Below are 113193 nucleotides of genomic sequence, written 5' to 3' on the forward strand. Positions count from 1 at the left end.
AAAGACCGAAGTCTTCCGCATCCGCTATCAAGCGCCCACACTTATCGGTTGTTTGTTTGTTAAAGAACTGGCCGCGGCTCGCTTTGCTTACCGCGTCGCTGCGTTTGCTGCAGCGAAGGAACGAGACTATAAAGAATTATCTGCGTTTCATCAATACTTTTTTAATCTTTTCTTGCTCGGGCAAGTTTCGCTCTGCCTATTACTCACCTTCCCCACTAGCAGCCCCGCGAACTCTACCGCCCTGCCCTGAAGCTGAGCCTCCTGCCGCGAAGGGAGCGAATACTAGGTCGTTCGCGCAACGCTGGCAAGTTTTTTCCAAGATTTTTTGCCCCAAGCTTTGTCGCCGCGGGATGAAGGTCACCGCACAGCACTTGTGCAATGACGATGGGGGCACCGACCGCCTGCGCGACGGGCTCCGGCCAGAGCCGAACGGCGCGGATCCCCGAGCCGAACATATTGTATGCAATAATAGAATGCAATTGCATGGTTTGACGCCCGCCATTCAGGCCACCGCCAGGCGGATTCATAGATCTGGAGACAACATGACATTCAGCACCCCCGGCATGACATCACAACACGTAGCCGCTCTTGAGCCGATCGAGAACTACCTGCAAGCCCACATCACCGGCAATGCGGAATACATGCGCAAGGCGTTCCACCCGGATGCCAGGATCATCTCGTTTCGCGAGGGAAAGTTGCACGCCTTGACCCTCGATGAGTTTTCCGCGCGCTTCCAGGGCCAGCCCGCGGCAGATGAAGCACAACGCAAGCGCTACATCACGCATTTCGACGTCACCGGCAACGCCGGCACTGCCAAGGTCGTGCTGGAGTATCCGGAAGTGACCTTCACGGACTACATGACGCTCCTGGAAATCGACGGCGTCTGGAAGATCGCCAACAAGACGTTCAGCGCAGCGCCGCCGAAAAAATAATCCGCCATCCGCCTTCACGCGGCGCTCCGCAGGCTTTACCCGCCGGCAACTCGCGCTAGCTGGCCAAGTAGCTCGAAACCAAACGCGTCGATCGCAGCGGGCTCTCAAGCCGGCCCGGGCTTGAACTTGGTGCGCGTCACCGGCGCCAGGCGCCTGGCCGTCATCAGGCGGCGCGTCGCGGTGGCCTCGGCTTGCGCACGCTCGGCCCGCCGCAGCGCCACCTCGATTTCGGCCCGTAAGCGCTCCCGCGCCACTTCCCCCTCCGCTAGCGCCTGCTGCGCCTCCACCCACCGCCGGCTGAGCGTGTCGCGCTCGGCCTGCAAGCGCACCCGCTCCTCCGCGCCCGCGACGGCCGCGTCTTGCGCCCTCACCTGCGCCGCGGCCATCCCGGAGCGCAACTCCCCCACCACCTGCTCTGCCTTCTGCCGCAGCGTGCGCTCCTGATCAATCTCGCGCAGCGCGCGGCGCTCGGTGGCGCTGGCCCGTTCCTGCGCCACCGCGACCTGCTCGTGGGTGCGCTCCAGGTCCGTCGAGAACTGTGCATGCATTTCGCCCAAGTGGCGCTCGAGCGCCTCGATCTGGCGCTTGCCCTCCTCTTGGCGCGCCCGCGCGGCTGCGTGGGCCTGGCGCTCGGCTTCCAGTTCCCCTTGTAGCGCCACACGCGCTTGCCGGGCGGCGCCGAGTTCAGCTTGCACGACGGCTTTCTCCTGCTCGGCCACCACCAGAGCGGCCCGCGCCTGGTCGCGTTGCGCTTCGGCCTCGCTCGCCTGGTGTCGGGCCTCCACGCGCAGCGATGCCAGTTCGCCGGCGGCAGCCTCGTTGGCGGCTTGCCAGATCGACTGCACGGCATCGGCGGCGATCTGCTTGAGTGCGTCCGGCAACTCGGGGTGGGCGATGGTCACGCGCATCTTGTCGCGCATGTCTTGCCAGAACTGCGCCAGCACCTCGGTCGGTGTGCCCATGCTGCCCTTGCGCACCAGCCCGTAGAGCTTGTTGGCGGTGGGCGTGATGCCGTAGCGGAAGAACAGCAATCCACACACCTCTCGATAGAGAGCACGTGTTTCCGGGAAGCGTTCGCGCAGTTTGACGATGTCAGCCTGCAGGATTTGCTCGTTTGCCGTGGTTTCTGGGCTAGTGGTCATGAGTTTTGGAGAGGTTCCGGCAATTTATAAATATTACTACGTAATACGTAATATTTCATGAATAAACAGGCAATCCTTAGACATAACTGTTGTTCTGTCTATAATTACGCCTAATTTGAGAACGAGACTCACGCCTCACCCATGGAATCCAGCCAACTGCCCCTCGCCACCCTGCCGGCCACCCCGATCGAGCGCTTGCGCGTGCCCGCCGAGCTATCCGGCGCCGCCGGCACCAACAGGGCGCGCGGCGGCACCCCGCAGATCTCGGCCGCGGAGGATTTGGCCGCGGTGACTGCCTGGCTGGCGCGCTATGCCGACACGCCCACTACCCTGCAAACCTATCGGCGCGAGGTAGAGCGGCTACTGCTATGGGCCGTGATGCAGCATGGCAAGCCGCTGTCGTCGCTGACCCATGAGGATTTACTGGTGTACGAACGCTTCCTGGCCGACCCGCAGCCAGCCTGGCGCTGGGTGATGGCGTCGCGCAAGAAACTAGCGCGTGGTGCGCCCGAGTGGCGGCCGTTTGCCGGGCCGCTCTCCCCAGTCAGTGCGCGGCACACCATGGTGATCCTCAATGGCTTGTTCGCCTGGCTGGTCGACGCGGGCTACCTGGCCGGCAACCCACTGTCGCTGGCGCGCAGCCGGCGCAGCCTGCCCAAGCCGCGTATTACCCGCTACCTGAGCCACGACATGTGGCAAGCGGTCAAGGACGCCACCGCTGCCATGCCGGTCGAGACCGAGCGCGACCGCCTGCACGCGGCGCGTTGCCGTTGGCTGCTGACCGTGCTGTATCTCGGTGGCTTGCGTGCAGCGGAAGTGGCCAGCACGCGCATGGGGGCTTTTTTCTGTCGGCGCGACAGCCAGGGCCTGGAGCGGTGGTGGATAGAGGTGACAGGCAAGGGCAACAAGACGCGGCTAGTGCCGGCCACCGATGAGCTAATGGCGGAGCTGGCGCGTTACCGCAACGCCCACGGTCTGCCGTCTGCGCCAAGCCCCGGCGAGGATCGCCCCATTGTGCTGCCCGTGATCGGGCGCGAGCGCGCCCTGTCGCGTGGCGCGCTGCATTTGGTGCTCAAGGAGATCTTCGGGCTGGCGGCAGAGCAGTTGCGCGCGCGCGGCCCCGAATGGGCAAGCCGTGCCGAGGTGCTGGCCGGCGCCTCGGCACACTGGCTGCGCCACACGGCCGGGTCGCATATGACGGATCGGCAGGTCGACCTGCGCTTCGTGCGGGACAATTTCGGGCACGCGTCCATCGCCACAACCAGCGCATACCTGCATGCGGAAGACGATGCGCGGCACCAGGCCACGCAGGAGCGCCACCGGCTGGGCTGGGGCACAAAGCAGGATCAATGACCATGCACATCAAGGGGTAGCTAGAATGCGCATCGCCGATGGACAAGCAAAAATGAAAAAAGCGGGCCGCGTCAAATCCTGGCATGCCGACAAGGGCTACGGCTTCATCGATATCCATGCGGACTTGAAAGACATCTTCTTTCACATCACCGCGTTGCAGCACCGTGCCGTCCAGCCCAAGGCTGGCGACCGCGTGACGTTTGAACTAGGCAAGGACAAGGACGGCCGCATGCGAGCCACTAGCGTCTCGATACTGGGCGCGCCGAAGGGGCGAAGCCAGGTGAGCCGGCCAAACCTGTTGCCTGCCTTCCTGGCGGCAGCGGCGCTGATGGCCATTGCGGGCGGCGCCCTTAGCGGATACCTGCCACGATATGCAGGCCTCGTCAGCCTTGTGATGAGTGCCGTTGCGTTCCTTGCCTACGTGCTCGACAAGAACAGCGCCAAACACGATGCTTGGCGCACGCCCGAGGCCAGGCTGCACTTCCTGGCGCTGTGCGGAGGCTGGCCGGGCGCGCTTGCCGCGCAGCACCTGCTGCGCCACAAGAATCGGAAGCAAGAGTTCCAGCTGGTTTTCTGGGGCACCGTTGCCTTGAACCTTGGCGCCCTCGTCATGTGGAAGACGTACTTGCCTGGCTGAAATAGCAAAGGGGGCTACGGCTTTTAACTTTGCCGTAACCCCCTTCGACCAGCCTTCGCCCGGCACGCGCCGGGGCAGAACCCTGATTAGCCTTCCTTCAGGAACGCCTTCAGATGGTCCGCGCGGCTGGGATGGCGCATCTTCTTCATCGCCTTGCTTTCGATCTGGCGAATCCGTTCGCGCGTCACATCGAACTGCTTGCCGACTTCTTCCAGCGTGTAGTCGGTCGACATGTCGATGCCAAAACGCATGCGCAGCACCTTGGCCTCGCGCGGCGTCAGGTCGTCGAGCATCTCGCGCACAGTGGCGCGCAGGCTAGCGTGCAACGCGGCTTCGGCGGGGGACGCGGTGTCGGAGTCGGCAATCATGTCGCCCAGGCTCGTGTCACCGTCTTCGCCAACCGGCGTTTCCATCGAAACCGGTTCCTTCGCGATCTTCATGATCGAGCGGACCTTCTCTTCGGGCATCTCCATGCGCTCGGCCAGAGCAGCGGGATCCGCAGCCTTGCCGGTGCGCTGCATGATTTCGCGCGAGATCCGGTTGAGCTTGTTGATCGTCTCGATCATGTGCACCGGCACCCGGATGGTCCGGGCCTGGTCGGCGATCGCGCGCGTCACGGCCTGGCGAACCCACCAGGTTGCATAGGTGGAGAATTTCCAGCCGCGGCGGTACTCGAACTTGTCGACCGCCTTCATCAAGCCAATGTTGCCTTCCTGGATCAGGTCCAGGAACTGCATGCCGCGGTTCACGTACTTCTTGGCGATCGAGATGACCAGGCGCAGGTTGGCCTGCGTCATCTCGTGCTTGGCCTGGCGCATCTGCCGCTCGGCTGCCAGCATCTGGCGATTCACCAGCTTCAGTTCCGACAGCGGCAGCACCACGCGGGCGTGGATGTCGATCAGCTTTTGCTGATGCGCTTCGAGGTCCGGCAAGCTGCGGGAAACGGAGTCACTGTACGAACGCGACTCGCCGGCGATCGCACGGCCCCAGGCGAGATTGGTCTCGTTGCCCGGAAAGCGTTCGATGAACTCCTCACGGGGCATGCCGCAACGCTCGACCATCAGTTGCAGGATCTGGCGCTCGACCACGCGTACTTCTTCCACCACCGTCTGCACATCGGCGCACAGGCGCTCGATGGTCTTTGCGGTAAAGCGGATCGACTTGAGCTCCTCCCGAACCGCGAGCTGTGCCACGAGGAAGCCTTCGGACTCCACGCCGTGGGCGGTGTAGGCCTTGCGCATGGCTTCGAAATGATTGGCCACGCGAGCGAAGCGGGTCAGGCAATCGTCACGCAGCTTGGCCAGGCTGGCGGTTTCGTTGGCTTGCGCGGCCGCACCTTCGTCGACGGGCTCGTCCGAGGCGCTCTCATCCTCGGCGACGACTTCGTCGCGGCTGGTGTCTTCCTCGGCTTCGGCGACTTCGCCTTCCCCTTCGATCAGGCCGTCGACGAGCTCATCGATACGCGTTTCGTCGCGGGCGACCCGCTCCGACAGCTCAAGAATCGTCGCAATGGTGGACGGGCAGGCAGCGATGGCATGCACCATGCGGTTCAGGCCGTCCTCGATGCGCTTGGCGATCTCGACTTCCTGCTTGCGGGTCAGCAGCGTTGCCGAGCTCATTTCCCGCATGTACATCCGCACCGGATCGGTGGTGCGGCCAAATTCCGAGTCAACCGTCGAGAGCGCAACTTCCGCCTCTTCATCGGCCTGGTCGTCAGATGCGGCGACCGCGCTGTCGCGCAGCAGCAGCGCTTCAGCGTCCGGCGTCTGCTCATAGATCGTCACGCCCATTTCGGCGAACGTGCTGACGATGCTCTCCATCGCCGCGGTGTCCGTGAAATTGCCCTGCAAATGGTCGCTGATGTCCGCGTGCGTCAGGTAGCCTCGCTCCCTGCCCAACTGGATCAGCGCGCGCAGCTGCTGGCTGCGTTCCGTTGCTTCGGTTGCGGGATCAGCTTGAGTCGTGGACGCCGCACCCCTGCCGACAGGCTTTTTGCCGGTCAATGCTGTCTTTGTTTCTGCCACCGTCCGTTGTGCGCCACTCGCCATTAACTGCTGCTCCCTTGCTGAATTACTTCTTAACTGTTGCTGTTGCCCGTACGAGGGTACACCCAACGCACCTCTGGCTGTCAAAGCCGTCACAGGATGGGTACCTGTCGAGAGATGCATGGCTGACGCCACCACTACCGGGTTCTTCCAGTATGGTGGTCCGCGCTCGTTTAGGCCAAAGGGCGATATTCTACATTCGTTGGTGCGACGCAGCACGTGCTAAAAGTTTTTTACCGCATCGCCGAGGCCCTTCAACCCCTCTTAAATTTGCGTTGCCATGTCACTCCATGCTAGGCAATAGCCCTATTTTCACGCACAAACCGGGAGAATTACCCGCAATATGTGACGCAAAGATTCCATATGACCTCATCGGGCCTTGTGACCGAAAGCACCGTCAGGATTTACATACAGATTTGTTTTTTTCTTGCCAGCCAGGCTACCGGGCCCGGAAAGGCCGGCTTCTTCCCTTAATGGGGCGGGTGCCGATTTCCCCGGCCGTGCATCCGGCTTGATGTCCTCCAGCCCTTGCGCCCATGCCGCCAGCATCCGCTTGGCGATTTCCCGGAACTCCGGGTACCGGCCAGCGCACTCAGCTACCATCGGCAGCACTTTTCGAACCGCCTCGGTCACCTGCGCCGCGCACGCCGCCATGTCGGTCCGGGACAGCGACAACCGGGCACCCCCGTATTGGGTCAACCACTGCCCGGATGCCCAGGTCCGCTTGCCGGCCAACGGCAGCCCCGGAATATCTGCCTGGTACTCGGGGTAGGCCGTCACCGTGACAACGTCGTAAACCGGCGCCAGCCGCACGTCCTCTACGGAGGTATAGACCACTGCGAAGTTTTTCAAGTGCGCGTCTGCATTGCGCAGCGCATAGTTCACGAGCAGCAGCGTAAACAGCCGCCTCGCGCTGTCCTTGCGATGCGGGGCACTGATGTAAATCGACGACAGTTTGGCCAGGTCCTCAAGGCTGCCTTTGTACTTATTGACGGGATCCAGCCCCTTGAGTGCGCAGAAATCCTCGACCGCCAGGCGGCCCCCGTTGGCCAGCCGGTCGAAACGCCGGATGGCCAGCACCTCCCCGTCCTCCGAGAGTTGTGTCTCGGGGACCTCCAGGCCCGCATGCCGCGCGACCTCCAGGCACAGGAATTCATTGACAGACAGGCCGGGCAAGTCGGCCGGACCGGTTTTCAGGATGAACTCATCGGTCCAGGCCGTGGCTTTGTCCTCTGGCCTGGCAAGCAGCTTCGGCATGACGCCAGAGACACCATCGGTAATACCGGCTTCCAGCTGCCGCAACAGGTTGTCCCGTGAGCCTGTTGCGGCAAGCAGGCTCGCCATGTCCAGGTTGGAGGCGGGGGCGTCCACCGATACGCCACGGGGCACCACCCTGACCCTGCCGATTCCGTTCGCGCCGGTCAGTGCCAACAGGCCCTGGTCGCTCACGTCGGCATGGGCGCCAAGTTTTCGGCGCACCAGGTCTTTTTTGTACCCTTCAGGCAGGTTCATCTGAAAAAAAGGCAGCAATCCGGCAGCCCATTTATATGACTCTGCCCGCGCTGGGAGCAGGAGTGAGACGAGGTTGTGCGCCTGTACGTCTGGCAGGTAGGTGAAAACGCTCGCGCGCGCCTCTTCGACCAGCGTGCCCACTGGCGTTGCATTCACGTAGACGTCCAGTACCTTAGCGCTCATCCGCCCTCCCCGTGGCTGCCTGGGGCTTGCTATGGGCATGCCTGACCCGCCGGCGGAGGTCTCCCGCAGCGGCATTGCCTGTTTCGGACTCTGCCAGCACGTCGTCAAGGGTCCTTCGGTGGCCGGCGGGCCGTGCGAGCAGCTCAAGCCCGACGGCTTCAAACAGGCTCAGCAGCTTCACGGCGCCCAGCTCCGGCAAGCCGCCGGTCTCGAACCGGCTGATCCGCGCACGCGGCACCCCGCTGGCGTCCGCGACTTCCTGTTGGGTTTTGTTGGCAAGAAGCCTGGCGTGCTTAAAGGCCTCCCCCAGTTCGGCGAGATTCATATGCCACCTATAAAACATTAAGCCTTGAAATACATCTAATGTACTGTATACGAAACAGAAGAATGGATCAAGATAATGTTCTGCATATAGAACAATAACTGCTATTTCCCTATTAATGTTCTATATATGGAACATTAATAGGGCTGCATAGGCACGGTATTTAAGCGGTTAGACTGCATACCTGTCGAACCACCAGCCACCCCATCCCTTAGCCAGAGACATGCACCTGATCGACATTGGCGTGAACTTTCACTCGTCTCAGATTGCCCCGCACACCGCCGTGATCCTGGAGCGCGCTACAGCAGCGGGCGTGGTCGGCATCCTTGCCACCGGCACCTCGCTGGAATCAAGCCGAAAGGCACGCGACCTGGCCAGCCGGCATCCCCATTTCCTCTTTGCCACGGCCGGCATCCACCCGCACACCGCCAAGGACTGGTCGCCAGCGGTCCTGCAGTCCCTCCAGGCGCTTTGGGAGAGCCCTGATGTGGTGGCAATCGGGGAATGCGGGCTGGACTACAACCGCAACTTCTCTACGCCAGCCGACCAGCGCCACGCCTTCGAGGCACAACTCGAAGCGGCGGTGCGCTGGAAGAAGCCGCTGTTCCTTCATTGCCGGGACGCCTTCGACGATTTCTACGCCATGGTCGCACCCGCCGTGCGCGCGGGCGCCCACGGCGTGGTGCACTGCTTCACCGGCGCAACCGATGAGGCAGCCGCTTTCGTAGCGCTAGGCCTGGACATCGGCATCACCGGCTGGGTCACGGATATCAAGCGCGGCCAGGCGCTGCGGGAGGCCGTGCAAGCCATCCCGCTCGAGCACCTGCACCTGGAGACGGACGCGCCCTATCTCGGCCCGAAAAACCACAAGAACCGGCGGCCTTACAACGAGCCCGCCAATCTTCCCTGGATCGCGCAAGCGGTCGCCGAGCTGAAGGGGCTGAGCATGCGCGAAGTGGCGGATCAGTGCACCCGCAACAGCCGCCGCTTGTTTGGCATTCCGGCCTGATGCGCTCCGCCCCACACCAGTCACTTCAAGCTTTGCGCCTGAACGTGCCCGCATTACACTGGAACCCGCCCATAGCCGGGCGAGTCCAAAAGACCTTCGCCCGGCCAGTCTTGTGTCTCCAACCGATCCATGATGGCTTGGGCCGACCCATCAATCGAAGAACAATCAAGAAAGGCCCACCGATGGTGACCGAAACCGGCCAGAACCTGCTCCTGCGCCCGCTGGAGCGCAGCCATCTGCATTTCGTCCACAGCCTCAACAACGACGCCAAGATCATGCGTTACTGGTTCGAGGAGCCGTACGAGACCTTCACCGAGCTGTCGCAGCTATATGACCGCCACGTGCACGACCAGCGCGAGCGCCGCTTTATCTGCGAGAACCTGGAAGGCGAGGCCGTCGGCCTGGTCGAGCTGATGGAGTTGAACCATATCCACCGGCGCGGCGAGTTCCAGATCATCGTGGCACCCGCCAGCCAGGGCCGCGGCTATGCCAGCACGGCCACGCGGCTTGCCATGGACTACGCCTTCATGGTGCTGAACCTCCACAAGCTGTTCCTGATCGTGGACGTGCAGAACGAAAAGGCGATCCACATCTACGAGAAATGCGGCTTCCAGCGTGAGGGCGAGCTGCGGGAAGAATTCTTCAGCTATGGCGCGTATCACAACGCACTGCGCATGTGCGCCTTCCAGCGCGACTACCTCGCGTCGCGACCACGGCAGCGCTGAACAACCGCTGCCGCCTCCACATCAGCCAGCCAACTCGCCCACCGCCCTCCACGCCTGATCAATGGCGGACGTCAACGACGGGCTGCCCGCGCTATCGCTATTGGCGATCACCACATTGCCAGCGCGGGCGCGCGAGCGATCCAGCACGGCCTGCGCCGCCGCTTCTTCCTCGAACAAGCTGTTGGGCATATAGCTGTAACCGTGTGCCCAACGGTTGACGGTGATGCCCCGGATGACGTCCTTGCCGGCAAAGCCGCCTGGCGCCAGCATGCGATCGAGCTGGCTGCGCACGCCCTTCTCCAGTTCGCTGAACGGCGTACCCAGCAAGAAGGCGCGCCCCGCGCGAAAGCGCTCGCGCGCCTGCATGCCGCTGTCCGGCACGGTGGGCACATAGAGCATATGCAGCACCACCGGATCTGCCGGACGCGCGCCGGCTGGCTTCTCCAGCCACAGGTCGGTGTAGGCCATGGCCGGCGCGTGGATGCGGCTGGTCTTGAGCGCCTCGAAGGCACGCCAGTTGTCCAGCGCCACCTTGGTGTAGACCACGGGCGCCTTCACGTCGGCGCGCAAAGCTTGCTTTTGCGCGTCCGGCAGGCCGGGCATGATGAACGGGATCATCATGTTGTAGCCTGCCAGCACTACATGCGCGGCTTCGACCCGGTGCAGGTTCCCATTCCAGCCGTAGGTCACGCGCGTGATGCGCTGGTCGGGCTCGATGGCGATGGCTGTGCTGTTCAGCCGCACCCTCACCCTTGCATCTTCGGCATCGAGCCGGCTGTAGTCGAAGCTGGCCGCGCCGATGGCATCGGGGCTGGCGATGCTTGCCACGCCCGGGATCAGGTTCTGCACCAGCAGCCGCGCCAGCGTGGCGTTGCCGTCGGCAAACCAGAGCTTTGACGCGGGCGACTTGCCAAGGCGCGGATTCAGGCTGGGCGGTGGCATGTTCTTGCCCGCCGGCAGGCCAATGGCCAGCGCGTCGAACACGGATACGCCGTCGGCGTCGAGCGCATAGGCATCGTTGCTGCGGCTGCGGAAAAAGCGCTGTCCATCCAGCCCCAGGCCGGCCTTCTCGCGCAGGAACGCCGCGTAGCTGGTGCGCTTCAGGTAGGCCAGCCGCTCGCTTTCGCTCATGCCGGCCAGGTAATCCGTGCCGCCGTCGGCCAGCCGCGCCAGCGCAGCGCGGTCTTGCTGGGGCAACGGCGCCTTGTCGAGGAAGGCTTTGAAGGCGGCGGCATCCACAGGCTGCGTGCCTATCCCCTGTGCGGCTATCCCCTGCGCAGCTATCCCATTACGGCCATCGATCAGCCCCGCAAACGGATCGCCGGCAAGCAACTGGTCCCGGCCGAAATGCTCCTGGTCGAAGAACACCGAGCGGCCCATGCCCAGCTCGCGGTATGGGTCGCGTTCGGCGGCTTGATGGCGCTTTGCGTCTACACCGAGGCCGGCCAGCAGCGTGGCCACCGCGCGGCTGTCCAGCGCGGTCGATGGCATCTCGGCGCTGCCGCCGTACGTCACCAGTTTCTGCCCGCGCACGGTGAACTCGTTGCGCTTGGCGTGCCCGCCGAAATCGTCGTGGTTGTCCAGGATCAGGATGCGCTTGCCGGCGCCAAAGCGGCGCTGGTAGAACCACGCTGCTGCCAGCCCGCTGAGTCCGCCACCCACCACCACCAGGTCGTAGACTTCGCGCGCCATGACGGCGGGATACTTGGCGCCCTCACGCGCCAGGCTGTGCGCGAGCGTATAGGTGCCCGCATGGTTGCCGCGCAGCCCGGTCAGCGCGGGCGGGTAGCCGGCACCGCGTTCGGCGGCCTGCAAAAGCTGGGACGGCGCCAGCCCCGCGGCAATGGTGAGCGCGGCGCCGTTAAGGAAATCTCTGCGCGTGATGGTCATGGCAATAGGATTCGCTTGAAGTAGGTGGCGCGCGGGCTCAACGGGATTCGGCGGTGTCGCGCTGGCGCCCGAGCGCGGCGCGGCGGGCGGCGACAGTCGCTTCCTTGACCGGGCTGGCCTGGTTGCCCCAGCCTGTGCGGATAAAGGTCAGCACATTCGCCAGTTCCTGGTTGTCCAGCGTCCAGCCATAGCCGGGCATGTGGTAATCGGTGGCCGCGGTGCCCACGTGCGCTGTCACGGCGCCATCGAGCAGCAGGTTGGCCAGCGAGGACGGATCGGGATCCACCACGGTGGGATTGCCCGCCAGCGGTGGGAAAACGCGGGCAAAGCCCTTGCCGTTGGCACCGTGGCAAGGCATGCAGAACTCGGCGTACTGGCGCGCGCCGGTAGCATCGAAACGGCCCTGCGCAAGCGTGTCGGCGGTATTGGCGTCATAGGCATACGGCGTTTCATCGCTGCGCGCGCCGGGCACGGACTTGAGGTACACCGCAACGGCGTCCAGGTCCGGGCGCGTCATGAACTGCGTGGACGACGCAATCACCTCGGACATCGGCCCGAAGGAAGTCGCATGCGCATTGCGGCCGGTATGCAGGTATTCGGCAATGTCCTCGCGCGACCAGCTGCCCAGCCCGGTGCGCGGATCGCCGCGCAGGTTGGTGGAGGCCCAGCCTTCCACACTGGCGCCGGCCAGGAAGTGCCGGCTGCGCTCGTCCAGTCCCTTCTCGGCCATCAGCATGCCGCGCGGCGTGTGGCATGCGCCGCAGTGGGCCACCGCCTGGACCAGATAAGCCCCGCGATTCCACGCGACGCTCTGACCCGCATTGGCAGGAACCGGGCCAGACTCCAGGAACAGCCAGTTCCAGACGCGCAGCAGCCAGCGCATGCCAAACGGCCAGCGCATCTCGGGCTCGGCGGTTTGTTGCCGCACGGCTTTCACTTCGGTGCGCAGATAAGCGTATAGCGCCTGCACATCCGGCTCGGCGAGCTTGGCGTAGGACGGGTAAGGCATGGCTGGATACAGCCGCTTGCCATGCCTGACCACGCCCTCGCGCAGCGCGCGGTCGAATTCCTCGAACGAGTAAGCGCCAATGCCACTGTCCACGTCCGGCGTGATGTTGGTCGAGTAGACGGTGCCAACGCCGGTCTTCAACGGCAAGCCGCCGGCAAACGGCGCGCCACCGGCGCTGGTGTGGCAGGCCGCGCAATTGGCAACCTTGGCCAAGTAGCGGCCGCGCTCGATCTGCGCGGCACCGGGGGCGTCAGCTGCCGCCGCGAAGCATGGCGCCAGCAATAGGACAGCAAAGGCAACGGTAGCGGAAAACCGCCTTGTGGCAAGGCTCATGGGGCTGATTATCGTTTTAAGCGCCGCGATGGCATTCAGTACGGCGAGCGTGCACAGCCCGCACGCGGCGGGCTGTACTTCGTGGTTGCGGGCCTGGATGGCCCCTTGGGCATGGGAGGAATTGGCGGGCTCGCGGCTCAGGCGTGGGTCACCGCCCAGTGCGCCAGCGACACGAGCAGCAGCACCAGCCCCGCCGCCAGCGCCACCCCCGTCAGGATCAACGGCACTGGCCGCACGGCCTGCAGGTCGCGCATATGTTCCTGGCCCTTGCGCAGGCCAAAGAATCCCCACAACACCGTCAGCACCAATCTCAAGGGGTTCATTTCGCTCTTCCTTACATGCTTGCCAACCGCCGCGTGACCTTGCGGCGCTTTGGCTTTTGGTAGTTACGGGGGATTATGGCGTTGGCTGGCAAGGAATAACAGAATCAGATCTGCGATAATTTTGCGTATCAGTTTGAGCGCCTGAGACTGCGCTCATCGCTACGCCACGGCAACGCCCCCTGCCCCCATGAAGCGCTATGAAGAACTGGCGGAAACGCTGGCCAAGGACATCCGCAACGGTAACCTGCCGCCCGGCACCAAGATGCCGTCGATCCGCAAGACCGTGACCCAGTTCGGCGTGAGCCCCGCCACCGCGTTCCAGGCTTACTACCGGCTGGAGGAGCGTGGCTTGGTGCGGGCACGCGAGCGCTCCGGCTACTACGTGACCGGCCAGGTCGGCCGGCCGCTGCCGCAACCGGCTGTGCGGCCCTCGCACCAGGTCTCGACCGACGTTGATATTTCCAAGCTGGTTTTCTCTGTGCTGGACGCGGCGCGCGATCCCCAGCTCATCCAGCTTGGTTCGGCCTTCCCTTCGCCCGAGCTGTACCCCTGGGAGCGGCTGGGCAAATCGCTGGCCCGGGCTGGGCGCGAGCTCGATCCCTGGTATTCCGTCAACGACATGCCCGCCGGGCACCTCGCCCTGCGCCAGCAGATCGGCCTGCGCTACCTCGGCGCGGGCGCGCCGCAGCCCACCGACGAGATCATCGTCACCAACGGTGCGCTGGAAGCGCTGAATCTGTGCCTGATGGCGGTGACCCAGCCCGGCGACGTGGTGGCGATCGAGTCCCCCGGCTTCTATGCCGCGCTGCAGGCGCTGGAGCGGCTGCGCCTGCGGGCAGTGGAGATCCCGGTGGATCCGCGCGAAGGCATCGACCTGGACGCACTGGATGCCGCGCTCCAGCGCCATCCGATCAAGGCCTGCTGGTTCATGACGCAGTTCCAGAATCCAATGGGCGCGAGCATGTCCGAAGCCAGGAAGCAGGCGCTGGTAGCCTTGCTGGCGCGCCACCACGTACCGCTGATCGAGGATGACGTCTATGGCGAGCTGTATTTCGGCAATCGCTGCCCTCTGCCCGCCAAGGCCTTCGACCAGGAAGGGCTGGTCATGCACTGCAGCTCGTTTTCCAAGACGCTGGCGCCCGGATTCCGGGTGGGCTGGGTGGCCCCCGGGCGGTATGGCGAGGCAATCAAGCGGCTGCGGCTGATGACCACGCTGTCGGCGGGCGTGCCCACGCAGGTGGCGCTGGCCGAGTACCTGCAGAACGGCGGCTACGACAAGCACCTGCGGCGCCTGCGCCATCTGCTGGAGATGCAGCAGGGCCAGCTGATCGCGGCCATCGGCCGGCACTTCCCGGAGAACGTGCGGGTCTCGCAGCCCGCCGGCGGGTACTTCCTGTGGGTGGAGTTTGCGGCCGGATTCGATGCGCTGGCGCTGCATCGCGCGGCGCTGGAACATGGCATCGGCATTGCGCCTGGCCCGATCTTTTCAGCGCGCCAAGGCTATCGCAACTGCATCCGGCTGAACTATGGCCACCTGTGGAGCGATGCCGTGGAAGCCGCCGTGGCCAAGCTGGGCGAGCTGGCGAAGGCGCAATTGCAATAGGGCGCGTCAGGCTACCGTCCCGCCCCGGGCATGCCTGCCCAGATACCATTCGCCCAGCTCGAAGCCGGCCTGCACCAGCAGCGCAAGCACCGCGGCCGGGATGGCGCCAGCCATCAGCAGCACATGGTCGTTCAGCGCCAGCCCGGTGGCGATGCGCTCGCCATAGCCGCCGGCACCGACAAAGGCGGCAATGGTGGCGGTGCCCACGCTGATGATGGCGGCGGTCTTGATGCCGGCCAGCAGCACCGGCATCGACAGCGGCAGCTCCACATAGCGCAGCACCTGGCCGGGCGTGAAGCCCAGGGCGCGCGCTGCCTCGCGCATGCCGGCTGGCACCTGCTGCAAGCCGGTCAGCGTGTTGCGCACGATGGGCAGCAGTGCATAGAGGAACAGCGCCACCATCGCCGGCCAGACGCCGATGCGCCCCAGCAGCGGGATCAGCATCGCCAGCAGGGCCAGCGACGGCACGGTCTGCAGCACGCTCACCGTGGCCATCAGCACTTGCCCCAGCCGCTGCCGGCGCGCGGCGACGATGCCAAGCGGCACGCCCAGCAAGCTGGCCGCGCCAACCGCGCCCAGCACCAGGGCCAGGTGGCGGCAGGTCAGCCGCAAGGTATCGCGCCCGAACAAGGTGCCAGCAAGGCCCGCCCGCGCGCTTGCCGTTGCATCCGCCACGCTGGCGTTGCCATGCGCCAGGAAGGCCCGCGCCACGGCGGCAAAGGATTGCCCATCCAGTTCCGCTGCGGCATTCATGGCGATCATGTCCGCCGCGCTCACCTTGCCGGCCAGCCCCGTCAATGCCCGCCACGCGGCCGGGAAGCGCTGTGGCAGGTCCAGGCGGTACAGCACCACGGCGTCATAGCGGGGAAAGTAGTGGCGGTCGTCCGTCAGCACGCGCAGGCCGTATTTGCGGATCTTCGCATCGGTGGAGTAGATATCGATGGCGTCGACCTGCCCGTTGGCCAGGGCTTCGTAGGCCACGCCGTGGTCCAGCCCCAGGGGCCGCTGGGGCAAGCCGTAGCGCTGCGCCAGCCCGGGCCAGCCGTCCGCCCGGCCCAGGAATTCATGCGACAGCCCGAGGCGCAGTTGCGGTTGCGCGGCCAGGTCGCCGAGCGCCGCCAGCCCGAGTTGCCGGGCCTTGTGCTCCTCCATGGCAAGCGCATAGGTGTTCTCGAAGCCAAGCGGAATCCCTGCCGCCAGGCCCAGCGGCGCCAGCGCCTGGTTGATCTGCGCCAGGCTGGCGCCGGCGGGCAACTTGAGGATTTCACTGGAAACGGTGCCGGTGTAATCGGGATAGAGGTCGATGCTGCCGGCCTTGAGTGCCTCGAACACGATCGCCGTATTACCAAGGCCGGGCGTGTGCTGCGCACTGGCTTGGGCCGCGGCGGTCTGGGTGAGCACCTCCCCGAGGATGTAGGACTCGGTAAAGCGCTTGGAGCCGACCCGCAGGGTATCGGCGCAGGCCGTGCCGGCTGTGGCCAGCAGCGACAAACCGGCCAACGCCCAGCACAGGAGCAAGGCCAGCCAAGGCTCGGTACGGCGGGGGATTCCGGGTTGCAAGGTCAAATGAAGCGTTCTCCTGAGCATGGTGCGTGGCACGCGGACTGCTGGGCCGGTTCATCACATGATACGTGCATGGCCGCGACGGCGACGCCGGCGCGCACCCACTTTGTGCCGCATGAGCACATACGAAAATAGTATTTGCAATCCGAATGCTAGCGGGGCGAGAATCCACAAAACACATACATAGCATCAGCAACTCGGGCCCCCATGGAAATCCGGCAACTGGAAGCCTTCGCGGCAGTCATGACCAGCGGCAGCGTGACCGCCGCCGGGCGCCTGCTGGGGCGCTCCCAGCCGGCCATCACGCGCCTGATCCAGGAGCTGGAAAGCGAGATCGGCTTTGCCCTGTTCGCCCGCAGCGGGCCGCGCGTCAGCCCGACCGAGCGCGGCTTCCTGCTGTACGAGGACGTGGAGCACGCGCTGGTTGGCCTGCAGCAGATCCGCGCCCGCGCCGCCGAAATCGCCCGCGAGGAAAACCGCTCGCTGCAGATCGCGGCCACGCCGGCCCTGGCGGCTGGGTTATTGCCCCTGGCCCTGGCCGGCCACCAGCCGGACCATGCGACGGCCGGGGCAGCCCACGCCAGCCACATCCATATCAATAGCGCCTCCCCCGAAAAAGTCGTGCATTCGGTGCTGACCGGCGCGGCCGAGATCGGCCTGACCAGCCTGCCGCTGGAGCATCGCGGCGTCACCGTGCACTGGATCGGACAAGCTGCCTGCGTGGCTGCGGTGCGTGCCGACGATCCCCTGGCGGCGCTGGCTACGATTCCGCTGTCCGCCTGCAGCGGCCGGCGCATCGTCACCATGCAGAATCCCTACCGGCTGCGCCGCCGCCTGGACGAGGCGTTTGCCCGCGCCGGGGTGGAGCCGGCCGCGCTGATCGACACCAACTCCTCGCTCAATGCGCTCACCGCCGTGCGCGCCGGGCTGGGCATTGCCGTGCTGGAGCCAGTGACCGCGCGCGGCGTGCCGCTGGCCGATATCGTGGTGCGCCCGATCGATGCCGACATTCCCTTTTACTTTGGCGTGATCACCCCGCAGGCCAGGCCGGCCAGCGCGGCGGTGCTGGCGCTGATCGACACGCTGGCCGACGCGGCCCGCGCACTGCTGCCGGATTTCGCCCAACGCGGCCCGGAACAGCACGGCGCGCTGCTGCAAGCACTGTATGGCGACGCCACCGCCACCGAGCCGGCCGCCGGCACGCCCTACGACACGGAACACACCGACCTATGAACTCGCCCGCTGACACCTTCCCGGCCGCCGCCGCCAACGCCGCCGGCCTTGCCGCCCTGGAAGCGCGCCTGCGCCAGGACCTGTCCTGGCTGGAACTCCCGGCCAAAAGCTGGACCGTGGCGCGCACGCATGACGGCGAGCCAGTGCTGGACGTTGCCGTGATCGGCGGCGGCATGGCCGGCATGGCCGCGGCGGCTACGCTCAAGCACCTGGGCATCAACGCGCGCATCTTCGATCGTTCGCCGGAAGGCTTCGAAGGCCCTTGGGCCACCACCGCGCGCATGGAAACGCTGCGCTCGCCCAAGCAACTCACCGGCCCCGCGCTCGGCCTGCCCGCCCTGACCTTCCGCGCCTGGTTCGAGGCGCAGTTTGGCACCAACGCCTGGGAAGCGCTGGACAAGATCCCGCGCCTGCAATGGATGGATTACCTGCGCTGGTACCGCCGGGTGCTGGACCTGGATGTGCGCAACGAACATGTGGTCGAGCGTGTGGTGCCCCGCCCCGATGGCCTGGTGGCACTGGAAATCCGCTCGCCCGCCGGCGCGCTCAGCGTGCTGGCACGCCGCGTGGTGCTGGCCACCGGCCGCGACGGCCTGGGCGGCGCGCATGTGCCGCCCTTCGCGCAAGACCTGCCGCGCTCGCGCTGGGCGCACTCGAGCGATGTGTTCGACTACAACACCTTGCGTGGCAAGCGCGTGGGCGTGATCGGCGCCGGCGCGTCGGCCATGGACAGTGCCGCCACCGCGCTGGAAGCGGGCGCGGCCAGCGTGGACCTGCTGATCCGGCGCGCCGACATCCCGCGCGTCAACAAGGGCAAGGGCGCGGGCAACCCCGGCCTCACGCACGGCCACCCGAGCCTGCCGGATGACTGGAAATGGCGCATCCGCCACTACATCAACGCGCAGCAGGTGCCACCGCCGCGCGGCAGCACGCTGCGCGTCTCCCGGCACGAGAACGCGCGCTTCAACCTCGCCTGCCCCATCGAGCGCATCGAACAGGCCGGCGACGCGCTGCTGGTGCATACGCCCAAGGGCGCGTTCGAGCTGGATTTCCTGATCTTCTCCACGGGCTTTCGCATCGCGCTGGAAACGCGCGAGGAGTTCGGTGCCTTCGCCCGCCATATCCGCTATTGGCGTGACCGCTACACGCCGGCCGCGGGCCAGGAAGACCAGGAACTGTCGGACTCGCCGGACCTTGGCCCGGCCTTCGAATTCCTGGAGAAGACGACGCACGCATGCCCCGGCCTGTCGCGCATCCACTGCTTCTGCTATCCGGCGGCGCTGACGCACGGCACGGTATCGGGCGACATCCCCGCCATCAGCGACGGCGCCAGGCGCCTCGGCCAAGGCATCGCCGCGCTGCTTTACCAGGAAGACGTGGCGCTGCACTACGCCAATATGGAAGCCTTCGACGAGCCCGAGGTGTTCGGCGATGAGTGGGTCCCCGCCGGGCCACCCCCGGCGCTGCCCAGCGACGCGGCGAACGCATCATGAGCCGCTGGCCGATCCGATGGCTGGCCAGGCGGCTGGCGCAATCGCTGCTGGTAGTGCTGGCGATGACGGTGATCGTGTTCGCCGGCCTGCACGCGATCGGCAACCCGGTCGATATCCTGATCGGCCAGGACGTGGACCAGGTCGAGCGCGCGCGCATCATTGCCAGGCTAGGGCTGGACCAGCCACTCTGGCGCCAGTATCTCGCCTTCCTGCAAGGTGCCCTGCACGGCAACCTGGGCAACAGCTTTGTCTATAACGTGCCCGCCATCGAGCTGATCCTGCAGCGGCTGCCCGCCACGCTGGAGCTTGCCGTGGCGGCGCTGCTGCTGGCGGTGCTGGTGGGCGTGCCCTGCGGCCTCTTTGCCGGGCTGTATCCGGAGCATCCGGTGTCGCGCTTGCTGATGACCGGCAGCATCGTCGGCTTCTCGCTGCCGACCTTCTGGGTCGGGCTGATGCTGATCATGGCCTTCAGCGTGCGGCTGGGCTGGCTGCCCTCGGGCGGGCGCGGCGCCACCGCCGAGTGGCTGGGCGTGCCGTGGTCGTGGCTGACCACCGACGGCCTGCGCCACCTGATCCTGCCGGCCATCAACCTGTCGCTGTTCAAGGTGTCGCTGGTGCTGCGGCTGACCCGCGCCGGCGTGCGCGAGGTGCTGCCGCAGGACTGGGTCAAGTTCGCGCGCGCCAAGGGCTTGTCGCCGATCCGCGTGGTGCTGGGCCATGTGCTGCGCAACACGATGATTCCGCTGGTCACCGTGCTGGGGCTGGAGTTCGGCTCGACCATCGCATTTGCCGTGGTGACCGAGAGCATCTTCGCCTGGCCCGGCGCCGGCAAACTGATCCTCGACAGCATCAACGCGCTCGACCGCCCGGTGATCGTTTCCTACCTGATCGTGGTGGTGTGCCTGTTTGTCACGCTGAACCTGATCGTGGACATTCTCTACAAGCTGCTCGACCCGCGCGTGCGGCTGGAGGCCGCCACATGAGCGCCATCGACAACCCCGCCACAGCCGCTCCGGCGGCGCCCCAGGCGCTGCGCCGCGAATCGCCGTGGCGCCGCATGGCGGCGGATTTCTTCGCCTCGCGCACCGCCGTGTTTGGCCTGGTGCTGTTGGGGACCCTGGTGCTGGCCGCGGTCTTCGCCCCGCTGGTCACCCCGCAGAATCCGTATGACCTGCTCCAGCTCGACGTCATGGACGCGCGCCTCGCGCCCGGCACGCCGAGCGGCACCGGCACCTACAGCTACTGGCTCGGCACCGACGGCCAGGGGCGCGACATCTTCTCGGGCATCCTCTACGGCCTGCGCATCAGCCTGAGCGTGGGCGTGGGGTCAGCGCTGATCGCCGGCGTCATTGGCACCCTGCTCGGCCTGCTGGCCGCCTATGCCGGCGGCCGCGTGGACAGCATGATCATGCGCACCGTGGACCTGCTGCTGTCGTTCCCGTCGATCCTGGTCGCGATGATGATCCTGGCCTTCCTCGGCAAGGGCGTGACCAATGTGGTGCTCACGCTCGTGATCCTGGAGTGGGCCTACTACGCCCGCGCCGCGCGCGGCCAGGCGCTGGTGGAAAGCCGGCGCGAGTACGTGGAGGCGGCGCGCGGCCAGGGCATTTCCAACTGGCGCATCGTGGTGGGCCATATCTTGCCGAACTGCCTGCCGCCGCTGATCGTGATTGCCTCGCTGCAGGTGGCACGTGCCATCACGCTGGAGGCCACGCTGTCGTTCCTTGGCCTGGGCGTGCCGGTGACCGAGCCCTCGCTGGGCCTGCTGATTGCCAACGGCTACCAGTTCATGCTGTCCGACGAGTACTGGATCAGCTTCTTCCCCGGCATCGCGCTGCTGGTCACGGTGGTGGCCATCAACCTGGTGGGCGACCGCCTGCGCGACGTGCTCAACCCGAGGTTGCAGAAATGACGGCGCCGGACATCAACAACGCCGTGCCGACGCTGGAGGTCCGCCACCTGCGCACGCACTTCGAAACCCGCGCCGGCGTGCTGCCGGCAGTCGACGACGTCTCCTTCACGGTGCCGCGCGGGCGCATTCTCGGGCTGGTGGGCGAATCCGGCTCCGGCAAATCGGTCACGGGGTTTTCCATCATGGGCCTGGTGGATCCGCCGGGACGCGTTATCGGCGGCGAGATCCTGTTCCAGGGACGCGAGCTGACCGGCATGCGGCCTGCGGAACTGCGCCAGTTGCAGGGCAACCGCATCGCGATGATCTTCCAGGATCCGATGATGACACTCAACCCGGTGATGCGGGTGGACGCCCAGATGATCGAGGCGGTGCGCGCGCATAGCCCGGCGAGCCACAAGCAGGCGCGCGAACTGGCGCGCGACACGCTGGGCATGATGGGCATCCCCAGCCCGGAGGAGCGCCTGCGCGCCTATCCGCACCAGCTCTCCGGCGGCATGCGCCAGCGCGTGGCGATTGCCATCGCCATGCTGCACCGGCCCGACCTGATCATTGCCGACGAGCCCACCACCGCGCTGGACGTCACCATCCAGGCGCAGATCCTGTCCGAGGTGCAGAAGCTGGCGCGCCAGCATGGCACCGCGCTGATCTGGATCACGCACGACCTGTCCGTGGTGGCCGGGCTGGCCGATGAGGTCGCCGTGATGTACGCCGGGCGCATCGTCGAGCAAGGGCCGGTCGATGCCGTGCTGGACCATCCACTGCACCCCTACACCGCCGGCCTGATCGGCAGCTTGCCCAGCCTGAACAAGCGCGGCCAGCGGCTGCGCCAGATTCCCGGCATGACGCCCAACCTGCTGACGATGCCGCCCGGCTGCGCCTTCGCGGCGCGCTGCCCGCGCGTCTCCGAGGCGTGCGCGCAGGCGCCTGCCATCACCTCGCCGCAAGGCATGCGCCAGGTGCGCTGCTTCCATCCGGGCCAACCGGCCATTGCCGCGGAGTTCGCATGAAGCCGACTGAACACGCTGCCGGCGAGCAGCCGCAATTGCCCGCCCTGATCGATGCCCGCGCTCTCGCCAAGCGCTTTGGCGAGCAGCATCCCGGCCGCATTGGCCGCGCGCTGCAGCGCATGGGCTGGTCGGTGCCCGCGCCGGTCACGCACGCCGTGGACGGCGTGGACCTGCAGATCCGCCGTGGCGAAGTGGTCGGCCTGGTCGGCGAATCCGGCTGCGGCAAGTCCACGCTTGGCCGCATGGTGGCCGGCCTGCTGCAACCCTCGGCGGGGGAAATCCGGGTGGACGGCCAGAGCATCGAGGGCCTGGACGCCAGCGCCCGCCGCGCACTGCGGCTTAAGATCCAGATGGTGTTCCAGGATCCGTACGCCAGCCTCAACCCGCGCCTGCGCGTGGACCGCATCGTCGGAGAAGGCGCGCGCCTGCACGGCCTGGTGGATGCGGCCGGCTTCGACGACTATGTCAGTGCCCAACTGGAGCGCGCCGGGCTGGACCCGGCCCTGCGCCAGCGCTACCCGCATCAGTTCAGCGGCGGGCAGCGCCAGCGCATCGGCATTGCACGCGCGCTGGCGGTGCAGCCGGAACTGCTGGTGTGCGACGAAGCGGTGGCCGCGCTGGACGTGTCGATCCAGGCGCAGGTGCTCAACCTGTTCATGGACCTGCGCGAACAGCTTGGCCTGACCTATCTCTTTATCAGCCATGACCTTGGCGTGGTCGAGCATGTATCGGACCGCGTGGTCATCATGTACCTGGGCCGCGTGGTGGAAAGCGCGCCGACGGAAGAAATCTTCCGGCAGCCCAACCACCCGTACACACAGGCGCTGCTGGCGGAAATCCCGCGCCTGGACTCGCGCCACAAGACCTTCACCGCCATCAAAGGCGAGATCCCCAGCCCGCTGGCGCCGCCACCGGGCTGCCACTTCCATCCGCGCTGCCCGCATGCCATGGCGCGCTGCCGGACCGAGGTGCCGCGCCTGCGCGGCATCGCCGTGAACCATCTCAGCGCCTGCCACCTGAACGAGGCTGGCTAACGGTTGGCCATCCGTTGGCTAACTGTTGGCCAATGTGCGCCACACCTATCAACCCTTCTCACGCCCCGAGGAAACCTGCTCATGAAACGCCTGCTGTCCCTCTCGATCAGCGCCGCCGTTGCCGCCATGCTCTGCGCCGGCGCGGCCTCCGCGCAGTCCCTGTCGATCGCTTTTGCCGATCCGCTTTCGTCGCTGGACCCGCAGCTCAACAACCATGCCGGCGACCGCTCCGTCGACCTGCATTTCTGGGACCTGCTGATCGAGAACAAGGACAACAAGCTGCAGCCGGGGCTGGCCCTGTCGTGGAAAGCGCTGGACGACAAGACCTGGGAGTTCAAGCTGCGCCGCGATGTGAAGTGGCAGGACGGCAAGCCCTTCGGCGCGGAGGACGTGATCTTCTCCTACCAGCGCGCGCGCAATGTGCCGGGCAGCGTGGCGTCGTACGCGGGCTACCTGCGCACCATCGAGTCGATGAATGCCAAGGATCCGTACACCCTGGTCATCAAGACCAATATCCCGAACCCGGATCTGCCCCTGAACCTGGCCTCGATCCACATCGTCAGCAAGCACGTCGGCGAAAAGTCCAGCACCGAGGACTACAACAGCGGCCGCGCCGTGGTCGGCACCGGCCCGTACAAGTTCATCTCCTATACGCCGGGCGATCGCGTGATGATGGCGCGCAATGATGGCTACTGGGGCGGCAAGCCGGCCTGGCAGCAGGTCAGCTACCGCTACATCAACAACGGGCCGGCGCGCACCGCCGCGCTGTTGTCCGGCGACGTCGATGTGATCGACAAAGTCTCGGTGTCGGACCTGGCCAAGCTCAAGCAATCGCCCAACATCAGCGTGTTTCCCTATGCCGGCCTGCGCGTGATGCTGCTGCAGCCGAGCTTCAAGCCCGGCCCCAATCCGTACATCACTGACAACGCCGGCAAGCCGCTGGACAAGAACCCGCTGCTGGATGTACGTGTGCGCCGCGCCCTGTCGCTCGCCATCAACCGGCAGGCGGTGGTGGGCCGCATCCTGCAGAACACCGCCAGCGTGGCCAACCAGTGGATGCCGAAAAACACCTTCGGCTACAACCCGGAGGTCAAGGACATCCCCTTTGATCCGGAGCAGGCCAAGAAGCTGCTGGCCGAGGCCGGGTTCAAGGATGGTTTCAAGCTGACCATCCACGCGCCCAACGACCGCTACCCGCAAGGCCCGGAGACCGCGCAGGCGGTTGCCCAGTTCTGGACTCGCATCGGCGTCAAGACCCAGGTGGAAGTGGTGCCCTGGTCGGTCTACTCCGGCCGCGCCAACAAGAACGAGTACGCGCTCAGCATGCTGGCCTGGGGCAACGGCACCGGCGAGGCCAGCTATGCGCTGGTCAACGTGCTGGCCACCGTGGATGCCAAGAAGGGCCTGGGCGCCTCCAACTGGGGCCACTACAGCAACCCGGCCGTGGACAAGGCCCTGGATGAATCCACCGCCGAGTTCGATGTGCCCAAGCGCGAGGCCATCCTGCGCCGCTCGGTCAAGTTGGTGTCGGACGATGTGGGCGTGCTGCCGCTCTACCACTACCAGAACATCTGGGCCGCCAAGAAGGGCCTGAAGGTGGCGCCGATGACCAGCGACCGCACCGCGGCGATGATGGTCACGCGCGACGGCAAGTAAGGCGGGCGAACATGGCACAGCTTCATATCACCCCAGCCGACGACCTGATCGACGTCGCGCGGCGGATTTCCGTGTCGGGACTGCGTCCCGGTGAAACCATTGCCATCGCCACGCGCACGCTGCGCGGCCGGGAGCTTGCCTGGGCCAGCGAAGCCACGTTCGCGGCGGACGCCGCCGGCACCGTGGACCTGGAGCGCGACGCGCCGCTGTCGGGCAGCTACACGGGCGTGAGCCCCATGGGCTTGCTGTGGTCCCAGCGCCCGGTCGATAGCGACAGCCGCGAGCAGTTCCATGCTGACGCCACCCGGCCGCTCGTGACCGAGATCACGGTGCGGGCCGATGGCGCGCAAGCACACGGCGAACTGGTGCAGCGCCTGGCGGCTGCCGGCGTGACCCGCCGGGAAGTGCGCGAGGACGGGCTGGTCGGCACGCTTTACCTGCCCGCGGGCCCCGGCCCGCATCCGGCGGTGATGGTGCTCAACGGCTCTGGCGGCGGCATCAACGAACCGCGCGCCGCGCTCTACGCCTCGCGCGGGTATGCCGCGCTGGCATTGGCATACTTCAAGGCGCCGGGGCTATCGGACTACATCTCCAACACGCCGCTGGAATACTTCGAGCGCGGCCTGCACTGGATCCGCGAGCACGTCCGGCCTGCGCGCGACTTCATCGCGCTGTCGGGCCAGTCGCGCGGCGGTGAGCTTGTGCTGCTGCTGGGCGCAACCTTCCCCGAGCTGGTCTCGGCTGTGATCGGCTACGTGCCCGGCGCGGTGGTGCACAGCGCGCAGAACGCCGCCGATCCCGCCATCGGCCGCGAAGGCCCCGCCTGGCTGCACCACGGCAAGCCGCTGCCGCATGTGTGGGAGAACAACCGCACGGCAAGCTGGGCGCCCTTTGACGAAGGCCCGGCGCCTCATCGGCATGAACGCGCCATCCTGACCGCGCTGCAAGACCCCGAAGCGGTGGCGCGCGCCCGCATCCGCGTGGAGGCGATCCGCGGGCCGGTGATGCTGCTGTCGGGCACCGACGATGGCTCCTGGCCTTCCAGCCTGTATGCGCGCATGGTGGCGGACAAGCTGGCCGAGGTGGGGCATGCGCACGACGTCAAGCACCTTGATTTCGAGCAAGCCGGCCACGCCATCCTCTTCCCGTATGTGCCGACCACGCAGATGGTCTATGCACATCCGGTATCCAGACGCATCAGCACCACGGGCGGCACAGCGGCGGCCAATGCCGTGGCGGACGAGCAATCGTGGATCGGCGTGCGCGATTTCCTGGCGCGCGCCGTGGCGCGCCACGCTGGCCAAGCCTGATTTGCCGAACAACAAAATCACTGAGTCAAGACCGAGAACCCCATCATGACCCAAGCCAATCCTGCCACCGCCGACGTGGTGGACAACGTTGCCGGCCTCGCCGCCGGCTCGGCCACCCACGCATTGCGCCATCAGCGTGAGAAGGTCGCCGCCGCCACGCAAGGCAGCTATGACGCACTGTTCGATCCCGCCCTTCCCGGCCTGCCGCTATCCGAGCGTCTGCTGGTGGCGCTGTACGCCGCGCGCCTTACGCCCGCGCCGGAACTGGTTGCGCATTACAGCGCGCGCCTGGCGCAAGCCGGCGCCGATGCCGACCTGGTCACCGTGGCCGGGCAAGGCAATCCGGATTCGCTGGCCGATCCGCGCCTGCGTGCCATCCTCGCCTTCACCCGCACGCTGATCGAGAACCCGGTAGCGGGCGACGAAGCTGCCCTCAAGGCCCTGCCCGCCGCCGGCCTGGCCACGCCCGAGGTGGTGACGCTGGCGCAGCTGATCGCCTTCCTGTCCTACCAGGTGCGCCTGGTAGCCGGCCTGAAGGCCCTGAACACCCTGCAATCCCAGGAGGCTGCAGCATGAGCGCACCCATCAAGGCAAACGGCTTCACCAACGAGGTGCTCGACTGGAAAGCCTGGCTGGACGTGGTCCAGGTGGACCAGGCCACGCCAGAGCAGATCGCGGTGCTGGAAGAAAGCCATCCCAAGGCCAAGGTATCCGACTACTACCTGTTCCTGGTGCATCAGCCCGAAATCCTGCGCCAGCGCTCCACCGCCTTCAACGCCATCATGTACGCCCCCGGCGGCATGGCGCGCGCCGAGCGCGAGCTGGCCAGCACGGTGGTGTCGCGCATCAACGGCTGCGTGTACTGCGCGTCGGTGCATGCCCAGCGCTTCGAGCAACTGGCCAAGCGCAACGATGTGATCACGCAGGTGTTCGAGGACCCGCATGCGGCGGGCACCACCGCGCGCGAGCAGGCGATCTCGAAATTCTCGATCGCGCTGACCGAGCAGCCGGATGCGGTGAATGCCGACACCTTGCGCGCGCTGCGCGAGGTGGGCGTGAGCGATGCCGAGATCCTCGACCTGATTCACTCGATCGCCATCTTTGCGTGGGCGAACCGGTTGATGCTGAACCTTGGGGAGCCGGTGTTTCCGGTTGAAGGGGGCTGAGGTAGTGTTAAGCGCTGCCGGCTTCGGCTCGCTTGACGTTAGCCTTCAATCTGGCTTGGCGCACTGCAATGCACCGCCAGCCAGACCGTAGGCTGTTGCGCATCCGTCCACGCCACGCGATGCCGGCAATGCGCCGGCAGATGCAGGTAGTCGCCGGGCTCGAGCGTGCGCGGCTCGGCCTCGCCATCCAGGTGCAGGCCTGCGCTGCCGCTCACAAGCAGCACCCACTCGTCCTGCGCGCTGTCGTACCAGAAACCCTTTGGGCTGGCCTGGCCGTTCGAGACGATGCGCTCGATCTTCAGGCCGGGCCGCTCCAGCAGGGCTTCGAAGCGCTCGGCAGTCCGGTCGACCGGCACCTGCGCCAGCAGGTTGCCCTGTGGCACGGGCGGCGGGTTGCCCTTGGCATCCATCATCGTCTCCGGTTGGGCGGCACGCCTGCCGCCCACGTCAATCGCCCGGGCCCGGGGCAAGCACGTCGCGCGCGCCGTTGCGGCCCATCGGCGAGACCAGTCCCGCCACTTCCATCTGCTCGATCAGGCGCGCCGCACGGTTGTAGCCAATGCGCAACTGGCGTTGCACGGCCGAAATCGAGGCCCGCCGGCTGGTGAGCACGAAGGAGGCCGCTTCATCGTATAGCAGGTCGGCCTCCACATCGCCACCACCTTCACCGAACAGGTCCGACGCCGCGGCCTCGGCAGGATCGCCCGCGAGGATAGCCTCGTCGTAGTCGGGCTCGCCGAACTGCTTCCAGTGCTCCACCACGCGGTGCACTTCGTCATCGGCCACAAAGGCGCCGTGCACGCGTTGCGGATAGCCGGTGCCCGGTGGCAGGAACAGCATGTCGCCCTGTCCCAGCAGGCTCTCGGCGCCCATCTGGTCAAGGATGGTGCGCGAGTCGATCTTGGACGAGACCTGGAAAGCCACCCGGGTCGGGATGTTGGCCTTGATCAGGCCGGTGATCACATCCACCGACGGGCGCTGCGTGGCCAGGATCAGGTGGATGCCGGCGGCGCGGGCCTTCTGCGCCAGCCGCGCGATCAGTTCTTCGATCTTCTTGCCGGCCACCATCATCAGGTCGGCCAGCTCATCGATCACCACCACGATGAACGGCAGCGTGCGCAGCGGCTCGGGCGCATCGGGCGTCAGCGAGAACGGATTGGGCACGTGCTCGCCCGCGGCCTCGGCGGCGCGGATCTTCTGGTTGAAGCCGGCCAGGTTGCGCACGCCCAGCGCCGACATCAGGCGGTAGCGCTTTTCCATTTCGCCCACGCACCAGTTGAGCGCGTGCGCGGCCTGCTTCATGTCGGTCACCACCGGCGACAGCAGGTGCGGGATGCCTTCGTAGACCGACAGCTCCAGCATCTTGGGGTCGATCATGATCAGGCGCACATCGTCCGGCGTGGCCTTGTACAGCAAGGACAGGATCATGGCGTTGACCGCCACGGACTTGCCCGAGCCGGTGGTGCCGGCCACCAGCAGGTGCGGCGCGCGCGCGAGATCGGTCACCACCGGGTTGCCGGTGATGTCCTTGCCCATGGCCAGCACCAGATGCGAGTTATGCGCGAGGAACGATGAGGCCGCCACGATCTCGGACAGGCGGATCATCTGGCGCCGCGCGTTCGGCAGCTCCAGCCCCATGCAGGTCTTGCCGGGAATGGTCTCGACCACGCGGATCGAGGTCACGCCCAGCGCCCGCGCCAGGTCCTTCATCAGGCCGACCACCTGCGCACCGCGCACGCCCATGGCGGGATCCACCTCGAAGCGCGTGATGACCGGGCCGGCCGAGGCGCCAACCACCGACACCGGCACCTTGAACTCCGCCAGGCGCTGCGCGATCAGGTTGCCGGTTTCCTGCAACTGCTCTTCGGTCACCTGCTGGATGTCCGCCGTGGCGGTTTCCAGCAGGCCCAGGTCCGGCAAACGGTAGTCCGAAATACGGGACGGCGGCGGCGTGACGGCAATGACTTGCGACGCCGGCACGGCGCTGGCTGCGGGTGCTGCGGATACGGTGGGTGCGGCGGGTGCGGCGGCGGCTACCGGCGCATCGAGCGCTACCACCTTGCCGACCACGGCCGGAAGCACGATGCGCGGCTTGGGCGCCGGCGGCGTGGCCGGCAGCGCTTCGGGCAGCGGAGCCGGTGCTTCTTCTATCTCAGGCGCGCGGCTGGCAGCGCTAGCCTCGCTGCGGTGCTCGACCAGCAGGTTGGCATCGAGAACGCCTTCGGCGATCTCTTCCTTGGCGTCTTCAGGTTCGGCTTCAGGTTCGGGGCCGCCTGCGGGCCTCAGGTCAGCTTCGGCATCCTGAACGAACAGGATATTTGCGGCTTGTGCTTCTACTTCTGGCTCCGCTTCCGGCTCTGCCTGGGCCCGCGCAGCCGGCTCGGCGGCGCCTTCCGGCTCCTGAAGCATCGCCCGTTCGTCCACCTCAGGCGCCAGGACAACCTCTGGCAAGGCAACCGCCTCGGGCTCGGCCAGGACAGCCACTTCGGTATCCATGGCGGACGGTTCGGCAACGACTTCGTCGCTGGCTTCGGCTGCTGCTTCGGCTGCTGCTTCGGCTGCTGCTTCGGCTGTTGCTTCGGCCGGGCTTTCGATCGAGGCTTCAGCCACGACCGGCGCTGCTACCTCGCTTACGGCACCGGTGACAACATCGGAGCCTGCCTCGGCGACAACAGCGGCGACCGCAGGAGCAGCTTCCGGCTCCGGCTGCGCGTCGGCCGCCGGAGCCGCAGGCCGCGTCGACTTCCAGGCGCTGGCCAGTGCGCTCAGCTCCGCCATCAGCGCCTCGGCTTCCAGGCGGAGCGCATCCAGCGTCACGGAGGGTGTCGCGCCTTCGCCGGCGGATTCCGCACGCGGCTGCGCAATCTGCGGGGCGTCAACGGATGCAGCGGCGGGAATGGCCATGTCCTCGGTGGACAGCACCGCCATAGGCTGCGGCTCGGCGGGCGCCACAGCGGGGACGGCCTCGGCCTCCAGCACTTCCGTTTCCTGCGCCTGGCCGGACAGCGCTTCAGGCTCCGCCGGCCCCGCTGGCACAGTGGCAACCTGTTCGCTTCGGTGCTTGCGCGCATCGTCGTCCTGCCCGACCGGCACGACAACCGGCATGACAACCGGCCGCACCGCGGCAGCTGTCGTCCCACTCTTTGCAGCAGCGGGCTGGGCGGGTTGCGCATCGGGTCGCACATTGGCTTGCGGCAGTGTCGTGATGGCCGAGCGTGCGCTCATCTGCGGCTGGCGCACTGGGCTGCTGGGCACGGTCGCGCGTGCAGCCGCAGCCGGGGCAGGGCTGGCTGCGCGGGCCTGCACTGCCGCCGCGGCACTAGCAGCAGCAGCGGCCGCCGCGACAGATGCCGCGCGCGCGGTTGCCGGGCTAGTGGCTTGCGGCTGGCTGGGGGTGCGCAGCGGCGCCGGCCTGGCGGGCGCCTTGGCTACAGGCGGTGGCGATGCGGGTGCAGGGGCCTCCGGCTTGGCGGCGCCCGGCGGCCCGGCCTGCTGCAGCCAGATCTCGCCCGGCTGCGGCGGCGAGTTGCGGGTGCGCGCCGGCGGCTGCCAGACTGGCTGGCGCCGCGCCGATACGGCTTCGATGCCCTTGTGGCGCGGCACATAGTCGGTCGAGCCCGGCACCGCGGTGTGCGTGGCGCCGAGGTGAGTGGTCTCCCAACTGTCCGGCTCGCGCGCGGCGCGGGCGGGCGGGCGCTGGGGCGCCAGTTCGGCCTCGTCCGGCTCCGGCAAGCTGGGCTTGCGCAGGAACAGGCTGCGCCAGGTTTCGCCGAACACCATCGGCGCGGCCAGGGCCAGCACGCCCAGCATCAGCAGCAGGCTGACGCTCCAGCCGAGCATGCCGGAAACCAGGGTGCCCAGCGCGCGCCCGGCGCTGCCACCCGACGTGCTGCCTGCCATGCCGCCCTCGCCCGCCGCGCCTGTCAGCGCTTCGAGCGAAGCGCTTGCGCACAGCACGATCAACGTGCCAAGCCATACGCGCAGCGTGCCGCGCCCACTGAAAAACCGGCGCTCGCCGGCGAGCAGGCGCGCCACCTGGCGCCACACCAGCGGCACAAGCCACAAGGTCGAAAATCCGAACCAGCCAAAACCCATTATCGAAACGCCATCATCAAATACCTCGGGCGACGATTGTAGCGGGTCTGGGCGCGGCGTTTCCGCCCAAGATGGCACTCGCAACGGAATATCGCCTGCTTTCCGGCGTCTGGCCCCCTCCCCCGCCGCGCGAACCCTGTACGCCGACGTCGGCATCCACCGGCGCAAAGGCGCGCCCACCGTGCGGCATGTGCGCTACTATGGACGAAGCCTGCCTCGAATCCACTGCCCGTTCTCACCGGCCGATTTCCATCGACCTAATCCCGAGCCAACCATGCAGACGCGCTACGCCGGACTGTCCGCCCTGGTGGTCGATGACCACCCGTTCCAGTTGCTGGCGGCGGAACAGCTGCTGACCCAGCTGGGTGTCAGCGACGTGCATTGCGCCGCGGACGGCCGCATTGCACTGGACCTGCTTGCCGCGCGCAAGGTCGACCTCGTGCTCTGCGATATCGAGATGCCAGGACTCAACGGGCCCGGCATGATGGACGAGCTGACCCGGCGCAAGGACCACGCCTTCGCCGGCGCCCAGCCCCTGTGGGTATGGGTGTCCGCGCTGCAGGACGACATCATCGATTCCCATGTGAGCCTGGCCGATTCGGTTGGGCTCGCCCACGTGCGCGCGGTGCGCAAACCGATCTCGGCGGTGGTGCTGGAAGAAATCCTGCAGGATGCGCTGGAGCGCGACCTCACCGCCGAAGCCCCGGCGGCGACCCCAAGCCAGCCGGATGACCGCGAGCTGCTGGCCGCGGTGCGCACGCCCGGCGCCATCTTCATCATGCTGCAACCGCAGTTCAGGATCAGCACCGGCGCGCTGGCCGGCGCGGAAGCGCTTTGCCGCTGGCGCCATCCGACCATGGGCCTGATCCGGCCCGACCTCTTCATCCCAAGGCTCGAGGCGCTGGGCGAGGCCGATGCCATCTTCCAGCTGGCGGGACAGCAATGCCTGTCGGTGCAGCGCCAGTTGCTGGCGCGCGGCGTGCGCATCCCGCTGAGCATCAATGCATCCGCGCAGACGCTGTGCCGGCCCGGCGTGCTCGACGCCTTCGACGCCATGGTGGAAGCCAGCGGCATGCCGCGCCAGTTGCTGAACATTGAATTGACCGAGGGCTACCCGGTCTGCGACACCCGTGCCCTGTCGATCGCGCTGAACCGCCTGCGCTTGCTAGGCTACGGCGTGGCCATCGACGATTTCGGGATCGGCATTGCCACCCTCAAGCTGCTGGCGGACCTGCCCTTCACCCAGATCAAGCTCGACCGCTCGTTCGTGGTGGCGGTGCCCGGCAACAGCCAGCGCGCGGCGATCTGCCGCAACGTCATCAACCTCGCGCGCGACCTCAAGCTGGAATGCGTGGCCGAGGGCATCGAGACCCCCGCGCAGCGCGACGCGCTGCAAGCCCTGGGCTGCGACCTTGGCCAGGGCTACCTGTGGTCCCCCGCGCTGCCGCCCGACATGTTCGTGGCCGAAACGCTGGGCCGCTGGACACCCTGAGGACGCCCTCAGGACGCCCCCGAGCGGCAGCTACGCTAGTTCCACTTGCCGTTGACGCCGCCCACGCTCAGGCGCCCCGCGCCCAGCAGCGCGACCGCGATGGCGCTACCCAGGAACATCGCCTGCAATTCCAGCGCCCAGCCACCGGTGTCGGCCAGCATGCCCAGCTGCTTCATATGGACGAGGCTCACTGCCACCAGCATGTTCACGACGACGATCAGCGCGGCGACCCGGGCCCACAATCCAAGGATCAGCAGCACCGGCGCCACCACTTCCCCGATATAGACACCGTAGGCCAGCACCACGGGCAGGCCGGCCTGCGTCACCACCTGCGTCACGAACCCCGGCCCGGCAATAAGCTTGGAGATCCCGTGCAGCAGGACCAGCACGCCGAGCACAATGCGCAGTACCGCCTTGCCCAGGTCCTGCGATGGCTGAGAACCACTCATGGTCGTCACTCCTTGTCCGGATCAGAAAATGAAAGCACGAATGAGCCGCCCGCAGCCGAAGCGCCTTTGGCTCCACGCGCGGCACGCATATTCACCTTAGTGCGCCGCGCGGTGAAGGTAAAGGCACAAGTTGCGCGGACGCGTCTCAGATCTGGCCGACGGGCCGGTGCATGCCAGGCTGGCGCGGCGGCTGCATGCCCGCCTTGCATGCCGTCTCGGGCAGGATGTCGGCAAGGAAATCCAGGAAGCGCCGCAGCGCCGGCGGCATGCCCTTGCGCGAGGGGAAGACCGCGTGCAACGTCCCGACCGGCATGATCCACTGCGGCAGCAGCACCTCCAGTTCCCCGCTCTCGATGGCATCGCGGCAGAACATGCGCGGCAGCATCGCCACGCCGATGCCCGCGATGGCGGCCGCGCGCAGCAGGGCGAATTCGTCGGTGACAAGGCGCGGATCGTACGGCACGTGGATCGACTGCCCGGTACTGCAGGTCAGCGTCCAGACATGCTTGCCGTCGTGCGGCTTCTGGTTGACGCCCGGCATGCCGTCCAGCGCCTCGGGCGTGCGCGGGCGGCCGATGCTGTCCAGCAGCGCCGGGCTGGCTACCAGCATGAGCGGGCTCTCGCCATAGGTGCGCACCACCAGCGACGAGTCGTCCATCACCTCGCGCACCCGCAGCGCCAGGTCGAAGCCTTCGGCAATCACGTCCACGCGGCGATTGGTGGCTTCCAGTTCGATGCGCACGCCGGGATTGGCCTGCATGAAATGCCCGATGGCGGGCGCCAGCAGGCTCTGGGCAATTGCCACGGGGCAGCTCACGCGCAAGGTACCGCCGGGCTGGTCGCGAGCCTGCTCGATCACTTCGCGCGCCGCTTCGGCCTCGGCCAGCATGGCGCGGCAGCGCTCGTAGTAGGCCTCGCCGATGGGCGTCACGCGCACCTGCCGGGTGGTCCGGCGCAACAATTGCACCCCCAGGTCGCGCTCCAGCTGGGCAATGCGCCGGCTGAGCCGGGACTTCGGCACGCCGCTGGCACGGCTCGCGGCCGAAAAACTGCCGTGCTGGACCACCTGGGCAAACAGGGAAAGATCATTCAGGTCTTGCATGGATCATCCTTGGCGGTAGGAGCGAGCCAGGGTAGCAGCCCGCCTGCGTTCTGCGCCTGGAACAATAAGTTCTATTTTGCCCCACTACCGGCATCAATAGCAGACCGCTATCTTTCATTCATCCAACCCGAACCCCAGTGGAGATGAACATGAAGATCTTGCAAATCGACTCGAGCGTACTTGGCGGCCATTCCGCTTCCCGCAGCCTGACCGCCAAGGTGGTCGCCGACCTGCGCGCCAAGCACCCCGAAGCCACCCTGACCGTGCGCGACCTGGACCAGGACGCGCCGGCGCACCTGTCCGGCGCGCTGCTGCCCGTGCTGGGCGGCCCGAAGGACGGCCTCAACGCCGTGCAGGAAAGCGAGCTGCAACGCACCGAAGCCTTCCTCAAGGAATTCCTCGAAGCCGACGTGCTGGTCGTCGGTGTGCCGCAATATAACTTCGGCATCCCCAGCCAGCTCAAGTCCTGGATCGACCGCATCGCCCAGGCTGGCCGCACCTTCAAGTACACCGAGACCGGCCCGGTCGGCCTGGCCGGCGGCAAGCGCGTGATCGTGGTGTCGTCGCGCGGCGGCGTGCGCCAGGACGCCAACGCCCTGGACCTGCATGAGCAGACCGTGGACGTGGTGTTCCGCTTCCTGGGCCTCACCGACATCACGTACGTGCGCGCCCACGGCCTGGCAATGGGCCCCGAAGCCCGCGAAGCCAGCCTGGTCGCCGCCAACGGCGCCGTGGCAGCCCTGGCAGCCTGATCCCGGCACGGCGGCCTCGCGCCGCCCAGTCCAGCGTCGAGCGCAAAACGCCCGCCCGCAGTCATGCCGGCGGGCGTTTTGCATTCCTGCGTTTCAGCCCGCGCACCTTGCAGCGCCGCGCCCAGCCACGGATTTTCGCAGGCGCGAGCCGGCTATGCCCATTGCGCGATCGGGTCTATGATGGTTCCGAACGCCTGAGCGGTTTCGGTGCATGTCCATCCAGGGGGAAGCCCGCGCGGCCTTGTTGTGCAGGCCTGGGTCGGAACCTGTCCGCAATCCACACGCCACGGCCAGCCGCCGCCCAAAGCGGCATCCGCGGCAGATGCATAGTCCGATCCGGGAGCCCGCATGTCCTCTGCCCTGCTGCCTGCCAGCGCCGTGCATCCTCCGCACGAGCCAGCCCTGCTGTCCCAGTACCGCCACGTGCGCGCGGCTACCGAAGCCATGGTCGCCGACCTGACCGACGCCGACGCCACGGTACAGTCCATGGACGACGCCAGCCCCGCCAAATGGCACCTGGCGCATACCACCTGGTTCTTCGAGGAATTCGTGCTGACGGCGCGTATCCCGGACTACGAGCCGGTCGATCCGCAGTATCGCTACCTGTTCAACTCCTATTACGAATCCGTCGGCGCCCGCCACCCGAGGCCACGCCGCGGCCTGCTGTCGCGGCCGTCGCTCGACGAGATCCTGGCTTACCGCGAGGCGGTCGACGAAACCATGCTCGGGCTGCTGACCAGCGCGCAAACCGATGCCGAGGCGGCGCTGATCGAGCTTGGCCTGAACCACGAGCAACAGCACCAGGAACTGCTGCTGACCGACATCCTGCATCTGTTCGCGCAAAACCCACTGAAGCCGGCCTTCGCGCCGGAGCTGCTGGCGCCCGTGATCGCCGATCCGCGCCCGGCGGCGGAATGGATCCGCTTTGCCGGTGGCGTGGTCGCCATCGGCCATGACCGCGACGGCTTTGCCTTCGATTGCGAAGGCCCGCGGCACAACGTGCTCCTGCAGCCTTACCAGTTGTGCTCGCACCCGGTCAGCAACCACCAGTGGTTTGAATTTATCGAGGATGGCGCCTACCGGACTGCCGGACTGTGGCTGTCGGATGGATGGCGCTGGGTGTGCGAACACGGCATCGAGGCACCGCTGTACTGGGAGGAGCGCGAAGGCACCTGGTGGCAAATGAGCCTGCGCGGCATGCAGCCGGTGGATCCGGATAGCCCGGTCACGCATATCAGCTTCTACGAGGCCGATGCCTTTGCCCGCTGGGCCGAGCGCCGCCTGCCGACCGAGGCGGAATGGGAGCACGCCGTGCGCAACCTGCCGGCTACCGGGAATTTTGTCGAGGGACGCGTGCTGCGGCCGCTGCCCGATCGCCAGAATACCTCCGGCGTGCTGCGGCAGATGTTCGGCGACGTGTGGGAATGGACTGCCAGCCCCTTCCAGCCCTACCCGGGCTTCCGGCCTAGCGCCGGCGCGGTGGGGGAATACAACGGCAAATTCATGTGCAGCCAGATGGTGCTGCGCGGCGGTTCCTGCGTCACGCCGGAGTCGCATATCCGCGCCAGCTACCGCAACTTTTTCTACCCGCACCAGCGCTGGCAGTTCACCGGCGTGCGCCTGGCCGACGACGCCTGAACACCTGAACGCTCGATCGCCTGAGCAGTAACCAGGCAAAAACGCGCCGGGTTTTGGCCCGGCGCGTTTTCACTAAGTCAGTTCCAGCCCTTTTGCGGAGGCTGCGCGCTTAATGGCGTCTGCGGATACAGCTTCTGCCAGCGCGACTTCAGCCCCTGCGCGATCTCCTTCTGGTGATAGCGCTCGGCAAAATCGATCACGGTCATGCCCTGCTGGTTCTTCAGGCGCATGTCGGCACCTTCGTCCAGCAGCAACTTGACCGTCTCGATATGCCCGCCGCGCGCCGCCATCATCAGCGGCGTGCTGCCATTGGGGCTCTCCGCGTCGATATAGGCGGCGTGGTCGACCAGGAACTTGACGATCTCGTTGTTGCCGTTGGTCGCGGCGTAATGCAGCGGCGTCCACCCGGTCTTGTTGATCTCGACCTCCATCTGGTCGACCATCAGCTTGACCAGGTCCAGTTCGTTCTGCAGGCTGGCCATCATCAGCGGTGTCTCACCGGCCGCATTGGTCTTGTCGAAATCGATGTCCTTGGCGCGGATCAGCGCCTCCGCCACCTTCAGCGACTTCTCGCGCAATGCCACCACCAGCATGGGATTGCCCTTGGCATCCACCAGGTTGGGGTCGACTCCGCGCGCCAGCATCTTCTGGGCGGCCTTGACGTCATCGAACTCCACCGCATGGCGCATATCGTCCACAGGCGCGGCCCAGGCCACGGCGCCCACCAGCATGGCCGCAACGGCGGCGAGGCGTCGGACAGTAATCATGTTAAGCATGAGATTTCCTATCTATATGCTTGAAAAGACGGAAGAAATTATCCGACGTATGTTCCGCGAGCGCCTCAACCGGCATGCCACGCAGGTTGGCGATGAACTCACCCACATGGCGCACCCATGCGGGCTGGTTGGTCTTGCCGCGGTACGGCACGGGTGCCAGGTATGGCGAATCGGTCTCGATCAGCATGCGGTCCAGCGGGATCTTGCGCGCCGTTTCCTGCAACTCCACCGCATTCTTGAAGGTGACGATGCCGGAGAACGAGATGTGGAAGCCCTCGTCCAGCGATTGCCGGGCGACCTCCCAGTTCTCGGTGAAGCAATGCATCACCCCGCCGGCTTCGCCCGCGCTTTCCTCGCGCATCACGCGCAAGGTGTCTTCGGCGGACGAACGGGTATGGATGATCAGGGGCTTGCCGGTTTGCCGCGCGGCGCGGATATGGGTGCGGAAACGCTCCCGCTGCCATTCCATGTCCGCGATGCTGCGGCCTTCCAGCCGGTAGTAATCGAGCCCGGTCTCGCCGGTACCGACCACCCGCGGATGCGCCGACAGCGTCAGCAGGCGCTCCAGCGTGGGCTCCTCGCCCTCCTCATAGTCGGGATGCACCCCGACGGTGGCGTACAGGTGCGGATGCTGCTCGGCGAGCGCCAGCACGCGCGGAAAATCTTCCAGCGTGACCGAAATGCACAGGGCATGCGATACCTGGTTGGCGCGCATGTTCTCCAGCAATTCGGGCAGGCGCGCGGCCAGGTCGGGGAAATCTAGATGACAGTGGGAATCGACAAACATTGGGGCGGTTTCCGGATAGAGACGCCGCCGCGGGCGGCGCCACCCGCCATTGTATCCGGTCGTGCCAGCGAGCCAGCGTGCCCGGTGCCTGGCGGCGCTTGGCTGGCGAGCTCCTACTCGGCCGGCTTGGTCAGATGCCGGCCGAGGATGATCAGGTCGCGCTCGACCCCATCGAGCACAGCCACGCGCGGCAGGTTGCCCCAGCGCTCGAAGCCCAGCGAGGCGAACAGGGCCAGGCTGGGCGCGTTATGGCCAAAGATGAAGCCCAGCAGCGTATTGACCCCGATCAGCGGCGCATGCGCGATAGCCTGCTGCAGCAGGTAGCGCCCCAGGCCCTGCCCGCGGCGGGTGGCATCCAGGTAGATCGAGACTTCGGCGGTGGCGCCGTAGGCCGGGCGTCCATAAAAGTCGGAAAAACTGAGCCACCCGGCCATGCGCCCTTCACCGTCCTCGGCCACCCACAGCGGACGCCGCTCCGGCTGATGCTCATCGAACCAGGCCTGGCGCGATTCCACCGCCACGGGCTCGGTGTCCGCAGTGACCATGCGTGAAGCGACGGTGCTGTTGTAGATGGCGACGATGCTGGCCAGGTCGCGCTGCAGCGCGGGCCGCACGGTAAAGGCGGAATCACTCATTGTTGAATTTCTTCTCGGACGGGCCAGAAAATTTGGCAAAAATCAACCATATCAAATACTTAAACCACAAATCTGAAGTCAGTTATAACGTCTGACTGGGCCGACCGGACTCAATGGTCTTGCCCAGGATCTCTTCCACCGCGCGGCGCAGGTTGCGGCCGTTGTCGTCATCCGGCAGGTGAATCCCGATGCCAGGCGTCTTGTTGGGCGTGCCGACCGGGGTAATCCATGCCACGTGGCCGGCAATCTGGTACTTCTGCGGCCGGTCCACCAGCGAAAGCACCAGGAAGACCTGCTCGCCCAGCCGGAAGGGCCGGTTGCTCGGGACAAAGATGCCGCCGCGGTGCAGGAACGGCATGTAGGCCGCATAGAGGCCCGCCTGGTCCTTGATCGACAGCGAAAGCACGTTGGGCCGGGAAGCGGCACCCGGGACCGTCGGCGCCCCGATACCGCCGGCGGCGGCCAAGCCTGCGGCTCCGGGAACGCTGGCGCCCCGTGCCCCTGTCACCTCTGTATTCATGACTGACCCCTTGTTACTGACTGTTGGCCTTCAGGCCATATTGGATTTGTTCAACGTCTTGGGCTTACTGAAACAACTGCCGGTATTCCAGAAACACGGCCTCCATCACCAGCCGAGCCGCCAGCGGATGGTTCTCGCTGCGGCGATGGCCCACCAGCCGCGTGGAGAACGCCTGCAACCGGTGCGCATCGGTTGCCTGTGCGCAACGCGCCAGGGCTGCCTGCTCGCGCGGAAAATAACGCGGCCCTGGCGTTGCGGCCAAGCGGGCCGACAGCAGATCGTACGTCCAGCGCTGCAGGATGCCAAGCACCGACGGCACCGGCAGCTTCTGCACCTGCTCGGCCGCCGCCAGCGCATCGAAGCCAGCGCCTGCGCCAAGCTGGCTCACCAGCCAGCGCTGCATCGGCTGCTCCTCAGCCTCGGCGGCATGCAGCGCGGTCAGCGGGGAGCCACCGGCCAGCGCCAGCTGCGCCTCGGCGTCTCCCACGCCCTGGCTGCTCAGCCAGCTCATGGCCGCATCGGCCGTGGGCCGTTGCACGGAAAACTGGCGGCAGCGCGACAGGATGGTGGGCAGCACACGATCCAGCCGGTCGGTCACCAGCAGGAACACGGTGGACGGCGGCGGCTCCTCCAGCGTCTTGAGCAAGGCGTTGGCGCCCTCATGCTGCAAGGCGTCGAGCGGATACACCACCACCAGGCGCAAGCCGGCGCGGTGCGTGCCGATGCCGACCGTTTCGATCAGGGCTCGCACCTGCTCCATGCGGATGACCTTGCTGGGCACCTTCTTCTTGCCGCTTTCATCCGTCTGCGCGTCGTCCGTCGCCTCCATGGCCTCCGGGCGCACCACGCTGAAGTCCGGGTGGTTGCCCTGGCTGAACCAGTGGCAGGCCGAGCATGTGCCGCAAGGCTGCCCGTCGGGGCGCGGCGTCTCGCACAGCAGTCCCTGGGCAAAATGCAGCGCCAGGTCGCGCTTGCCGATGCCTTGCTGGCCGTGAATGAGCAAGGCATGCGGGAGCCGCTCGCGCAGCGCGTTCAGCCGTTGCCAGTCTTCTTTCTGCCAGGGATAAAGCATGCGGATCAGTGAGTTAGGGTTGAAACTTCGTGTAACTACGCACGTGGGGCGAGCAATAGGCGATGGCAGGCTCGGCCAACCCCATCACTATCAATATTCCCGAATCACGCTGCCAATTCAAAGCGTTGCGAGGATTTTCTCAAGCTCTACCTGAATCTCGGGAATGCTCCGGGTCGCGTCGATGACCCGGAAACGCTGCGCGGATTCCGCCGCGCGGCGCAGGTATTCCTGCCGCGTGCGCTCGAAGAAGGCACGCGACTCGGCCTCGAACTTGTCGGGCTCGCGTGCGCCGGCCAGGCGCGCGCTGGCGGTTTCCAGCGGCACATCGAACAACAGCGTCAGATCGGGCTGCAGGCCATCCTGCACCCAGGCCTCCAGCACTTCGAGCCGTGCGCGCGGCAGGCCCCGGCCACCGCCCTGGTAGGCAAAGGTGGCATCGGTGAAGCGGTCGGAAACCACCCAGTCACCGCGCGTCAGCGCGGGTTCGATGACTTCGGCAATATGTTCGCGGCGGGCGGCGAACATCAGCAAGGCCTCGGTTTCGAGATGCATCTTGCGGTGCAGCAGCAACTGCCGCAGATCCTCGCCAAGCGGAGTGCCGCCGGGCTCACGGGTGGTAACGACCGATGCATTACCTGCCAGGCGGGCGCGCAGGCGGTCCGCCACCCACTCCACGTGGGTGCTCTTGCCGGCACCGTCGATGCCTTCGAATGTGATGAATTTTCCGCGCATGGGGAGACTTATTTGCCGCGCTGGTATTTATCTACCGCGCGGTTGTGTTCGGGAAGCGAGTTGGAGAAATGGCTGCTGCCGTCGCCGCGCGCCACGAAATACAGTGCGTCGGACGGGGCCGGCGCGGTGGCGGCGGCCAGCGAGGCCAGCCCGGGCAACGCGATCGGGGTGGGCGGCAGGCCGTTGCGCGTGTAGGTATTGTAAGGGGTGTCGGACTGCAGGTCGCGCTTGCGGATATTGCCCTCGAACGCCTCGCCCATGCCGTAGATCACCGTGGGATCGGTCTGCAGCATCATGCCCTTCTTGAGCCGGTTGACGAACACGGCCGCAATCAGCGCTCGCTCGGCCTGCTGGCCGGTTTCCTTCTCCACGATCGAGGCCATGATCAGCGCATCATAGGGCGACTTGTACGGCAGGTCAGGCGCCCTGGCGTTCCAGGCGTCGGTCAGGCGCCGCTGCATGGCGCGATAGGCATGCTTGTACAGTTCGAGATCGCTGCTGCCGCGGGCAAACAGGTAGGTGTCGGGGAAAAACAGGCCCTCTGGCGCCGGCTCCGGCGCGCCGATGGCCTTCATCAGCTCCGCGTCCGACAAGCCGCGGCTATCGTGCTTGAGCGCCGGATGCGCATCCACGGCGGCGCGCATCTTGCGGAATTCCCAGCCTTCGATGACGGTCAGCACATAGTGGTTGACCTCGCCCCGGGCGATCTTGCCGATCACCGACAGCGGCGTGGCGCTGCTGTCGAACTCGTAGCCCCCGGCCTTGAGGTCGGCGCCATGGCCGGTCAGCCGCACCAGCAGCGCGAACAGGCGGGGGTCCATCTGCACCCCGCCACGCTGGATCTGGCGGCCAACGCTGGCCACGCTGGAATTGGGCTTGATCACCACCTCAATGGGCGAGGCTGTCAGCGCGAGCGGGCGATTGGCCCACCAGGCAAAGGCGCCGGCGGCGGCAATCGTGAAAATCACGGCGACCAGCAGCAGCCGCAGGAAAAGACGTTTCATGTAAAAGAGAAAGTAGCGGCGCACAATGCACCGCGGCAAAGCCGGGCTCACCCAGTGTCGACCATGGGCATCCCGGCTGAAATGGCGACAGCCTCATATAATACCGGGAGCCTTGCACCTTTAGCCGCTTGTAGCTCCTTGCACCTTCCATCCGGCGCTCCCGTGCGCCCCTTGCTTGCGATACCTGCCATGAATGCCCCTGCCCCAGACCGTGCCACCCAGTTCGAAGCCGTGCGCCAAAGCGGAGTCGTCTGCCGACCCGCGCACCTGGGCCTGATCCGGGTTGCCGGCGAAGACGCCGGCAGTTTCCTGCATACCCAGCTGACCAATGCCGTGGATGACCTGGACGCCGGCACCGCCCGCCTGGCCGGCTACTGCTCGCCCAAGGGACGGCTGCTGGCCAGCTTCCTGATGTGGCGTGACGAGGAAGGCATCGTCCTCCAGTTGTCCGCCGACCTGCAGCCCGCTATCCAAAAGCGCCTGTCGATGTTCGTGCTGCGCGCCAAGGCCAAGCTGTCCGATCTCACGCCGGCCCGCGCCGTGCTGGGCGTCGCAGGTGCCAATGGCGCCACCGCCCTGCAGGCGGCCGGTCTGCCCGCCCCGGCCGAGCCCTGGGCCAGCGCCGCGGCCGCCAGCGCCACCGTGATCCGGTTGGCCGACGGCGCCGGCCTGCCACGCTGGCAGGTCGTGCTGCCGGCCGAGCAGGCCGACGAAGTCCAGGCTGCGCTGTCGGCGCAGCTGGTGCCGGTGGATGCCGTGGTGTGGGACTGGCTGGAGGTGCAGGCCGGCGTGCCGCGCATCGCCGCAGCCACGCAGGAGCAATTCGTGCCTCAGATGATCAACCTGGAACTGGTCGGCGGCGTGAGCTTTCGCAAAGGCTGCTATCCGGGCCAAGAAATCGTTGCGCGCAGCCAGTACCGCGGCACGCTCAAACGACGCATGTGGCTGATCCACGGCGAAGGCGAGGTGCCGGGCGCGGCCACGGAGATCTTCCGCCCCGAGGATCCTGAGCAGCCCTGCGGCATGGTGGTCAATGCGGCCGCCGCGCCACAAGGCGGCTGGGATGGCCTGGCCGAACTGAAGATCGATGCGGTGGGTGGCGCCCTGCACCTGGGCAGCGCTGCCGGCAGCCCGGTGCGCGTGGGCGAGCTGCCCTATGCGGTCCCCTTCGGCGACGCCGCCTGAACCCCTGGCAACACTGGGAATAGCCATGAGCGACCACCTGTACGTCTATTTCAGGGTACCGGAAGCCCGTGCCGATGAGGCCATCGCGCACTGGCACCGCTGGATGGAGACCGTTGCCGAAGCGAGCGGAATTGGTGGTACGCTCTTACGCAGGCCCGAGGCGCGCGACGGCATGCAGACCTGGATGGAAGCCTACGCCGATGTGCCGCCAGCCTTCGACCAGCTGCTCGACGGGCTGTGGCGGCAAAGCGGGCTGCAGCAGTGGATCAGCGGCGAGCGGCAGGTGGAGCGCTTTGTCGATATCGACCAGCTCTGAGCGTTGCCGTGGAACGGCCCCGCCGCGCTGGTCCCTGAATGACGAAGCCGATGATTGAATCGCAGTCAATGCAGTGAATGTGGCAACCGCAGTGAATGCAGCAAAGGAAGCGCTATGTGCTTGATTCTGGTGGCCTGGCAATCGCACCCGGACTATGCCCTGGTGGTGGCCGGCAACCGCGACGAGTTCTATGCCCGCCCGGCGGCGCCCGTGCATTGGTGGGAAGACGCCCCCCAGGTGCTGGCCGGACGCGACATGGCGGAAGTGATCGGCGAGCCAGGCACCTGGATGGGCCTGGCCGGCGACGGCCGCTTTGCCGCCCTGACCAACTACCGCGCCCCGTCCGAAAAACGCACCGATGCGCGCTCGCGCGGTGAGCTGGTTGCCGGATTCCTACGTGGCGACAGCGATCCGCAATCCTATCTGTCCGGGCTGGTGCCCCGCACCGGCGCCTACAACGGCTTCAATTTGCTGGCGTGCAACCTGCGCGAGCTATGGTGGTACAGCAACCGCGGCGCCTCGCCCTATCCGCAGCGCCTCAAGCCCGGCATCTATGGCCTGTCCAACGCCTTGCTGGATACGCCGTGGCCCAAGGTGCGCAGCCGCGTCGGCGCGCTCGCCGAAACACTCGCCGCCGACACCGGCCTGGCCGGCGCCAGCATCGAACCCTATCTCGACCTGCTGGCCAACGATCGCCAGGCCTTGGATTTCGAGCTTCCGCGCACGGGGGTGACCCCGGAGTGGGAAAAACTGCTGTCCTCCGCCTTCATCCGCTCGCCCAGCTATGGCACCCGCGCCAGCACCGTGCTGCGCGTGCGCCATGACGGCCGCTTCGAGCTTAGCGAACGCAGCTTCGACGCCAACGGCCGCACCGGCGAGGTGTCCTACCGCGGGCACCTGCGCGTTGCCCGCGACGCCGGCTCGGTGCAAGCGCCGCGCTAAGGCTAAGGCGGGCGCGCTCAGTACTGCTGGGCCGCCAAGCCGGTTGGGCGCAATGCCACGTTCAGCGCCCGGATCGCGGCGGGGTCATTGCGCACTGCCAGCAGCCATGCATCCTCGAAATGCCCGATCTCCAGCAATTGCATGCCGTGCGGCGCCAGTTCGCGGTTGACGTGCGCCAGGTAGAGCGCGGCGGGCTCCATATCGAAATCAAAGTCGTCGCCACCTAGCGGAATGCCGTCTTCGTCGTAGAGGTCGTCGACATCGATGGCCGAGACCCCCGCCGCGCGCAGCGTGGCGAGGCGCGCCACGGCCTGCACGCCCAACGTGCTGAAATCCTGCCAGTCCACCTTGACCAGGCAATGCTCCGCCAGCCAGGGCTGCAACCATACCGAGAGCAGGCCTTCGCCGGCGGGCGGCTCGCCCGGCGGCGCACGGTCGAGGTCTAGGGCGGGCGTGGCATCGGCCAGGGCCTGGAGCAGGCGGGAACGGATTTCAGACATAGACAAGATCAACGCGAAAGCGACGGCAAAAACAAAGACCGCGATGGTACAGCGTAGGCGGCTGGCTGCAAGCCCCGCAAGTGATCGCTCCATTCAGGCCACAGCCGCCAGCCTGGCCGGCAATGCAGCCCGAACCGCCTCGCTCACGATGCCTGCCAGCCGGGTGGCGGGTGCCTCCAGCTCGGCATCCTTGCGGTAAAGCGCCAGTGCCAGCGAGGGCAACGCAGGCAGCCCGCCCTCGCCCGGCTCCCAGGCCCGCACGGACGGCGGCAAGCCCATGCCGGTGCGGATGGTCAGCCCCAGCCCAGCCCCCGCCCCTGCCCACAACCCGCCCAGGCTCGCGCTGCTGAAAGCCACCCGCCAGGCAATGCCGGCGCGGTCCAGGGCGGCCGTGCCCGCCGAGCGGAAACGGCATGGCGGCTCGAATGCCACCAAGGGCAGCGGTCCGTCGCCCTGCCACGGCGCACGCGCGGCGGCGGGCCCGATCCAGCGCATCGGCAACATCGCCACCTGCTCCACATGCGGCATGCGCACGCCATCGTCCCACGCCAGCGCCAGGTCCAGGCGGCCGGCGGCCACGCTGTCCAGCAGCTCGGTGTTGCGCGCCACGCGTGCCTCGATCTTCACCTTGGGGTGCGCGCGGGCGAACCGGCCGAGCACCTCGGGCAGCAGCACCTCGCCAAAGTCCTGCTGCAGGCCGAACCGCACCCAGCCCTCCAGTGCCACGCCGTGCACGGCGGCCGCGGCCTCGTCGTTGAGTTCCAGCAGCCTGCGGGCATAGGCCAGCATGGTCTCGCCCGCCTCCGTCAGCGCCAGTCCCCGCCCGGCCTTGCGAAAGATCGCCGTGCCCGACTGCTCCTCCAGCTTCTTGAGCTGGGCGCTAACCGCCGAGGTAGAGCGGCCCAGCCGGTCGGCGGCCCGGGCATAGCTGCCGAGCTCCATGCCCACGACGAAGCTGCGCAGTACATCAAGGTCGAAGTTCACCGCTGCCATGTCAAACCATCCTGTTATTTGGGATGTTTAATCAATAATTATCTGATATTCAGGATCATTCTGCGGCGGCAGAATCAGGGCGTCAAGGCTTGCCTATGCCGTTTTCCCAAGGATGATCCCGTGTCCCGCGCTCCCGCCCCGCTCCCGTTTGCCGCTGTGCCTGCCCCTGCCGGCGCAGCCCTCGCCCCACGCCATGGCCCGGGCCATCGCTGGAAAGTGCTGGCCCTCGGCTTCGCGGCCAATGCCAGTTTTGCCGCAGCGTTCTCGGGCATTCCCACCACCGCGGTGCTGATGCGCGCCGGCTACCGGATCAGCGATGGCGAGCTGGGTTTTTGCCTGGGCATGATGGGACTTGGCATTGCGGCGAGCGAAGTGCCGTGGGGCTTGCTGACCGACCGCTGGGGCGACCGCCGCGTGCTGCTGACCGGCTTGATGGCCACCGCGCTGTGGCTGGCACTGATGGCGGTGTTCGTGGCGCCGCTGCCCGGCCATATCCCGGGCAATGCCATGCTGGCGCTAGGCCTGTTGGGTCTGGGCCTGCTGGGTGGCAGCGTCAACGGCTCCAGCGGCCGCGCCGTGATGGCATGGTTCCGCGAAGGCGAACGGGGCCTTGCCATGAGCATCCGCCAGACCGCGGTGCCCGCCGGCGGCGGGATTGGCGCGCTGATGCTGCCGCTGCTGGCGCAGTCCTTTGGCTTTGCCTCCGTCTACGGCGCGCTGGCGGTGTTCTGCGGCGTCACCGCGGCCTTTGCCTGGCACTGGATGCACGAGCCGCCGGCCGAGCCGGCGCGCGCTACGTTGCCCGCAGGCAGCGTGGCCGGCAAGGCAGGGCCCGGCCCGCTGAGAAGCGCGCAGGTCTGGCGGCTGGTGAGCGGCATGGGCCTGATGTGCGTGCCACAAGTGGCTGTGCTGACGTTCGCAACGATCTTCCTGCACGATTTCAGCCACATCGGCATTGCCGCGGCGGGCATGGCCGTGGCGGCGGTTCAGGCAGGCGCTGCCGTCATGCGGGTGTGGAGCGGCCGCTGGACCGACCGCCATGGCAACCGCCGCGCCTATATGCGCGCCTGCAGCTTGCTGACCTTGCTTGTGTTCGCCACGCTGGCGGGACTGACCTGGCTGTGTGCCGCCACACCGGGCTGGCACGCCTTGCTGACGCCGGTGCTGATGGCATGCCTGGTGCTGGGCGGCATCTGCACTTCGGCCTGGCATGGTGTGGCCTTCACCGAGCTGGCGACGATCGCGGGCGCCAGCCGCGCAGGCACCGCGCTCGGGCTGGGCAATACCTTTGCATTTTCGGGCTTTTTCCTGGTGCCGCTGGCGATCCCGGCGATAGCCGCCGGCTATGGCTGGGCGGCCGTGTGGCTGGCGGCCAGCGCGAGCGCCCTATTGGCGCGGCCCTTGTTTGCTCGGCAGGCCCGCGCCTGACGACAAGCCGCCCGTCGCGTTCAGCGCAGCAATTTGCGCATTTCCACGTGAGCAATGCCGGCCTCTTCAAATTCCTCGCCGACCTGCTCGAAGCCCACACGCGCGTAAAACGGTGCCGCATAGCGCTGCGCATTGAGCACCAGCTCAGGGTAGCCAAGCTCCGCGGCCTTGGCCATCAGCGCATCCAGCACCCTGGCGCCGACGCCGCTGCCGCGCGCGGGCTTGAGCACCGCCATGCGGCCGATGTGGCCATCCGGCAGCAGGCGGCCTGTGGCCAGCGCACTGCCGTCCTCGGCCAGCGCCAGGGCGTGCCAGCTCGGCTCATCCCATTCGTCCCATTCCAGCTCCACCGGCACGCCCTGCTCTTCGACGAAGACGGCATAGCGGATGGCGCGCGCGGTATCGCGGGCTTCGGACCAGGGGGCGAGGCGGATGGTGATCGTCATAGTTGTTCGGTGCACAAAGCGCAAAGCGGTGAAAAAACTGCCAGAGGGGCGGACGCCATGATACTCCGGCCACGGCGGGGGCAAGCGACGCCGACCATTGCTGCAATGCCGCATGGAGAAAGGGATAGGGGTAATTCCCGATCCGCACTCTTCATCGAAAATTTGTATGATGACCATATTACCTAATCACCTGAGGCCTCCCGTGTTCCAGAAAGTCCCGGCCCGAGCCCTGACAGACACCGTTGCTGAACAACTGCTGGAGAAGATCGAAAGCGGTGCCTTCGGCCGTGGCGACAAGCTGCCCACGGAGGCGGTACTGTCCGAGGAATTCGGCGTCAGCCGCACTGTGATCCGCGAAGCCATCGCCCGGCTGCGCCACGAAGGCGTGGTGGAATCGCGCCAGGGCAGCGGCGTGTTCGTCACCGAGCAGGCCGGCATCCGGCCGCTACGGATCGACTACACCGATGTGGCCACGCTCGAATCGGTATTGCAGATCGTGGAACTGCGCCGGGCCATCGAGGCTGAGGTGGCCGCACAGGCGGCGCGCGACCGCACCGATGCCAGCATGACGGCCATCGACGCCGCACTGGCGCGCATCGATGCCGAGGAGGCCGCCGGCGGCGACGGCGTGGCGGCCGACGTGGCCTTTCACCGGACCATCGCCGAAGCCACCGGCAACCCGTTCTTTCTCAAGACGCTGGCGTTCCTGAGCCAGTACCTGGAAACCGCCACCCGCGTGACCCGTACCAACGAGGCACGCCGGGCGGATTTCTCGCGCCAGGTGCGCGAGGAACACCAGGCCATCGTGGCCGCCATCCGCGCCGGCGACGCGCTGGCCGCGCGCAACGCGGCCGAGACCCATATGTACAACGCGGCGCGGCGCCTGTCCCATGGCGGACAGCCCGAGACCGCTACCGACCTTGCCGACGCGCCCGCGCGCGGCCTTTCCCACTGATCGACTGATCCGCTGATCCGCTGATCCGCTGATCACCGCCCCCTGGCAGGAGTCTTCATGAGCAAATCAATTGGCGTCATCGGCCTCGGCGCGATGGGCAACGGCGTTGCGCACAGCCTGCTGCGCGCCGGCTTCAAGGTACATGCCTGCGACCTGCGGCCCGACGTGCTGCAGCGCTTTGCCGATGCGGGGGGCATCCCCTGCGCCAGCCCGGCCGAGCTCGGCGGCAAATGCGATGTGGTGGTCACGCTGGTGGTCAACGCCGCGCAGACCGAGGCTGTGCTGTTTGGCGAACAAGGCGCGGCAAGCAGCCTGCGCCCCGGCACGCTGGTGATCGCCAGCGCGACCGTGCCGCCGGGCTTCGCCGAGGCACTGGGCAAGCGGCTGGGCGAGCGCGGCATCCTGCTGCTGGACGCACCGGTCTCCGGTGGCGCCGCCCGCGCCGCCAGCGGCGAAATGACCATGATGACTTCAGGCCCGGCCGAGGCCTATGCACTGGCCGAGGACGTGCTGGCTGCCATGGCCGGCAAGGTCTACCGGCTGGGCGACGCGCATGGCGCCGGCTCCAAGGTGAAGATCATCAACCAGTTGCTGGCGGGCGTGCATATCGCCGCGGCGGCAGAAGCCATGGCGCTGGGCCTGCGTGAAGGCGTGGATGCCGATGCCCTGTATGAGGTCATCACCCACAGCGCGGGCAATTCGTGGATGTTCGAGAACCGCGTGCCGCATATCCTGTCGGGCGACTACACGCCGCTGTCCGCGGTCGATATCTTCGTCAAGGACCTCGGCCTGGTGCTCGATACCGCGCGCACCAGCAAGTTCCCGCTGCCGCTGTCGGCCGCGGCGCACCAGATGTTCATGATGGCGTCCAGCGCGGGACACGGCGGCGAGGACGATTCCGCCGTGATCAAGATATTTCCCGGCATCGAGTTGCCGGCGAAGAAGGCTGAGTGAGGCAAGCCAGCATGACTGCACAGAACCCTTCCTCGCGCGCCGTGCTTGGCTGCATCGCCGACGACTTCACCGGTGCCACCGACCTGGCCAACACGCTGGTGCGCAACGGCATGCGCACCGTGCAGACCATCGGCGTGCCGGCGGGCGGCGCGGCGCTGCCCGGCGTGGAGCAGGCCGATGCGCTGGTGGTCGCACTCAAGTCGCGCACCATCCCGGCGGCCGATGCCATCGAGCAATCGCTGGCCGCGCTGCGCTGGTTGCAAGCCCAGGGCTGCCGCCAGTTCTTTTTCAAGTACTGCTCCACCTTTGACTCCACCGACGCCGGCAATATCGGCCCGGTGACCGAGGCCCTGCTGGCGGCGCTTGGCAGCGACTTCACCATCGCCTGCCCGGCATTCCCGGAGAACGGCCGCACCATCTTCCGCGGCCACCTGTTCGTGGGCGATGTCCTGCTCAATGAGTCGGGCATGGAGAACCACCCGCTCACGCCGATGCATGACGCCAACCTGGTCCGCGTGCTGCAGCGCCAGAGCCAGGCCAAGGTGGGCCTGCTGCGCTACGACGCCGTGGCGCGCGGCAGCGACGCGGCCCGCCAGGCCATGGCCACCTTGCGCGGCGATGGCGTGAAACTGGCGATTGCCGACGCCGTAGGCGATGCCGACCTGCATACGCTAGGCGAGGCGTGCGCTGACCTGCCGTTGCTCACCGGCGGCTCGGGCCTGGCGCTCGGCCTGCCCGCCAACTTCCGCCGCGCCGGCTCGCTGCCGCAACGCGCGGATGCCGACAAAGTGGCGCCGGTGGCCGGGCCGGCCGTGGTGCTGGCCGGCAGCGCGTCCAAGGCGACCAATGCGCAGGTGGCGCAATGGCTTGTGGCCAAGCGCCCCGCCCTGCGCATCGACCCGCTCGCGCTGGCGCAAGGCGCACCCGTGGTTGAGGAGGCGCTGGCCCTGGCGGGCGCCCATGCGGAGCCGGTACTGTTCTACGCCACCACCACGCCGCAGGAGGTCAAATCGGTGCAGGCCGCCCTCGGCGTGGAGCGCGCCGGCCCTCTGGTCGAGCAGGCACTGGCGGACATCGCCGCCGCGCTGAAAGCACGCGGCACGCGCCGCTTCGTGGTAGCCGGCGGCGAAACCTCGGGCGCGGTGGTGCAGGCACTGGGCGTGCAAGCCCTGCGCATCGGCACGCAGATCGCGCCGGGCGTGCCCGCCACCGTCACGCTGGAAGCGCAGCCGCTGGCGCTGGCGCTCAAATCCGGCAATTTCGGCGGTGTGGACTTCTTTGACGAAGCGCTGCGCCAGCTTGGAGGGCAAGCATGAGCACCGAAGCCAGCCTGCGTGAAGAAATCTGCCGCATCGGCGCCAGCCTCTACCAGCGTGGCTACACCGTCGGCAGCGCCGGCAATATCAGCGCGCGCATGGAAGACGGCTGGCTGATCACGCCGACCGATGCCTGCCTGGGCATGCTGGACCCGGCCGCCATCGCGAAGGTGGACAGCGGCGGCAACTGGGTGGCCGGCGACAAGCCGTCCAAGACGCTGACCCTGCACCGCGCCATCTACGACAACAACCCCCAGGCCCATGGCGTGGTGCATACGCACTCCACCCACCTGGTGGCGCTGAGCCTGGCGGGCGCCTTGCAACCGGACGATGTGCTGCCGCCGATCACGCCTTACTACGTGATGAAGGTCGGGCATATCCCGCTGATTCCCTACCATCGCCCGGGCGACCCGGCGGTGGCGGCGCGCGTTGCCCAGCTTGCCGCCGAAGTGCGCGGCGTGCTGCTCGCGCGCCTCGGCCCGGTGGTGTGGGAGGCCACCGTCTCGCGCGCCGCCTTCGCGCTCGAGGAACTTGAAGAAACCGCCAAGCTCTGGCTGATGCTCAAGGACAAGCCTGACCCGCTCGACGAGCAAGCGCTGGCCGAACTGCGCGATACGTTCAAGGCGCGCTGGTAGGGACCACGCGCGCAGGTACGACAAAGCCCTAACAACAAAAACACAAGCAAAGCAGAACCGCCCGCCGCCCGCCCTCGCTAACGCCTGGGCCGCGGCAAGGGCAGCGTTCGCCCCCGGTTTGCCGCTAACAACGGAAATCAATCCGGAACCAAGCTGGAACCAAGCCGGGACCAAACCGATATACGGAGACAACCATGCATGCATCCACCCAGGCCGCGCTAACCGGCGCCGGCCAAGACATCGACCGCGACATCGAGAAACGCGCTTACAGCAAGGTGTTCTGGCGCATCATGCCGTTCCTGATGCTGTGCTACGTCATCGCTTACCTGGACCGCGTCAACGTGGGCTTCGCCAAGCTGCAGATGGCGCAGGACCTGGCGTTTTCCGAAACCGTGTTCGGCCTTGGCGCCGGGCTGTTCTTCATCGGCTACTTCCTGTTCGAAGTCCCCAGCAACCTGCTGATGCACAAGCTCGGCGCGCGCGTCTGGATCGCACGGATCATGATCACGTGGGGCATCATCTCGGCGCTGTTCGTCTTCGTGAAGACGCCCACCACCTTCTACATCATGCGCTTCCTGCTCGGCCTGGCCGAGGCGGGTTTCTATCCCGGTGTGATCCTCTACCTGACCTACTGGTATCCGGCCAACCGGCGCGCCAAGATGATCGCGCTGTTCATGTCGGGCATCCCGGTGGCTGGCATGCTCGGCAACCCGCTGTCGGGCTGGATCATGGATGCCTTCCATGACTACGGCGGCATGCGCGGCTGGCAGTGGATGTTCCTGATCGAGGCCCTGCCCGCGCTGCTGATCGGCATCGTCACCGTGTTCGTGCTCAAGAACGGCATCGACCAGGCGCCGTGGCTGGACGCCAACGAGAAGCGCGTGCTCAAGCGCAATATCGAGGAAGACGCGCGCCAGGCTGGCGCCTCGGGCACCGGCCACTCGCTCGGCGCCGTGTTCAAGGACAGCCGCGTCTGGTGGATGTGCATGATCTACTTCTGCTTTGTCACCGGGCAATATGCGCTGACGTTCTGGATGCCCACACTGGTCAAGACCAGCGGCGTTACCGGCAACCTCAATATCGGCCTGCTCAGCGCGATTCCGTTTATCTGCGCCATCGTGGTGATGAACTTCCTCGGCCACAGCGCCGACGCCCGGCGCGAACGCCGCTGGCACCTGATCGTGCCGGCGCTGATGGGCGCGGTGGGCTTTGCCATTGCCGCTTCGTATACCCACAATACCGTGGTGGCCATTGCCGCGCTGTCGCTCGCCGCCGCCGGCGTGCTGACCTGCGCCCCGCTGTTCTGGTCGCTGCCCACCGCCTTCCTGTCCGGGCTGGCCGCTGCCTCGGGCATTGCGGTGGTGAATTCGGTGGGCAACCTGGCGGGCTTTGTGGCACCGTACATGGTGGGCTACCTGACCGACCTCACCCACAGCACGCAGTCGAGCATGTATGTGCTGTCGGGCATGCTGGTGCTCGGCGCCGGGCTGGTCTGGTTCACGCCGGCCAAGCTGGTCAACCGCTAGGCCAAGAACTCAAGAACACAAGAACCCAAGAACAACGCACTTCTCCTGGAGCACCGCATGCCGCGTTTTGCCGCCAACCTATCGATGATGTACACCGAGCACGCCTTCCTGGATCGCTTCGCCGCCGCAGCGGCAGACGGTTTCAAGGCCGTGGAGTATCTCTTCCCGTACGAGCACGCTGCCGCGGAAATCCGCGCGCGGCTCGACGCCAACGGCCTGGCGCAAGCGCTGTTCAACGCGCCGCCGGGCGACTGGACTGCCGGCGAGCGCGGCATGGCCGCCCTGCCCGGGCGCCAAGCCGAATTCCGCGACGCCTTCGGCCGCGCACTGGAATACGCTGCCGTGATCGGCAATGACAAGATCCACGTGATGGCCGGCCTGGTGCCGGCCGGCGCGGACCACGGGCGCCATCGCGCCTGCTACCTGGAAAACCTGGCGCATGCCGCGCAGGCTGCGGCTGCACAAGGCATCACGGTCCTGATCGAGCCGATCAACGGACGCGACATGCCCGGCTACTTCCTCAACCGCCAGGACGACGGCCAAGCCATCTGCAAGGAAGTGGGCGCGGCCAACCTGAAGGTGCAGTTCGACTGCTACCACTGCCAGATCGTGGAAGGCGACCTTGCCGTCAAGCTCAAGCGCGACTTTGCCGGCATCGGCCACATCCAGATTGCCGGCGTGCCCGAGCGCCACGAGCCGGACCTGGGCGAGCTGAACTACCCGTACCTGTTCGACGTGATCGATGGCCTTGGCTATGACGGCTGGATCGGCTGCGAGTATCGTCCGCGCGCCGGTACCTCGGCGGGTTTGGGCTGGCTCAAGCCTTACTTGAAGGCCTGAGCGGCCGCTGTCTCCATGCCGCCCACGGCGGCACAACAGGAAAACGAACATGCAAGTACTGATCACCGGCGGGGCAGGCTTTCTTGGCCTGCAACTGGCCCGCCAGCTGTTAAAACGCGGCACCCTGGACATCGACGGCAAGCCCGTCGCCATCGCGGGCCTGACGCTGCTCGACGTGGTAGCACCGCCTGCGCTGAACGACACGCGCGTGCGCGTGGTCACCGGCGACTTGTCGGATCCCGCCGTGCTTGCGCAGGCGATCGACGAACACACCGGCGCGGTGTTTCACCTGGCGGCAGTGGTCAGCGGCCAGGCCGAGGCGGATTTTGACCTGGGCATGCGCGTGAACCTGGATGCCGCGCGCGCGTTGCTGGAAACCTGCCGGGCGCTTCACGTGAAACATGGCAGCCGGCCACGCGTGGTGTTCACCAGTTCGGTGGCGGTGTACGGCGGCACCCTGCCCGCTGTGGTGCAGGACGATACCGCGCTCAATCCGCAATCCTCCTACGGCGCGCAGAAGGCCATCGGCGAGCTGCTGCTGTCGGACTACAGCCGCCGCGGCTTTATCGACGGCCGCGTGCTGCGCCTGCCGACCATCAGCGTGCGGCCAGGCAAGCCCAATGCCGCGGCATCGTCGTTCGCCAGCGGCATCATCCGCGAACCACTGGCAGGCGTTGCCGCCAATTGCCCGGTCTCGCCGGAAACGCCGCTGTGGCTACTGTCCCCGCGCGGGGCGATTGCCGCGCTGGCGCGGGGCATGGAGATCGATGGTGCCGAGCTTGGCGAACGCCGGACGGTGAACCTGCCCGGCTTGTCGGTCACGCCCAAGGAGATGGTGGCGGCGTTGCGACGCGTGGCCGGCGACACCGTGGCGAATCGCGTGAGCTGGGAGCGCGAGGCGCGCATCGAGAATATCGTCGGCACCTGGCCTGCCGCATGGAATACGGAGCGCGCGCTGGCGCTGGGGTTCCAGGGCGACGAGGATTTCGATGCAGTGATCCGGGCTTATATCGAGGATGCGGGCATAGCGGCGCGTTGAACCCGCAGACGCGTCTTGGCGGCGCTGGCTTGCACGCAGGCCAACGCTGCCACACCTGAAACCACGAAAGCCGGACAGATCAAGCGTCCGGCTTCACCATTTCATACGCCGTGATCGTTTCCCGCACCGGTCCCGGAATCGGCGCCGACTTCTGCGTAGCGGGATCCGCGCAGACATAGACGATCTCGCCCGTGACGAGGTGCTCGTCGCCGCGGTACATCTCCACGCGGAACAACATGCTGGAGCGGCCCAGGCGCGCAATCCGCCCCCGGATCTCCAGCATGTCGTCAAAGCGCGCGGACGCGTGATACTCCAGCGTGGACTTCACCACGAAGATATCCACGCCGTGCGCGTGCAGCACATCCTCCGGATACCGGATCCCCACCGCCCGCCAGTACTCCGTCACGCAGATATCGCAGTAGGTCAGGTAATGCGCGTTGAACACGATCGATTGCGGATCCACTTCGGCCCAACGCACGCGCAGCGGCATGCTGTGACGGAAATCTTCCTTCGCCATGTCAGCGTCCCTCCTTGATTGCCGGCCGGATACCGGCCTGATATGAAAACGGCGCCGGCCCCGGACAGGGCGGCGCCGGCATAAAGCGGCTAAGTCAGGCTTATTGCGGCTTGTTCAGCCCCAGCTTGTCAATGATGGCCTTCTCTTTCTTGACCGTATCGGCGGCGAAGTGCGCGTATTGCTCGCTGCTCATGTAGAACGGCTCCATGTCGAACTTGGCCAGCGCATCGCGGTAGTTCTGCATTTCCATGGCCTTCTTGAAGCCGTCGTGAAGCTTCTTCACGATCTTCGGATCGGTGCCCTTGGGTGCCACCACGCCGAACGGCGAGGTCTGCACGATGCCCAGGCCCAGCTCCTTCAACGTCGGCACATTGGGGAAGCGCGCCGAGCGCTTCTCGCCCCAGGTCGACAGCAGGCGCAGCTTGCCGGACTCCACGTACGGTGCCCAGGCCGGGGTGTCCGCCACCGACATCACGTGCCCGCCCAGCAGGGCCTGCATCGATTCCGAGTTGCCCTTGTACGGAATATGCGAGAACTGCACGTTCTGCTTCATGGCCAGCTCTTCCATGGTCAGGTGCAGCGTGGTCATCGAGCCCGGCGAGCCGTAGGTCAGGCGGCCCGGGTTGGCCTTGGCGTAGGCGATGTAGTCCTGCATGGTCTTGATCGGCGAATCCACCGGCACAACCAGGCCAAACGAGTAGCCGGCCAGGTTGATCACGTACGACAAGTCCTTGACCGGATCCCAGTTGATCTTGGTGGTGTACGGCAGGCGGTAGACCGGCATGGCCACCTGCGCCAGCGTGTAGCCGTCCGGCTGGGTCGATTGCATCAGCTGGGCGGGCAATACCCCGCCCGCGCCAGGCTTGTTCTCGATGATCACCGGCTGGCCGAGGATCTTGGAAGCGTTTTCCGCCAGCACGCGGAACGGCAGGTCGGTGGAACCGCCCGCGGTATAGCCGATGATCAGGCGAATCGGCCGTTGCGGGAAATTGTCCGCCTGCGCCAGGGCCGGCGCGCTGGCCAGCCCCAGGGTAGCCGCGGTGGCGGCGAGCGCGCCCGCATGGGCGAGGAAATGGCGGCGTTGCATGAGTCTGTGTCTCCTTTTGCTACTGCTACAAGTAATGCACTACACGTAAAGCCAATGAAACCGGGGGTTCTGCGACCGCTTCGATCTGGCTGCCGGCCCGTGCCGGCAAGTCCCGCTCAGCCGTCGAAGGCAGCGCGCAAGGCGGCGACCGCGTCGCCATGCGCGCCGGCCACCGCCGGGACAAAGCGTCCCAGCTTGAAAAAATCGTGGATCATGCCCTGGTAGTCGGCCAATTGCGCCGGCACGGCCGCGGCGCGCAGCTTGGCCGCGTAGGCCACGCCTTCGTCGTGCAGCGGGTCGTAGCCCGCCACGGCGATCCAGGCCGGGCAGCAACCGCGCACGTCGGCACCCGTGCCACCACCGTCCAGCGGGGCAAAACGCCAGTCGTCGCGGCTGGTTTCGCTGTCCAGGTATTGCGAGAAAAACCACTGGATCATCGGCGCGGTCAGCAGATAGCCCTCGGCCAGCGCGCGATGCGAAGGCGTGTCCTGGCGGGCGCAGGTGCCGGGATAGATCAGCATCTGCAGGACAGGCTCCAGGCCCAGATCCCGCGCGTGCACGGCGCAGGCGCTGGCCAGGGTGCCACCCGCGCTGTCGCCGCCCAGGGCGATACGGCCGGCATCGGCGCCCAGGCGCGCGGCCTCGGCGAACACCCACGCCATGACATCGAACGCATCGTTCGCCGCATGAGGAAACTTCCACTGCGGGCCAAGCCGGTAGTCCACCGACAGCACCATGCAATCCGCCTGCATGCACAGCAGCCGGCTCAAGGGATCGTGCGAGTTGACGCTGCCCACCGTGAAGCCGCCGCCATGGAAGTACACCAGCAAGGGCAACGGCTCGGCCCAGCTGGCCTCGCGCGGCGCATACAGCCGCACCGGGATGTCGTAGCCATCGCGCGCGGCTACCGTCAGGTTTTCCACGCTGTGTACGGCCAGCGGCGCGATATCCATGATGGGCGCGCTCTTTTCGTAGGCGGTCTTGGCGTCGGCCGGGTCCAGTTCGTGGATGGACGGACGCTTCACGCGCCCGATCAGCTCCAGCAACGCCGCCACCTGCGGGTCCAGCGGCACCGGCGGCATGCCGGGCAAGGCAGGCGCAGGCTGGGCGGGCGCAGCGGTGGAATCAGGCGGGACAGCGGACATGGACACTCAGAATCAGTAGCAACGAACCTTCGGCAGCAGCCGAATCTCCAGTGGCGTCAGCGCCGCTGGCGTTCGAATTGTGAACGATCGTTCGATTTTAGTATGATTCCAGATGTTTCTGCAGCAAAGCATATGAAATTTCCCTGGGGCTGGTCAGGGCGGCAGGTTTTGCGCGATCATCGACCATCGTCAGAAAAGCCAGAAGTCAGAAGCCAGAAGAAATAGAAAACCCTCATCGACGGAGACAGCATAGATGGCCTTCATTTATTACCTGACCCACATCCACCTGGATTTCGGCACCATCAGCCAGCTCAAGGCAGAGTGCGAGCGCATCGGCATCCGGCGCCCGCTGGTCGTCACCGACAAAGGCGTGGTTGCCGCCGGTGTGGCCCAGCAGGCCGTCGTGGCCCTGGGCGGCCTGCCGCACGAGATCTTCGACGAAACCCCCTCCAACCCGACCGAAGCCATGGTCAAGAAGGCCGCGGCGCAGTATCGGGATAGCGGCTGCGATGGGCTGATCGCGGTCGGCGGCGGCTCCTCCATCGACCTGGCCAAGGGCATCGCCATCCTCGCCACCCATCCCGGCGAGCTGACCACCTACGCCACCATCGAAGGCGGCAGCGCCAGGATCACCGAGCGCGCCGCGCCGCTGATCGCCGTGCCGACCACCTCGGGCACCGGCAGCGAGGTGGCGCGCGGTGCCATCATCATCCTGGAAGACGGCCGCAAGCTCGGCTTCCACTCGTGGCACCTGTTGCCGAAATCCGCCATCTGTGACCCGGGCCTCACGCTCGGCCTGCCGGCCGGCCTGACCGCCGCCACCGGCATGGATGCCATCGCGCATTGTGTGGAAACCTTCCTGGCGCCAGCCTTCAACCCGCCCGCCGACGGCATCGCCCTGGACGGCCTGGAGCGCGGCTGGAAGCATATCGAACGCGCCACCAGCGACGGCCAGGACCGCGACGCGCGCCTGAACATGATGAGCGCCTCCATGCAGGGCGCCATGGCCTTCCAGAAGGGACTGGGCTGCGTGCACTCGCTATCGCACCCGCTCGGCGGCCTCAAGGTGGACGGCAAGACCGGCCTGCACCACGGCACCCTGAATGCGGTGGTGATGCCAGCGGTGCTGCGCTTCAACGCCGACGCGCCCAGCGTGGTGCGCGACAACCGCTACGCCCGCCTGCGCCATGCCATGGGCCTGCCCCAGGACGCCGACCTGGCCCAGGCCGTGCACGACATGACCGCGCGCCTCGGGCTGCCCACTGGTCTGCGCCAGATGGGGGTCACCGAAGACATGTTCGACAAGGTGATCGCCGGCGCACTGGTCGACCATTGCCACAAGACCAACCCGAAAGAGGCCAGCGCCGCGGATTATCGGCGTATGCTGGCGGAATCCATGTAAGTGCCGCGGCGGGCCGGCAGCACAGGTGCGCGGAACAGCCGGGGCGATCCAGCTTTACCACCCAGCACGGAGAAGAGGTCATGACAGGGGAACACCTGCAGGTCTTGCACGGAGACATCACCCGCATGGAAGTCGACGCCATCGTCAATGCCGCCAATAGCGGCTTGCTCGGTGGCGGCGGTGTCGACGGCGCCATCCACGGAGCTGGCGGTCCCGCCATCATGGCCGCCTGTCGCGGCATTCGCGAAACCAAGGGCGGCTGCCCCACCGGCCAGGCGGTGATCACCACCGGTGGCCTGCTGCCCGCGCCTTACGTCATCCACGCGGTCGGCCCGGTCTGGCAAGGGGGCGACCACGGCGAAGACGCCCTCCTTGCCAGCGCCTACCAGGCCAGCATCGCGCTAGCCGCGCAGCACAAGCTGCGCACCATCGCCTTTCCCAATATCAGCACCGGCATCTACGGTTTCCCGCGCGAGCGCGCCGTGGACATTGCCATCGAGGCGGTACGCAAGGCCCTGGTGGCCGCACCCACCATCGAGCAGGTCAGTTTTGTCTGCTTTGATGACGAGAATTACCGGTTGTATCGGCACAGGTTGAGCTAAATGGCTGACGGGAAATCGGCATTCTCCTGCGATTTCCCGTTTTGCTGTCTTCCTCGCTGTCCCTGCCCTCGCTCCGGGAGTTCTTCTCACTCCTGGGCTAATTCGCCACCACCACCCCCTCCAACGCCAGCCCCACCGCGGCCTGCGCATGCAAAGCCGTGGTATCGAACACCGGCAGCGCCACATCATCCTGCCCGATCAGCAGCGCGATCTCGGTGCAGCCCAGAATCACCCCGCCCACGCCCTGCGCCTGCAAGCCGCCGATAATCCGCCGGTACACATCGCGCGAGGCGTCGCGCACGATGCCGTGGCATAGCTCGTCGTAGATGATCCCGTGGACCAGCGCGCGGTCGGCGGCGTCGGGGACCACGACTTCGATGCCGTGCTTGTCCTGCATGCGGCCGCGATAGAAGTCCTGCTCCATGGTGAAGGCCGTGCCAAGCAAGCCCACGCGCCGGATGCCGGCCGCGCGCAATGCTTGCGCGGTGGGATCGACGATATGGAGAAAGGGGATGTCGAGCGCGGCTTCCAGGACAGGGGCCACGCGGTGCATGGTGTTGGTGCAGAGCAGCACGAAATCCGCGCCGGCGGCCTGTACCTGCAGGGCGGCTTGCCGCATGGCTTCGCCGAGTTCGTCCCAGCGTTGCGCGTGCTGCAGTGCCTTGATCTGCTCGAAGCTGACCGTGACCATGACGCTGCGCGCGTTATGGTGGCCGCCGAGACGTTGTTTCATGTCCTGGTTGATCAGGCGGTAATACTCGGCCGAGGATTCCCAGCTCATGCCGCCGATCAGTCCGATCGTCTTCATCTTGACCTTCCTTGCGCACCGGCGCCGTCGAATCAGGTCAATGTAGCAGCAGGCGCCACCCCGCCCCATGCACAGTGCGGCGGTTTCCGACCGGGCCGGCGCAGGCGCGCATGCCTGACGCGGCCTGGCATGCACAACAAATCAGGGCAAAGCGCTCCGGATCAACAGGTTGATGCGCTCCGGCTGCTCGTGGATGACCCAGTGGGTGCCATCCGGAATGCGCTCCAGCCGCATGTCCGGGATGAACTTGTCCAGGCCATCCAGCAGGCTCTTGGGCAGCGCGGTGTCGCGCTCGCCCCAGACCACCAGCGTCGGCACGCGCACGGTGAAGGCGGCGGGATCGAGCCTGGAGATATCGGGAAGTGTCTCGCCAGGGCCCGGCGGATGCATGGGCGACGCGCGGTAATAGTTCACACCGCCGGTCAGCGAGTGAGAGCCGCCGGCGCCGGGCTGCGACCAGGCCGCGTGGTATTTCTCGCGGGTCTCGCCGGTAAACCAGGGCGCGGGCTGCTTGCCCTGCCCATTCAGGAAGCCCTCGAGCTTGGCGAAGCCGTCCGCCGCCAGCGCTTGTTCCGATCCCGGCTCGCGCAGCCAGTTCATATAGGCCGAGGCGGCTTGCTGCTGGGGATCGCTGGTCAGCGCCTTGGCAAACACATAGGGATGCGGCGAATTGATGATGACCAGCCGCTCCACCATCTGCGGAAACTGGATGGCCAGGTTCCAGCAGATTGCTCCGCCCCAGTCGTGCGCCACCACCACGCAATGCGAGTAGCCCAGCGCGTTGATGAACTGGACCAGGTCCTCGACGATGTGGCGGGGACGGTAGGCCTCGACTTCCGCGGGCTTGCTTGAGAGGTTGAAGCCGCGCAGGTCCGGCGCCACCGCGAAGTGGGTCTTGCCGAACTCGGCCAGCTGGGCTTCCCACTCGTACCAGAACTCGGGAAAGCCATGCACGAACAGCACCAGCGGCTTGCCGCGCTCGCCGGCGCTGGCGTAGTGCAGGCGCGTGCCATTGGGCAAGGTGGCGTACTGCAGATGGCGAATGACTGCAGGTTTGGTCATGTATTCCTCCCTTGCCGCAATGGCTGTCTCTGGTGGACTTGCTGCTGGCCGCACCTGGCGGCTCCCCCTCGGTTATCCGCGCAAGGCGGCGATGAGCCCGGCGCGCACTTCCGGCTTGTCGGCGAACGGGTCGCTTGGGTTGCGTTGGCTAATGATATCTTCGAAGCGCTGCCGCACGGGATCCAGTTGCTGCGGATGCGAGTAAATATAGAAGCCGTTGTCGCGGATGGCATCGAAGGTGAGTTGCGCCACTTCAGCGGCCGTGACCTTGCCCGAACTGACCGCTTTGTCCGACATGGCTTGCGACACCAGTTGCGAGCGCGTAGGCGGAGCGTCATTGGCCAGCCCGGCCGGCCGGTTGCGGCCCGATTGCGTGATGCCGGTCGGCACGAAATACGGGCACAGCACCGAGCAGCGCACCTGCTCGCTGACCAGGCTGAGATCCTGGTACAGCGATTCGGACAGGGAAACCACGGCATGCTTGGAGACGTTGTAGACGCCCATCGCGGGCGGGCTGAGCAAGCCGGCCATGGAGGCCGTATTGACGATATGGCCTTCGAACGACGGGTCCTTGGCCGCGGCCGCGAGCATCAGCGGGGTAAAGATGCGCACACCGTGGATCACGCCAAAGAGGTTGACGCCCAGCACCCACTCCCAGTCGCGCTCGGTGTTTTCCCACATCAGGCCGCCCGCGCCCACGCCGGCGTTGTTGAACAGCAGGTTGACCTGGCCAAAGGTGGCGATGGCGGCATCGGCCAGCGCCTGCACCTGCTCGGCCTTGGACACATCCACGCGCACGCCGATCACCTGCACGCCTTGCGCCTTGAATTCCGCCACGGCGCCATCCAGTGCGTCCTCCTGCACGTCGGCCAGCACCAGCTTCATGCCGAGTCCCGCACCCAGCTTGGCGAATTCCTTGCCGAAGCCCGATGCACCACCGGTGATCACTGCCACCTTGCCCTGGAATTGCTTCATGTTGTCTGCCTCTCGTTTGCTGTCGTTGTTATGGGGTTGCCTTGCCGCGCGGGTCTTAGCCCGCGTGCTGCACTTGATAGCCTTGGCGCGGGAAATGCACGTTGACCGCGCCCGCACGCGGGTCCTGGCGGCGCAATGTGGCACGGTGGGCGTCCAGCGCCACCAGCACGCCGGCCACGGGATCGCGCGCGTAATCCGTTGGCGTCACGGTGACCGCGTCGCCCGCTTCGAAGCCGCTGCCGGCAGCCACCCCGCCAGGCAACGCGGCCGGATCGGCGTGCCGTGCCACTTCTAGCGCCGACTCCGCGCTGACCACCCGCACCGTGCCATGGCCAAAGGCCTTCATGCGCGCATACCAGGCTTGCACCGCCGGATACGCATCCAGCAGCTTGGCCAGCTCGCTGGCGCGCTGGATGAACCAGATATTGTGGTACAGCGAAAAATCCGCCACCGACAGCTCGGCCCCGGCCACATGCGCCACGCCCGCCTTGAATTGCTGCTCGAGCCGCCCGAAGGTTTCATGCAGCATGGCGATGGCCTCGGGCAACGGCATGCGCAGCGCATTGGTCTCGCCACGCATGGCCTTGCGATCGGCCGAGAAAGCCTGCATTTGCGCCGGCGTGAGATGGCCCAGCATGCTTTGCGCGCCAGCCGGCTGGAACAGGTAGGTGACGGCGGCGGTAAACAGCGCGGTATCGATCCAGCCAGCGACCAGGCGCGTGGTGGCCGCTTGCGCGGCGGGATAGAGCGGGCGCGCGGGCGCCGCGCTGTCGATCACCTCGCAGATCAACGCGGTGTCGCAATAGATGTCGGCCCCGACCTGCAGGATCGGGGTGCGGCGGTAGCCGCCGGTCAGCGCCACCACGTCCGGCTTTGGCATGATGGGCGGGATTTCCACCGCTTGCCACGCCAGGCCCTTCGCGCCCATCAGCAGGCGGATCTTCTCGGAGAACGGCGACGTTGCATACTGGTGAAGGATAAGGTCTGCCATGGTGTCGGAATCGCTTGTGTTGCCAGTCTGAAGCCAATCTATCGCCAATCTATAGCCAGATTAAACTCAGCCTGAAATTTCTCTTATGCCTGCTGCCGGTGCGTCGGGCGGATGCCGCCACGGGTATCAGCAAGGCGCGTGCCTGCTATTGCTCGATTTCCTCTGTCGCGCTGTCAACCGCACTACCGCCCCGTTTGCTTCAGGGCCTTGAGCGCCATGTTCTCGACCAGGCGCGGCGCCAGCAGCTTGAGCCACAGCCCGAGCCGGCCCTTGCCGGTCATCACCAGTTCGCGCTTGCGCGCGGCCATGGCCGCCAGCATCTGTCGCGCGCATTCCTGCGCGCTCATGGCCCCCTCCTCGCGCAGCCGGCTCTCGCCCAGTGGGCGGCCGTCTGGGCCGAAGCCATTGATGCGCGTATCGGTCGCCACCACGCCGGGGAACACCACGCACACATCCACGCCAGACCCGCGCAGCTCGGCCCGCAGCGCCTCGCAGAATCCCGCCAGTGCGAACTTGCTGGCCGAGTAGGCGGTACGGCCTGGCACGCCGATCTTGCCGGCCAGGCTGGACACCGCCACCATCAGGCCGCCGCGCTCGCGCAGGTGCGGCAGCGCCTCGCGCGTGCACCACATGGCGCCGAAGTAGTTCACGCGCATGACCTGCTCGTAGTAGCTGTAGTCCGATACCTGTTCGAAGTAGCCGTGGGCGGACACGCCGGCATTGTTGACCAGCACGTCGAGCCCGCCATACTGCGCCACCACCGTGGCCACCAGCCGCCGGCAGTCGAACTCGTCGGACACGTCGACGCGCCACACGCCGACGTCGGCGGCCGGGTGCTGGCGGCGGATGCGCTCCGCCAGCGCCTGCAGCATGTCGACACGGCGCGCCGCCAGCGCAAGCCGCGCACCCTGCTGCGCCAGCAGCAGGGCCAGTTCGGCGCCAATGCCGTCGGACGCGCCGGTGATCAGCACGACCTTGCCAGTGAATGGAGCAAAGGCGGCCATGACTTCAATCCAGCAGGTCGGGCTGTTCCTTGACGATGCGGGCGTACAGCGGCTGGAACTGGAACCAGCCCGCCTGCGCGGTGCCGACGATCGAGTACGCCTGGCGCGCCGCGGCGTCGGAGATCACCTTCAGCGGCGCATTGGTGCGCGCGGCGGCGGCCTCGGCCAGCAACTGCACCTGGCATGAGCGCTCCATGGTGATGAACCACCAGGCAGCTTCGTCCACCGTCTTGCCCACTGTCAGCAAGCCATGGTTCTGCAGGATCGCGGCCTTGTTGCTGCCCAGCGCGTTGGCGATGCGCTGGCCTTCGTCCAACTCCACCACCACGCCGCCGAAATCGTCGTAGAGGGCATGATCGTTGTAGAAGGCGCACACGTCCTGCGTCAGCGGGTCGAGCGTGCGGCCCAGCGTGGACCAGGCGCGGCCATAGGTGCTGTGCGAGTGCGCGGCGGCGACCGCGTCTTCACGGGTCTGGTGCACGCGCGAATGGATGGCAAAGGCCGCGGCGTTGACCGGGTAATCACCTTCGACCACGTCGCCATGGTGATCGCAGCGGATCAGGTTGGACACCTTGACCTGGCTGAAATGCACGCCGAACGGGTTGACCCAGAACGTATCCGGAAACTCGGGATCGCGCGCGGTGATGTGGCCGGCCACGCCTTCGTCGAAGCCGAACTTGGAAAACAAGCGGAAGGCCGCGGCCAGCCGCTGCTTGCGGTGCAGGCGCTCCTCTGCCGGCGTATCGAACTTCGGCGGGCGCGGCAGTACGCGGTACTTGGCCTTGACCGCTTCGGACAGGCCGGCGGCCATTTCGTCCTGGTCGGCCTGGGGCTTGGTGCTTTCTGCAGGGGCGTTCATGGGGAATCTCCTTGTTCGTAGTTGGTTTGCCCCCCTCTCCCGCGTGCGGGAGGGGTCGGGGGAGAGGGCGGGCGCTCGTTACGCCTGCGTGCCGGACAACACCACGGGCTTCGCTCCAAGTGGCTCCTAGCTAAGCCACCCCTCTCCCCGGCCCTCTCCCCCTGAGGGGAGAGGGAGAGACAGCCGTCGTCATGGCGCGCGGCTCTGGCCCGCTCGGCGGCTTCGGTGCATGCCTCTGGTTAAACCAGCTTGACCAGTTGCTTGCCGAAATTCTTGCCCTTGAGCAGGCCCATGAACGCTTCCGGCGCGCTCGCCAGGCCTTGCGCAATGCTCTCGCGGAACTTGAGCTTGCCTTGCGCCACCGCGGTGCCGAGCTCTTGCAGCGCTTGCGGCCACACGTCCATGTGCTCGGACACGATGAAGCCTTCCACGGTCAGGCGCGACACCAGGATCAGCTGCGGGTTCTTCAGCGGCATCGGCTGGCCATCGTAGCCAGCGATCATGCCGCAGATGGCGATGCGGCCAAAGGCGTTCATGCGGGCCAGCACGGTGTCGAGGATCTCGCCGCCGACGTTCTCGAAGTAGCCATCCACGCCATCCGGGGTGGCTTCCTTGAACATCGTGTACAGCTCCTTGCTGTCCTTGGCCGCCTTGTAGTCAACGCAGGCATCGAAGCCGAGTTCATTGACCACGTAGTCGCACTTGTCCTTGCCGCCGGCAAAGCCGACCACGCGGCAGCCCTGGAGCTTGGCCAGCTGGCCCACCACGCTGCCGACCGCGCCGGAGGCCGCGCTCACCACGATGGTCTTGCCGGCCTTCGGCTGGATGATCTTGTTCAAGCCATACCAGGCCGTGACGCCGGGCATGCCGACCGAGCCGAGGTAGGCCGACAGCGGAATATGGGTGGTATCGACCTTCTGGATGCCGATGCCATTGGTGACGCCCATTTCCTGCCAGCCGAACATGCCGACCACCTTGTCGCCGACTGCGTACTTGGGGTTCTTCGTCGCCACGATCTCGCCAACCGTGCCGCCGATCATCACGTCGCCCAGCGGCTGCGGGGTGGCGTACGACTTGCCCTCGTTCATGCGGCCGCGCATATACGGATCGAGCGACAGGAAATGATTGCGGACCAGCACCTCGCCTTCGCCGATCTCGGGCACAGGCACCTCTTCCAGGCGGAAGTTGTCAGGGGTCACGGCGCCGGTGGGACGCGATGCCAGGACGATGCGCTTGTAGGTGTTCGACATGATGGCTTCCTTACAGTGAAATGGACAAGGACACTCGCCCTTTGCCGTTCGTTGTGGGTCGTTGCCGGCTAGCTGGTCAGCTTGCCGGCTTGTTTGGTTATTTCATCAATAACAGCGCCAGTGCCCGATACGCGCGATGCGTGACGGGGTCGTTGGCGCCGTTGGCCGCGATGGGATGCGAGGCGTAGCGCACGATGGTGAGTTCCGCCTTGGGATCGACGTAAATACGCTGGCCGTGGATGCCACGTGCCTCGAACACGCCGTGGTCGTCGTTCGAGACCCACCACATCGAACGGTAGCTCCAGCCGGGCAAGGTGGCATAGCCAGCCTTGGCAAACTTGGCGGGATCGCCGCCGCGGCGGATGTCCGCCACCACTTCGGCCGGGATGACCTGCTGGCCATTGAAGCGGCCGCCGTTGCGCATGGTCTCGCCAAAGCGGGCCAGGTCGCGCAGCGTGGTGTTCAGGCCGCCGCCACCGGACTCGCTGCCGATGCTGTCCACCATGAAGTAGGCATCGTTCTCCGCGCCCATCTTTTGCCAGACGCGCTCGGAAAGCAGCTTGGCCAGCGACTGCCCGGACACGCGCTTGACGATCCAGGCCAGGACTTCGGCATTGACGGTCTTGTAGGCGAAGGCCTGGTCATGCTCGCCTTCCTTCTTCAAGGTGGCCAGGAATTCGTAGAACGTCTTGGGTCCGGCATAGCCGGGCTCGCGCGGCATCATGCCGCCGGCGCGGCTGTAGTCCCAGATCTCGGCCTTGGGGTCGGCATAGTTTTCGGAATACTTGACGCCCACCGTCATGTCCATGACTTCGCGCACGGTCGCATCGCCGTAGGCGGTGCCCGCCATCTCCGGCAGGTAGCGCGTAACGGGTGCGGCGGGATCCAGCTTGCCGTCCGCCACCAGGATGGCGGCCAGCGTGCCGACGAAGGACTTGGTGACCGACATGGCGATGTGCGGCGTATGGTCGTCCAGCGCGCCGAAGTACTTCTCGTAGACGACCCGGCCCTTGTGCATCACCAGGATGCCGTCGGTATAGGTCAGGCCGAGCATGTCGCTGAACGTGCGGCGGGTGCCGTCGGCATCGGTGAACGGCACGCCACCGATATCGCGCTCGGCACGCGGCAGTGCCGAAACCGGGCCGCGCCCGTGCCAGACCGAGGCTGTCGGGACCAGTTCGCGGATATGCGAAAAGCTCCAGCGCGTGCGCGGGAAGCCGTTGCTGGCAGGAGTGAAGCTGATGACCTTGGCCGCTGCGGGAGGAAAGCCCTGCATCCAGCCCGCCGCAACGGGATCGGTGGCGGCCGCGTCCGGGAACACTGGCGCGGCAGGTGCCGCAACCGGCGCGCCGGCCGAAGGAACAGGTGCATTCTGGGCTTGGCCCGGCTGATACATGGCAAGGGCTCCTGCGCCGAAGGCGGCGAGCACGGTCAGTTTCAATCGCCGCGTGGCGGCAATCCGTTCAAACAGCATCTTGTCTCCATTTTTGTTTTACAGCTGCTGCGCGCCGCCGGCTCTGGTGACCCTGCCGGTCTTGTAGCTAATATCCCCTCTCTGCCCCGCGGCCTCAGCCGTCCGCGCCGGTATCCGAAGCGCCGCTTGCCGCCCGCTGCGGCGGCACGCGCTTGACGAACTTGAACGTGCCCGACCCGCGCGACACGGTCTTGCCATCGGCGTCGACGATCTCCGCCTCGCAAAAGGCCATGGTGCTGGTACGGTGCACGCACTGGCCGCGCGCGATGAGCTTGCCGCGGCCAGGCGCCATGAAACTGGTCTTCATCTCGATGGTGACCACCCCGCGGCCATCGGGATCGGCGGCGCGACCGGCGATGGCCATGGCCACGTCGAGCAGCGTCATCAGCACGCCGCCATGGGCCATGTCCCAGCTGTTCTGGTGACGCGTTTCCAGCGCCAGTTCGATCTCGCTGCCCTCCTTGTCCATGCGGGTGCATTGCACGCCGAGATCGGCAAGGAAGGGAATCTTGAGGGGAAATCCGTTGGTTTTAGTCATAGTTGCTAGTGTGGCGAAGACGGCACGGCTGGCCGGCTGGCGAGGCGAAAAAGCCCCGCCCTGCACGGGCCAACCGCATTGGAGCATGGACTTTATACCGCGCTCACGCCGCCATCCACCGCCAGCACCTGGCCGGTGATGTGCTTGCCGGCGGCGCTGGCGAACAGCAGCGCCGCGCCCTTCAGGTCTTCGTCGTCGCCCAGCCGGTGCAGCGGCACCGACGCGCACATGGCATCCACCCCAAGGCGGTCCAGCGAGCCCTGCGTCATCTTGGAGGGGAAGAAGCCCGGCGCCAGCGCGTTCACCGTGATGTTGTGCTCGCCCCACTCGGCCGCCAGCGTGCGGGTAAAGTTCACCACCGCGCCCTTGGAGGTGTTGTAGGCAATGGTTTCCATCGATCCCGGCGGGTTGCCCGCCAGGCCGGCGATGGAGGCCACGTTGATGATGCGGCCATAGCGGCGCGGAATCATCGACAGCTTGCCGATGCGCTGCGACAGCAGGAACACGCCGCGGATATTCAGGTTCATCACCTTGTCCCAGGCTTCCACCGGGTGATCTTCGGCAGGCGCGCCCCAGGTGGCGCCGGCATTGTTGACCAGGATGTCGATATGGCCCAGCTTGGCCAGTGCCTCGTCGGCCAGGCGCACGATATCCGCATCGCGCGCGCCGTCGGCGGCGATCCACTCGGCATCGATGCCAAGCGCCTTGAGGTGGGCTTGCGCCGCTTGCAGCTCATCGGCCTTGCGCGCCGACAGCACGATGCGCGCGCCCTGCTCGCCAAGCGCTTCGGCAATCTGCAGGCCAAGCCCGCGCGAGCCGCCGGTGATCAGTGCCGTCTTGCCCTTCAGGTCGAACAATTGCTGGATGGTGTTCATGGTGTCTCCCGATTTGGTTTGGCGCGCGCGCAGATCGATGCGCGCGCTCGTTCATCTTGCTTGGATGCCGCTCAGAACCAGGCGTCCTGCATGTCCAGCGTGGTGCGGTCCAGCGAGGCCAGCAGGTCTAGCTGCGGGCCCACCTTGGGCAACTCCCAGCGGAAGAAGTACGCCGCCGCCGCCAGCTTGCCGCGATAGAAGTCCTGGTCCTCCTGGCCCTTGGCTCCCGCCAGTGCGGCCTGCGCCACCAGTTCCTGCTCCAGCCACGTCCACGACAGCACGACATGGCCGAAGGCTTCCAGGTAGACCGAGGCGTTGGCCAGCGTCACCGTGGCGTCGCCCGCCGCCCACAACGCCTGCGTGACTTGCGCCACGCGCTTGACGGCGGCGCCCAGCGCCTTGGCGTGGCTGCCCAGCGCGGCATCGCCGCTGGCCAGGGCGCGGCCGATGGTGGCCTGGATCTCTTCGCCCAGCACCTTGAAGGCCGCGCCGTCCTTCATCACCACCTTGCGGCCCAGCAGGTCCAGGCCCTGGATGCCGTGCGTGCCTTCGTGGATCGGGTTAAGGCGGTTGTCGCGGTAGAACTGCTCGACGTTGTACTCGCGGGTGTAGCCGTAGCCTCCGTGCACCTGGATGGCCAGGTTGTTGGCTTCCAGGCACCACTGCGACGGCCAGCTCTTGGCGATCGGCGTGAGGATATCGAGCAGCAGTGCCAGGCGTTCATGCTCGGCACCCTGCGCAGCACGCTCCTGGTCCACCAGTTGCGCGCAATACAGGTTGAGCGCCAGCCCACCTTCCACATAGCTCTTCTGCGCCAGCAGCATGCGCCGGATGTCCGCATGCTCCACCAGCCGCACCTGCGGGCTGGCCGGATCCTTGCCGCCGGGGCCGATCGGGCGGCCTTGCGGGCGGTTGCGCGCGTAATCGACCGAATGCAGGTAGCCGGTATAGCCCAGCATGACCGCGCCCAGGCCCACGCCGATGCGGGCCTCGTTCATCATATGGAACATGCAGGCCAGGCCCTTGTGGGCCTCGCCCACCAGGTAACCAATGGCGCCCGCCTTGCCGCCCGGTTTGTACTTCATGCCTTCGCCGAAGTTCAGCAGGCAGTTGGTGGTGCCGCGATAGCCCATCTTGTGGTTCAGGCCGGCCAGCACCACGTCGTTGTGCTCGCCCAGGCTGCCGTCGGCGTTGACCAGGTATTTCGGCACGATAAACAACGAGATGCCCTTCACGCCCGGGATCAGCTTGCCGTCCGGGCCGGGGATCTTGGCCAGCACGAGGTGGACGATATTGTCGGAGAGCTCATGCTCGCCGGCAGAAATCCACATCTTGTTGCCGCGCAGGCGGTATTGCTGGCCGAGCGGCGATTCGCCCTCGTAGTCGGCGCGCGTGGTGATGTCCGACAGCGACGAGCCCGCCTGCGGCTCGGACAGGCACATGGTGCCGAAGAAGCGGCCTTCCATCTCCGGCTTGACGAAGGTCTCCACCTGCGCCGGCGTGCCGTGCGTGAGCAGCAGGTTGGCGTTGCCGATGGTCAGGAAGGGATAGGAGCTGGTGCCGACGTTGGCGCCCTTGAAGTAGGCAAAGCCGGCCTTCTCCACCACCACGGGCAGTTGCATGCCGCCGATGTCGTAGTCCTGCCCGGCGGCCATCAGGCCGGCCTCGCAGAAGGCCTTTAGCGCGGTCTTGACCTCGGGGATGATGCTGACGGTCTCACCGTCGAAATGCGGCTCTTGCTGGTCGTTCTTCTTGTTATGTGGCGCGAACAGGTCGGCGGCGATCTTCTCGCAGGTATCGAGCGCGGCGTCGAAGGTCTCGCGGGAATGGTCGGCGTAGCGCGGAATACGGGTCAGCCCTTCGACCTTGAGCCATTCGTACAGCACGAAGTTCAGGTCACGGCGGGAAAGGATCAGCGACATGGCAGGAAACGGCTCCCAGACTGAAAGGGAAAATCAAAGATGCGCGACCCGGCGGCGGCGGCATCAACTACAAGCCTCGCGGCGGGGATCATCGCTGTCTCCACAACGGCGCGCTCTCATGGCGCACCGCAAATTCTGTATCTCTAAACGGCGCGGGGAAAGAAAAAGGCGCTCGCGCGCCCGTCTCTTTCCCGCCGTGCCTAGCTGCCTTCGCCCAGGCGGGCGATCAGCGTGTCGCCGATCGCCGGGCGCAGGTAGTTGATCTTGTACTCGGAGGTCACCACCGGCGCGTCCAGCTCGGCGCCGACCAGCACCGGGAAGGGCTGGCTGGCCAGCACCTCCCGGCCACGGGCCAGCATCGGGTCGGCCGGATCGCGCACGGTAACGTGCCGCCTCAGAAGACTTCGAACAGGCCGGCAGCACCCTGGCCGCCGCCGATGCACATGGTCACCACCACGTACTTCGCGCCACGGCGCTTGCCTTCGATCAGCGCATGGCCGACCAGGCGGGCGCCCGACACACCATAGGGATGGCCCACCGCGATGGCGCCGCCATTGACATTCAGGCGGTCCATGGGGATGCCCAGGGTGTCGGCGCAGTACAGCACCTGCACGGCGAAGGCTTCGTTGAGCTCCCACAGGCCGATGTCGGCAACCGTCAGGCCGGCCTTCTTCAGCAGCTTGGGCACCGCGAACACCGGGCCGATGCCCATTTCGTCAGGCTCGCAGCCGGCCACGGCAAAGCCGCGGAACGCGCCCAGCGGCTGCAGGCCGCGGGCCTCGGCCACCTTCGAATCCATGACCACGACCGCCGAAGCACCGTCGGAGAACTGCGATGCATTGCCTGCCGAGACCACGCCGCCGGGCATGGCGGTGCGGATCTTCGACACGGCTTCCAGCGTGGTATCGCCGCGGATGCCTTCGTCGGCCGAGACCGTGACTTCCTTGGTCATCAGCTGGCCGGTCGCCTTGTCGGCCACGCCCGCGAGCACCGTGATCGGCACGATTTCGTCGTTGAACTTGCCGGCTTCCAGGGCCGCGAACGCGCGCTGCTGGCTGCGCACGCCGTACTCGTCCTGGCGCTCGCGCGAGATGTTGTAGCGCTTGGCCACGTTCTCGGCGGTTTGCAGCATGTTCCAGTAGATTTCCGGCTTGTTCTTGGTTAGCCAGCTTTCCTGGATCATGTGGCGGTTCATTTCCTGCTGCACGCAGGAGATGCTCTCCACGCCACCGGCCACGAAGATGTCGCCTTCATCGGCAATCACGCGTTGCGCGGCCATGGCGATGGTTTGCAGGCCGGACGAGCAGAAACGGTTCACGGTGGCGCCGGGCACGGTAACCGGGCAGCCCGCGCGCAGCGCGATCTGGCGCGCGATATTGGCGCCGGTGGCCCCTTCCGGGTTGGCACAGCCCATCAGCACGTCTTCCACTTCGCCGGCGTCGATCTTGGCGCGCGCAATGGCGTGCTGGACCGCATGGCCGCCCAGGGTCGCGCCGTGGGTCATGTTGAAAGCACCCTTCCAGCTTTTGGCCAGGCCGGTACGTGCGGTGGAAACGATGACTGCCTCTTTCATGTCTTGCTCCTCGGTATCTCTGGTATCTGGTGACCTGCGGCGTGCGTTCACGTCCGGCAGTGTCATGCAATATGTCGTTGGCTGGGTTCAGCCGCGTCAGCTCGGGTTGGCTTGGCGATTCTTCGGTTTCAGGACAGCAGCGCAGCCGATTGCACGCGTCGCACGCCCGCGGCTTCCAGGTCTTGCCACGCACGCGCCAGCGACCCGTCGAGGTCGATGGCGCGGCAGGCATCCTCGACCACGACGGCCTCGAACCCCGCCGCGCGGGCATCCAGCGCGCTCCAGGCAACGCAGTAATCCGTTGCCAGTCCCACGCAAAACACCCGGCGCACGCCACGCTCGCGCAGATAGCCCGCGAGCCCCGTCGGGGTGGCGCGGTCGGCCTCCATGAAGGCCGAGTAGCTATCCACCTCGCGGTGATGGCCCTTGCGGATCACCATCTGCGCGTGCTGCACTTCCAGCCCGGCATGCAGCGCCGCGCCGTAGGTGCCCTGCACGCAATGCGTGGGCCACAGGACTTGCTGGCCATAGGGCAACGCCACGGTCTGGAACGGCTGCGTGCCGGCATGGTTGGCGGCAAACGAAACGTGATCGGCGGGATGCCAGTCCTGGGTCAGCACCACTCGCGCAAACGCCGTCGCGAGGCGGTTGATCACGGGGACGACTTCATTGCCATGCGCCACGGCAAGCGCGCCGCCCGGCATGAAGTCGTTCTGCACGTCGATGACCAGCAGGCAATCTTCGGGGCCGTATTGCTTGGCCATGCCGCTACTCCTCGCTTGGTGACCGGTTTGCGATCAGTGATGAGAACCCCGCGCGGCCTGACTGCGCCGCGCGAAATCGCCTTGGCTATGCTTAGCCGTTGAAGCCCTTGCCTTCGCCAGCCAACTTGACCAGCAGCGGGGCTGCTTGCCAGGCTTCGCCGTGGTAGCCCTTGGCATAACGCGCCATCGACTGCGCCACATTGAACAGGCCAACCTGGTCCGCGTACAGCATCGGGCCACCGCGGAACAGCGGGAAACCGTAGCCGGTCAGGTAGACCATGTCGATATCCGAGGCCTTGGAGGCAATGCCTTCTTCCAGTATCTTGGCGCCTTCGTTGACCAGCGCGAACACCAGGCGCTCGACGATTTCCTCATCGGAGATCTTGCGGCGGGTGATGCCCAGGTCCTTGGAATGCTGCACGATCATGTCGTTGACCTGCTGGTTCGGGTACGGCTTGCGGTCGCCCGCCTTGTAGTCGTACCAGCCCGCGCCGGTCTTCTGGCCATAGCGACCCAGTTCGCACAGCAGGTCGGCGGTCTTGGAGTACTGGATTTCCGGCTTGTCGATCGCGCGGCGCTTGCGGATCGCCCAGCCGATGTCGTTGCCGGCCAGGTCGCCCATGCGGAACGGGCCCATGGCAAAGCCGAACTTCTCGATGGCCTTGTCCACCTGCTCCGGCAGCGCGCCTTCGTCCAGCAGGTAGCCAGCCTGGCGGCTGTACTGCTCGATCATGCGGTTGCCGATAAAGCCGTCGCACACGCCCGATACCACGGCGGTCTTCTTGATCTTCTTGGCGACCTGCATGACGGTTGCCAGCACGTCCTTGCCCGTCTTTTCGCCGCGCACCACTTCCAGCAGCTTCATCACGTTGGCCGGGCTGAAGAAGTGCATGCCGACCACGTCTTGCGGACGTTTGGTGAAGGAGGCGATCTTGTTGACGTCAAGCGTGGAGGTGTTCGAAGCCAGGATCGCGCCCTGCTTCATCACTTCATCCAGCTTCTTGAAGACGATTTCCTTGACGCCCATTTCCTCGAACACGGCCTCGATGACCATGTCCGCGTCCTTGATCTCGTCATAGGACAGCGTGGTGGTCAGCAGGCCCATGCGCTGCTCGACCTTTTCTTGCGTGAGCTTGCCCTTCTTGGCGCTGTTTTCGTAATTCTTGCGGATCGTGGCCACGCCGCGGTCCAGCGCTTCCTGCTTGGTTTCCAGCATGATCACCGGCACGCCGGCGTTCAGGAAGTTCATGGTGATGCCGCCGCCCATGGTGCCGGCGCCGATCACGGCGACCTTCTCGATCTTGCGGGTTGCGGTGCCTTCCGGCACGTCAGGAATCTTGCTGGCGGCGCGTTCGCCAAAGAAGGCGTGACGCAGCGCGCGCGATTCCGGCGTGGTGATCAGGTACATGAAGCCCTCGCGCTCGGCCTTCAGGCCAGCTTCGAACGGCTTGAGCGAGGCGGCCACGGCATCCACGCACTTCAGCGGCGCCGGGAAGTTCTTGGCAACGGCTGCCACGGTATTGCGCGAGAAAGCGATAAAGCCTTCCGCGTTCTCGTGCTTGACCTTCAGGTCGCGCACCTTGGGATACGGGCCGGGGTTGGCCGCCGCCGTCTTGGCAAACGCCACGGCTGCGGGCAGCACGTCACCGTCGACGATCTCGTCGAACAGCTTGGTGCCGGCGAATTTTTCGCTGGGGATGGCGTTGCCCGACACGATCATGTTCAGGGCGGCTTCCAGGCCGATCACGCGCGGCAGGCGCTGCGTGCCGCCAGCGCCGGGCAGCAGGCCCAGCTTCACTTCCGGCAGGGCGATCTGCGCGCCCTTCGAAGCCACACGGTAGTTACAGCCCAGCGCCAGTTCCAGGCCACCGCCCATGGCGACGGAATGGATCGCCGCCACGACGGGCTTGCTAGATCCTTCCACGACCTTGATCACCGAGTGCAGCGTCGGCTCCTGGGTGGCCTTGGGCGTATTGAATTCACGGATGTCGGCGCCGCCCGAGAAGGCTTTGCCGGCGCCGGTAATGACGATGGCCTTGACGGCCGCATCGTCCAGCGCACGGGTCATGCCTTCGACGATGCCAAGCCGGGTGCTGAGACCCAGGCCATTGACGGGGGGATTGTCGAGCGTGATGACGGCGACGCCGTCCTGAACCTGATACTGCGCTGTCATGCTGGTTCCTTTGGTAACTAGAACTAGAAGGTGTCTCGGGATTCGAATTCTCGAATTATGTTTTTCCGCGGGGCCCAAAACCACCGCCCGGCCACCGGGGAAGCACTGTGCTTGCCCCCCTCGGCCCGTGCCCACCCTATCGCGAGCGGATCAAGCATACACAAAATAGCACGGTCGTTCAATTTCATTTTGGGGCTTCGCTGGCACCACCATGCGCCTCATTCATGGCGGATCGCGCCGGCGTGCATTCAGGCTGCCAAAGGCCACCAAAAAGCTAGGGTAAGCCCGGAGTCTCATGACCCCTACAGCACATTATCCAGTTCCTGAGGATGGCCTCTAGTCACAGTAGGCGACTTTCCTGACATAAACCGCCGCAACCCTCGGATTTACCCGGATAACCCGCTAAACTCGCGCCCTTTGCCCGCTCGGGTGCCCCACAAGGCGTCACCCGCTCCGAAGTCGCGGCCCCGCCCGCCGAAGTTCCAGTGACCCTGATGTCTTCCCAACCTCATCCTCACCAGCACCCCGTCGTCGAGCACGACGACCTGCAGCGCAAACTCAAGGCCCGCCACCTGACCATGATCGCCATCGGCGGCGCGGTCGGCACCGGGCTGTTCGTAGCCTCCGGCGCGTCGATCTCCCAGGCGGGGCCCGGTGGCGCACTGCTGATGTACTGCCTGATCGGGCTGATGGTGTACTGCCTGATGACCAGCCTGGGCGAGCTCGCCGTGCATATGCCGGTGGCCGGCTCTTTCGTCACCTACAGCGCGCTGTACGTAGAAGAAGGCTTTGGCTTCGCGCTCGGCTGGAGTTACTGGTTCAGCCTCGCGGTCACGATTGCCGTGGAGCTGGCGGCGGCTCAACTAGTGATGCAGTACTGGTTTCCGCACGTCTCCGGCGTGGTGTGGAGCGCGGGCTTCCTGCTGCTGATGTTTGGCCTCAATGCCTTCTCGGTACGCGGCTTCGGCGAGGCCGAGTACTGGTTCGCCCTGATCAAGGTGGCCACGATCCTGATCTTCCTGGCTGCCGGCCTGATGATGATCTTCGGCATCATGCAAGGTGGCCCGCAGTCCGGCTGGCACAACTTCACGCTGGGCGATGCCCCCTTCGTTGGCGGCATCCCCGCCATGTTCGGCGTGGCCATGATCGCCGGGTTCTCCTTCCAGGGCACGGAAACGGTCGGTGTGGCCGCCGGCGAAGCCGCCGACCCGGCACGCACCATCCCGCGCGCCATCCGCCAGACCTTCTGGCGCATCTTGCTGTTCTACGTGCTGGCGATCCTGATCATCGGCGTGCTGATCCCCTACACCGACCCCAGCCTGCTGCGCAACGACGTCACCGACATCGGCGTCAGCCCCTTCGCGCTGGTGTTCCGCCACGCCGGCCTGGCCTTCGCCGCTGGCCTGATGAATGCCGTGGTGCTGACCGCCCTGCTCTCCGCCGGCACCTCCAGCATGTACGCCTCCACCCGGATCCTCTACGGGCTGGCGGTCAGCGGGCGGGCGCCGCGCGCGCTGGCGCGGCTCTCCGCCAGCGGCGTGCCCTACGTCGCGCTGTTCGCCACCACCGCCGTCGGCGCCCTGTGCTTTCTCAGCTCGCTGTTTGGCGACAAGGCGGTCTACCTGTGGCTGCTGAACACGTCCGGCATGACTGGCTTTATCGCCTGGCTTGGTATCGCCATCAGCCACTACCGCTTTCGCCGGGGGCTGGTGCACCAGGGCTACAAGCCGTCCGACCTGGTTTACCGCTCGCCGCTCTACCCGTTTGGCCCCATCTTTGCCATCGTGCTGTGCGTGGTGATCGTGCTTGGCCAGAACTACCAGGCCTTCTCCGACGTGCGCGGGCGCTGGCTGGAGATTGTCGGCACCTACATCGGCGTGCCGCTGTTCCTGGTTCTCTGGCTTGGCTATCGGCTGGTCAAGAAGACGCGGCTGATCGACTACGAAGATATGCCGTTCAACTGCAAGCGGGCAGCCGAGGCAGGGCCGGCTGCGGCTTCACTGCCAAGGCACGCGTCCACCGACAGCAATGCCGCATAACGCGCCAGATCCACATTGCCGCCGCTGATGATGATGCCAACACGCTTGCCCTGCAGCGGTAGCCCCGCATAGCGCGCGGCCGCAAGGCCAAGGCAGCCGGTCGGCTCGACCACCAGCTTCATGGCCTGCGCGAACATGCGCATGCATTCAAGCAGCGCATGGTCCGGCACGGCGAGGATGTCGGTCACGCCGCGGCGGATCAGCCCGAACGTCAGCGCGCCAAGATGCTGGGCGCGCGCGCCGTCGGCAATCGTGTCGGGTGGCTCGATATGCACGATGGCGCCACGGCGAAGCGACTGCTGCCCATGATTGCCGGCCTGCGGCTCGACGCCGTACAGCAGGCAACCGGGCGAGAGCTGTTCTTTCACCAGGGCGGCGCCCCCAAGCAGCCCCCCGCCCCCCTGGCAAACGAACAAGGCATCGAGCGGGCCGGTTTCCTCCAGCAATTCGCGCGTGACCGTACCTTGCCCGGCAATGACATCGGCATGGTCGTAGGGCGGGATCAGGGTCATCCCATGTTCTTCCGCCGGGCGCCGCGTGATCGCTTCGCGGTCGTCCACCTGGCGGTCGTACAAGGCCACCTGCGCGCCGCAGGCACGGGTCGCCTCCACCTTGGACGCCGCCGCGTCACGAGGCATCACCACCACCACCGGAATGCCAAGCACCTGCCCGGCAAGCGCAATGCCTTGCGCGTGGTTGCCGCCGGAGAACGCGACCGCGCCGCGGCGGCGCTGCCCGGCATCGAAGCGCGCCAGCGCATTGAAGGCGCCGCGAAACTTGAAGGCGCCGGTACGTTGCAGGTTCTCGCACTTGAAGAACAGCTCGGCGCCGACCCAGGCATCCATCGCGGGCGAACGCAGCACCGGTGTGCGCCACGCGTGCCCGGCCAGCCGGCTCGCGGCGGCCACCACATCGTCATAGGTCGGCAGGGCTGCGTGCATCGGCCGACTCACTCCGCCGCCTCGTCGGTGGGACGCTTCCACGCGGCCAGCACCTCGGGCGATGGCGTCAGCGCGAGGTTGATGCCGCGCGTGCCGATCGGCTGCTGGAACCAGCGCTTCTGTAATGCCACCACCTCAGGGCCGGCGAAGACCGAGGTCAACGTCTGGTCGACAAGCTGCTTCCATTCCGGATCGGATTTCGGCAGCATCAGCGCGTTGCGCTCCGTGGAAAGCGCCGGCCCGACGACCGTGTATTGCGACGGGGCCTTTGAATTGGCGCGCAGGCCATACAGCACCACATCATCCAGCACGAAGGCCTGGGCACGGCCGGTCTCCAGCAACAGGAAGGACTCGTTATGGTCCTTCGCGTACACGTCGTTGTAGGCGTACTGGGTCTTGAGCCGGCGCACGTGGCGATCGCCGGTGGAGCCCGCGCTGGTGACCACGACCTTGCCGCGCAGGTCGTTGAGAGATTGAATGCCGGAATCCTCGCGAACCAGCATGCGGACCACAGACACATAGTGCGATACGCTAAATGCGACCTGCTTCTGGCGCTCGACCGTATTGGTGTTGGGCGCGCAGTCCACGGTCACCAGACCGTTCATCACCGCCGGCACGCGGCTCTGCGCCGTCAGCGGCAGCCAGCGCACCTTCAGGTCCTTCAGGCCGAGCTTCTGGCGCGCGGCCTCGGCCACACGCAGGCACAAATCCACGGCGTAGCCCGAAGGCTGGCCCTTGATGTCGGAGAAAGAAAACGGCAGCGCGCCCTCGCGATAGCCCATCGTGATCGTGCCGGATTCCCGGATCTGCTCCAGGATCGGGTTCTGGGCGCGCGCGGACTGGAGGCTGGCCAAAGCAGCGAGGGCGGTCAGCGCCACGAATGCGCGCGCTGTGAATGAGACAGGAAAGGACATGGCAGGTACTCGGGCAAAGTGCGTAGCGTATTGCGCACTCCGCCCCAGCGAAACAATATCTTTCTTATAAGAGCATGCCCGGCATTCTCATAAGCAAATTGCTTTTCCGTGCGATCAAGCCATGCGCGCCGGGGAAGGTATCGCTGGTGCGACCGGTTCGCCGTGACCGGCGGCCACATCGACGCAGAGCGGGTCAAACTCTTCCTCGGTCCCCAACTCTCCCTCCCATTTGGCAACGACGGCAGTGGCAATGCTATTGCCCAGGACATTGGTCGCCGTGCGCCCCATATCCAGGAACTGATCGATTCCCATCACCAGCAACAGCCCAGCCTCCGGCAAGCCGAACATCGGCAAGATGGCTGCTACCACCACCAGCGAGCCACGCGGGACCGCGGCCATGCCCTTGCTGCTGACCATCAGGATCAGCAGCATGGTGATCTGGTGCCCGAGCGACATATGGATATCGAAGGCCTGCGCGATAAAGACCGCCGCAAACGCCTGATACACCATGGAACCGTCGAGGTTGAAGGAGTATCCCAGCGGCAGGACAAAGCCGACCAGGCGCTTCTTCACCCCGAAGCGCTGCAGCCGCTCGATCATCTTCGGGTAAGCCGCCTCGCTGCTGGCGGTGGAAAAGGCAATCATCATGGGTTCGCGGATACCCTTTGCCAGATCGAACATACGCCCCTTGAGAACCACATAGCCCGCGATAAAGAGCACGGCCCACAGGGCCAGCAAAGCGAGATAGAACGCGCCAATGAACTTGCCATAGGTCACCAGTACGTCAAGGCCCTGCACGGTGATGGCCGCGGCAAGCGCCGCAAAGATGCCGACCGGCGCGAACAACATCACCGTATTCGTGATGCGCAGCATCACGTGCATCAGTTCGTCGACGGACCGCTTCAGGAATTGGCCCGAGCCACCGGTCGTCTTGCCCAGCGCAATGCCGAAGAAAAGCGAAAAGATCAGGATCTGCATGATCTCATTGGTCGCCATGGCCTCGAAGATGCTCTTCGGGAAAATATGCGTGATGAACTCTTTCAAGTTGAGTGCGCCGGTCTTGAGATTCGTGCTTGCGCCGGCGTCCGGCAGAGCCATGTTCAGGCTGACACCGGGTTGCGCCAGGTTCACGAACAGCAGTCCGATGCTCAGCGACACGAGTGACGCGAGGAGGAACCATGTCAAGGCCTTGGCGCCGATACGGCCAATTGCCTTGGTGTCGTCCATGCTCGCGATGCCCGAGACCAGGGTCGCAAACACGAGCGGGGCGATGATCATCTTGATCATGCGCAGGAAGATCTCGGTGATGATCGAGAAATTCCCGGCAATCGTCTTGGCCGCTGCCGCGTCGGCCGCCATGCGGTGACAGGCATAGCCGACGATGACACCCAGGACCATGCTGAGCATGATCCAGCGGGTAAGTTTGTTAGTGGTTTTCAAAGCTTCGCCTCCTGGCCAGTTTCCAATATCGACGCACAGTGCATCCCGCCCATGTCGATAAGACAGATTATCCAACACTAGATAAAACGTCAACACAATGAAAACCCGAAGTGTTTCGGCAAGATGAGTGCACAGCGCCGGCGACAGGCGCACGCAGGCGCATGCCTTCGGGCAACGGCAGCAAAGCGGAAACAATGGAGGGAATGGAGGGAATGGAGGGAATGGCCAGAGCGAGGCCAGGCATGCGATAGCGATACCGAGTGGGGATCCCGGTGAAGGCAAATGCCATCGCGCGCGCAGCCTGATGGACAGGCTCACACGAATGGCGATCGGTAGGAATGGTCGAATCTGTTCCTGGCTGTGATGCCGCCGACCCCGGCAATCACGCCGCCGGGGCCAACGTCACCTGCGCCACGCGGCATGGCCGGGCGGTGCCATGCGCACCGCCCGGCCCGCGCGCGGATCGGGCCAATCAGCCAGCAAGCAACGCGGCGAACCGGTCGATATCGATGTTCCCGCCGCTGATGAGGACACCCACGCGCTTGCCTTGCAGTTCGGCCTTCATGGCACGCACGGCGGCAAAGCCGAGGCAGCCGGTGGGCTCCACCACCAGCTTCATGCGCGACGCGAAAAAGCGCATGCAGTCGACCAGCTCGTCGTCGGTCGCGGTAACGATGTCATCGACATCGCGGCGAATGATCTCGAACGTGTAGTTGCCAAGGTGCTGCGTCTGCGCGCCGTCGGCGATGGTCTTGGGTGTCTCGATATGCACGATCGAGCCAGTGCGGAACGACTGCTGGCCGTCGTTGCCAGCGGCAGGCTCCACGCCGTAGATCTTGCATTGGGGAGACAGCGCGCGCGCGGACAACGCGGACCCGGAAAGCAGCCCGCCGCCGCCAAGGCAGACAAACAGGGCATCCAGCTCGCCGGTTTCCTCGAACAACTCCTTGGCGGCGGTGCCCTGCCCGGCGATGACATCCGGGTGGTCATACGGCGGGATCAGCGTCAGGCCCTGTTCCTCGGCCAGCTTGCGGCCGATTGCCTCGCGGTCCTCGGTATAGCGGTCATAGATCACCACCTTGCCGCCGTAGCCCTTGGTCGCGGCAACCTTCGCGGCCGGCGCGTCATGCGGCATGATGATCGTCGCCGGCATGCCGAGCAGGGAGGCCGAGAGCGCGATGGCCTGCGCGTGGTTACCCGAGGAAAAGGCCACCACCCCCGCCCGCCTCTGGCCTTCGTCGAACTTCGACAACGCGTTGAAGGCGCCACGAAACTTGAAAGCGCCCATGCGTTGCAGGTTCTCGCACTTGAAGAACAGCTCAGCGCCCACTTCCTTGTCCGCGGTGCGCGAGCGCATGACGGGGGTGCGGTGCGCGTAGCCCTCAAGCCGCGCAGCGGCGGCTGACACATCATCAAAGGTCGGTAGATTCAGCATGATCGTAAGTCTCGTTTGAGTAAAAAGGCTACCAGGGCCAGTGGATGCTGGTGCCAGCTTGCGCGGTGGCGGCTCGCCGCTGGAGCAGGCGGGCCACCGTCAGGTCCTGCAAGGCCAGGCCTGTCATATCGAAGATGGTGATGTCGGTGCCGTGGCGCTCAACTCGCACCTTGCCGCCCAGCACGTCGCCGATTTCCGTACAAGGCGTGTCCGGCGCCCACTGCGTCTCGCCGATCTGGCGGGCCTGGGCCCGATCGTCGACGAACAGCCGCGCGCGCGCCAGCAGGCCGTCGGGCAACTCGCGCTTGCCACGCGTGTCCGCGCCCACGCAGTTCAGGTGCGTGCCTGGCTGCACGGCTTGCAGGTCGAACAGCGCACCGCCGCCAGGCGTAGCGGTGATGACTACGTCGCTGCCCGCCACTGCCGCATTGCGCTCAGGGGCATGGGAGATCTCACAGCGCTCGGCAAAGGCGCGCTCGAACGCCGCGTCGGGCTGGCCCGTTACCGTAACGTATTGAACCTGATTGAGCGAGGGCAGCAGCGCAAGGGCAAACGTCAACTGAATCCGCGCCTGCACGCCGGTGCCGAACAGGCACAGGCGCTCGCTGTCCTGGCGTGCCAGCCACTGAAGCCCAAGGCCGCCGGCGGCACCGGTGCGCATCGTGGTGACGGCGTTGCCATCGATCATGCACACTGGCCGCCCGGTTGCCGGATCGATCAGCATGATCGTGGCCTGATGCGGCTCGCCGCCCACCTCGCGGTTGGCCGGCCAGAATCCAGCCGCCTTGAAACCCAGCAGGCCTTGCGACTGGACGTCGCCGGACTTGATGCCGAACACGCCACCGGTCGCCAGCGGCTCCCGAACCAGCGGAAAGACACGGCCCTCTGCCTGGCTATGCAGGGCAAAGGCTTCGCTCACCGCCTCCATGGCATCTGCCGGCTGCAGCAGTGACTCGACCTGGTTCTTGTCGAGCAGGAGCAAGCGCGCTTCACTTGGCATAGCTGTACACCGTAGCCCGCGACACGCCGAGATGCAGCGCCACGATTTCCATGGCGCGGCGCACCTCCATGAACCCCGCCTCCTTGAGCTCGCGCAGCAACGCACGCCTGTCTTCGGCCTTGAGGGATCGCGGCGTGGTGGCCAGCCGTGCGGCAAACTGGTCGATGCGGGCCCGGATGGCATCTGCGCCGGCCGGGTCGAGCGACTCCTTCATGGCCGCGCCCGCGTCCACGCTGCCAAACTGGCCCAGCACGTTCTGCAAGCTGCGGAACAGCGTCAGGTCGACGTTCATGCACAGGGCGGCCACATAGCCCCCGGCCGAATCCTTGATGCCGATCGACGTGCTCTTGGCCTGCCGCCCGTCGGCGAACTGATTCGCATAGTTGGCGATCACCTGCGGATACTCGGGGTCGGCGATACGGGCAAGGCCCAGCTCGGTTGCGGGGTCTCCCACCTGACGGCCCGACAGGTTGTTATGGATGGCGAGAATGGCGTGCTTGGGGTCCAGCAGATCGTGAACAACCACCTCGCAAAAGGGCGCGAAGGTCTCGCTCAAACCTTGGGCCACCTGCTTGAGTTGCTCGAGCAGCGCTTGTTGCTCGGGCGTGCGTTCTGGTGTACGTTTTTTCATATGGACAGGTTATCCAAATGTAGATAATTCGTCAACGTCAGGATTGATCACAACACCGACTGGCAAAAATCTGATCCATCACTTGAAAACTGGCAAAAATCATAAGCGGCTAAGAAAAAACCTCACCACCACCATCTGGCCATCGCCGTATAAAGTTACCTAAAAGTAACTTCTTACAAAAAAGAGGATGCGTCATGCAATAATGCGAAAAAACATGGGGCGATGAGAAAAATATGAGCGCAGTGGGGTATGAGTTTCTTCGTCGAACAGGTGAGTTGACTGCGTTTGCCCTAGCGCAGCCAGCGCGAATACAGCCGGTCACAAAGGTGATGCCAGGCAACGGACTGCTGGCCATTCCGGCACAGGTGGCACCACAATCAGCCCAGCCACTGGATCACGTTCTGTTCGCCTTGAAGCACGAAGGGGTCAATCTCCAAATCCTGGCTCAAGCGCTCCCAACAATCCCCGCGGCGCAAATGCTTGCAGCGCTGCACCAAACACCTAATGGCCAGTACATCCGGATCGCGGCGTTTCTCTGGGAACACTTCAGTGGCCAGCGGCTTGAGGGTCGGCCGGAGATCACGGTCGGCTATGTGAGCGTATTCGATCCAGCTCGCTATATCACAGGCCCCTCGCGCCGCGATGCACGGTGGCGGGTAGATTTCAACGGACTAGGCTCCCTGGCTTACTGCGCCACGGTCGAACGCACACCGGCGATCGAGGCCGGGATCGCCTCCGACATCCCGGGGCGTGCCAACGCGTTCCTGAAGAGCCTCGGACCTGCCATGCTTGACCGTGCGCTAGCCTGGGCCTATCTGCATGAAACAGAGGATTCCTATGCGATTGAGCATGAGGCCCCGAGCGAAGACAAGGCTCGTGCCTTTGTCCAGCTCCTTCGCCAAGCCCATGAAGGCCAACGCCTTACCGAGGACTACCTGGCTGAATTGCAGTCGTCGACCGTGCTCAACCCGCTCGATCAGGCCGTGCAGTTCCGGGGCGAGCAGAACTGGCTCCGAGGGCCAGGGCGCGGCGCTAGTGGCGTAACGTACGTGCCGCCATGGCCGGAATTGGTCGAGCCACTCATGGACGCGTGGATGGCGTTCGCCAACGACGCACCGAGCCAGACCGACCCCATCGTTGCTGCGAGCATCGCGTCGTTCGGCTTTGTCTTCATTCATCCGTTCATGGATGGCAATGGACGGCTGTCGCGATTCCTCTTTCACAAAGCCTTGTGCACGTCCGGGAAGCTGGCGAAGGGACTGCTCCTGCCTGTGTCAGTCGCCATGAAGCGAAATGAGGCGGACTATCTTGTTGCGCTCCAATCGTACTCACGCCAGGCCCGTGAGCGGGTGAGGGTTACCTGGATCGACGAAGGCGAATACCAGTTCGAGTTCAAGACGGACGATTCGATCTTTCGCTACTGGGATGCCACGCATTGCGTCGAATTCGGTTTCCGGATGGCGGCGCAGGCACTGGATGTGGAGTTGCGCCAGGAAACGGTTTTCCTTGGGCGCTATGATCAGGTGATGCGGCGGGTGAACGAGCGAATCGACGTCCGTGGCAATGATCTGGCGACGCTGGTGATCATCTGCCTCGACAACGATGGCGTCATCTCCAAGAAGCGGCGCAAGCGTTTTTCCGATCGCGTTCCGCAAGCCTCCTTCGACGTGATTGAAGCGGCTGTCCGAGAGGTACTGGATGACGCTGGCGACGAGGACACCAACAGCGAATGAAGGCGCTGCATAGAGACAGGCACCAGCGCCCCGGCACCGGCGCGGCGTCCGTAATGCAGGCGCCGCGTCATGTCCTTGCCTCAGGCCGGCTCGAAGCGCTCCCCCTTGAATACCCGCACCGGGGCGCCGCGCTCCACCTGATGGTGCAGCAAGCGCCGCCGGGCGCGTTGGGCGAGCATGCTCTGGTCCGCCTGCTGCGCCAGCTTGTGCGCGATCAGCAATGTGGCAATGCGCTTGTTGGCATGCTGGCTGCGCTCGGACTGCACCCTGACGCTGATGCCGGTCGCCACATGGATGGCGCGCACAGCCGACTCGGTACGGTTCACGTGCTGCCCGCCTGGCCCGGAGGCCCGGCAGGTCTCAAAGCGGATCTCGCCCGCCAGGGCTGGCGACGGCGCAGCGCAACGCGCCACGCCGATAAACCAGTTCTTGCGCGCATGCCGGGGCCGGTAAGGGCTCTGGCAAGTCCATTGCACCGTGCCCTCCCACTGGCGCGCCAAGTCCGGCGCCGGCTCGCCATCCAGGCTCACCAGCACCGAGCGCAGGGTGCCCGCGCGCTCGCCACCCTCCTCGTCGATGATCTCGATCTGCACGCCGCAAAGCGTCGCCTCGTGCAGCAGGCGCCGGAGCGCCCGGCTGACTGCCAGGCAGCATTCGGATGGCCCTTGCGCCGCGGAAAGTTGTAGCAGGATCATCGGCAGCACTCCCCGCTGGTCTTGTATGTGAGCACGGGGCGCAGGCGCGCCAGCGGCCTTGCCAGGCCCGCGTCGCAAAGCGCCGCCACCACGCTCTCGATGGGCTTGTAGGCTTGCGGCGCCTCCTCGTAGATCAGTTGCCGGTCGCGGCAGATCACGCGGCTGTCAAAGCGCGTCCGGCTTAGTTGCTCGACGGTAAAGCGCCCCGACAAGCGGCTCTTGCACTCGCCGCGCATCCATTTGCGGCCCGCGCCGTGCGCCAGCGACAACAAGCTGCGCGCATCGGCGACCGGCTCGACCAGGTAGCTGTAATCTCCCCGCGAGCCCGGGATCACCACCGGGCCGGCATCGGCCGGCGTGGCGCCCTTGCGGTGCAGCCAGCCGGCAATGCCGTCGATCGTGGCCGCGGCCAGGAAGTTGTGGTCGACGTCGAGCACCCGCTCGCCGCCGCCCCGCAGCCGGTCCAGCATGCGGCGCGCGACCAGCTCGCGGTTGCCTTGCGCGAAACGCATCGCCTGCGCATGCCTGGCCAGATAGTCGGCGCCATCCTGGCTGCCGCCGCTCAAGCCACTGTGGCCGAAGCGCTCGATCTGAGCTTGCAGGATTGCCTGGCCGAGCCCGCGCGAGCCGCTGTGCACCAGCAGCACCAGCCGGCGGCGTTCCAGCCCGAGCGCCGCCACCGCGGCTTCGTCGAGAATCTCGTCGATCTGCTGCACTTCGGCAAAGTGATTGCCCCCGCCGATCGTGCCCAGCGCGTGCTCGTGCCCCACGCCTTGCAGAGACTGGCTGGCCACGACCTGCGCCACGGCCTCGGCCCATGACGCGTCGAGCGGCCCATCGATATTGCCGAGCCGCTTCTCCAGCTGGTCCGCGCCGATCCTGGTCGCGTCCAGCTCCGTGCGCCACAGCGCCATGCCGCAGCCGATGTCATTGCCGACCAGCGCAGGATAAAGCCGGCCGCTGGAGAAAAAGGCCGCGCCCACCGGATAGCCCCGGCCAGGATGCAAGTCAGGCATGCCGGCGACTCGCTCCATGCCGGCGAGACTAGCGGTGTGGTGAAGTTGTTGGATCGCGTCGCCTTCGATCCAGGTGTGGTCCGACGCGATCAGCGATACGCGTTCGGACAGATGCTTGATGCCATTGCCCATATACCATCCAGATAAGAGAAAGAATCTGATGTGGCAGGCCGGAGCCGGGCAATGCAACTCACCGCGCAACGCGATGCCAATTTGGCAATGCGCTTGCGCGGCGGAACGATTAAACCTGGCGCGGCCTGCAAGGATGCGTCGACGTTTTCATGGTGTGCTCTCCTTTGCAGTGCGATTGATGAATGAAGGGAAACGATCGTAATGCGCAATGGCGTGATCTGGCAATGTTGACGATCAGATCAGCGCGCGCGGCTGTTGTCAGACCGAGACACTTATCTGTCACGCGAGCGTCACGCCTTCATCACGCCACCGTCACGTGGCCCATGCATCGTAGCGGTCTTTCGACACCACTTTTCTCCTACATGCGCATCCTCCCGTCCGCGACCGTCATTGCCGTTATCGCCGTCACCGCTGCGGCCTGGGCTTTGCCCGCCGCGGCCCAGGCCACAGCCCCTGCCGCTTACCCCGCCACCCTCGCCGGCCACGCCATCCTGCCCGCGCAGAGCTATATCGCCGCGCCCAAGGACGCGCCGCAGGACCTGCAGGAGAGCGGCAAGTTCACCACCGGCGCGCGCGTGGAAAAGATCGGTGCGGTGGAAGGCCAGTCGAACAACCGGCCGACGGGCGTCTCGCTGCCCTTCAAGGGCCAGCCGCTGCAAGGCCATTCCGGCATCAAGCACATGGCGGACGGCAGCTTCTGGGTGCTGACCGACAACGGCGCCGGCAGCAAGGCCAACTCGCCGGACTTCATGCTCTACCTGAATCACTACAAGGTGGACTTCAAGAGCGGCAAGCTCCATCGCCTGGGCACTGTGTTCCTGCACGATCCGGACAAGAAGGTGCCCTTCCGCGTCGTCCACGAAGGCACCAGGCAACGCTACCTGACCGGTTCGGACTTCGACACGGAAAGCTTCCAGTTCGCCGGCGGCGCGCTGTGGATCGGCGACGAGTTCGGGCCCTTCCTGATCAAGGCCGACCTGCAAGGCAAGGTGCTGGCCGTGTACGACACGCTGGTCGACGGCAAGGTCGTCCGCTCGCCGGACCATCCCGCCGTGACCACGCCGGGCGTGCCGGGCGGCGCGGTGGACTTCCAGGTCAAGCGCTCCAAGGGCTTCGAAGGCATGGCCTCATCACCGGACGGCAGCAAGCTCTACGCGCTGCTGGAAGGCCCCGTGTGGAGCGCCGAAACCAAGGATTTTGAGCGTATCGGCGGCAAGGAAGCCCTGCGGGTGCTGGAGTTCGACACCCAGGCCGGCAAGTGGACGGGCCGCTCATGGAAGTACCCGCTGGAAGCCAATGGCAACGCCATCGGCGACTTCAACATGATCGACGCCAGCACCGGCCTCATCATCGAGCGCGACAACGGCGAAGGCACGGCCGACAAAGCCTGCCCCGAAGGCCAGAAGCGCAACGACTGCTTCTCGGATATCGCCAAGTTCAAGCGCATCTACAAGATCGAACTGAGCGACGCCAACGCGGGCGGCCCGGTGCGCAAGATCGGCTACATCGACCTGCTCAATATCGCCGACCCCGACAAGCTGGCCCGCAAGCCGCTCAATGAAGGCGTGCTCAAGTTCCCGTTCTTCACCATCGAGAACGTGGATGTGGTCGACCCGACCCATATCGTGGTCGGCAACGACAACAACCTGCCCTTCTCCAGCAGCCGCGAGCCTAACAAGGCCGACGACAATGAACTGGTGCTGCTTGAGGTCGGTGAGTTCCTGAGGGCGAAGTAATTGGCCTCAGGGCAGTGCCGGCGCACGAGCCGGCGTGGATGGGTGTCCCGGGCTAACGAGGACACCCATCCGGCCTACACTTCCAGCCATTCCTTGCGAATGGCGGCATTGGCCTTCAGGTCCCCAGGCGTGCCCTCGAACACAATGTGCCCGTGCCCCATCACATAGACCCGCTGCGAGATATCCAGCGCGATAGCCAGCTTCTGCTCGATCAGCAGCACCGACACGCCACGCTCCTTCAAGACCTTCAGGTAATCGCCCACCAGCGCGACGATCATCGGGGCCAGCCCTTCGGTAGGCTCGTCGATCAGCACCAGGTCGGGGTCGCCCATCAGGGTGCGGCACAGCGTGAGCATCTGCTGCTCGCCGCCGGAGAGCACGCCGGCTGACGTATTCTCGCGCTCCTTCAGGCGCGGGAACATGTTGTACATGTCCTGCACCGTCCAGCGAGGCTTGGACTGGCGCGGATTGCGCTTCTCCCCGAGCTGCAGGTTCTGGCGCACCGTGAGCGTGGGAAAGATATCGCGGTTCTCCGGCACGTAGCCCACGCCCAGGTGGGCGATCTCGAAGGTGCGCCGCCCGAGGATCTCTTCGTCGCGAAAGCGCACCGAGCCCTCCGCCTTGACCATGCCGAGGATGGCCTTGGCCATGGTCGAGCGCCCCACCCCGTTGCGGCCCAGCAGCGCGACGATCTCGCCTTCGTCGATATGCGCGTCGACGCCGTGGAGGATATGGCTTTTGCCGTAGTAGGCGTGCAGGCCCTGCACGTCCAGCATGCGCTTGCCCATCAGTGCGCTCCCTCAGTAGCAGGTTCGTCCAGGGTCGTGCCCAGGTAGGCTTCCTTGACCTTGCGGTTGGCGCGGATGGCCTCGGGCGTGTCGGTGGCGATGACCTCGCCGTAGACCAGCACCGAGATCCGGTCGGCCAGCCCGAACACCACGCTCATGTCGTGCTCCACCATCACCAGGGTCTTGCCCACGGTGACGCGGCGGATCAGTTCCACCGCATGGTCGGACTCCGAGCGGCTCATGCCGGCCGTGGGCTCGTCCAGCAGGATCACCTCGGCGCCGCCGGCGATGGTGATGCCGATCTCCAGCGCGCGCTGTTCCGCATAGGTCAGCAGGCTGGCCTGGGTGCTATGGCGGTGCTGCAGCCCGATCAGCTCCAGCACTTCGTCCGCCCGCTCGCGCGCGTCGCGCAGCTCGGACAGGCGATGCCAGAACGAATACTTGTAGCCCAATGACCAGAGCACCGCGCAGCGCAGGTTTTCGAACACCGACAAGCGGTGAAAGATATTGGTGATCTGGAAGCTGCGCGACAGTCCCATGCGGTTGATCACGAATGGCTGCAGCCCGCCGATCTCCTGCCCATTCAGCCTGACCGTGCCCGAGCTTGGCGCGAAGCGCCCCGAGATCAGGTTGAAGGTGGTCGATTTACCGGCGCCGTTGGGGCCGATCAGCGCATGCCGCTCCCCCTTGGGGATGCTCAGGTTGACGCCCCGGATGATCTCGGTCTGGCCGAATTTCTTGCGTACGTCGTTCAGTTCCAGTGCGGCGCTCATGCCGTGCCTCCCGCCATTTCGGCCTGTACCTTGTCCCACGTGGCGCGCACCCGCGCGCGCGCGGCGCGGCAAGCCAGCAGGCCGGCCACCCACAACGCTGCGGCCACCAGCCACGGCTTCACCGTCGCGGCGTCGAAGCCGATGCGCAACAGCGACATCTCCGTCCCGTTGGCGCTGTCCACCTGCACCTTGTAGACCAGCTCCACGGTGAGGATCACCGCGGCGAGCAGCACCAGCCCGGCAGCCGCGGCGCGGCCGTAGTCGGGCAACATGGCGCGCAGCTTGCCGCGCGCGAGCAGCGGCACCTGCATCATCAGCAAGCTGGCGATGCCGCCCGGCACGAACATGACCATCAGCACGAAAAACAGGCCAAGGTACAGCAGCCAGGCCTTGGTCAGGTCCGACAGCGCCACCGCGAACAGGATGAACACCACCGCGCCGATCACCGGCCCGAAGAACACGCCCGCGCCGCCAATGAAGGCTGCCAGCAGCACCCCGCCGGAGCGCACCGCACTGACGTTCTCGGCCGACACGATCTCGAAGTTGATGGCCGACAGCGCCCCCGAGATGCCGGCGAAGAACGCCGACAGGATCAGCACCAGGTAACGCACGCGCTGCGTGTTGTAGCCGATGAATTCCACCCGTTCCGGGTTGTCACGCACCGCGTTGGCAATGCGGCCGAGCGGCGTCTGGGTCCAGGCGTACATGGCCACCATCGACAACAGGCACCACACCGCGATCAGGTAGTACACCTGGCGCCCGGGTCCGTAGGTGATGCCGAACACGGGGTCTCCCACCATGCGGTTGGTGGAGATGCCGCCCTCGCCGCCGAAGAAATCCGGGAACATCAGCGAGCTGGCAAATACCATTTCCCCGATGCCCATGGTGATCATCGCGAAGGTGGTGCCGGACTTCTTGGTGGTGACATAGCCGAACAGCACGCCGAAGAAGGCGCCGGCCAGGCCGCCCACCACCGGCAGCAGCGACACCGGCAGCCATACCTTGCCCGCCCCCACCATATTGAGCACGTGGATGGCGATGAAGGCGCCCAGGCCCGCGTACACCGCATGGCCAAACGACAGCATGCCGGTCTGCCCGAGCAGCATGTTGTAGGACAGCGCGAAAATAATCATGATGCCCATCTGGGACATCAGCGTGATGGCGAACCCGCCGGTGAAGAACAGCGGCATCACCAGCATCAGGGCCGCGGTCAGGCCCCAGATCGCCCAGCGTGCCAGGTTCATCGGGCGGTAGCGCATGGTGCTGCCGGTCACAACCGTCTCGCGGCGTTGTTGCATTGTCGTCTCCATGCTCATGCTATCAACCCTCCCTGGTGCCCATCAAACCACGCGGGCGGAAGATCAGCATCACCACCAGCAACAGATACGGCAGTACCGGGGCAACCTGCGCCACCGTGAGCTTCCATAGCGAGGACAGCGGCGTGCTGTCGGTAACCTGCAGGCCGATCGAGCCCAGCAGGCCAGCCAGCGAGGCGTCAAGCGTGACGGCAAAGGTCTGCAGTACGCCGATCAGCAGCGAGGCAATGAACGCCCCCACTAAAGACCCCATGCCGCCCACCACCGCCACCACGAAGATGATCGACCCCACCGCCGCCGCCATCGACGGCTCGGTGATAAAGGCATTGCCGCCGATCACGCCGGCCAGCCCCGCCAGCGCAGCGCCACCACCGAACACCATCATGAACACGCGCGGCACATTATGGCCAAGCGCCTCGACCATTTCCGGATGCGTCAGCGCGGCCTGGATCACCAGCCCGATGCGGGTGCGGGTGAGCACCAGGTAGATCGCCACCAGCATTGCCAGCGACACCACCATCATGAAGGCGCGGTACTTGGGGAACGAGGAGGTGAATACGGTAAACAGCGGCCCGTCCAGCTCTGCCGGGATGCGGTAGGGTACGGCGGCAAGGCCCCATACCAGCTTCACGCCTTCCTCGATCAGGTAAGCCAGGCCGAAGGTAAACAGCAGCTCCGCCACGTGCCCGTATTTGTGCACGGTGCGCAGCCCGAAGCGCTCCACCAGCGCGCCAGCGCCGGCCACCAGCAGCGGCGCGAAGATCAGCGCGGGCCAGAAGCCGATCTTGCTGGCAATGGTGTAGGCGAAGTACGCGCCCAGCATGTAGAAGCTGGCGTGCGCGAAGTTCAGCACGCCCATCATGCTGAAGATCAGCGTAAGCCCGGAAGAGAGCATGAACAGCAACAGCCCGTAGCTGACGCCGTTCAATAGGGAAATGACGAAGAATTCCACAACTTATCCTTCATTCTGACGCACGTGGCCAGTTGGCGGCCACCGATCGGCCGGTCGGAGAACGGGCGCGCGCGGGTGAGCGCCGCCCACCCGAAAGCGGCATGCGTCGCGCCGGGTCGACCGAAGTATGCAGGATCGGGTGGCGCGCCGGAACTGGCCGCGCCATCCGCCGCGCGCGAGCTTAGCCCGGGCGCTTCATCTGGCAGGAAGTCGGCTGCGCTGCCACGTACTGATCCATCAGCGCATCGGTCTTCCAGCCAAAGCCGGTGTTTTCCTGGTCGAACTTGACCTCCTTGCCGTCAACCTTGGTCCAGGTAGCCACCACCAGCGACTGCTGGGCCTGGTGATCCGAGCCGCGCATCTCCACCGTGCCATTCAGGCTTTCGGCCTTGAGGCCTTCGAGCGCCTTGGCCACCTTGACCGGATCCGTCGACTTGACGTCCGTGAACGCCTTGCCCAGCATGGCGATGCCGGTGTACGCGGCCATCACGTAGAAGTCATCGTTGTACTTCTTCTTGAAGCCTTCGATGACGTCCGCGCCCTTGAAGCCCTTGTTGTTGGGGTTGTAGTAGCCGACGTACTTGACGTGCCCGGCTTCCGACGGACCCATGGCGGTCGGCACGCCGGTGGTGGCGGCGTAGTAGGTGTAGTAGTTGGTGCTCAGGCCCGCGTCCTTGCCGGCCTTGATCAGCAGCGCGAGGTCGCTGCCCCAGTTACCGGTGATCACCGTGTCGGCCCCGGAGGCCTTGATCTTGGCCGCATAAGGGGCAAAGTCCTTGACCTGCGCCAGCGGGTGCAGGTCTTCGCCGACGATCTGGATGTCCGGACGCTTGCGCTTCAGGTATTCCTTGGCGGCGCGCGCCACCTGGTGGCCGAAGGAGTAGTTCTGATTGATCAGGTAGACCTTCTTGACGCTGGGATCCTTGGCCAGGTAAGTGGTCAGCGCCTCCATCTTCATGTCGGAATTGGCGTCCAGGCGGAAGTGCCAGTAGTTGCACTTGCCGTTGGTCATGTCCGGATCCACCGCGGCGTAGTTCAGGTAGACGATCTCCTTGCCCGGATTACGCTCGTTGTGCTTGGCCACCGCGTCTTCCAGCGCCAGGCCCACGGAGGAGCCGTTGCCCTGCACGATATAGCGGATGCCCTGGTCCACCGCCTGCTTGAGGATGGTCAGGCTTTCCTGTGGCGAGAGCTTGTTGTCAAAGCCAACCACTTCAAACTTGTTCCCGCCCCCCCAGTTCTTCTGGTTGGCGATGTCCGCGACAAACTGCCAGCTCTTTAGCTGGTTCTGCCCCACCGGCGCCATCAGGCCGGACAGCGGGTCGATAAAGGCGATCTTCACCGTATCGGCAGCCGCAACCCCGGAACCCATTGCCGCGAAAATGGCCGTAGCTGCCACGAGCGGACGCAATCTGATCATGCTTGTCTCCTTCGGTTTTATTGTTGGCTGTGGTTGATCCCGATTCGCGGCGGCGCTCTCTCCCAAGACCGCGCGCGCCGCAAACCTGTCCTGCAATCGCCGGCATCAACGCCCGGCAAGCATTGGCGGCTCTATGGCCGCCTTGGGGTCAGGCCGCCGGCAGGCGGTAGTCCTTGAACTGCTCGCGCAGCTTGAGTTTCTGCATCTTGCCAGTAGCGGTGAGCGGAATCTCGGTGACAAAGGCAACGTCGTCGGGGATCCACCATTTGGCGACCTTGCCTTCGAAGTACGTCAGCAATTCCTCGCGCGTCACCTCGGCGCCGGCCTTCTTCATCACCACCAGCAGCGGGCGCTCGTCCCACTTGGGGTGATAGCAGGAAATGCAGGCCGCCATATGCACCGCCGGGTGGGCGGCCGCCACGTTCTCGATATCGATCGAGGAGATCCACTCGCCGCCGGACTTGATCACGTCCTTGCTGCGGTCGGTGATCTGCATGTAGCCGTCGGGGTCGATGGTGGCCACGTCGCCCGTGGGGAACCAGCCATCCACCAGCGGCGACGCGTCGTTGCGGTAGTAGTGCTCGATCACCCAGGGGCCGCGCACGTGCAGGTCGCCGAACGCCTTGCCATCCCAGGGCAGCTCGTTGCCGTCGCCGTCGACGATCTTCATGTCCACGCCGTAGATCACGCGGCCCTGCTTTTCCTGGATCTTCTGCTGTTCGTCTTCCGGCAGGTCATTGTGGCGCGCCAGCAGCTTGCAGGACGTGCCCAGCGGGGACATCTCCGTCATGCCCCAGGCGTGAATGGTCTCCACGCCGAGCGCCTTGAGCGCGCGGATCATGGCGGGCGGCGCCGCCGAGCCGCCGATCACGGTGCGATTGAAGGTGGAGAACTTGAGATTGTTGGCCTGCACATGCTGCAGCAGGCCCAGCCATACCGTGGGCACGCCGGCCGAGAAGGTCACCTTCTCCTTCTCGAACAGCTCGTAGACCGAAGCACCGTCCAGCTTGGCGCCCGGCAGCACCAGCTTGGCGCCCACCAGCGGCACCGAATACGGCAGACCCCAGGCGTTGACGTGGAACATCGGCACCACGGGCAGGATCACGTCACGCGCCGAGCAGCCCAGCGCGTCCGGCAGCGCCGATGCGTAGGAGTGCAGCACGGTGGAGCGATGCGAATACAGCGCGCCCTTGGGGTTGCCGGTGGTGCCGGAGGTGTAGCACAGGCTGGAGGCCGTGTTCTCATCGAACTGCGGCCACGTGTAGTTGCCGTCCTGCGCGTCGATCAGGTCCTCGTAGCACAGCAGCGGCACCTTGGCTTGCGCCGGCATGTGCGAGCGGTCGCTCATCATCACCCAGCCCTTCACGCCCGGGCAATGCGCCGCCACGCCTTCGACCAGTGGCAGGAAGGTGGCGTCGAAGAACACGTACTGGTCTTCGGCATGGTTGATGATGTAGGCGACCTGCTCTGGGAACAGGCGCGGGTTGACGGTATGGCATACCGCTCCCGAGCCCGATACGCCGTAGTAGATCTCCAGGTGACGATAGCCATTCCAGGCCAGCGTGCCAACACGGTCGCCCGACTGCACGCCCAGCGCGGCGATGGCCTGGGCCAGCTTGCGCGAGCGCAGCTCGCAATCGCGGTAGGTATAACGGTGCAGATCGCCTTCGGTCCGTCGCGAGACGATTTCCGTGCCGCCATAGTGGCGTGCGGCGTGCTTGATGATGGAGGAAATGAGCAGGGGTTCGCTCATCATTTGACCCATCAATGCCATGGAATAGTCTCCTGTAATTTTCGAAATCCGTCAAAAAAACGAACAACCGTTCTATTTTTGGGCCGATTGTTGCCATCCATTGATGAAACGTCAACGGGAATCCGTTGTGCAGCGCCATATCCGGGAGGCCGGCGGGCTGCACCCCGGCACCATGGCGGTGCGCCAGGGGCGGGATTCAAGGGATATCCGGAAACATTGTGGTGACAACGACGGTCAGAGATGCGAATGACGGCGTGGAAGTACAATAACGCCTGCCATGTTGCACCTCAACATGTCGTTTTCCCTAGCCTGCAAGCGCACTTGCGCGAAATCCGACATGCCGGCGCTGCACCGCCCAGCCACCCATAGTGATGCCCCAGTGAACTCTCCCGAGCCAACCGACGCCCCCCAAGCCTTGCCAGACCCCGCCGGCCCCGCCCCATTGAATGCTGCCGAGCCGCGGCCGCCGTTCACTGCCGTGCCTGGCTTTGCGGAACTCGGCCCGCGCTTCTTTACACGGCTCGCGCCGACGCCGCTACCCTCCCCCAGGCTGGTCAGCGTGTCGGCCTCCGCAGCCGGGTTGCTGGGCTGGGATGCGGATGCCGCAACGCAGCGTAGCTTCATCGAAACTTTTGCAGGAAATCACGTGCCCGAGTGGGCCGATCCCCTCGCCAGCGTGTACTCCGGCCATCAGTTCGGGGTCTGGGCGGGGCAGTTGGGCGACGGCCGGGCGATACGCCTGGCCGAGGCGCGCACCGCCTCCGGCCCCTGGGAAATCCAGCTCAAGGGCGCCGGCATGACGCCCTACTCGCGCATGGCCGATGGCCGCGCCGTGCTGCGCTCCTCGATCCGGGAATACCTGTGCTCCGAGGCGATGCAGGCGCTGGGCGTGCCCACCACGCGCGCCATGTGCATCATCGGATCGGACGCCCCGGTGCGCCGCGAGACCATCGAGACCGCCTCCGTGGTGACGCGCCTGGCGCCGTCCTTTATCCGCTTTGGCCATTTCGAGCATTTCGCGGCCCGCGAGGACCTCGGCTCGCTGCGCCAGCTGGCGGATTTCGTGATCGACCGCTTCATGCCCGAGTGCCGCGACGACAAGCAGCCCTACCAGGCCCTGCTGCGTGAAGTCTCCCTGCGCACCGCCGACCTGATGGCCAGGTGGCAGGCCGTGGGCTTCTGCCATGGCGTGATGAACACCGACAATATGTCGATCCTCGGACTGACCATCGACTACGGCCCCTTTGGCTTCCTCGATGCGTTCGACGCCAACCACATCTGCAACCATTCCGATTCGCAAGGCCGCTATGCCTACAGCCAGCAGCCGCAGGTTGCGTTCTGGAACCTGCACTGCCTGGCCCAGGCACTGATGCCGCTGTGGCGAGAGGGCGATGGCAAGGCCGACGCCGAAACCAGCAAAGCGGCCACCGACGCCGCGGTAGAAGCCGCGCGCGCCGCGCTGGATCCGTTCCGCGAACGCTATGCCGCAGCCTTCTTCCAGCAATACCGGGACAAGCTTGGCCTGCGCCCGACGGGCGGCCCCGATGCCGACGACGAGCCGCTGCTGACTGACCTGTTCCAGCTGATGCACGCCCAGCGTGTGGACTACACCTTGTTTTGGCGCAACCTCGCCCGCATCTCCTGCGCCGATGGCAGCCAGGATGCCCCGGTGCGTGACCTGTTCCTGGACCGCGCGGCGTGGGATGCCTGGGCCGAGGCCTACCGCGCCCGCCTGCGTGCCGAGAACTCCGTTGACGCCGTGCGCGCTGTGGCCATGCTGGCGGTCAACCCGAAGTACGTGCTGCGCAACCACTTGGCAGAAACCGCCATCCAGCGCGCGCGCGAGAACGATTTCAGCGAGGTGGATCACCTGCTGGCCGTGCTGTCGCGCCCGTTCGACGAGCAGCCGGAGGCCGAGGGCTACGCCGCGCTGCCGCCGGACTGGGCAGCCGGGCTGGAAGTGAGCTGTTCGTCGTGAAGGCGCGGCACCACTGCAAGCACCGTAAGGTTTGACAGGCAAGAAACGACCAACTGGCCTCGGGTGACGAAAAGCGGGCTGCGCAACAAGCTGTGCGCCGGCCAAGTCTCCCGGCCAACGAGAAAGGAAAGCCGATTATGACCACGCAAAAAACCGAAGCCGAGTGGCGCGAGCAACTCTCCGACATCGAGTACCGCGTTGCCCGCGAAGCCGCCACCGAGCGGCCCTTCACCGGCCGCTACTGGGATCACTGGGAGCGCGGCACCTACCGTTGTGTCGGCTGCGGCACGCCGCTGTTCGAAGCCAGCACCAAGTTCGACGCCGGTTGCGGCTGGCCGAGCTACTTCCGCCCGATCAACGGCGAGGTGATCGACGAGCACACCGACCACACGCACGGCATGGTCCGGGTGGAGGTTCGCTGCAAGGAATGCGGCAGCCACCTTGGCCACGTTTTCGAAGATGGCCCCGCGCCCACCGGTTTGCGCTACTGCATCAACTCGGCTGCGCTAAAATTCGACCAGCGCGACCCTGCCGACCTCAACGCGGGTGACGCCGCGCCGACATCGCCCGACACGCCGCGCTAAGCCCGAACCGCCCGCGCGGCGGTTCGCCGCCAACCAAGCCTTCGACCTTGCGTCGCTCAATCCTGTTCGCATGAAATTCCTGTTCGACCTGTTTCCGGTCATCCTGTTCTTCGTCGCCTTCAAGTTCGCTGGCATCTATGCCGCCACCGGCGTGGCGATCGCCGCCACCGTGGTGCAGATCGGCTGGGTCTGGCTGCGCCACCGCAAGGTCGAGCCGATGCAGTGGGTCAGCCTGGCGATCATCTCGGTGTTCGGCGGCGCCACGCTGCTGCTGCATAACGAGACCTTCATCAAGTGGAAGCCCACCGTGCTGTACTGGCTGTTTGCCGCCACGCTGACCCTGTCGGCGCTGATCTGGCGCAAGAACCTGATCCGCGCCATGCTGGGCAAGCAGGTCACCATGCCGGAAGCCGCCTGGGGCAAGCTCAACGCCGCCTGGGCCGCTTTCTTCGCCGTGATGGGCGTGGTCAACCTCTATGTGGCCTACCAGTTCTCCACCGACGCCTGGGTCAACTTCAAGCTGTTCGGCAGCATGGGCCTGATGCTGGTGTTCATCCTGGCACAAAGCGTCTGGCTGTCCCGCCACATGCAGGAAAACACCCCCGAGTAAGCGCACCGGCGGGCCCAGCCCGCCGCGCCTGCCTCGATTGATCTCCCGGCTCCGGCCGGGCCCCACCAGGATACGCATTCACCGATGGCCGCAGAACCCGCACAAATCGAAGCCCTGCTGCGCGCAGCCCTTTCGCCGTCCAGCATCGAAGTACGCGACGACAGCGCGCTGCACGCCGGCCACGCCGGCGCCGCCTCCGGCGGCGGGCATTACCACGTCACCATCGTCAGCGCGCAATTTGCCGGCAGCACCCGGGTGGCGCGCCATCGCATGGTGTATGATGCGCTGCGCGATCTATTCCCCGCGCAAATCCACGCGCTGGCGGTGACCGCGCTGACTGACCAAGAACTTGAATCCCGCGAAACCTCCCGCGATTCCTCGAGCAACTCTCAGATCTGATTCCATGAAGACCACAGTCCTCTCGTTCAGCCTGGCGGCTGTGCTTGCCGCTGGCAGCTTGCCCGCCCTCGCCCAGAACGCCGCCGTCGTGAATGGCAAGGCGATCCCCTCGGCCAAGCTGGACAAGCTCGTAGCCGGCACCGGACAGCCTCCCAGCGCAGAACTGCGCGACCGTGCCCGCACCATGCTGATCGACCGTGAGCTGCTGCTGCAGGAAGCCAACAAGCGCGGCCTGACCCAGCGCGACGACCTGCAGGAACAACTGGAGCAAGCCAAGCTGAACGTGCTGGCCGGTGCCGTGTTCGAGGACTACGTCAAGACCCACGGCGCCAGCGACGACGAACTGCGCAAGCAGTACGACAAGATTAAGTCCCAGTTCGGCAGCGGCAAGGAATACCACGCCCGCCACATCCTGGTCGAGAAGGAAGCCGACGCGCGCGCCATCATCGCCAAGATCAAGGCCGGCGCCAAGTTCGAAGACATGGCCAAGGCCTCGTCCAAGGACCCGGGCTCCGCAGCCAACGGCGGCGACCTCGACTGGGCCAACAGCAGCAGCTACGTGCCGGAGTTCTCGGCCGCCATGACCGCGCTGAAGAAGGGCCAGATGACCGAAACCCCGGTCAAGACCCAGTTTGGCTGGCACATCATCCAGCTCGACGACACCCGCGACGCCAAGATCCCGACGTTCGAGGAAGTCAAGCCGCAGCTAGTGCAGATGCTGATGGGCGACCAGAACTGGCAGCGCGAGCAGTTCCAGGCAATGATGAAGTCGCTCAAGGACAAGGCCAAGATCCAGTAAGTGGACCCGGGCTTGCCGTGACGAGAAAACCGGCGCCGATGGCGCCGGTTTTCATTTGCGCGAGCGGGATACCGCTGGTTTGCTCCCTTCAACCTTCCTGCCCGCCAAGCGTTCGCAGGTATCCATGCGCTGCGCCCCGCAGTTGTCGCATCAGCCGCGAGAAATCGATCCCCTCCCCCTCATCGATGCAAGCATGCGAGATCAGGCCATAGACGATGGCCTGCAGCGTCACCGAGGCCTCCTCAACCACCGCGGCCTGCGGCGCGTCGGCCGCGCATAGCAGCGCCCGGCTCCACCCGTTCACAAACCGTGCGTACATCTTCTGGTAGGCCGCGCGCCCCGAGTAATGCCGCTCCAGCAGGTAGATCGGCCCCCAGCGCTCCGGCGTCTCCCGGTGGTGCTCTACGTTGACGGCGATCAGCGCATCCACGATGGCCGCCATCGATTCGCCCCGGCACTGCGTCAGTCCGGCGTCCATCGCCAGCACGATCCGCTTGGCGCGCAGGTGCAGGCATACCTGTGCCAGCTCCTCCTTGCTGCCGAAGTACTCGTAGAACGTCCCCAGCCCCACGCCGGCCAGGTCCACGATGGCGCGGATCGTCACGTGCCCATAGTCCTGCCCGGCCAAAAGCCGAACAAAGGCCTCCTGGATGGCCAGGGAGGTCTGCCACGAGCGCGACTGCACCGGCCTGCGGCGCGGCTTCGCCGGGCCTTTTTGCTGTGGGTTCATGGTGCTCCGAAAGCCGAACATGCAGGCTGGCCATTCTATCTAGAATGACCTTTCGAATCTAACGGGTGGCGGCAAGCCCGGCCGCCCGGCCCAAGGAGACAACCCGCCATGAACGCCACCCACGCCACGCACGCCACGCACGCCACCCACGTCATCACCAACCAGGTCCCGGAGCTCAAGGACTACAACCTCTACACCAGCGACCCCGGCATCCGCCGCGCGGTTGCCCGCGCCGGCGCGGGATGGAACGAGGGGGAACTCGAACGCCAGGGCGCGGTGCTCGGCGCCGAGCAAACGATCCGGCATGCGGAAGATGCCAACCGCCATCATCCCGAGCTGCACACACACTCGCGCATCGGCGAGCGCATCGACCAGGTGCGTTTTCACCCGGGCTGGCAGGCGCTCATGACCATTGCGCGCCGCAGCGGGCTGGCCAACCTGCCCTTCGCCGATACGCGCCCCTCGGCCTGGGCTTCCTACGCGGCCTCGCTCTATATGCATAGCCAGATCGAGTCCGGCTCGCTGTGCCCCACCAACATGACCCAGGCCTGCATCCCCGTGCTGCGCAAGGAGCCGGGATTGTTCGCGCAGTTCGGCGACAAGCTGCTGACGCAGGCCTACGACCCGCGCGACCTTCCCATCGAGCACAAGCACGCGATCAACGTGGGCATGGGCATGACCGAGAAACAAGGCGGCTCCGACGTGCGCGCCAACACCACGCGCGCCATGCCCAGCCGCGGCGAGGGGCGTGGAGCCGAGTACCTGATCACCGGCCACAAGTGGTTCTTCTCCGCGCCGATGTCGGATGCCCACCTGGTGCTGGCGAACACCGAGGCCGGCTCCTCCTGCTTCTTCGTGCCGCGCTGGCGCCCCGACGGCAGCAAGAACCCCATCGAGATCCAGCGCCTGAAGGACAAGGTGGGCAACCGCTCCAACTCCAGCAGCGAAGTCGAGTTCCGCGCTGCCTGGGGCATCATGGTCGGCGAGGAAGGCCGCGGCATTCCCACCATCCTGGAGATGGCCACGTATAGCCGGCTTAACTGCTCGCTATCGAGCGCCGGTTTCCTGCGCCAGGCACTGGTGCAGGCCCTGCACTACGCGCGCCACCGCAGCGCCTTCGGCAAGCCGCTGATCCGCCAGCCGCTGATGGTCAGGCTGCTGGCCGACATGGCGCTGGAGGCGGAGGCAGCGATGCTGCTGGCGATGGACCTGGCCACCGCCTTCGAAGCCACCGACGACCCCGCCCGCCTGGCATGGCGCCGCATCCTCACGCCCGCTTCCAAATTCTGGATCTGCAAGCGCGCGGTGGAGATGACCGGCGAGGCCATGGAAGTGTTCGGCGGCAACGGCTATGTGGAAGATGGCCCCATGGGCCGGCTGTTCCGCGAAGCCCCGGTGAACTCGATCTGGGAGGGCTCCGGCAACGTGATGTGCCTGGACGTGCTACGCGCCATCGGCCGCAACCCGGACGACTACCTGCGGGTGCTGGAACACATGAGCGTGGTCGGCGCGGACGAGCCGCGCATCCAGGCCAGCGTGGCGGCATTGCGCGCGGCGCTGCGCCTGCCCGAGGAAGAGCAGCAGGCCGAGGCACGCCGCACCACCACGCGGCTGGTGCTGACCGCCCAGGCCTGCTTGATGCTCCAGCATGCCGATGCGGCCACAGCCGACGCCTTCCTTGCCAGCCGCTTCGACCCCGAATGGGGCGCCGTCATGGGTATCAGCGCGGGCGGGGGCAATGCCGCGCGCATCGTGGAGCTGGCCTGGGCCGCCTGACGCCAGCATGGCATTGCCGCACCGTGGCCGGGATCAAGCCGCGCAGAGCTCCAGCAACTGCTCGTCGCGAAAGCCCCATTGCGCCGGATCCTCGAACCCCACCACGGTGTCCTCCGTCTCGCGCAGATCGAGCGTCTCGGGGCCGAGGTGAGCGGCCTCGCTCACCGAGTAGAACACCTTGACCTGCGGGCGCAGCGGCTCGTTGTCGTTCTGCGCGAAGACCACCGCCAGCCGTCCGGAACGCAAGCGCAGCACCGTGCCCAACGGATAGATGCCAATGGACCGGGTGAAGGCCTGGAACACGGTACGATCGAACAGCGTATCCACCCGCACCGCCATATACTCCAGCGCCCGCGCTGGTGTCCACGCCTGGTGCCCGGGCCGGTTGGAGGTCAGGGAATCATAGGCGTCGCACACCGCGGCGATCTTGGCGTGCACGCTGATCTCGTTGCCATGCAGGCCAAACGGGTAGCCGCGCCCGTCGATGCGCTCGTGGTGGTGCATGCAGACATCGAGCGGAATATTGCTGTAGAGCTTGGCCTCGTTGAGGACGCGGTAACCCACCGAAGGATGGCGCTGCACCATCGCTACCTCGGCGGCGGTCATCTCGCCCTGCTTGTGCAGCACGTGCGTGGGCACGGAAATCTTGCCGATATCGTGCACCAGGCCCGCCAGCCCGAGCTGTTGCACCGCGGCATTGTCCAGGCCAAGGGTGCGGCCGAGCGCGATCATCAGCGCGCAGACCGCGAAGGAATGCAGATAAGTGTAGTCGTCCCGCACCTTGAGCCGCGCCAGCGCGATCAGGGCCTGCGAATGGCGGGTCAGCGAATTCGATACGGAGTCGACCAGCATCAGGGCGCCCTCCACCTCCAGCGCCCGGCCCATGCGGGCATTCGTGAACATCGACCCGACCACCGCCTTGCCGTTCTTCATCACCTCCCGGGCCAGCCCGAACTCCACCTCCAGCGGCACCCCCGACTGCGGCACGGCGCCGGCCGGCTCGTCGGCGACGGGCTTCACGCTCAAGGATCCCGATGCCGCGAGTTGCGCGGGCGGCGGTACACCCTTGCCCTTGAGCAGATCGATCCAGACCTCCTCGACCTTGGAGGCGATCATCTGGTCGATCTGTTCCTGGCTATTCACCAGGAACCGGGACCGCCAGAAGGGATGCTCCAGCCATGCCCCCCCCACCCTGGCCACGAACATTCCGACTTGAAGCTGTTGGGTCTTGATCCGTTTCAGCATGCCAGCTCCTCGCGTACAGATTGAATAAGGCGTGGCCGCTTAACGGCAAGGAGACGGAATACTTTAGGGCTTCAACGCTTCAACCCTTACCCTGCGGCCGCTTGGCGGCAGGTTTCGGCGCGGCTTCCATCTCCCCGGCCTGGGCGGACTTCATGAAGCTGCTTTCGCTGGTCATCACGCCGACGATCCGCGCGAGCTGGCGGCTGAGGCTGATGTAGGCGTGGCCCATGCGGGCATCGAAGTACAGCGAGTCGCCGCGCGCCAGATGCACCCGTTCGCCGCCGTCGAAATGCACCTCGATCTCGCCGGAGAGTACGTACACGAACTCCTCCCCGGGATGGCGCGCGAAATCCTCGGGCCCCGCGATACGGCGCGCGTGCACGGTGCTGACCACCGGAATCATCTGCTTTCCCACCGCCTCGGTGCCGAGGAATTCATAGGAATACGACACGCCCTGGTAGGTCACGCCCTCGCCTGACCGCGTCACGACGGGTCCCTGGAATGGCGCAGTCTTCGCGCCGGCGCCCGCGAACATCGAGCCCATGTCCATCCGCAGCGCTTTGCCCAGCGCGGCAAAATTCTCGTAGCCCAATGCCAGTTGCCCGCGCTCCGCGCGCGAGATGGTGGTGATCGACACGCCCGACAGCTCGGCCAGATGTGCCAGCGTCCAGCCAAAGGCCTTGCGCGCACTGCGCAGACGCTTGCCAAAGGTCTCGCGGTCGAGCGTGCGCGACTCGTCGCTATCGTCGCTGCCGCGCCCCGGGGCGATGTGTGTTTTCAAGCCTGCGTCCTTTTTTCCGTTGGAGCGGATGCTATCAGACGGCGCAGCCGGGTACATCCCATGCCGCTCACTTTAGTGCAAAATTTGCGTATCCGCAATTTGCATATTCGCAAATTCTTGAATACACTCACTCGCATTCCAAAGCACCAGCGCCCCACGAGCGCGCTCAGCCCCACCACCATCATGCGCACAACTCACGCTGCTTCGCCGATCTCAGCCGACTACCTCGTCATCGGGGGTGGCATTGCCGGCGCGTCCGTCGCGCACTGGCTCGCGCCGCATGGCCGCGTCATCGTGCTCGAGCGCGAAGCCCAGCCTGGCTACCACTCGACCGGCCGTTCGGCGGCACTTTTCATGGAGAGCTATGGCACCCAACAGGTACGCGCGCTGACCATGGCAAGCCGCGCTTTCCTGCAGGACCCGCCGCCGGGCTTTGCCTCGCATCCGCTGCTCACCCCGCGCGGTGCGCTCATGATCGCCGGCCCGGGACAATTGCCGCTGCTCGAAGCGCACTGGGAGGTGCTGCGCGCCATGGACCCCGATGCGCGCCGCCTGAGCGCCGAGCAAGCACGCGAGCGCGTGCCGGCGCTGCGGCCAGAACAGGTGCTGGGCGCCGTGTATGAGCCCAACGCCGCGGACATGGATGTGCATGCCATCCACCAAGGCTATCTGCGCGGCATGCGCCAGGCCGGCGGCAAGCTGGTGTGCGATGCCGAAGCCAGCGCCATTGCGCGCGTGCGGGACCACTGGCGCGTGGAAGCGGGCGGGGCTGTATACGAAGCGCCCGTGCTGCTCAACGCCGCCGGCGCCTGGGTCGACGCCATTGCGCGACTGGCCGGCGTGCAGCCGCTGGGAATCGAGCCCCGCCGCCGCTCCGCGTTCATCTTCGCGCCGCCCGCGGACATGGATACGGACCACTGGCCCATGGTCTTCGGCGCCGGCGAGGACTGGTACTTCAAGCCCGATGCCGGCATGTTGCTGGGCTCGCCGGCCAATGCCGATCCGGTCGAGCCGCAAGACATCCAGCCCGAGGAAATGGATATCGCGCTCGCCATCCACCGCATCGAGGAAGCCACATCGCTGTCGATCCGCCGCCCCACCCGCACCTGGGCCGGGCTGCGCTCCTTCGTCGCCGACGGCGACCTGGTCGGCGGCTTTGACGACGCGGCACCCGGCTTCTTTTGGGTCGCTGGCCAGGGCGGCTATGGCATCCAGACTTCGGCCGCCATGGGCGAAACCTGCGCCGCGCTTGCGCGCGGCTTGCCCGTGCCCGCGCATCCCGCATCGTTCGGCCTGACCGCCGAGATGCTAGGGCCCGCGCGGCTGCGCCGCCTCGCTGGCCCGACCTGAATCGCGTCCCCCCCCCCAAATCGCCAATCGCCAAATTGACCAGGAGTTCACCACCGTGCGTGTATTCAGTGCCTCCCTCGCCACCGAAACCAACACCTTCGGGCCGATGCCGACAGGCCTCGCGTCCTTCAGGGACCGCGGCTACTTCCCGGCTGGCCAGCATCCCGAGCAGATGACGTTCTTCTCCGGCCCGCTGTGGGCCGCCCGGCTGCACGGCAAGGAGCGCGGCTGGCAGTTGTCCGAAGGCATGGTAGCCGGCGCGCAGCCCAGCGGCACGACCACGCGCCATGCCTACGAAACCCTGCGCGAGGAACTGCTGGCCGACCTGCGCGCGGCGCTGCCCGTGGACATGGTGCTGCTAGGCCTGCACGGCGCGATGGTGGCCGATGGCTACGACGACTGCGAAGGCGACTTGCTGCAGCGCGTGCGCGCCATCGTCGGGCCGCAGGTGGTGATCGGCGCGGAACTCGATCCGCACAGCCACCTGACGCCGGAGATGGTGGAGCACGCCGACGTGCTGATCGCCTTCAAGGAATACCCGCACACCGACGTGCTGGAGCGCGCCCTGGAACTGGTCGACCTGTGCGCGGCCAAGGTGCAAGGCAAGGTCCGCCCCGTGGCTGCCGTGGTCGACTGCGAGATGATCGTTACCGTTCATACCTCGCGCGAGCCGGCGCGCGGCTTCGTGGACCGCATCCAGTCGCTGGAAGGCCGCGACGGCGTGCTGTCGGTCTCCATCGCCCACGGCTTCTCGTGGGGAGACGTGCCCGGCATGGGCACCAAGGTGCTGGTCTACACCGATGGCAACCAGGCCCAGGCCGATGCGCTGGCCCGCCGGCTGGCCGACGAGCTGATCGGCATGCGCGAGGCGCTCACGGTGCGCTATCCGGACATCGACACCTCGCTCGACGAGGCCCTGGCCTTCGACGGCGGCCCGGTGGTGCTGGCAGACGGCGCCGACAATCCCGGGGGCGGCGCGGCGAGCGACTCCACCTTTATCCCGCGCCGCATGATCGAGCGCGGCATCGCCAACGCCGCCGTCGGCCCGCTGTGGGACCCGATCGCGGTGCGCATCGCCTTTGACGCGGGTGTGGACGCGCGCCTGGCGATGCGCATCGGCGGCAAGATCAGCCCGCTCTCGGGGGATCCGCTGGACCTGGACTGCACGATCAAGGCGCTCCTGCCCAACATGGTGATGACCGGCCTGTCGAACACGCCGGTGCAGATGGGCGATTGCGCGCTGGTGGAAGCCAACGGCATCGACATCGTGCTGATCACCCTGCGCAACCAGGCGATGGGCACGGATCTGTTCACGCAACTGGGCTGCGACCTCGCGCGCAAGAAGATCATCGTGGTGAAGTCCTCGCAGCATTTTTACGCCTCGTTTTCGACGGTGGCCAAGCACGTGATCTACGCAGGCGCCCCCGGCGCCGTGACGCTCGACCTCACGACCCTGCCCTACCGCAAGGTGCGCCGGCCCAAGTGGCCGCTCGACGCGGCGGCGGCCTGAGCGCCGCGCGCCGGTTAGCAACGGCTACAACCATAACAACGACAACAACGACAACAACGACAACAAGAACGGAGACACGCCCATGAAACCGAATCCCACCCTGCGCACCGCTCTCGCGGCGAGCGCGCTCGTCCTGGCCAGCGTCAGCCTTCCCGTGCTGGCGCAGACCAAGACGCTCAAGGTCGTGGCCCATGCCGACCTGAAGATCCTCGACCCGACCTTCACCACCGCCTACATCACGCGCAACTTCGGCTACATGGTCTACGACACGCTGTTCGCGCAGGACGCGAGCGGCAAGCCGCAACCGCAGATGGTGGAAAAGTACAGCAGTGCCAAGGATGGCAAGCAGTGGAGCTTCACCCTGCGCCCCGGCCTCAAGTTCTCGGATGGCAGCGCGGTCACCGCGGCCGACGCCGTCGCATCGCTGCAGCGCTGGGGCGCGCGCGACAGCCTGGGCCGCGCCATGGGCGACGCTGGCGCCGAATGGAAGGCGCTCGACGCGCGCAGTTTCACGCTCACGCTCAAGGAGCCCTTTGGCATGGTGCTCGATGCGCTGGCCAAGCCATCGGGCTTTCCGCCGGTGATCCTGCCGGAGCGCCTGGCCAGGATGCCCGCCACCGCGCCGCTGCCCGAGGTGATGGGCTCCGGCCCCTTCGTCTTCAAGCGCGACGAATGGGTACCGGGCAACAAGGCGGTCTTCGTGCGCAACCCGAACTACGTCGCGCGCAGCGAACCGGCAAGCGGTCTCGCCGGCAGCAAGAAGAGCCAGTTCGACCGCGTGGAATGGCTCTACCTGCCGGATGCCAACAGCGCCATCGCGGCGCTCAAGCGCGGCGAGGTCGACCTGGTGGAGCAGGTGCCGCCGGACTACATCGCCCCGCTGCGTGCCGACACCAGCGTCAAGATCGGCTCGGGCGGCGCCTACCAGGGCGTGCTGGTGATGAACCAGCTCCATCCGCCCTTCAATAACCCGAAGGTCCGCCAGGCCTTCCTGCAGGCGGTGAGCCAGGAACGCTTCACCGCGGCCATGGGCTATCCCCTGGATATGCGCATGAACTACTGCGCCACCTATTTCATCTGCGGCGGCCCCAACGATACGACGGCCGGCGCCGAGCCGTACCGCAAGGCCGACCTGGCGCGCGCCAAGCAGTTGCTCGGCGCGGCCGGCTACAAGGGCGAGAAGGTGGTGCTGCTGGTGCCGACCGACGTGCCCCAGCTCAACGCCGAGGCCCTGATGGCAGCGCAGACCCTGCGCAGCATGGGCATGAACGTGGACATGCAGAACATGGACTGGGCATCCATCGGTGCGCGCCGCGCCAAGCGCGATGCGCCCGAGGCCGGTGGCTGGAGCATGTACGTGACGGTGGCGGGCGAGTTCGATTCGAATTCGCCGATCACCAACGCCTACCTCAGCGCCGCCTGCGGCAACAGCCTACCGGGCTGGCCCTGCGACAAGCCGCTCGATGCGCTACGCACCGCCTGGATCCGCGAGACCGTGCCGGCCAAGCGCAAGGAATTGCTCGATGCCTTCCAGAAGCGCGCCTATGAGGCCGTGCCCTATGTGAATGCCGGCCAGTACTCGGCCGCCTTCGCGGCGCGCACCAGCCTCAAGGGCGTCGACAAGCTGTGGGCTGGCATGCCCACGGTCTGGATGCTCGACAAGTAGAAACGACGAACGACGAACGAAAAACGAAGAACGACCCACCGAGGAGACACAACGATGGGCTACCTGCTCCGACGCCTGGCCGCGACGCTACCCGTGATGGCGGTGGTCGCCATCGTGGTATTCCTGCTGATCCACTTGTCGCCGGGCGACCCGGCTGCACTGATCGCGGGCGACCTTGCCACGGTCGACGACATCGCCAGACTGCGTGGCGCGCTGGGCCTGGACCTGCCGCTTTGGCGGCAGTTCGTGCTGTGGCTCGGCCGGCTCGCCACCGGCGATCTCGGCACCTCGATCTTCACCCAGGTGCCGGTGGCCCGGTTGCTGGCGCAGCGGCTGGAACCCACGGCCTCCATCGCCGCGCTGACCATGCTGCTGACCTTGCTGGTCGCGGTGCCGCTGGGCACGCTTGCGGCCTACCGCGCCGGCAGCTGGATCGACCGGCTGGTGATGCTGTTCGCGGTGCTGGCGTTCTCGCTGCCGGTGTTCCTGGTGGGCTACCTGCTGGTCTATGCCTTCGCCATCCAACTGCCATGGTTTCCGGTGCAGGGTTATGCGCGCTTGGCCGACGGCATCGGCGAATGGCTGCGCAGCCTGGTCCTGCCCTGCGTCAACCTGGCGCTGGTCTATATCGCGCTGGTGACGCGCATGACGCGCGCCACCGTGCTTGAGGTGCTGCACGAGGACTACATCCGCACTGCGCGCGCCAAAGGCCTGGGCGTGCTGCCGGTGCTGGGCCATGCGCTGCGCAATGCGGCAATCCCGATCGCCACCACCATCGGCATGGGCATCGCGCTGCTGATCGGCGGCGTGGTCGTCACCGAGACCGTGTTCGCGATTCCCGGCGTCGGCCGCCTGGTGGTCGACTCGGTGCAGCGCCACGATTATCCGGTGATCCAGAGCGTGCTGCTGATCTCGGCCGGCGTCTACGTGCTGATCAACCTGATGATCGACCTGAGCTACCGCCTGTTCGATCCGCGCATCAAGTACTGACATCCGGTACCAATCCCATCCTTGCCGCGAGACCTGCCACCATGTCCACCTCCCTGCCCTTGACCGATGGCGCCGCCCCCAGCCCGGCGATGCCGCAGGACCCCCCCTTCGTGCTGCCGCGCTGGCACTGGGCGCGCAAGCACCCCACGCTGATCGTCGGCGCGCTGTTGCTGGCCGCGATTGCCGCGCTCTCCATCGGCGCGCCCTGGATCGCCACCTTCGATCCCCAGGATATCGATCCGCTAGCGCGCATGCAGCCGCCTTCGGCCGAGCACTGGTTCGGCACCGACGCGCTCGGCCGCGATGTGTTCAGCCGCGCGGTCTGGGGCGGGCGCGTCTCGATGGTCGTCGGCCTTTCCGTCGGCCTGCTTGCGACCGTCTTTGGCGTGCTGCTCGGCCTCACCGCGGGCTTCGTGCGCTGGGCCGATTCCTTCGTGATGCGCGTGATGGACGGCTTGATGGCCATCCCCGGCATCTTGCTGGCGATCGCGCTGATGGCCGTCACGCAGGCCAGCCTCACGGCCGTGATCGTCGCCATCACCATCCCCGAGGTCCCGCGCGTGGTGCGGCTGGTGCGCTCGCTGGCGCTCACGCTGCGCGAGCAGCTCTACGTCGAGGCGGCGCATGCGGTGGGCACCCGCCTGCCGGTGATCCTGGCGCGCCATGTGGTGCCCAATATGGTGGCGCCGCTGATCGTGCAGGCCACCTTCGTGGCCGCCGCCGCCGTGCTGACGGAAGCGGCCCTGTCCTTTCTCGGCGTCGGCGTGCCCGGGCAGACACCGAGCTGGGGCAACATGATGGCCGAGGGCCGCAACTTCGTGGCGGTGGCGTTCCATATCATCCTTTACCCCGGCATCCTGCTGGCCGCGACGGTGCTGGCGATCAACCTGCTGGGCGACGGCTTGCGAGACGCGCTCGATCCGCGCCTGGCGCGGCAACTCTGAAAGGGCGCTCACCAATGACGACAATGTCCCGCGTTGCCCTGGCCACCGGCGAGCCGCTGCTCGAGGTGTACGACCTCCACACCCATTTCGACACGCTCACCGGCCCGGCCCGCTCGGTCAACGGCGTCTCGTACACCGTGCGCGCCGGCCAGACGCTTGGCGTGGTCGGCGAGTCCGGCTGCGGCAAGAGCGTGACCGCGCTGTCGGTCATGCGGCTGCTGCCCACGCCGCCGGCACGTATCCGCGGCGCCGTGCGGCTGCGCGGCACCGACCTGCTGCAACTCAGCGAGCGCGAGATGCGCCGCATCCGCGGCAACCGCGTCTCGATGATCTTCCAGGAGCCGATGACCTCGCTGAACCCGGTGCTCACGATCGGCCGGCAGATTGCCGAGACGGTGCAGCTGCACCAAGGTGCAAGCCGTGCCGATGCGCTGAAGCGCGCGGTGGAAATGCTGCGGCTGGTGCAGATCCCCGAGCCCGAGCGCCGCGTCAACGAATACCCGCACCAGCTCTCCGGCGGCATGCGCCAGCGCGTGATGATCGCGCTGGCGCTGGCCTGCAACCCCGAAGTGCTG

103 protein-coding genes and 2 pseudogenes (1 of these 105 only partly in view) are annotated in these 113193 nt (G+C 66.1%); 48 read left to right on the forward strand and 57 right to left on the reverse strand.

The features are described 5' to 3' along the window. Together AC1RQK_RS28435 and AC1RQK_RS28440 are read left to right on the forward strand one after the other, a co-directional pair. On the forward strand, window positions 1-250 hold a 250-nt coding region (locus tag AC1RQK_RS28435; protein WP_492812553.1), incomplete at its 5' end, for a hypothetical protein. 292 nt (window positions 251-542) lie between these two features. Beyond that, on the forward strand, window positions 543-932 hold the full coding sequence (locus tag AC1RQK_RS28440) for a nuclear transport factor 2 family protein (RefSeq protein WP_416048614.1): 390 nt from the start codon (window positions 543-545) through the stop codon (window positions 930-932). A 104-nt stretch (window positions 933-1036) separates the two neighbouring features. Here AC1RQK_RS28440 and AC1RQK_RS28445 read toward each other — a convergent pair whose 3' ends face one another. Further along, window positions 1037-2074, reverse strand: a complete 1038-nt coding sequence (locus tag AC1RQK_RS28445) for a DNA-binding protein (protein ID WP_492374827.1) — start codon at window positions 2072-2074, stop codon at window positions 1037-1039. 141 nt (window positions 2075-2215) lie between these two features. Between AC1RQK_RS28445 and AC1RQK_RS28450 the strand changes: the two genes are divergently transcribed. Both AC1RQK_RS28450 and AC1RQK_RS28455 read left to right on the forward strand, forming a co-directional pair. Then, the gene (locus AC1RQK_RS28450) at window positions 2216-3427 is read left to right on the forward strand and encodes a tyrosine-type recombinase/integrase (RefSeq protein WP_492812555.1); all 1212 of its coding nucleotides are present in this window, start codon (window positions 2216-2218) and stop codon (window positions 3425-3427) included. 52 nt (window positions 3428-3479) lie between these two features. After that, window positions 3480-4064 carry a DUF1294 domain-containing protein gene (locus AC1RQK_RS28455; protein WP_492374829.1) on the forward strand — a complete coding sequence of 195 codons (585 nt, stop codon included), beginning with the start codon at window positions 3480-3482 and terminating at the stop codon, window positions 4062-4064. An 86-nt stretch (window positions 4065-4150) separates the two neighbouring features. On the opposite strand, the gene rpoD is transcribed toward AC1RQK_RS28455, so the two are convergent. The 3 genes from rpoD to AC1RQK_RS28470 form a co-directional block, all read right to left on the reverse strand. Further along, window positions 4151-6112: an RNA polymerase sigma factor RpoD gene (gene rpoD, locus AC1RQK_RS28460; RefSeq protein WP_253932086.1), complete on the reverse strand. Its 1962-nt coding sequence runs from the start codon at window positions 6110-6112 to the stop codon at window positions 4151-4153. Between the two features lie 366 nt (window positions 6113-6478). Further along, window positions 6479-7804 (reverse strand): type II toxin-antitoxin system HipA family toxin, encoded by a 1326-nt coding sequence (locus AC1RQK_RS28465; protein ID WP_492812558.1) that lies wholly within the window; start codon window positions 7802-7804, stop codon window positions 6479-6481. Continuing rightward, window positions 7794-8129 (reverse strand): helix-turn-helix domain-containing protein, encoded by a 336-nt coding sequence (locus tag AC1RQK_RS28470; protein ID WP_492374831.1) that lies wholly within the window; start codon window positions 8127-8129, stop codon window positions 7794-7796. Before AC1RQK_RS28470 ends, AC1RQK_RS28465 begins: the two co-directional genes overlap by 11 nt. Before the next feature lie 220 nt (window positions 8130-8349). Here AC1RQK_RS28470 and AC1RQK_RS28475 point away from each other — a divergent pair, with 220 nt between their 5' ends. Together AC1RQK_RS28475 and speG are read left to right on the forward strand one after the other, a co-directional pair. Then, a complete protein-coding gene (locus tag AC1RQK_RS28475; protein ID WP_492374832.1) occupies window positions 8350-9135 on the forward strand; it encodes a TatD family hydrolase in 786 nt (261 codons plus the stop codon). A gap of 182 nt (window positions 9136-9317) precedes the next feature. After that, window positions 9318-9860 carry a spermidine N1-acetyltransferase gene (speG, locus tag AC1RQK_RS28480; protein WP_150990208.1) on the forward strand — a complete coding sequence of 181 codons (543 nt, stop codon included), beginning with the start codon at window positions 9318-9320 and terminating at the stop codon, window positions 9858-9860. Window positions 9861-9881: 21 nt separating this feature from the next. Here speG and AC1RQK_RS28485 read toward each other — a convergent pair whose 3' ends face one another. The 3 genes from AC1RQK_RS28485 to AC1RQK_RS28495 form a co-directional block, all read right to left on the reverse strand. Further along, window positions 9882-11750, reverse strand: a complete 1869-nt coding sequence (locus AC1RQK_RS28485; protein WP_492812560.1) for a flavin monoamine oxidase family protein — start codon at window positions 11748-11750, stop codon at window positions 9882-9884. Window positions 11751-11787: 37 nt separating this feature from the next. Then, window positions 11788-13092: a cytochrome c gene (locus AC1RQK_RS28490; RefSeq protein WP_492812562.1), complete on the reverse strand. Its 1305-nt coding sequence runs from the start codon at window positions 13090-13092 to the stop codon at window positions 11788-11790. A gap of 137 nt (window positions 13093-13229) precedes the next feature. Next, the gene (locus tag AC1RQK_RS28495) at window positions 13230-13415 is read right to left on the reverse strand and encodes a DUF2970 domain-containing protein (protein WP_150990214.1); all 186 of its coding nucleotides are present in this window, start codon (window positions 13413-13415) and stop codon (window positions 13230-13232) included. Between the two features lie 187 nt (window positions 13416-13602). On the opposite strand from AC1RQK_RS28495, the gene AC1RQK_RS28500 reads away from it, so the two are divergent. Then, complete coding sequence (locus AC1RQK_RS28500; protein WP_492374835.1) at window positions 13603-15018, forward strand: aminotransferase-like domain-containing protein; 1416 nt, start codon at window positions 13603-13605, stop codon at window positions 15016-15018. 6 nt (window positions 15019-15024) lie between these two features. Here AC1RQK_RS28500 and AC1RQK_RS28505 read toward each other — a convergent pair whose 3' ends face one another. Continuing rightward, window positions 15025-16530, reverse strand: coding sequence for a glycine betaine ABC transporter substrate-binding protein (locus tag AC1RQK_RS28505; protein WP_492374856.1), 1506 nt, complete (start codon window positions 16528-16530; stop codon window positions 15025-15027). A 258-nt stretch (window positions 16531-16788) separates the two neighbouring features. Here AC1RQK_RS28505 and AC1RQK_RS28510 point away from each other — a divergent pair, with 258 nt between their 5' ends. From AC1RQK_RS28510 to AC1RQK_RS28550, 9 genes and pseudogenes are all read left to right on the forward strand, one after another. Then, window positions 16789-17814: a LysR family transcriptional regulator gene (locus AC1RQK_RS28510; protein ID WP_492812565.1), complete on the forward strand. Its 1026-nt coding sequence runs from the start codon at window positions 16789-16791 to the stop codon at window positions 17812-17814. Continuing rightward, window positions 17811-19307: an NAD(P)-binding domain-containing protein gene (locus tag AC1RQK_RS28515; protein WP_492812567.1), complete on the forward strand. Its 1497-nt coding sequence runs from the start codon at window positions 17811-17813 to the stop codon at window positions 19305-19307. Before AC1RQK_RS28510 ends, AC1RQK_RS28515 begins: the two co-directional genes overlap by 4 nt. Then, complete coding sequence (locus AC1RQK_RS28520; RefSeq protein ID WP_492812569.1) at window positions 19304-20290, forward strand: ABC transporter permease; 987 nt, start codon at window positions 19304-19306, stop codon at window positions 20288-20290. The genes AC1RQK_RS28515 and AC1RQK_RS28520 overlap by 4 nt, the downstream gene beginning before the upstream one ends. After that, window positions 20287-21219 carry an ABC transporter permease gene (locus AC1RQK_RS28525; RefSeq protein WP_492812570.1) on the forward strand — a complete coding sequence of 311 codons (933 nt, stop codon included), beginning with the start codon at window positions 20287-20289 and terminating at the stop codon, window positions 21217-21219. The genes AC1RQK_RS28520 and AC1RQK_RS28525 overlap by 4 nt, the downstream gene beginning before the upstream one ends. After that, window positions 21216-22226, forward strand: coding sequence for an ABC transporter ATP-binding protein (locus tag AC1RQK_RS28530; protein ID WP_492812572.1), 1011 nt, complete (start codon window positions 21216-21218; stop codon window positions 22224-22226). The genes AC1RQK_RS28525 and AC1RQK_RS28530 overlap by 4 nt, the downstream gene beginning before the upstream one ends. Next, entirely contained in the window at window positions 22223-23260 is a 1038-nt protein-coding gene (locus tag AC1RQK_RS28535) for an ABC transporter ATP-binding protein (RefSeq protein WP_492812574.1), read from the forward strand. Before AC1RQK_RS28530 ends, AC1RQK_RS28535 begins: the two co-directional genes overlap by 4 nt. 81 nt (window positions 23261-23341) lie before the next feature. Next, entirely contained in the window at window positions 23342-24916 is a 1575-nt protein-coding gene (locus AC1RQK_RS28540) for an ABC transporter substrate-binding protein (protein WP_492812576.1), read from the forward strand. Window positions 24917-24927: 11 nt separating this feature from the next. Further along, the gene (locus AC1RQK_RS28545; RefSeq protein WP_492812578.1) at window positions 24928-26226 is read left to right on the forward strand and encodes an acyl-CoA thioester hydrolase/BAAT C-terminal domain-containing protein; all 1299 of its coding nucleotides are present in this window, start codon (window positions 24928-24930) and stop codon (window positions 26224-26226) included. Between the two features lie 45 nt (window positions 26227-26271). After that, a pseudogene (locus AC1RQK_RS28550) lies at window positions 26272-27392 on the forward strand (CMD domain protein). A gap of 38 nt (window positions 27393-27430) precedes the next feature. Here AC1RQK_RS28550 and AC1RQK_RS28555 read toward each other — a convergent pair. Both AC1RQK_RS28555 and AC1RQK_RS28560 read right to left on the reverse strand, forming a co-directional pair. After that, entirely contained in the window at window positions 27431-27805 is a 375-nt protein-coding gene (locus AC1RQK_RS28555) for a cupin domain-containing protein (protein ID WP_492812580.1), read from the reverse strand. A gap of 34 nt (window positions 27806-27839) precedes the next feature. After that, on the reverse strand, window positions 27840-31487 hold the full coding sequence (locus AC1RQK_RS28560; RefSeq protein ID WP_492812581.1) for an FtsK/SpoIIIE family DNA translocase: 3648 nt from the start codon (window positions 31485-31487) through the stop codon (window positions 27840-27842). Between the two features lie 274 nt (window positions 31488-31761). On the opposite strand from AC1RQK_RS28560, the gene AC1RQK_RS28565 reads away from it, so the two are divergent. Further along, the gene (locus AC1RQK_RS28565) at window positions 31762-32979 is read left to right on the forward strand and encodes an EAL domain-containing response regulator (RefSeq protein ID WP_492812583.1); all 1218 of its coding nucleotides are present in this window, start codon (window positions 31762-31764) and stop codon (window positions 32977-32979) included. A gap of 35 nt (window positions 32980-33014) precedes the next feature. Here AC1RQK_RS28565 and AC1RQK_RS28570 read toward each other — a convergent pair whose 3' ends face one another. Further along, a complete protein-coding gene (locus AC1RQK_RS28570; RefSeq protein WP_492374846.1) occupies window positions 33015-33428 on the reverse strand; it encodes a DoxX family protein in 414 nt (137 codons plus the stop codon). Window positions 33429-33573: 145 nt separating this feature from the next. Beyond that, the gene (locus tag AC1RQK_RS28575) at window positions 33574-34530 is read right to left on the reverse strand and encodes a LysR family transcriptional regulator (protein WP_492812585.1); all 957 of its coding nucleotides are present in this window, start codon (window positions 34528-34530) and stop codon (window positions 33574-33576) included. A gap of 149 nt (window positions 34531-34679) precedes the next feature. On the opposite strand from AC1RQK_RS28575, the gene AC1RQK_RS28580 reads away from it, so the two are divergent. Both AC1RQK_RS28580 and egtB read left to right on the forward strand, forming a co-directional pair. Beyond that, window positions 34680-35282: an FMN-dependent NADH-azoreductase gene (locus AC1RQK_RS28580; protein WP_416048637.1), complete on the forward strand. Its 603-nt coding sequence runs from the start codon at window positions 34680-34682 to the stop codon at window positions 35280-35282. A gap of 348 nt (window positions 35283-35630) precedes the next feature. After that, entirely contained in the window at window positions 35631-36920 is a 1290-nt protein-coding gene (egtB, locus tag AC1RQK_RS28585) for an ergothioneine biosynthesis protein EgtB (RefSeq protein ID WP_492374847.1), read from the forward strand. Window positions 36921-36997: 77 nt separating this feature from the next. On the opposite strand, the gene AC1RQK_RS28590 is transcribed toward egtB, so the two are convergent. The 7 genes from AC1RQK_RS28590 to mltG form a co-directional block, all read right to left on the reverse strand. After that, window positions 36998-37687: an ankyrin repeat domain-containing protein gene (locus AC1RQK_RS28590; RefSeq protein ID WP_492812668.1), complete on the reverse strand. Its 690-nt coding sequence runs from the start codon at window positions 37685-37687 to the stop codon at window positions 36998-37000. Between the two features lies 1 nt (window position 37688). After that, a complete protein-coding gene (locus AC1RQK_RS28595; protein ID WP_183036399.1) occupies window positions 37689-38483 on the reverse strand; it encodes a TatD family hydrolase in 795 nt (264 codons plus the stop codon). 113 nt (window positions 38484-38596) lie between these two features. Then, window positions 38597-39118 (reverse strand): GNAT family N-acetyltransferase, encoded by a 522-nt coding sequence (locus AC1RQK_RS28600; RefSeq protein WP_492812588.1) that lies wholly within the window; start codon window positions 39116-39118, stop codon window positions 38597-38599. Window positions 39119-39200: 82 nt separating this feature from the next. After that, on the reverse strand, window positions 39201-39638 hold the full coding sequence (locus tag AC1RQK_RS28605) for a PilZ domain-containing protein (protein ID WP_236701899.1): 438 nt from the start codon (window positions 39636-39638) through the stop codon (window positions 39201-39203). A 64-nt stretch (window positions 39639-39702) separates the two neighbouring features. Then, on the reverse strand, window positions 39703-40710 hold the full coding sequence (locus AC1RQK_RS28610; RefSeq protein WP_492812590.1) for a DNA polymerase III subunit delta': 1008 nt from the start codon (window positions 40708-40710) through the stop codon (window positions 39703-39705). A 117-nt stretch (window positions 40711-40827) separates the two neighbouring features. Then, window positions 40828-41442: a dTMP kinase gene (gene tmk, locus AC1RQK_RS28615; protein WP_492812592.1), complete on the reverse strand. Its 615-nt coding sequence runs from the start codon at window positions 41440-41442 to the stop codon at window positions 40828-40830. 8 nt (window positions 41443-41450) lie between these two features. Beyond that, the gene (gene mltG / locus AC1RQK_RS28620; protein WP_492812594.1) at window positions 41451-42446 is read right to left on the reverse strand and encodes an endolytic transglycosylase MltG; all 996 of its coding nucleotides are present in this window, start codon (window positions 42444-42446) and stop codon (window positions 41451-41453) included. A 189-nt stretch (window positions 42447-42635) separates the two neighbouring features. On the opposite strand from mltG, the gene ygfZ reads away from it, so the two are divergent. From ygfZ to AC1RQK_RS28635, 3 genes are all read left to right on the forward strand, one after another. Continuing rightward, window positions 42636-43631 (forward strand): CAF17-like 4Fe-4S cluster assembly/insertion protein YgfZ, encoded by a 996-nt coding sequence (ygfZ, locus tag AC1RQK_RS28625; RefSeq protein WP_492812596.1) that lies wholly within the window; start codon window positions 42636-42638, stop codon window positions 43629-43631. Between the two features lie 25 nt (window positions 43632-43656). Then, the gene (locus AC1RQK_RS28630) at window positions 43657-43947 is read left to right on the forward strand and encodes a DUF4936 family protein (RefSeq protein ID WP_150990383.1); all 291 of its coding nucleotides are present in this window, start codon (window positions 43657-43659) and stop codon (window positions 43945-43947) included. A gap of 114 nt (window positions 43948-44061) precedes the next feature. Beyond that, window positions 44062-44889, forward strand: a complete 828-nt coding sequence (locus tag AC1RQK_RS28635; protein ID WP_477133963.1) for an NRDE family protein — start codon at window positions 44062-44064, stop codon at window positions 44887-44889. Between the two features lie 17 nt (window positions 44890-44906). Here AC1RQK_RS28635 and AC1RQK_RS28640 read toward each other — a convergent pair whose 3' ends face one another. After that, on the reverse strand, window positions 44907-45389 hold the full coding sequence (locus tag AC1RQK_RS28640) for a hypothetical protein (protein WP_492374855.1): 483 nt from the start codon (window positions 45387-45389) through the stop codon (window positions 44907-44909). A 93-nt stretch (window positions 45390-45482) separates the two neighbouring features. After that, a complete protein-coding gene (locus AC1RQK_RS28645) occupies window positions 45483-46382 on the reverse strand; it encodes a LysR substrate-binding domain-containing protein (protein WP_492812599.1) in 900 nt (299 codons plus the stop codon). Window positions 46383-46538: 156 nt separating this feature from the next. On the opposite strand from AC1RQK_RS28645, the gene AC1RQK_RS28650 reads away from it, so the two are divergent. After that, window positions 46539-47810, forward strand: a complete 1272-nt coding sequence (locus tag AC1RQK_RS28650) for an MFS transporter (protein WP_492812670.1) — start codon at window positions 46539-46541, stop codon at window positions 47808-47810. A gap of 20 nt (window positions 47811-47830) precedes the next feature. Here the strand turns inward: AC1RQK_RS28650 and AC1RQK_RS28655 are convergent, their stop codons facing one another. Continuing rightward, window positions 47831-48256: a GNAT family N-acetyltransferase gene (locus AC1RQK_RS28655; protein ID WP_492376300.1), complete on the reverse strand. Its 426-nt coding sequence runs from the start codon at window positions 48254-48256 to the stop codon at window positions 47831-47833. 202 nt (window positions 48257-48458) lie between these two features. On the opposite strand from AC1RQK_RS28655, the gene AC1RQK_RS28660 reads away from it, so the two are divergent. The 7 genes from AC1RQK_RS28660 to denD all read left to right on the forward strand — a co-directional run bounded on the left by AC1RQK_RS28660 (window position 48459) and on the right by denD (window position 55521). Beyond that, window positions 48459-49211, forward strand: coding sequence for a FadR/GntR family transcriptional regulator (locus AC1RQK_RS28660; protein ID WP_492376301.1), 753 nt, complete (start codon window positions 48459-48461; stop codon window positions 49209-49211). Window positions 49212-49268: 57 nt separating this feature from the next. Further along, a complete protein-coding gene (gene ltnD / locus AC1RQK_RS28665) occupies window positions 49269-50165 on the forward strand; it encodes an L-threonate dehydrogenase (protein ID WP_416048650.1) in 897 nt (298 codons plus the stop codon). 11 nt (window positions 50166-50176) lie between these two features. Continuing rightward, window positions 50177-51481 carry a 3-oxo-tetronate kinase gene (otnK, locus tag AC1RQK_RS28670; protein ID WP_492812602.1) on the forward strand — a complete coding sequence of 435 codons (1305 nt, stop codon included), beginning with the start codon at window positions 50177-50179 and terminating at the stop codon, window positions 51479-51481. Continuing rightward, complete coding sequence (gene otnC, locus AC1RQK_RS28675; protein WP_492812604.1) at window positions 51478-52116, forward strand: 3-oxo-tetronate 4-phosphate decarboxylase; 639 nt, start codon at window positions 51478-51480, stop codon at window positions 52114-52116. Before otnK ends, otnC begins: the two co-directional genes overlap by 4 nt. 194 nt (window positions 52117-52310) lie before the next feature. Beyond that, window positions 52311-53642, forward strand: a complete 1332-nt coding sequence (locus AC1RQK_RS28680) for an MFS transporter (protein WP_492376303.1) — start codon at window positions 52311-52313, stop codon at window positions 53640-53642. A 57-nt stretch (window positions 53643-53699) separates the two neighbouring features. Then, entirely contained in the window at window positions 53700-54482 is a 783-nt protein-coding gene (gene otnI, locus AC1RQK_RS28685) for a 2-oxo-tetronate isomerase (protein WP_492376304.1), read from the forward strand. A gap of 49 nt (window positions 54483-54531) precedes the next feature. Beyond that, window positions 54532-55521, forward strand: coding sequence for a D-erythronate dehydrogenase (gene denD, locus AC1RQK_RS28690; RefSeq protein ID WP_492812607.1), 990 nt, complete (start codon window positions 54532-54534; stop codon window positions 55519-55521). A 79-nt stretch (window positions 55522-55600) separates the two neighbouring features. On the opposite strand, the gene AC1RQK_RS28695 is transcribed toward denD, so the two are convergent. The 3 genes from AC1RQK_RS28695 to AC1RQK_RS28705 all read right to left on the reverse strand — a co-directional run bounded on the left by AC1RQK_RS28695 (window position 55601) and on the right by AC1RQK_RS28705 (window position 58270). Next, window positions 55601-56038 (reverse strand): YbgC/FadM family acyl-CoA thioesterase, encoded by a 438-nt coding sequence (locus AC1RQK_RS28695; RefSeq protein ID WP_492376306.1) that lies wholly within the window; start codon window positions 56036-56038, stop codon window positions 55601-55603. Between the two features lie 100 nt (window positions 56039-56138). Further along, window positions 56139-57125: a tripartite tricarboxylate transporter substrate binding protein gene (locus AC1RQK_RS28700; RefSeq protein WP_150990354.1), complete on the reverse strand. Its 987-nt coding sequence runs from the start codon at window positions 57123-57125 to the stop codon at window positions 56139-56141. Between the two features lie 116 nt (window positions 57126-57241). Next, window positions 57242-58270 carry an alpha/beta hydrolase gene (locus tag AC1RQK_RS28705; RefSeq protein WP_492812609.1) on the reverse strand — a complete coding sequence of 343 codons (1029 nt, stop codon included), beginning with the start codon at window positions 58268-58270 and terminating at the stop codon, window positions 57242-57244. A gap of 253 nt (window positions 58271-58523) precedes the next feature. Between AC1RQK_RS28705 and gbd the strand changes: the two genes are divergently transcribed. Both gbd and AC1RQK_RS28715 read left to right on the forward strand, forming a co-directional pair. Next, window positions 58524-59672 (forward strand): 4-hydroxybutyrate dehydrogenase, encoded by a 1149-nt coding sequence (gene gbd / locus AC1RQK_RS28710; protein ID WP_492812611.1) that lies wholly within the window; start codon window positions 58524-58526, stop codon window positions 59670-59672. 80 nt (window positions 59673-59752) lie between these two features. Continuing rightward, the gene (locus tag AC1RQK_RS28715; RefSeq protein ID WP_043346598.1) at window positions 59753-60274 is read left to right on the forward strand and encodes an O-acetyl-ADP-ribose deacetylase; all 522 of its coding nucleotides are present in this window, start codon (window positions 59753-59755) and stop codon (window positions 60272-60274) included. 97 nt (window positions 60275-60371) lie between these two features. Here AC1RQK_RS28715 and AC1RQK_RS28720 read toward each other — a convergent pair whose 3' ends face one another. From AC1RQK_RS28720 to AC1RQK_RS28790, 15 genes and pseudogenes are all read right to left on the reverse strand, one after another. Continuing rightward, the gene (locus tag AC1RQK_RS28720) at window positions 60372-61082 is read right to left on the reverse strand and encodes an aspartate/glutamate racemase family protein (protein ID WP_492812613.1); all 711 of its coding nucleotides are present in this window, start codon (window positions 61080-61082) and stop codon (window positions 60372-60374) included. 141 nt (window positions 61083-61223) lie between these two features. Next, window positions 61224-62144, reverse strand: coding sequence for an alpha/beta fold hydrolase (locus tag AC1RQK_RS28725; protein WP_492812615.1), 921 nt, complete (start codon window positions 62142-62144; stop codon window positions 61224-61226). Window positions 62145-62216: 72 nt separating this feature from the next. Further along, window positions 62217-63119 carry an SDR family oxidoreductase gene (locus AC1RQK_RS28730; RefSeq protein ID WP_492812617.1) on the reverse strand — a complete coding sequence of 301 codons (903 nt, stop codon included), beginning with the start codon at window positions 63117-63119 and terminating at the stop codon, window positions 62217-62219. 55 nt (window positions 63120-63174) lie between these two features. Next, window positions 63175-64110 (reverse strand): glutathione S-transferase family protein, encoded by a 936-nt coding sequence (locus AC1RQK_RS28735; protein WP_492376310.1) that lies wholly within the window; start codon window positions 64108-64110, stop codon window positions 63175-63177. A 182-nt stretch (window positions 64111-64292) separates the two neighbouring features. Further along, complete coding sequence (locus tag AC1RQK_RS28740; protein ID WP_150990339.1) at window positions 64293-65114, reverse strand: SDR family oxidoreductase; 822 nt, start codon at window positions 65112-65114, stop codon at window positions 64293-64295. A 4-nt stretch (window positions 65115-65118) separates the two neighbouring features. Next, complete coding sequence (locus AC1RQK_RS28745) at window positions 65119-65973, reverse strand: class II aldolase/adducin family protein (RefSeq protein ID WP_477133959.1); 855 nt, start codon at window positions 65971-65973, stop codon at window positions 65119-65121. Between the two features lie 239 nt (window positions 65974-66212). After that, complete coding sequence (locus tag AC1RQK_RS28750) at window positions 66213-67223, reverse strand: NADP-dependent oxidoreductase (protein ID WP_174426383.1); 1011 nt, start codon at window positions 67221-67223, stop codon at window positions 66213-66215. A gap of 97 nt (window positions 67224-67320) precedes the next feature. Next, window positions 67321-68697 (reverse strand): serine hydrolase domain-containing protein, encoded by a 1377-nt coding sequence (locus AC1RQK_RS28755; RefSeq protein WP_492812621.1) that lies wholly within the window; start codon window positions 68695-68697, stop codon window positions 67321-67323. 94 nt (window positions 68698-68791) lie between these two features. Next, window positions 68792-69235, reverse strand: a complete 444-nt coding sequence (locus tag AC1RQK_RS28760) for a PaaI family thioesterase (RefSeq protein ID WP_174426385.1) — start codon at window positions 69233-69235, stop codon at window positions 68792-68794. A gap of 92 nt (window positions 69236-69327) precedes the next feature. After that, entirely contained in the window at window positions 69328-70110 is a 783-nt protein-coding gene (locus AC1RQK_RS28765; RefSeq protein ID WP_492374576.1) for an SDR family oxidoreductase, read from the reverse strand. Between the two features lie 71 nt (window positions 70111-70181). Beyond that, window positions 70182-72032 (reverse strand): acyl-CoA dehydrogenase, encoded by a 1851-nt coding sequence (locus AC1RQK_RS28770; RefSeq protein ID WP_492812624.1) that lies wholly within the window; start codon window positions 72030-72032, stop codon window positions 70182-70184. Between the two features lie 218 nt (window positions 72033-72250). Then, window positions 72251-72391 (reverse strand): annotated as a pseudogene (locus AC1RQK_RS28775) (phenylacetic acid degradation protein); the annotation flags it as partial. 35 nt (window positions 72392-72426) lie between these two features. After that, window positions 72427-73605, reverse strand: coding sequence for an acetyl-CoA C-acyltransferase (locus tag AC1RQK_RS28780; RefSeq protein WP_492374573.1), 1179 nt, complete (start codon window positions 73603-73605; stop codon window positions 72427-72429). Between the two features lie 128 nt (window positions 73606-73733). After that, window positions 73734-74369, reverse strand: a complete 636-nt coding sequence (gene pncA / locus AC1RQK_RS28785; RefSeq protein WP_492812626.1) for a bifunctional nicotinamidase/pyrazinamidase — start codon at window positions 74367-74369, stop codon at window positions 73734-73736. A gap of 91 nt (window positions 74370-74460) precedes the next feature. After that, window positions 74461-76542 carry a 3-hydroxyacyl-CoA dehydrogenase NAD-binding domain-containing protein gene (locus tag AC1RQK_RS28790; protein ID WP_174426390.1) on the reverse strand — a complete coding sequence of 694 codons (2082 nt, stop codon included), beginning with the start codon at window positions 76540-76542 and terminating at the stop codon, window positions 74461-74463. 494 nt (window positions 76543-77036) lie between these two features. Between AC1RQK_RS28790 and AC1RQK_RS28795 the strand changes: the two genes are divergently transcribed. Then, window positions 77037-78581 (forward strand): amino acid permease, encoded by a 1545-nt coding sequence (locus AC1RQK_RS28795; RefSeq protein WP_492812628.1) that lies wholly within the window; start codon window positions 77037-77039, stop codon window positions 78579-78581. Here the strand turns inward: AC1RQK_RS28795 and AC1RQK_RS28800 are convergent. From AC1RQK_RS28800 to AC1RQK_RS28825, 6 genes are all read right to left on the reverse strand, one after another. Then, window positions 78482-79522 carry a threo-3-hydroxy-L-aspartate ammonia-lyase gene (locus tag AC1RQK_RS28800; protein WP_492812630.1) on the reverse strand — a complete coding sequence of 347 codons (1041 nt, stop codon included), beginning with the start codon at window positions 79520-79522 and terminating at the stop codon, window positions 78482-78484. The two genes, AC1RQK_RS28795 and AC1RQK_RS28800, sit on opposite strands and share 100 nt — an antisense overlap. Window positions 79523-79530: 8 nt before the next feature. After that, entirely contained in the window at window positions 79531-80436 is a 906-nt protein-coding gene (locus AC1RQK_RS28805) for an amino acid ABC transporter substrate-binding protein (protein WP_492812632.1), read from the reverse strand. 114 nt (window positions 80437-80550) lie between these two features. Further along, on the reverse strand, window positions 80551-81876 hold the full coding sequence (locus AC1RQK_RS28810; RefSeq protein ID WP_492812672.1) for a dicarboxylate/amino acid:cation symporter: 1326 nt from the start codon (window positions 81874-81876) through the stop codon (window positions 80551-80553). 472 nt (window positions 81877-82348) lie between these two features. Further along, complete coding sequence (locus tag AC1RQK_RS28815; RefSeq protein ID WP_492374569.1) at window positions 82349-83311, reverse strand: threo-3-hydroxy-L-aspartate ammonia-lyase; 963 nt, start codon at window positions 83309-83311, stop codon at window positions 82349-82351. Window positions 83312-83339: 28 nt separating this feature from the next. Beyond that, window positions 83340-84311, reverse strand: coding sequence for an ornithine cyclodeaminase family protein (locus tag AC1RQK_RS28820; protein ID WP_492374568.1), 972 nt, complete (start codon window positions 84309-84311; stop codon window positions 83340-83342). Beyond that, the gene (locus tag AC1RQK_RS28825) at window positions 84301-84942 is read right to left on the reverse strand and encodes a helix-turn-helix transcriptional regulator (protein ID WP_253931174.1); all 642 of its coding nucleotides are present in this window, start codon (window positions 84940-84942) and stop codon (window positions 84301-84303) included. Before AC1RQK_RS28825 ends, AC1RQK_RS28820 begins: the two co-directional genes overlap by 11 nt. 233 nt (window positions 84943-85175) lie before the next feature. On the opposite strand from AC1RQK_RS28825, the gene AC1RQK_RS28830 reads away from it, so the two are divergent. Then, on the forward strand, window positions 85176-86675 hold the full coding sequence (locus AC1RQK_RS28830) for a Fic family protein (RefSeq protein ID WP_492812635.1): 1500 nt from the start codon (window positions 85176-85178) through the stop codon (window positions 86673-86675). An 80-nt stretch (window positions 86676-86755) separates the two neighbouring features. Here the strand turns inward: AC1RQK_RS28830 and prfH are convergent, their stop codons facing one another. Beyond that, complete coding sequence (gene prfH / locus AC1RQK_RS28835; RefSeq protein WP_492812637.1) at window positions 86756-87370, reverse strand: peptide chain release factor H; 615 nt, start codon at window positions 87368-87370, stop codon at window positions 86756-86758. Further along, the gene (locus AC1RQK_RS28840; RefSeq protein ID WP_492374565.1) at window positions 87367-88518 is read right to left on the reverse strand and encodes an RNA ligase RtcB family protein; all 1152 of its coding nucleotides are present in this window, start codon (window positions 88516-88518) and stop codon (window positions 87367-87369) included. The genes prfH and AC1RQK_RS28840 overlap by 4 nt, the downstream gene beginning before the upstream one ends. Window positions 88519-88569: 51 nt before the next feature. Here AC1RQK_RS28840 and AC1RQK_RS28845 point away from each other — a divergent pair, with 51 nt between their 5' ends. Continuing rightward, window positions 88570-88704: a hypothetical protein gene (locus AC1RQK_RS28845; protein ID WP_492374564.1), complete on the forward strand. Its 135-nt coding sequence runs from the start codon at window positions 88570-88572 to the stop codon at window positions 88702-88704. Between the two features lie 176 nt (window positions 88705-88880). Continuing rightward, entirely contained in the window at window positions 88881-90254 is a 1374-nt protein-coding gene (locus AC1RQK_RS28850) for an esterase-like activity of phytase family protein (RefSeq protein ID WP_492374563.1), read from the forward strand. 74 nt (window positions 90255-90328) lie between these two features. Here the strand turns inward: AC1RQK_RS28850 and AC1RQK_RS28855 are convergent, their stop codons facing one another. The 6 genes from AC1RQK_RS28855 to AC1RQK_RS28880 form a co-directional block, all read right to left on the reverse strand. Then, entirely contained in the window at window positions 90329-91042 is a 714-nt protein-coding gene (locus AC1RQK_RS28855; RefSeq protein WP_043346656.1) for an ABC transporter ATP-binding protein, read from the reverse strand. Then, window positions 91042-91815 (reverse strand): ABC transporter ATP-binding protein, encoded by a 774-nt coding sequence (locus AC1RQK_RS28860; RefSeq protein ID WP_043346660.1) that lies wholly within the window; start codon window positions 91813-91815, stop codon window positions 91042-91044. The genes AC1RQK_RS28855 and AC1RQK_RS28860 overlap by 1 nt, the downstream gene beginning before the upstream one ends. Continuing rightward, entirely contained in the window at window positions 91812-93125 is a 1314-nt protein-coding gene (locus AC1RQK_RS28865) for a branched-chain amino acid ABC transporter permease (protein ID WP_043351905.1), read from the reverse strand. The genes AC1RQK_RS28860 and AC1RQK_RS28865 overlap by 4 nt, the downstream gene beginning before the upstream one ends. 10 nt (window positions 93126-93135) lie before the next feature. Then, window positions 93136-94083, reverse strand: coding sequence for a branched-chain amino acid ABC transporter permease (locus tag AC1RQK_RS28870; protein ID WP_150990296.1), 948 nt, complete (start codon window positions 94081-94083; stop codon window positions 93136-93138). A 181-nt stretch (window positions 94084-94264) separates the two neighbouring features. Further along, entirely contained in the window at window positions 94265-95503 is a 1239-nt protein-coding gene (locus AC1RQK_RS28875) for a branched-chain amino acid ABC transporter substrate-binding protein (RefSeq protein WP_492374562.1), read from the reverse strand. Between the two features lie 148 nt (window positions 95504-95651). Further along, window positions 95652-97277 carry a 3-(methylthio)propionyl-CoA ligase gene (locus tag AC1RQK_RS28880; RefSeq protein WP_492374561.1) on the reverse strand — a complete coding sequence of 542 codons (1626 nt, stop codon included), beginning with the start codon at window positions 97275-97277 and terminating at the stop codon, window positions 95652-95654. Between the two features lie 316 nt (window positions 97278-97593). Between AC1RQK_RS28880 and AC1RQK_RS28885 the strand changes: the two genes are divergently transcribed. From AC1RQK_RS28885 to AC1RQK_RS28905, 5 genes are all read left to right on the forward strand, one after another. Continuing rightward, entirely contained in the window at window positions 97594-99234 is a 1641-nt protein-coding gene (locus AC1RQK_RS28885) for a protein adenylyltransferase SelO (RefSeq protein WP_492812674.1), read from the forward strand. Window positions 99235-99371: 137 nt separating this feature from the next. Further along, the gene (gene msrB, locus AC1RQK_RS28890; protein ID WP_492374560.1) at window positions 99372-99818 is read left to right on the forward strand and encodes a peptide-methionine (R)-S-oxide reductase MsrB; all 447 of its coding nucleotides are present in this window, start codon (window positions 99372-99374) and stop codon (window positions 99816-99818) included. Between the two features lie 70 nt (window positions 99819-99888). Then, entirely contained in the window at window positions 99889-100428 is a 540-nt protein-coding gene (locus AC1RQK_RS28895; protein WP_174426400.1) for a septation protein A, read from the forward strand. Between the two features lie 84 nt (window positions 100429-100512). Continuing rightward, entirely contained in the window at window positions 100513-100827 is a 315-nt protein-coding gene (locus tag AC1RQK_RS28900) for a BolA family protein (protein WP_150990287.1), read from the forward strand. 4 nt (window positions 100828-100831) lie between these two features. Beyond that, a complete protein-coding gene (locus tag AC1RQK_RS28905; RefSeq protein WP_150990285.1) occupies window positions 100832-101626 on the forward strand; it encodes a peptidylprolyl isomerase in 795 nt (264 codons plus the stop codon). A gap of 88 nt (window positions 101627-101714) precedes the next feature. Here the strand turns inward: AC1RQK_RS28905 and AC1RQK_RS28910 are convergent, their stop codons facing one another. Further along, on the reverse strand, window positions 101715-102356 hold the full coding sequence (locus AC1RQK_RS28910; protein ID WP_492812644.1) for a TetR/AcrR family transcriptional regulator: 642 nt from the start codon (window positions 102354-102356) through the stop codon (window positions 101715-101717). Window positions 102357-102464: 108 nt separating this feature from the next. Between AC1RQK_RS28910 and AC1RQK_RS28915 the strand changes: the two genes are divergently transcribed. Continuing rightward, on the forward strand, window positions 102465-104132 hold the full coding sequence (locus AC1RQK_RS28915; protein WP_492812646.1) for an acyl-CoA dehydrogenase family protein: 1668 nt from the start codon (window positions 102465-102467) through the stop codon (window positions 104130-104132). Window positions 104133-104165: 33 nt separating this feature from the next. Here AC1RQK_RS28915 and AC1RQK_RS28920 read toward each other — a convergent pair whose 3' ends face one another. After that, window positions 104166-105377 carry an HD-GYP domain-containing protein gene (locus tag AC1RQK_RS28920; protein WP_492374556.1) on the reverse strand — a complete coding sequence of 404 codons (1212 nt, stop codon included), beginning with the start codon at window positions 105375-105377 and terminating at the stop codon, window positions 104166-104168. Between the two features lie 79 nt (window positions 105378-105456). Then, a complete protein-coding gene (locus tag AC1RQK_RS28925; protein ID WP_492812648.1) occupies window positions 105457-106158 on the reverse strand; it encodes a helix-turn-helix domain-containing protein in 702 nt (233 codons plus the stop codon). 183 nt (window positions 106159-106341) lie between these two features. On the opposite strand from AC1RQK_RS28925, the gene AC1RQK_RS28930 reads away from it, so the two are divergent. The 6 genes from AC1RQK_RS28930 to AC1RQK_RS28955 form a co-directional block, all read left to right on the forward strand. Next, a complete protein-coding gene (locus tag AC1RQK_RS28930) occupies window positions 106342-107508 on the forward strand; it encodes an NAD(P)/FAD-dependent oxidoreductase (protein ID WP_492812676.1) in 1167 nt (388 codons plus the stop codon). 55 nt (window positions 107509-107563) lie between these two features. Beyond that, on the forward strand, window positions 107564-109018 hold the full coding sequence (locus AC1RQK_RS28935) for a M81 family metallopeptidase (protein WP_492812650.1): 1455 nt from the start codon (window positions 107564-107566) through the stop codon (window positions 109016-109018). An 82-nt stretch (window positions 109019-109100) separates the two neighbouring features. Then, the gene (locus AC1RQK_RS28940) at window positions 109101-110684 is read left to right on the forward strand and encodes an ABC transporter substrate-binding protein (protein WP_492812652.1); all 1584 of its coding nucleotides are present in this window, start codon (window positions 109101-109103) and stop codon (window positions 110682-110684) included. Window positions 110685-110738: 54 nt separating this feature from the next. Further along, window positions 110739-111674, forward strand: a complete 936-nt coding sequence (locus tag AC1RQK_RS28945; protein WP_174428592.1) for an ABC transporter permease — start codon at window positions 110739-110741, stop codon at window positions 111672-111674. A gap of 41 nt (window positions 111675-111715) precedes the next feature. Then, complete coding sequence (locus tag AC1RQK_RS28950) at window positions 111716-112618, forward strand: ABC transporter permease (RefSeq protein WP_492812654.1); 903 nt, start codon at window positions 111716-111718, stop codon at window positions 112616-112618. Between the two features lie 14 nt (window positions 112619-112632). Continuing rightward, window positions 112633-113193: the 5' portion of an ABC transporter ATP-binding protein gene (locus tag AC1RQK_RS28955; RefSeq protein ID WP_492812656.1), read on the forward strand. It continues 480 nt past the right edge of the window; only the first 561 of its 1041 coding nucleotides appear in the window; the start codon lies at window positions 112633-112635; its stop codon lies off the right edge, out of view.

It is taken from the genome of Cupriavidus sp. GW822-FHT02D05 (assembly GCF_058802485.1).

Coding starts and splice junctions, on each gene's coding strand:
- AC1RQK_RS28440 (WP_416048614.1), top strand. CDS start 543: ATGACATTCAGCACCCCCGGCATGACATCACAACACGTAGCCGCTCTT.
- AC1RQK_RS28445 (WP_492374827.1), bottom strand. CDS start 2,074: ATGACCACTAGCCCAGAAACCACGGCAAACGAGCAAATCCTGCAGGCT.
- AC1RQK_RS28450 (WP_492812555.1), top strand. CDS start 2,216: ATGGAATCCAGCCAACTGCCCCTCGCCACCCTGCCGGCCACCCCGATC.
- AC1RQK_RS28455 (WP_492374829.1), top strand. CDS start 3,480: ATGAAAAAAGCGGGCCGCGTCAAATCCTGGCATGCCGACAAGGGCTAC.
- rpoD (WP_253932086.1), bottom strand. CDS start 6,112: ATGGCGAGTGGCGCACAACGGACGGTGGCAGAAACAAAGACAGCATTG.
- AC1RQK_RS28465 (WP_492812558.1), bottom strand. CDS start 7,804: ATGAGCGCTAAGGTACTGGACGTCTACGTGAATGCAACGCCAGTGGGC.
- AC1RQK_RS28470 (WP_492374831.1), bottom strand. CDS start 8,129: ATGAATCTCGCCGAACTGGGGGAGGCCTTTAAGCACGCCAGGCTTCTT.
- AC1RQK_RS28475 (WP_492374832.1), top strand. CDS start 8,350: ATGCACCTGATCGACATTGGCGTGAACTTTCACTCGTCTCAGATTGCC.
- speG (WP_150990208.1), top strand. CDS start 9,318: ATGGTGACCGAAACCGGCCAGAACCTGCTCCTGCGCCCGCTGGAGCGC.
- AC1RQK_RS28485 (WP_492812560.1), bottom strand. CDS start 11,750: ATGACCATCACGCGCAGAGATTTCCTTAACGGCGCCGCGCTCACCATT.
- AC1RQK_RS28490 (WP_492812562.1), bottom strand. CDS start 13,092: ATGAGCCTTGCCACAAGGCGGTTTTCCGCTACCGTTGCCTTTGCTGTC.
- AC1RQK_RS28495 (WP_150990214.1), bottom strand. CDS start 13,415: ATGAACCCCTTGAGATTGGTGCTGACGGTGTTGTGGGGATTCTTTGGC.
- AC1RQK_RS28500 (WP_492374835.1), top strand. CDS start 13,603: ATGAAGCGCTATGAAGAACTGGCGGAAACGCTGGCCAAGGACATCCGC.
- AC1RQK_RS28510 (WP_492812565.1), top strand. CDS start 16,789: ATGGAAATCCGGCAACTGGAAGCCTTCGCGGCAGTCATGACCAGCGGC.
- AC1RQK_RS28515 (WP_492812567.1), top strand. CDS start 17,811: ATGAACTCGCCCGCTGACACCTTCCCGGCCGCCGCCGCCAACGCCGCC.
- AC1RQK_RS28520 (WP_492812569.1), top strand. CDS start 19,304: ATGAGCCGCTGGCCGATCCGATGGCTGGCCAGGCGGCTGGCGCAATCG.
- AC1RQK_RS28525 (WP_492812570.1), top strand. CDS start 20,287: ATGAGCGCCATCGACAACCCCGCCACAGCCGCTCCGGCGGCGCCCCAG.
- AC1RQK_RS28530 (WP_492812572.1), top strand. CDS start 21,216: ATGACGGCGCCGGACATCAACAACGCCGTGCCGACGCTGGAGGTCCGC.
- AC1RQK_RS28535 (WP_492812574.1), top strand. CDS start 22,223: ATGAAGCCGACTGAACACGCTGCCGGCGAGCAGCCGCAATTGCCCGCC.
- AC1RQK_RS28540 (WP_492812576.1), top strand. CDS start 23,342: ATGAAACGCCTGCTGTCCCTCTCGATCAGCGCCGCCGTTGCCGCCATG.
- AC1RQK_RS28545 (WP_492812578.1), top strand. CDS start 24,928: ATGGCACAGCTTCATATCACCCCAGCCGACGACCTGATCGACGTCGCG.
- AC1RQK_RS28555 (WP_492812580.1), bottom strand. CDS start 27,805: ATGATGGATGCCAAGGGCAACCCGCCGCCCGTGCCACAGGGCAACCTG.
- AC1RQK_RS28560 (WP_492812581.1), bottom strand. CDS start 31,487: ATGGGTTTTGGCTGGTTCGGATTTTCGACCTTGTGGCTTGTGCCGCTG.
- AC1RQK_RS28565 (WP_492812583.1), top strand. CDS start 31,762: ATGCAGACGCGCTACGCCGGACTGTCCGCCCTGGTGGTCGATGACCAC.
- AC1RQK_RS28570 (WP_492374846.1), bottom strand. CDS start 33,428: ATGAGTGGTTCTCAGCCATCGCAGGACCTGGGCAAGGCGGTACTGCGC.
- AC1RQK_RS28575 (WP_492812585.1), bottom strand. CDS start 34,530: ATGCAAGACCTGAATGATCTTTCCCTGTTTGCCCAGGTGGTCCAGCAC.
- AC1RQK_RS28580 (WP_416048637.1), top strand. CDS start 34,680: ATGAAGATCTTGCAAATCGACTCGAGCGTACTTGGCGGCCATTCCGCT.
- egtB (WP_492374847.1), top strand. CDS start 35,631: ATGTCCTCTGCCCTGCTGCCTGCCAGCGCCGTGCATCCTCCGCACGAG.
- AC1RQK_RS28590 (WP_492812668.1), bottom strand. CDS start 37,687: ATGATTACTGTCCGACGCCTCGCCGCCGTTGCGGCCATGCTGGTGGGC.
- AC1RQK_RS28595 (WP_183036399.1), bottom strand. CDS start 38,483: ATGTTTGTCGATTCCCACTGTCATCTAGATTTCCCCGACCTGGCCGCG.
- AC1RQK_RS28600 (WP_492812588.1), bottom strand. CDS start 39,118: ATGAGTGATTCCGCCTTTACCGTGCGGCCCGCGCTGCAGCGCGACCTG.
- AC1RQK_RS28605 (WP_236701899.1), bottom strand. CDS start 39,638: ATGAATACAGAGGTGACAGGGGCACGGGGCGCCAGCGTTCCCGGAGCC.
- AC1RQK_RS28610 (WP_492812590.1), bottom strand. CDS start 40,710: ATGCTTTATCCCTGGCAGAAAGAAGACTGGCAACGGCTGAACGCGCTG.
- tmk (WP_492812592.1), bottom strand. CDS start 41,442: ATGCGCGGAAAATTCATCACATTCGAAGGCATCGACGGTGCCGGCAAG.
- mltG (WP_492812594.1), bottom strand. CDS start 42,446: ATGAAACGTCTTTTCCTGCGGCTGCTGCTGGTCGCCGTGATTTTCACG.
- ygfZ (WP_492812596.1), top strand. CDS start 42,636: ATGAATGCCCCTGCCCCAGACCGTGCCACCCAGTTCGAAGCCGTGCGC.
- AC1RQK_RS28630 (WP_150990383.1), top strand. CDS start 43,657: ATGAGCGACCACCTGTACGTCTATTTCAGGGTACCGGAAGCCCGTGCC.
- AC1RQK_RS28635 (WP_477133963.1), top strand. CDS start 44,062: ATGTGCTTGATTCTGGTGGCCTGGCAATCGCACCCGGACTATGCCCTG.
- AC1RQK_RS28640 (WP_492374855.1), bottom strand. CDS start 45,389: ATGTCTGAAATCCGTTCCCGCCTGCTCCAGGCCCTGGCCGATGCCACG.
- AC1RQK_RS28645 (WP_492812599.1), bottom strand. CDS start 46,382: ATGGCAGCGGTGAACTTCGACCTTGATGTACTGCGCAGCTTCGTCGTG.
- AC1RQK_RS28655 (WP_492376300.1), bottom strand. CDS start 48,256: ATGACGATCACCATCCGCCTCGCCCCCTGGTCCGAAGCCCGCGATACC.
- ltnD (WP_416048650.1), top strand. CDS start 49,269: ATGAGCAAATCAATTGGCGTCATCGGCCTCGGCGCGATGGGCAACGGC.
- otnK (WP_492812602.1), top strand. CDS start 50,177: ATGACTGCACAGAACCCTTCCTCGCGCGCCGTGCTTGGCTGCATCGCC.
- otnC (WP_492812604.1), top strand. CDS start 51,478: ATGAGCACCGAAGCCAGCCTGCGTGAAGAAATCTGCCGCATCGGCGCC.
- AC1RQK_RS28680 (WP_492376303.1), top strand. CDS start 52,311: ATGCATGCATCCACCCAGGCCGCGCTAACCGGCGCCGGCCAAGACATC.
- otnI (WP_492376304.1), top strand. CDS start 53,700: ATGCCGCGTTTTGCCGCCAACCTATCGATGATGTACACCGAGCACGCC.
- denD (WP_492812607.1), top strand. CDS start 54,532: ATGCAAGTACTGATCACCGGCGGGGCAGGCTTTCTTGGCCTGCAACTG.
- AC1RQK_RS28695 (WP_492376306.1), bottom strand. CDS start 56,038: ATGGCGAAGGAAGATTTCCGTCACAGCATGCCGCTGCGCGTGCGTTGG.
- AC1RQK_RS28700 (WP_150990354.1), bottom strand. CDS start 57,125: ATGCAACGCCGCCATTTCCTCGCCCATGCGGGCGCGCTCGCCGCCACC.
- AC1RQK_RS28705 (WP_492812609.1), bottom strand. CDS start 58,270: ATGTCCGCTGTCCCGCCTGATTCCACCGCTGCGCCCGCCCAGCCTGCG.
- gbd (WP_492812611.1), top strand. CDS start 58,524: ATGGCCTTCATTTATTACCTGACCCACATCCACCTGGATTTCGGCACC.
- AC1RQK_RS28715 (WP_043346598.1), top strand. CDS start 59,753: ATGACAGGGGAACACCTGCAGGTCTTGCACGGAGACATCACCCGCATG.
- AC1RQK_RS28720 (WP_492812613.1), bottom strand. CDS start 61,082: ATGAAGACGATCGGACTGATCGGCGGCATGAGCTGGGAATCCTCGGCC.
- AC1RQK_RS28725 (WP_492812615.1), bottom strand. CDS start 62,144: ATGACCAAACCTGCAGTCATTCGCCATCTGCAGTACGCCACCTTGCCC.
- AC1RQK_RS28730 (WP_492812617.1), bottom strand. CDS start 63,119: ATGAAGCAATTCCAGGGCAAGGTGGCAGTGATCACCGGTGGTGCATCG.
- AC1RQK_RS28735 (WP_492376310.1), bottom strand. CDS start 64,110: ATGGCAGACCTTATCCTTCACCAGTATGCAACGTCGCCGTTCTCCGAG.
- AC1RQK_RS28740 (WP_150990339.1), bottom strand. CDS start 65,114: ATGGCCGCCTTTGCTCCATTCACTGGCAAGGTCGTGCTGATCACCGGC.
- AC1RQK_RS28745 (WP_477133959.1), bottom strand. CDS start 65,973: ATGAACGCCCCTGCAGAAAGCACCAAGCCCCAGGCCGACCAGGACGAA.
- AC1RQK_RS28750 (WP_174426383.1), bottom strand. CDS start 67,223: ATGTCGAACACCTACAAGCGCATCGTCCTGGCATCGCGTCCCACCGGC.
- AC1RQK_RS28755 (WP_492812621.1), bottom strand. CDS start 68,697: ATGCTGTTTGAACGGATTGCCGCCACGCGGCGATTGAAACTGACCGTG.
- AC1RQK_RS28760 (WP_174426385.1), bottom strand. CDS start 69,235: ATGACTAAAACCAACGGATTTCCCCTCAAGATTCCCTTCCTTGCCGAT.
- AC1RQK_RS28765 (WP_492374576.1), bottom strand. CDS start 70,110: ATGAACACCATCCAGCAATTGTTCGACCTGAAGGGCAAGACGGCACTG.
- AC1RQK_RS28770 (WP_492812624.1), bottom strand. CDS start 72,032: ATGTCGCTGATCCTTTCCCGCCGTGACCTGAACTTCGTGCTGTACGAA.
- AC1RQK_RS28780 (WP_492374573.1), bottom strand. CDS start 73,605: ATGAAAGAGGCAGTCATCGTTTCCACCGCACGTACCGGCCTGGCCAAA.
- pncA (WP_492812626.1), bottom strand. CDS start 74,369: ATGGCCAAGCAATACGGCCCCGAAGATTGCCTGCTGGTCATCGACGTG.
- AC1RQK_RS28790 (WP_174426390.1), bottom strand. CDS start 76,542: ATGACAGCGCAGTATCAGGTTCAGGACGGCGTCGCCGTCATCACGCTC.
- AC1RQK_RS28795 (WP_492812628.1), top strand. CDS start 77,037: ATGTCTTCCCAACCTCATCCTCACCAGCACCCCGTCGTCGAGCACGAC.
- AC1RQK_RS28800 (WP_492812630.1), bottom strand. CDS start 79,522: ATGCACGCAGCCCTGCCGACCTATGACGATGTGGTGGCCGCCGCGAGC.
- AC1RQK_RS28805 (WP_492812632.1), bottom strand. CDS start 80,436: ATGTCCTTTCCTGTCTCATTCACAGCGCGCGCATTCGTGGCGCTGACC.
- AC1RQK_RS28815 (WP_492374569.1), bottom strand. CDS start 83,311: ATGCTGAATCTACCGACCTTTGATGATGTGTCAGCCGCCGCTGCGCGG.
- AC1RQK_RS28820 (WP_492374568.1), bottom strand. CDS start 84,311: ATGCCAAGTGAAGCGCGCTTGCTCCTGCTCGACAAGAACCAGGTCGAG.
- AC1RQK_RS28825 (WP_253931174.1), bottom strand. CDS start 84,942: ATGAAAAAACGTACACCAGAACGCACGCCCGAGCAACAAGCGCTGCTC.
- AC1RQK_RS28830 (WP_492812635.1), top strand. CDS start 85,176: ATGAGCGCAGTGGGGTATGAGTTTCTTCGTCGAACAGGTGAGTTGACT.
- prfH (WP_492812637.1), bottom strand. CDS start 87,370: ATGATCCTGCTACAACTTTCCGCGGCGCAAGGGCCATCCGAATGCTGC.
- AC1RQK_RS28840 (WP_492374565.1), bottom strand. CDS start 88,518: ATGGGCAATGGCATCAAGCATCTGTCCGAACGCGTATCGCTGATCGCG.
- AC1RQK_RS28845 (WP_492374564.1), top strand. CDS start 88,570: ATGCAACTCACCGCGCAACGCGATGCCAATTTGGCAATGCGCTTGCGC.
- AC1RQK_RS28850 (WP_492374563.1), top strand. CDS start 88,881: ATGCGCATCCTCCCGTCCGCGACCGTCATTGCCGTTATCGCCGTCACC.
- AC1RQK_RS28855 (WP_043346656.1), bottom strand. CDS start 91,042: ATGGGCAAGCGCATGCTGGACGTGCAGGGCCTGCACGCCTACTACGGC.
- AC1RQK_RS28860 (WP_043346660.1), bottom strand. CDS start 91,815: ATGAGCGCCGCACTGGAACTGAACGACGTACGCAAGAAATTCGGCCAG.
- AC1RQK_RS28865 (WP_043351905.1), bottom strand. CDS start 93,125: ATGGAGACGACAATGCAACAACGCCGCGAGACGGTTGTGACCGGCAGC.
- AC1RQK_RS28875 (WP_492374562.1), bottom strand. CDS start 95,503: ATGATCAGATTGCGTCCGCTCGTGGCAGCTACGGCCATTTTCGCGGCA.
- AC1RQK_RS28880 (WP_492374561.1), bottom strand. CDS start 97,277: ATGGCATTGATGGGTCAAATGATGAGCGAACCCCTGCTCATTTCCTCC.
- AC1RQK_RS28885 (WP_492812674.1), top strand. CDS start 97,594: ATGCCGGCGCTGCACCGCCCAGCCACCCATAGTGATGCCCCAGTGAAC.
- msrB (WP_492374560.1), top strand. CDS start 99,372: ATGACCACGCAAAAAACCGAAGCCGAGTGGCGCGAGCAACTCTCCGAC.
- AC1RQK_RS28895 (WP_174426400.1), top strand. CDS start 99,889: ATGAAATTCCTGTTCGACCTGTTTCCGGTCATCCTGTTCTTCGTCGCC.
- AC1RQK_RS28900 (WP_150990287.1), top strand. CDS start 100,513: ATGGCCGCAGAACCCGCACAAATCGAAGCCCTGCTGCGCGCAGCCCTT.
- AC1RQK_RS28905 (WP_150990285.1), top strand. CDS start 100,832: ATGAAGACCACAGTCCTCTCGTTCAGCCTGGCGGCTGTGCTTGCCGCT.
- AC1RQK_RS28910 (WP_492812644.1), bottom strand. CDS start 102,356: ATGAACCCACAGCAAAAAGGCCCGGCGAAGCCGCGCCGCAGGCCGGTG.
- AC1RQK_RS28915 (WP_492812646.1), top strand. CDS start 102,465: ATGAACGCCACCCACGCCACGCACGCCACGCACGCCACCCACGTCATC.
- AC1RQK_RS28920 (WP_492374556.1), bottom strand. CDS start 105,377: ATGCTGAAACGGATCAAGACCCAACAGCTTCAAGTCGGAATGTTCGTG.
- AC1RQK_RS28930 (WP_492812676.1), top strand. CDS start 106,342: ATGCGCACAACTCACGCTGCTTCGCCGATCTCAGCCGACTACCTCGTC.
- AC1RQK_RS28940 (WP_492812652.1), top strand. CDS start 109,101: ATGAAACCGAATCCCACCCTGCGCACCGCTCTCGCGGCGAGCGCGCTC.
- AC1RQK_RS28945 (WP_174428592.1), top strand. CDS start 110,739: ATGGGCTACCTGCTCCGACGCCTGGCCGCGACGCTACCCGTGATGGCG.
- AC1RQK_RS28950 (WP_492812654.1), top strand. CDS start 111,716: ATGTCCACCTCCCTGCCCTTGACCGATGGCGCCGCCCCCAGCCCGGCG.